111 protein-coding genes, 1 tRNA gene and 3 pseudogenes (1 of these 115 cut by a window edge) are annotated in these 100,842 nt (G+C 61.3%); 43 read left to right on the top strand and 72 right to left on the bottom strand.

All coding sequences use genetic code 11. The features are described from left to right. The 24 genes from CIT26_RS13675 to CIT26_RS13560 all read right to left on the bottom strand — a co-directional run. The coding region (locus CIT26_RS13675; protein ID WP_206072761.1) for a hypothetical protein at positions 1–864 on the bottom strand (864 nt) is incomplete at its 3' end. After that, complete coding sequence (locus tag CIT26_RS13670; protein ID WP_095493056.1) at positions 865–1,149, bottom strand: hypothetical protein; 285 nt, start codon at positions 1,147–1,149, stop codon at positions 865–867. A gap of 54 nt (positions 1,150–1,203) precedes the next feature. Then, positions 1,204–1,479 carry a hypothetical protein gene (locus tag CIT26_RS13665; RefSeq protein WP_095493055.1) on the bottom strand — a complete coding sequence of 92 codons (276 nt, stop codon included), beginning with the start codon at positions 1,477–1,479 and terminating at the stop codon, positions 1,204–1,206. 14 nt (positions 1,480–1,493) lie between these two features. Beyond that, positions 1,494–2,336: a phage capsid protein gene (locus tag CIT26_RS13660; protein ID WP_095493054.1), complete on the bottom strand. Its 843-nt coding sequence runs from the start codon at positions 2,334–2,336 to the stop codon at positions 1,494–1,496. A 183-nt stretch (positions 2,337–2,519) separates the two neighbouring features. Further along, positions 2,520–3,503 (bottom strand): hypothetical protein, encoded by a 984-nt coding sequence (locus tag CIT26_RS13655; protein ID WP_143747840.1) that lies wholly within the window; start codon positions 3,501–3,503, stop codon positions 2,520–2,522. Next, positions 3,503–3,760, bottom strand: a complete 258-nt coding sequence (locus CIT26_RS13650) for a hypothetical protein (protein ID WP_095493052.1) — start codon at positions 3,758–3,760, stop codon at positions 3,503–3,505. The genes CIT26_RS13655 and CIT26_RS13650 overlap by 1 nt, the downstream gene beginning before the upstream one ends. Before the next feature lie 41 nt (positions 3,761–3,801). Beyond that, positions 3,802–5,442, bottom strand: coding sequence for a portal protein (locus CIT26_RS13645; protein WP_095493051.1), 1,641 nt, complete (start codon positions 5,440–5,442; stop codon positions 3,802–3,804). A 5-nt stretch (positions 5,443–5,447) separates the two neighbouring features. After that, entirely contained in the window at positions 5,448–5,633 is a 186-nt protein-coding gene (locus CIT26_RS13640) for a hypothetical protein (protein ID WP_095493050.1), read from the bottom strand. A gap of 12 nt (positions 5,634–5,645) precedes the next feature. Then, positions 5,646–5,873 (bottom strand): hypothetical protein, encoded by a 228-nt coding sequence (locus CIT26_RS13635; RefSeq protein WP_095493049.1) that lies wholly within the window; start codon positions 5,871–5,873, stop codon positions 5,646–5,648. A gap of 10 nt (positions 5,874–5,883) precedes the next feature. Beyond that, positions 5,884–6,114, bottom strand: coding sequence for a hypothetical protein (locus tag CIT26_RS13630; RefSeq protein ID WP_095493048.1), 231 nt, complete (start codon positions 6,112–6,114; stop codon positions 5,884–5,886). Beyond that, complete coding sequence (locus tag CIT26_RS13625; protein ID WP_095493047.1) at positions 6,111–7,688, bottom strand: terminase family protein; 1,578 nt, start codon at positions 7,686–7,688, stop codon at positions 6,111–6,113. The genes CIT26_RS13630 and CIT26_RS13625 overlap by 4 nt, the downstream gene beginning before the upstream one ends. Then, positions 7,672–8,139, bottom strand: a complete 468-nt coding sequence (locus CIT26_RS13620) for a terminase small subunit (protein WP_095493046.1) — start codon at positions 8,137–8,139, stop codon at positions 7,672–7,674. Before CIT26_RS13620 ends, CIT26_RS13625 begins: the two co-directional genes overlap by 17 nt. Then, positions 8,139–8,318: a hypothetical protein gene (locus CIT26_RS13615; RefSeq protein ID WP_095493045.1), complete on the bottom strand. Its 180-nt coding sequence runs from the start codon at positions 8,316–8,318 to the stop codon at positions 8,139–8,141. Before CIT26_RS13615 ends, CIT26_RS13620 begins: the two co-directional genes overlap by 1 nt. Before the next feature lie 157 nt (positions 8,319–8,475). Then, complete coding sequence (gene nusG / locus CIT26_RS13610; protein WP_095493044.1) at positions 8,476–9,009, bottom strand: transcription termination/antitermination protein NusG; 534 nt, start codon at positions 9,007–9,009, stop codon at positions 8,476–8,478. Then, positions 9,006–9,248, bottom strand: a complete 243-nt coding sequence (locus tag CIT26_RS13605) for a hypothetical protein (protein ID WP_095493043.1) — start codon at positions 9,246–9,248, stop codon at positions 9,006–9,008. The genes nusG and CIT26_RS13605 overlap by 4 nt, the downstream gene beginning before the upstream one ends. Next, positions 9,245–9,730, bottom strand: a complete 486-nt coding sequence (locus CIT26_RS13600; RefSeq protein WP_095493042.1) for a hypothetical protein — start codon at positions 9,728–9,730, stop codon at positions 9,245–9,247. Before CIT26_RS13600 ends, CIT26_RS13605 begins: the two co-directional genes overlap by 4 nt. Then, positions 9,730–9,939, bottom strand: coding sequence for a hypothetical protein (locus tag CIT26_RS13595; protein ID WP_095493041.1), 210 nt, complete (start codon positions 9,937–9,939; stop codon positions 9,730–9,732). Before CIT26_RS13595 ends, CIT26_RS13600 begins: the two co-directional genes overlap by 1 nt. Then, positions 9,936–10,226 (bottom strand): DUF6074 family protein, encoded by a 291-nt coding sequence (locus tag CIT26_RS13590; protein WP_095493040.1) that lies wholly within the window; start codon positions 10,224–10,226, stop codon positions 9,936–9,938. The genes CIT26_RS13595 and CIT26_RS13590 overlap by 4 nt, the downstream gene beginning before the upstream one ends. A gap of 163 nt (positions 10,227–10,389) precedes the next feature. Then, entirely contained in the window at positions 10,390–10,974 is a 585-nt protein-coding gene (locus CIT26_RS13585; protein WP_095493039.1) for a hypothetical protein, read from the bottom strand. After that, positions 10,974–11,168 (bottom strand): hypothetical protein, encoded by a 195-nt coding sequence (locus tag CIT26_RS13580; protein ID WP_095493038.1) that lies wholly within the window; start codon positions 11,166–11,168, stop codon positions 10,974–10,976. Before CIT26_RS13580 ends, CIT26_RS13585 begins: the two co-directional genes overlap by 1 nt. Next, positions 11,165–11,404 (bottom strand): transcriptional coactivator p15/PC4 family protein, encoded by a 240-nt coding sequence (locus CIT26_RS13575; protein ID WP_095493037.1) that lies wholly within the window; start codon positions 11,402–11,404, stop codon positions 11,165–11,167. Before CIT26_RS13575 ends, CIT26_RS13580 begins: the two co-directional genes overlap by 4 nt. Next, on the bottom strand, positions 11,401–11,751 hold the full coding sequence (locus CIT26_RS13570) for a winged helix domain-containing protein (protein WP_245319397.1): 351 nt from the start codon (positions 11,749–11,751) through the stop codon (positions 11,401–11,403). The genes CIT26_RS13575 and CIT26_RS13570 overlap by 4 nt, the downstream gene beginning before the upstream one ends. Positions 11,752–11,834: 83 nt before the next feature. Continuing rightward, positions 11,835–12,044, bottom strand: coding sequence for a helix-turn-helix domain-containing protein (locus tag CIT26_RS13565; protein ID WP_095493036.1), 210 nt, complete (start codon positions 12,042–12,044; stop codon positions 11,835–11,837). 411 nt (positions 12,045–12,455) lie between these two features. Next, positions 12,456–13,691, bottom strand: coding sequence for a tyrosine-type recombinase/integrase (locus CIT26_RS13560; RefSeq protein ID WP_095493035.1), 1,236 nt, complete (start codon positions 13,689–13,691; stop codon positions 12,456–12,458). Positions 13,692–14,422: 731 nt separating this feature from the next. On the opposite strand from CIT26_RS13560, the gene CIT26_RS13555 reads away from it, so the two are divergent. The 3 genes from CIT26_RS13555 (at position 14,423) to CIT26_RS13545 (ending at position 18,994) form a co-directional block, all read left to right on the top strand. Then, positions 14,423–14,602 (top strand): hypothetical protein, encoded by a 180-nt coding sequence (locus tag CIT26_RS13555; RefSeq protein WP_095493034.1) that lies wholly within the window; start codon positions 14,423–14,425, stop codon positions 14,600–14,602. 130 nt (positions 14,603–14,732) lie between these two features. Next, a complete protein-coding gene (locus CIT26_RS13550; protein ID WP_095493033.1) occupies positions 14,733–16,778 on the top strand; it encodes a family 16 glycosylhydrolase in 2,046 nt (681 codons plus the stop codon). A 629-nt stretch (positions 16,779–17,407) separates the two neighbouring features. Beyond that, complete coding sequence (locus CIT26_RS13545; RefSeq protein WP_095493032.1) at positions 17,408–18,994, top strand: adenylate/guanylate cyclase domain-containing protein; 1,587 nt, start codon at positions 17,408–17,410, stop codon at positions 18,992–18,994. A 616-nt stretch (positions 18,995–19,610) separates the two neighbouring features. Here CIT26_RS13545 and CIT26_RS37575 read toward each other — a convergent pair. Next, entirely contained in the window at positions 19,611–19,952 is a 342-nt protein-coding gene (locus CIT26_RS37575; RefSeq protein WP_095493082.1) for a KTSC domain-containing protein, read from the bottom strand. A 391-nt stretch (positions 19,953–20,343) separates the two neighbouring features. Between CIT26_RS37575 and CIT26_RS13530 the strand changes: the two genes are divergently transcribed. Next, positions 20,344–21,168, top strand: coding sequence for a methyltransferase domain-containing protein (locus tag CIT26_RS13530; protein WP_095493030.1), 825 nt, complete (start codon positions 20,344–20,346; stop codon positions 21,166–21,168). Positions 21,169–21,221: 53 nt separating this feature from the next. On the opposite strand, the gene CIT26_RS13525 is transcribed toward CIT26_RS13530, so the two are convergent. The 4 genes and pseudogenes from CIT26_RS13525 to CIT26_RS37570 form a co-directional block, all read right to left on the bottom strand. Further along, positions 21,222–21,470: a DUF982 domain-containing protein gene (locus CIT26_RS13525; RefSeq protein ID WP_095493029.1), complete on the bottom strand. Its 249-nt coding sequence runs from the start codon at positions 21,468–21,470 to the stop codon at positions 21,222–21,224. An 8-nt stretch (positions 21,471–21,478) separates the two neighbouring features. Continuing rightward, the gene (locus CIT26_RS38760) at positions 21,479–21,727 is read right to left on the bottom strand and encodes a DUF982 domain-containing protein (RefSeq protein WP_095493028.1); all 249 of its coding nucleotides are present in this window, start codon (positions 21,725–21,727) and stop codon (positions 21,479–21,481) included. A gap of 8 nt (positions 21,728–21,735) precedes the next feature. Further along, positions 21,736–21,981: a DUF982 domain-containing protein gene (locus CIT26_RS13515; protein ID WP_095493027.1), complete on the bottom strand. Its 246-nt coding sequence runs from the start codon at positions 21,979–21,981 to the stop codon at positions 21,736–21,738. Between the two features lie 788 nt (positions 21,982–22,769). Further along, positions 22,770–22,976: pseudogene (locus CIT26_RS37570) on the bottom strand (DUF1259 domain-containing protein); the annotation flags it as partial. Positions 22,977–23,507: 531 nt separating this feature from the next. On the opposite strand from CIT26_RS37570, the gene CIT26_RS13500 reads away from it, so the two are divergent. Beyond that, positions 23,508–24,758, top strand: a complete 1,251-nt coding sequence (locus tag CIT26_RS13500) for a hypothetical protein (protein WP_095493024.1) — start codon at positions 23,508–23,510, stop codon at positions 24,756–24,758. Here the strand turns inward: CIT26_RS13500 and CIT26_RS13495 are convergent. From CIT26_RS13495 to CIT26_RS13470, 6 genes are all read right to left on the bottom strand, one after another. Then, on the bottom strand, positions 24,739–25,299 hold the full coding sequence (locus CIT26_RS13495) for a hypothetical protein (RefSeq protein ID WP_143747839.1): 561 nt from the start codon (positions 25,297–25,299) through the stop codon (positions 24,739–24,741). The genes CIT26_RS13500 and CIT26_RS13495 overlap by 20 nt on opposite strands. Beyond that, positions 25,275–25,868, bottom strand: a complete 594-nt coding sequence (locus CIT26_RS13490) for a hypothetical protein (protein ID WP_095493022.1) — start codon at positions 25,866–25,868, stop codon at positions 25,275–25,277. Before CIT26_RS13490 ends, CIT26_RS13495 begins: the two co-directional genes overlap by 25 nt. After that, positions 25,865–26,350, bottom strand: a complete 486-nt coding sequence (locus CIT26_RS13485; protein WP_143747838.1) for a hypothetical protein — start codon at positions 26,348–26,350, stop codon at positions 25,865–25,867. Before CIT26_RS13485 ends, CIT26_RS13490 begins: the two co-directional genes overlap by 4 nt. A gap of 365 nt (positions 26,351–26,715) precedes the next feature. Next, entirely contained in the window at positions 26,716–27,072 is a 357-nt protein-coding gene (locus CIT26_RS13480; protein WP_095493020.1) for a VOC family protein, read from the bottom strand. 29 nt (positions 27,073–27,101) lie between these two features. Further along, on the bottom strand, positions 27,102–27,500 hold the full coding sequence (locus tag CIT26_RS13475; protein WP_095493019.1) for a polyketide cyclase: 399 nt from the start codon (positions 27,498–27,500) through the stop codon (positions 27,102–27,104). Positions 27,501–27,568: 68 nt separating this feature from the next. Beyond that, the gene (locus CIT26_RS13470) at positions 27,569–28,348 is read right to left on the bottom strand and encodes a helix-turn-helix domain-containing protein (RefSeq protein WP_095493018.1); all 780 of its coding nucleotides are present in this window, start codon (positions 28,346–28,348) and stop codon (positions 27,569–27,571) included. A 291-nt stretch (positions 28,349–28,639) separates the two neighbouring features. On the opposite strand from CIT26_RS13470, the gene CIT26_RS13465 reads away from it, so the two are divergent. Both CIT26_RS13465 and rimO read left to right on the top strand, forming a co-directional pair. Then, positions 28,640–29,326 carry a TerC family protein gene (locus CIT26_RS13465; protein ID WP_095493017.1) on the top strand — a complete coding sequence of 229 codons (687 nt, stop codon included), beginning with the start codon at positions 28,640–28,642 and terminating at the stop codon, positions 29,324–29,326. 180 nt (positions 29,327–29,506) lie between these two features. Further along, positions 29,507–30,820: a 30S ribosomal protein S12 methylthiotransferase RimO gene (gene rimO / locus CIT26_RS13460; RefSeq protein ID WP_095493016.1), complete on the top strand. Its 1,314-nt coding sequence runs from the start codon at positions 29,507–29,509 to the stop codon at positions 30,818–30,820. Positions 30,821–30,947: 127 nt separating this feature from the next. Here the strand turns inward: rimO and CIT26_RS13455 are convergent, their stop codons facing one another. Then, entirely contained in the window at positions 30,948–31,856 is a 909-nt protein-coding gene (locus CIT26_RS13455; RefSeq protein ID WP_095493015.1) for a LysR family transcriptional regulator, read from the bottom strand. 112 nt (positions 31,857–31,968) lie between these two features. Between CIT26_RS13455 and CIT26_RS13450 the strand changes: the two genes are divergently transcribed. Then, positions 31,969–33,273, top strand: coding sequence for a beta-propeller fold lactonase family protein (locus CIT26_RS13450; RefSeq protein WP_167391393.1), 1,305 nt, complete (start codon positions 31,969–31,971; stop codon positions 33,271–33,273). A gap of 121 nt (positions 33,274–33,394) precedes the next feature. Here CIT26_RS13450 and CIT26_RS13445 read toward each other — a convergent pair whose 3' ends face one another. The 8 genes from CIT26_RS13445 to CIT26_RS13410 all read right to left on the bottom strand — a co-directional run bounded on the left by CIT26_RS13445 (position 33,395) and on the right by CIT26_RS13410 (position 41,571). Continuing rightward, positions 33,395–34,462 (bottom strand): BMP family ABC transporter substrate-binding protein, encoded by a 1,068-nt coding sequence (locus tag CIT26_RS13445; RefSeq protein ID WP_095493013.1) that lies wholly within the window; start codon positions 34,460–34,462, stop codon positions 33,395–33,397. Positions 34,463–34,514: 52 nt separating this feature from the next. Then, complete coding sequence (locus CIT26_RS13440) at positions 34,515–35,435, bottom strand: ABC transporter permease (RefSeq protein ID WP_029352466.1); 921 nt, start codon at positions 35,433–35,435, stop codon at positions 34,515–34,517. Next, the gene (locus CIT26_RS13435; protein ID WP_095493012.1) at positions 35,435–36,547 is read right to left on the bottom strand and encodes an ABC transporter permease; all 1,113 of its coding nucleotides are present in this window, start codon (positions 36,545–36,547) and stop codon (positions 35,435–35,437) included. Before CIT26_RS13435 ends, CIT26_RS13440 begins: the two co-directional genes overlap by 1 nt. Beyond that, entirely contained in the window at positions 36,544–38,121 is a 1,578-nt protein-coding gene (locus CIT26_RS13430) for an ABC transporter ATP-binding protein (protein ID WP_167391392.1), read from the bottom strand. The genes CIT26_RS13435 and CIT26_RS13430 overlap by 4 nt, the downstream gene beginning before the upstream one ends. 125 nt (positions 38,122–38,246) lie before the next feature. Continuing rightward, positions 38,247–39,224, bottom strand: coding sequence for a quinone oxidoreductase family protein (locus tag CIT26_RS13425; RefSeq protein ID WP_095493011.1), 978 nt, complete (start codon positions 39,222–39,224; stop codon positions 38,247–38,249). Positions 39,225–39,244: 20 nt separating this feature from the next. Beyond that, complete coding sequence (gene pcsA, locus CIT26_RS13420) at positions 39,245–40,012, bottom strand: phosphatidylcholine synthase (protein WP_246684285.1); 768 nt, start codon at positions 40,010–40,012, stop codon at positions 39,245–39,247. A 35-nt stretch (positions 40,013–40,047) separates the two neighbouring features. Then, positions 40,048–40,662 (bottom strand): DUF1326 domain-containing protein, encoded by a 615-nt coding sequence (locus CIT26_RS13415; protein ID WP_095493009.1) that lies wholly within the window; start codon positions 40,660–40,662, stop codon positions 40,048–40,050. A 12-nt stretch (positions 40,663–40,674) separates the two neighbouring features. Continuing rightward, positions 40,675–41,571, bottom strand: a complete 897-nt coding sequence (locus tag CIT26_RS13410) for a DUF2182 domain-containing protein (protein ID WP_167391391.1) — start codon at positions 41,569–41,571, stop codon at positions 40,675–40,677. A gap of 104 nt (positions 41,572–41,675) precedes the next feature. Between CIT26_RS13410 and CIT26_RS13405 the strand changes: the two genes are divergently transcribed. Further along, positions 41,676–42,887, top strand: coding sequence for a UbiH/UbiF family hydroxylase (locus CIT26_RS13405; protein WP_095493008.1), 1,212 nt, complete (start codon positions 41,676–41,678; stop codon positions 42,885–42,887). 226 nt (positions 42,888–43,113) lie between these two features. Next, a complete protein-coding gene (gene hspQ / locus CIT26_RS13400) occupies positions 43,114–43,437 on the top strand; it encodes a heat shock protein HspQ (protein WP_167391396.1) in 324 nt (107 codons plus the stop codon). A 116-nt stretch (positions 43,438–43,553) separates the two neighbouring features. Here the strand turns inward: hspQ and CIT26_RS13395 are convergent, their stop codons facing one another. Beyond that, positions 43,554–44,183, bottom strand: coding sequence for an invasion associated locus B family protein (locus tag CIT26_RS13395; protein WP_095493006.1), 630 nt, complete (start codon positions 44,181–44,183; stop codon positions 43,554–43,556). Positions 44,184–44,414: 231 nt separating this feature from the next. Here CIT26_RS13395 and CIT26_RS13390 point away from each other — a divergent pair, with 231 nt between their 5' ends. Together CIT26_RS13390 and CIT26_RS13385 are read left to right on the top strand one after the other, a co-directional pair. Continuing rightward, positions 44,415–46,235 (top strand): extracellular solute-binding protein, encoded by a 1,821-nt coding sequence (locus CIT26_RS13390; protein ID WP_095493005.1) that lies wholly within the window; start codon positions 44,415–44,417, stop codon positions 46,233–46,235. A gap of 23 nt (positions 46,236–46,258) precedes the next feature. Then, on the top strand, positions 46,259–46,939 hold the full coding sequence (locus tag CIT26_RS13385) for a DsbA family oxidoreductase (protein WP_095493079.1): 681 nt from the start codon (positions 46,259–46,261) through the stop codon (positions 46,937–46,939). Between the two features lie 179 nt (positions 46,940–47,118). Here the strand turns inward: CIT26_RS13385 and CIT26_RS35870 are convergent, their stop codons facing one another. Continuing rightward, positions 47,119–47,481: a hypothetical protein gene (locus CIT26_RS35870; RefSeq protein ID WP_143747837.1), complete on the bottom strand. Its 363-nt coding sequence runs from the start codon at positions 47,479–47,481 to the stop codon at positions 47,119–47,121. A gap of 118 nt (positions 47,482–47,599) precedes the next feature. Between CIT26_RS35870 and CIT26_RS13375 the strand changes: the two genes are divergently transcribed. Continuing rightward, positions 47,600–49,486: an ABC transporter ATP-binding protein/permease gene (locus CIT26_RS13375; protein ID WP_167391390.1), complete on the top strand. Its 1,887-nt coding sequence runs from the start codon at positions 47,600–47,602 to the stop codon at positions 49,484–49,486. A 125-nt stretch (positions 49,487–49,611) separates the two neighbouring features. Here CIT26_RS13375 and gor read toward each other — a convergent pair whose 3' ends face one another. The 3 genes from gor to rpiA all read right to left on the bottom strand — a co-directional run bounded on the left by gor (position 49,612) and on the right by rpiA (position 52,434). After that, entirely contained in the window at positions 49,612–51,000 is a 1,389-nt protein-coding gene (gene gor / locus CIT26_RS13370) for a glutathione-disulfide reductase (protein ID WP_095493002.1), read from the bottom strand. A 152-nt stretch (positions 51,001–51,152) separates the two neighbouring features. Then, positions 51,153–51,719 (bottom strand): DUF2059 domain-containing protein, encoded by a 567-nt coding sequence (locus tag CIT26_RS13365; protein WP_095493001.1) that lies wholly within the window; start codon positions 51,717–51,719, stop codon positions 51,153–51,155. Continuing rightward, positions 51,706–52,434 carry a ribose-5-phosphate isomerase RpiA gene (gene rpiA, locus CIT26_RS13360; RefSeq protein ID WP_095493000.1) on the bottom strand — a complete coding sequence of 243 codons (729 nt, stop codon included), beginning with the start codon at positions 52,432–52,434 and terminating at the stop codon, positions 51,706–51,708. Before rpiA ends, CIT26_RS13365 begins: the two co-directional genes overlap by 14 nt. Before the next feature lie 150 nt (positions 52,435–52,584). On the opposite strand from rpiA, the gene CIT26_RS13355 reads away from it, so the two are divergent. From CIT26_RS13355 to CIT26_RS13320, 8 genes are all read left to right on the top strand, one after another. After that, positions 52,585–53,268 (top strand): phosphoglycolate phosphatase, encoded by a 684-nt coding sequence (locus CIT26_RS13355; protein WP_095492999.1) that lies wholly within the window; start codon positions 52,585–52,587, stop codon positions 53,266–53,268. A 126-nt stretch (positions 53,269–53,394) separates the two neighbouring features. Continuing rightward, positions 53,395–53,469 (top strand) — tRNA-Val (locus CIT26_RS13350). 475 nt (positions 53,470–53,944) lie between these two features. After that, positions 53,945–55,180, top strand: coding sequence for an ABC transporter substrate-binding protein (locus tag CIT26_RS13345; protein WP_245319395.1), 1,236 nt, complete (start codon positions 53,945–53,947; stop codon positions 55,178–55,180). 60 nt (positions 55,181–55,240) lie between these two features. After that, positions 55,241–56,308, top strand: coding sequence for a carbohydrate ABC transporter permease (locus tag CIT26_RS13340; RefSeq protein ID WP_095492997.1), 1,068 nt, complete (start codon positions 55,241–55,243; stop codon positions 56,306–56,308). 1 nt (position 56,309) lies between these two features. Further along, entirely contained in the window at positions 56,310–57,185 is an 876-nt protein-coding gene (locus CIT26_RS13335; protein ID WP_095492996.1) for a carbohydrate ABC transporter permease, read from the top strand. A gap of 143 nt (positions 57,186–57,328) precedes the next feature. Continuing rightward, positions 57,329–58,411, top strand: a complete 1,083-nt coding sequence (locus CIT26_RS13330) for an ABC transporter ATP-binding protein (RefSeq protein WP_095492995.1) — start codon at positions 57,329–57,331, stop codon at positions 58,409–58,411. A gap of 108 nt (positions 58,412–58,519) precedes the next feature. Then, positions 58,520–58,777: a PepSY domain-containing protein gene (locus CIT26_RS13325; protein ID WP_095492994.1), complete on the top strand. Its 258-nt coding sequence runs from the start codon at positions 58,520–58,522 to the stop codon at positions 58,775–58,777. A 231-nt stretch (positions 58,778–59,008) separates the two neighbouring features. Beyond that, positions 59,009–59,485, top strand: coding sequence for a hypothetical protein (locus CIT26_RS13320; RefSeq protein WP_095492993.1), 477 nt, complete (start codon positions 59,009–59,011; stop codon positions 59,483–59,485). Positions 59,486–59,490: 5 nt separating this feature from the next. Here the strand turns inward: CIT26_RS13320 and CIT26_RS13315 are convergent, their stop codons facing one another. Together CIT26_RS13315 and CIT26_RS13310 are read right to left on the bottom strand one after the other, a co-directional pair. After that, the gene (locus tag CIT26_RS13315) at positions 59,491–61,368 is read right to left on the bottom strand and encodes a L,D-transpeptidase family protein (protein WP_095492992.1); all 1,878 of its coding nucleotides are present in this window, start codon (positions 61,366–61,368) and stop codon (positions 59,491–59,493) included. Positions 61,369–61,581: 213 nt separating this feature from the next. Next, positions 61,582–62,328 (bottom strand): 3-oxoacyl-ACP reductase family protein, encoded by a 747-nt coding sequence (locus tag CIT26_RS13310; RefSeq protein ID WP_095492991.1) that lies wholly within the window; start codon positions 62,326–62,328, stop codon positions 61,582–61,584. A 99-nt stretch (positions 62,329–62,427) separates the two neighbouring features. Between CIT26_RS13310 and CIT26_RS13305 the strand changes: the two genes are divergently transcribed. Next, the gene (locus CIT26_RS13305; protein ID WP_095492990.1) at positions 62,428–63,042 is read left to right on the top strand and encodes a TetR/AcrR family transcriptional regulator; all 615 of its coding nucleotides are present in this window, start codon (positions 62,428–62,430) and stop codon (positions 63,040–63,042) included. Between the two features lie 63 nt (positions 63,043–63,105). On the opposite strand, the gene CIT26_RS13300 is transcribed toward CIT26_RS13305, so the two are convergent. Further along, entirely contained in the window at positions 63,106–64,017 is a 912-nt protein-coding gene (locus CIT26_RS13300; RefSeq protein WP_095492989.1) for an alpha/beta hydrolase, read from the bottom strand. 47 nt (positions 64,018–64,064) lie between these two features. Here CIT26_RS13300 and CIT26_RS13295 point away from each other — a divergent pair, with 47 nt between their 5' ends. Next, positions 64,065–64,517: a MarR family winged helix-turn-helix transcriptional regulator gene (locus CIT26_RS13295; RefSeq protein WP_091590958.1), complete on the top strand. Its 453-nt coding sequence runs from the start codon at positions 64,065–64,067 to the stop codon at positions 64,515–64,517. Positions 64,518–64,602: 85 nt separating this feature from the next. Here CIT26_RS13295 and CIT26_RS13290 read toward each other — a convergent pair whose 3' ends face one another. After that, positions 64,603–65,214, bottom strand: a complete 612-nt coding sequence (locus CIT26_RS13290) for a pyridoxamine 5'-phosphate oxidase family protein (RefSeq protein ID WP_095492988.1) — start codon at positions 65,212–65,214, stop codon at positions 64,603–64,605. A 170-nt stretch (positions 65,215–65,384) separates the two neighbouring features. On the opposite strand from CIT26_RS13290, the gene CIT26_RS13285 reads away from it, so the two are divergent. After that, positions 65,385–65,813 (top strand): nuclear transport factor 2 family protein, encoded by a 429-nt coding sequence (locus CIT26_RS13285; RefSeq protein ID WP_095492987.1) that lies wholly within the window; start codon positions 65,385–65,387, stop codon positions 65,811–65,813. 22 nt (positions 65,814–65,835) lie between these two features. Here CIT26_RS13285 and CIT26_RS13280 read toward each other — a convergent pair whose 3' ends face one another. Next, complete coding sequence (locus CIT26_RS13280; protein ID WP_095492986.1) at positions 65,836–66,189, bottom strand: gamma-butyrobetaine hydroxylase family protein; 354 nt, start codon at positions 66,187–66,189, stop codon at positions 65,836–65,838. A 199-nt stretch (positions 66,190–66,388) separates the two neighbouring features. Here CIT26_RS13280 and moaA point away from each other — a divergent pair, with 199 nt between their 5' ends. The 11 genes from moaA to CIT26_RS13225 all read left to right on the top strand — a co-directional run bounded on the left by moaA (position 66,389) and on the right by CIT26_RS13225 (position 75,088). Further along, entirely contained in the window at positions 66,389–67,384 is a 996-nt protein-coding gene (gene moaA / locus CIT26_RS13275; RefSeq protein WP_095492985.1) for a GTP 3',8-cyclase MoaA, read from the top strand. 150 nt (positions 67,385–67,534) lie between these two features. Further along, a complete protein-coding gene (locus CIT26_RS13270; protein WP_095493078.1) occupies positions 67,535–68,455 on the top strand; it encodes a DMT family transporter in 921 nt (306 codons plus the stop codon). A gap of 40 nt (positions 68,456–68,495) precedes the next feature. Then, the gene (gene mobA, locus CIT26_RS13265) at positions 68,496–69,128 is read left to right on the top strand and encodes a molybdenum cofactor guanylyltransferase MobA (protein WP_095492984.1); all 633 of its coding nucleotides are present in this window, start codon (positions 68,496–68,498) and stop codon (positions 69,126–69,128) included. Continuing rightward, on the top strand, positions 69,125–69,634 hold the full coding sequence (gene mobB, locus CIT26_RS13260; protein ID WP_095492983.1) for a molybdopterin-guanine dinucleotide biosynthesis protein B: 510 nt from the start codon (positions 69,125–69,127) through the stop codon (positions 69,632–69,634). Before mobA ends, mobB begins: the two co-directional genes overlap by 4 nt. Positions 69,635–69,848: 214 nt before the next feature. Beyond that, a complete protein-coding gene (locus CIT26_RS13255) occupies positions 69,849–70,631 on the top strand; it encodes an ABC transporter substrate-binding protein (protein ID WP_095492982.1) in 783 nt (260 codons plus the stop codon). A gap of 112 nt (positions 70,632–70,743) precedes the next feature. Continuing rightward, positions 70,744–71,457 carry an ABC transporter permease gene (locus CIT26_RS13250; protein ID WP_095492981.1) on the top strand — a complete coding sequence of 238 codons (714 nt, stop codon included), beginning with the start codon at positions 70,744–70,746 and terminating at the stop codon, positions 71,455–71,457. Then, the gene (locus tag CIT26_RS13245) at positions 71,454–72,287 is read left to right on the top strand and encodes an ABC transporter permease (RefSeq protein WP_095492980.1); all 834 of its coding nucleotides are present in this window, start codon (positions 71,454–71,456) and stop codon (positions 72,285–72,287) included. Before CIT26_RS13250 ends, CIT26_RS13245 begins: the two co-directional genes overlap by 4 nt. A 63-nt stretch (positions 72,288–72,350) precedes the next feature. Beyond that, complete coding sequence (locus CIT26_RS13240) at positions 72,351–73,220, top strand: NAD(P)-dependent oxidoreductase (protein WP_095493077.1); 870 nt, start codon at positions 72,351–72,353, stop codon at positions 73,218–73,220. Positions 73,221–73,228: 8 nt separating this feature from the next. Continuing rightward, positions 73,229–73,930, top strand: coding sequence for a DNA alkylation repair protein (locus CIT26_RS13235; RefSeq protein ID WP_095492979.1), 702 nt, complete (start codon positions 73,229–73,231; stop codon positions 73,928–73,930). After that, a complete protein-coding gene (locus CIT26_RS13230) occupies positions 73,893–74,471 on the top strand; it encodes a GNAT family N-acetyltransferase (protein WP_095492978.1) in 579 nt (192 codons plus the stop codon). Before CIT26_RS13235 ends, CIT26_RS13230 begins: the two co-directional genes overlap by 38 nt. 47 nt (positions 74,472–74,518) lie before the next feature. After that, positions 74,519–75,088: a DUF3299 domain-containing protein gene (locus tag CIT26_RS13225; protein WP_095492977.1), complete on the top strand. Its 570-nt coding sequence runs from the start codon at positions 74,519–74,521 to the stop codon at positions 75,086–75,088. An 11-nt stretch (positions 75,089–75,099) separates the two neighbouring features. On the opposite strand, the gene CIT26_RS13220 is transcribed toward CIT26_RS13225, so the two are convergent. The 4 genes from CIT26_RS13220 to CIT26_RS13205 form a co-directional block, all read right to left on the bottom strand. Further along, positions 75,100–75,591 carry an Lrp/AsnC family transcriptional regulator gene (locus CIT26_RS13220; protein WP_006333679.1) on the bottom strand — a complete coding sequence of 164 codons (492 nt, stop codon included), beginning with the start codon at positions 75,589–75,591 and terminating at the stop codon, positions 75,100–75,102. Between the two features lie 119 nt (positions 75,592–75,710). Continuing rightward, the gene (locus CIT26_RS13215) at positions 75,711–76,328 is read right to left on the bottom strand and encodes a uracil-DNA glycosylase family protein (RefSeq protein WP_095492976.1); all 618 of its coding nucleotides are present in this window, start codon (positions 76,326–76,328) and stop codon (positions 75,711–75,713) included. A gap of 16 nt (positions 76,329–76,344) precedes the next feature. Continuing rightward, positions 76,345–76,956, bottom strand: a complete 612-nt coding sequence (locus tag CIT26_RS13210; RefSeq protein WP_095492975.1) for a glutathione S-transferase — start codon at positions 76,954–76,956, stop codon at positions 76,345–76,347. 43 nt (positions 76,957–76,999) lie between these two features. Beyond that, on the bottom strand, positions 77,000–77,620 hold the full coding sequence (locus CIT26_RS13205) for a thermonuclease family protein (RefSeq protein ID WP_095492974.1): 621 nt from the start codon (positions 77,618–77,620) through the stop codon (positions 77,000–77,002). Positions 77,621–77,695: 75 nt separating this feature from the next. Here CIT26_RS13205 and CIT26_RS13200 point away from each other — a divergent pair, with 75 nt between their 5' ends. Further along, complete coding sequence (locus CIT26_RS13200) at positions 77,696–79,216, top strand: sensor histidine kinase (protein WP_095492973.1); 1,521 nt, start codon at positions 77,696–77,698, stop codon at positions 79,214–79,216. Positions 79,217–79,220: 4 nt separating this feature from the next. Here CIT26_RS13200 and CIT26_RS13195 read toward each other — a convergent pair whose 3' ends face one another. Further along, entirely contained in the window at positions 79,221–80,216 is a 996-nt protein-coding gene (locus CIT26_RS13195) for a nicotinate-nucleotide--dimethylbenzimidazole phosphoribosyltransferase (protein WP_095492972.1), read from the bottom strand. A 182-nt stretch (positions 80,217–80,398) separates the two neighbouring features. Between CIT26_RS13195 and CIT26_RS13190 the strand changes: the two genes are divergently transcribed. Both CIT26_RS13190 and CIT26_RS13185 read left to right on the top strand, forming a co-directional pair. Beyond that, positions 80,399–80,632 (top strand): DUF1289 domain-containing protein, encoded by a 234-nt coding sequence (locus CIT26_RS13190; protein WP_095492971.1) that lies wholly within the window; start codon positions 80,399–80,401, stop codon positions 80,630–80,632. Between the two features lie 7 nt (positions 80,633–80,639). After that, positions 80,640–81,344: a TIGR02281 family clan AA aspartic protease gene (locus CIT26_RS13185; RefSeq protein WP_095492970.1), complete on the top strand. Its 705-nt coding sequence runs from the start codon at positions 80,640–80,642 to the stop codon at positions 81,342–81,344. Between the two features lie 24 nt (positions 81,345–81,368). Here the strand turns inward: CIT26_RS13185 and CIT26_RS13180 are convergent, their stop codons facing one another. Together CIT26_RS13180 and CIT26_RS37565 are read right to left on the bottom strand one after the other, a co-directional pair. After that, positions 81,369–82,112 (bottom strand): SDR family oxidoreductase, encoded by a 744-nt coding sequence (locus tag CIT26_RS13180; RefSeq protein ID WP_095492969.1) that lies wholly within the window; start codon positions 82,110–82,112, stop codon positions 81,369–81,371. 33 nt (positions 82,113–82,145) lie between these two features. Then, positions 82,146–82,250, bottom strand: a complete 105-nt coding sequence (locus CIT26_RS37565; protein ID WP_245319404.1) for a hypothetical protein — start codon at positions 82,248–82,250, stop codon at positions 82,146–82,148. Between the two features lie 350 nt (positions 82,251–82,600). Here CIT26_RS37565 and CIT26_RS13170 point away from each other — a divergent pair, with 350 nt between their 5' ends. Further along, positions 82,601–83,536 carry an AraC family transcriptional regulator gene (locus CIT26_RS13170; RefSeq protein ID WP_095492967.1) on the top strand — a complete coding sequence of 312 codons (936 nt, stop codon included), beginning with the start codon at positions 82,601–82,603 and terminating at the stop codon, positions 83,534–83,536. Between the two features lie 98 nt (positions 83,537–83,634). Here the strand turns inward: CIT26_RS13170 and dusA are convergent, their stop codons facing one another. Beyond that, on the bottom strand, positions 83,635–84,630 hold the full coding sequence (gene dusA / locus CIT26_RS13165) for a tRNA dihydrouridine(20/20a) synthase DusA (protein WP_095492966.1): 996 nt from the start codon (positions 84,628–84,630) through the stop codon (positions 83,635–83,637). Positions 84,631–85,025: 395 nt separating this feature from the next. Between dusA and CIT26_RS13160 the strand changes: the two genes are divergently transcribed. Further along, positions 85,026–86,303, top strand: a complete 1,278-nt coding sequence (locus CIT26_RS13160) for an NAD(P)/FAD-dependent oxidoreductase (RefSeq protein WP_095492965.1) — start codon at positions 85,026–85,028, stop codon at positions 86,301–86,303. A 145-nt stretch (positions 86,304–86,448) separates the two neighbouring features. Here the strand turns inward: CIT26_RS13160 and CIT26_RS13155 are convergent, their stop codons facing one another. Further along, positions 86,449–87,117 (bottom strand): haloacid dehalogenase type II, encoded by a 669-nt coding sequence (locus CIT26_RS13155; RefSeq protein WP_095492964.1) that lies wholly within the window; start codon positions 87,115–87,117, stop codon positions 86,449–86,451. 229 nt (positions 87,118–87,346) lie between these two features. Then, positions 87,347–87,595: pseudogene (locus CIT26_RS13150) on the bottom strand (IS21 family transposase); the annotation flags it as partial. Positions 87,596–87,802: 207 nt separating this feature from the next. Here CIT26_RS13150 and CIT26_RS13145 point away from each other — a divergent pair. Further along, a pseudogene (locus CIT26_RS13145) lies at positions 87,803–89,129 on the top strand (NAD(P)/FAD-dependent oxidoreductase). 181 nt (positions 89,130–89,310) lie between these two features. After that, positions 89,311–89,991 carry an aspartate/glutamate racemase family protein gene (locus CIT26_RS13140; RefSeq protein ID WP_095493076.1) on the top strand — a complete coding sequence of 227 codons (681 nt, stop codon included), beginning with the start codon at positions 89,311–89,313 and terminating at the stop codon, positions 89,989–89,991. A 219-nt stretch (positions 89,992–90,210) separates the two neighbouring features. Here the strand turns inward: CIT26_RS13140 and CIT26_RS13135 are convergent, their stop codons facing one another. The 4 genes from CIT26_RS13135 to CIT26_RS13120 all read right to left on the bottom strand — a co-directional run bounded on the left by CIT26_RS13135 (position 90,211) and on the right by CIT26_RS13120 (position 95,006). Further along, the gene (locus CIT26_RS13135) at positions 90,211–91,665 is read right to left on the bottom strand and encodes an aldehyde dehydrogenase family protein (protein WP_095492963.1); all 1,455 of its coding nucleotides are present in this window, start codon (positions 91,663–91,665) and stop codon (positions 90,211–90,213) included. After that, positions 91,662–92,936: an NAD(P)/FAD-dependent oxidoreductase gene (locus CIT26_RS13130; protein ID WP_095492962.1), complete on the bottom strand. Its 1,275-nt coding sequence runs from the start codon at positions 92,934–92,936 to the stop codon at positions 91,662–91,664. Before CIT26_RS13130 ends, CIT26_RS13135 begins: the two co-directional genes overlap by 4 nt. Before the next feature lie 61 nt (positions 92,937–92,997). Next, the gene (locus CIT26_RS13125; RefSeq protein WP_206072760.1) at positions 92,998–94,176 is read right to left on the bottom strand and encodes an alanine racemase; all 1,179 of its coding nucleotides are present in this window, start codon (positions 94,174–94,176) and stop codon (positions 92,998–93,000) included. A gap of 11 nt (positions 94,177–94,187) precedes the next feature. Beyond that, on the bottom strand, positions 94,188–95,006 hold the full coding sequence (locus tag CIT26_RS13120) for a GNAT family N-acetyltransferase (RefSeq protein ID WP_245319391.1): 819 nt from the start codon (positions 95,004–95,006) through the stop codon (positions 94,188–94,190). 353 nt (positions 95,007–95,359) lie between these two features. Between CIT26_RS13120 and CIT26_RS13115 the strand changes: the two genes are divergently transcribed. Continuing rightward, positions 95,360–96,298: an ornithine cyclodeaminase family protein gene (locus CIT26_RS13115; protein WP_095492959.1), complete on the top strand. Its 939-nt coding sequence runs from the start codon at positions 95,360–95,362 to the stop codon at positions 96,296–96,298. A 162-nt stretch (positions 96,299–96,460) separates the two neighbouring features. Here CIT26_RS13115 and CIT26_RS13110 read toward each other — a convergent pair whose 3' ends face one another. The 4 genes in view from CIT26_RS13110 to CIT26_RS13095 are tightly spaced (at most 58 nt apart) and all read right to left on the bottom strand, a layout consistent with a single transcriptional unit that may run on beyond the window. Next, positions 96,461–97,768: an NAD(P)/FAD-dependent oxidoreductase gene (locus tag CIT26_RS13110; protein ID WP_095492958.1), complete on the bottom strand. Its 1,308-nt coding sequence runs from the start codon at positions 97,766–97,768 to the stop codon at positions 96,461–96,463. A gap of 52 nt (positions 97,769–97,820) precedes the next feature. Continuing rightward, the gene (locus tag CIT26_RS13105) at positions 97,821–99,131 is read right to left on the bottom strand and encodes an NAD(P)/FAD-dependent oxidoreductase (RefSeq protein ID WP_095492957.1); all 1,311 of its coding nucleotides are present in this window, start codon (positions 99,129–99,131) and stop codon (positions 97,821–97,823) included. 58 nt (positions 99,132–99,189) lie between these two features. Continuing rightward, the gene (locus CIT26_RS13100; protein WP_095492956.1) at positions 99,190–100,068 is read right to left on the bottom strand and encodes an ABC transporter permease; all 879 of its coding nucleotides are present in this window, start codon (positions 100,066–100,068) and stop codon (positions 99,190–99,192) included. 35 nt (positions 100,069–100,103) lie between these two features. Next, positions 100,104–100,842, bottom strand: partial view of an ABC transporter permease gene (locus CIT26_RS13095; RefSeq protein WP_095492955.1) — the 3' portion only. 212 nt of this gene lie beyond the right edge of the window; 739 of the gene's 951 nt are visible here — the last part of the coding sequence; the start codon falls outside the window, past its right edge; it ends in the stop codon at positions 100,104–100,106.

Raw genomic sequence — 100,842 nt, 5'->3', positions numbered from 1 at the left:
CATCTCCACCGTGCCGGTGCCGGTGCGGCGCTTGATCCAGCAATAGGTTATCCGCGACGCCGATGCGCTCGTTATGGACTGAAGGGCAGTTCCGTTAGCGGCGGTCGCTGTCAGCGTCGTCGCGCTATTTGCCACGCCGGTAATGCCGGTCGCGGTCTTGGCTGCAGTGATATTCGTTTTGACCCAAACCGCATTGGTAAGATCAGACCCCCACAGGGCCAAATTGACACGCTGGTCTTCTGTCAGGATACCCAGAAGATTGCCGAACTCATCCCATTCGTATGGAAGATCGAAAAGCCTCGCTGCCGTGGTAGCGACATAGCCCGCCTCAACCGGCGTCCGGACGACTTGAACCGTTGTCGGCCCGCCTGCCACTGTGCATGTCAGCGTTCCAGACGACGCGGTGAACGATACTGGCGACCCGGCAGATGCAACACCCGTGCCTGCATTCGTCAGCGTGACCGTGCCGGACCCGGTGACAAGCACCTGATAGGTGGCATTGGCCAGCGTGGTTATGCTTTGCGTGACCGGGGCGCCGGAGTTCAGGAACAGGTTGTGCTTCTGGTAGCGATAAAGGCCATTTGACCCCCTGAGCATCTTTACGGTCGGGCTGGTGTAGGTCAGCAATCCAAATGGATGGCTGTTGTAAACGTTGGCCGGGGTTGCGGTGTCTTTGACCCTAGCCGAGCCGTAATAGCCTGTGGAAGCGTAGAACGTATCATCAACGAAGCTCAGGACAATGCCGTCAGTCCTCGATCCGAAACGCGCCGCAGCCTGAGACGGCGCCCCTCCCCACTTCCCTACCAATGGGCTGTAGAGCGGTGACCTGAGCGGGCTACGAATGGGAGAGCGAACGGCAGTCATCTATTCGCCGATCAAAGCAACTACGGCCGTGCCGGACGTGCGAGTGAACTTGACGCGGGTCTTTACCGGAGCGCCGTTATCGATCGCGAGATTGAAATTGCCGGTGAACGCAAGAGCAGTTCCGGCAGTGTCGGTGATGTTCGACCACGAGCCGGCGCCAGTTGGGTCGACTTCCACGTTGATCGTTCCGGCCCACGTTCCTTGCACAGAGACAAACCCGCCCTTGAGAACGAGCTCCCCCGTCGAACCAGTCGCAGCCAGGGATTCCGAAACCTTGATAGCCATTGCGGCCTCCTATCCAACGAGAAAAGCGGGAGCCGAAGCCCCCGCCGTTGACGTTTAGTCCGTGTCGGTTGTGCCGACCGCCAGGCCGTCAGTCAGATCCACGCCCGAAGACGAAGCCGAGTTGACGGTGTGGATGGTCGTGGCGTTCGAGCTGTCCGTGTCAGTGACAAAGACAATGTCGTTCGCCCGCATGCCGAGCTGCCAGCCGTTCGTGAAGTAGCCGGCAACGCGGACCAGAGTGGCCGCGTCGACAGATTCGTACTTCCAGATACGGAAGCCAGCGATGCCCTGAGTAATCAGGACCGGAGGGTTGGTGGTTGCGTAAGCCATGTGATCAGCCCTCCTTAGGCGCCGACGATGGCAGAGCCATCATGGTTGATGACGACCACGCCGCTGTTTTGCAGCAGCTTGGAGCCCATGAAAGCCGAGGCGCGAGCCCAGGAGTAACCCTGCTCTTCGTCATAGCCGACAAGGGATTCGAGGTTTTCGGTATCGGCCGCGTGGCCGATAGCGGAGCGGTGGTAGAGGAAGCACTTTTCAGCGCTCGTACCGACGCCGGGAACATCGGGGTGCACCAGCCAGTTGACGCCCGCCCAGCGCATGACGCGCTTGATTGGACCGCCAGCCAGCGGCTGCACGTCGACGTAATCGCGAGACGTGAAAGTCGCGTCGCGCATGAAGTACGTCAGCATCGCGGGAGAGATGAGCCCCCACATGTTTTCGATTTCCTGAATCGGAACCTTGGCAAGACCAAGGATACCGATTGCCTTGGTTACCAAGGTCAGGGAACCGGTGGCTGCGGCGCCAGTGTCGACGGTGCCGGTCGCAAGCTCAGTGATAATGTCCGCATCGACCTTGCGGTTCATCACCTTGAGCGAGGTATCCTGCATGATCCGCTTCTGATCACCCTGCGAAGCAAAGATGTTGAAGTCGGTCTTGCGAACCAAGTCGTGCCATTCCACCAGCGTTGCGGTGTTCTGGGTCAGGTTGTCGCCGCGAGCCGTGATCAGGCCGTTGACGCCGCGCGTCCGAGCTTCCGCGCCGCCACTGTCGGCCACGAGGAAGATTGCTTCATTGCCCTTGCGCACGAACTCAGTCGTGACAGACATGCGCAGCGGGCTTTCACCGGATTCGAAACCGGCGATGTACTCTTGGCGATACTGTTTCTGGAATGCCGTGTCGGCCATGGTCCAGATTCCTTCTATCGAGGGATCGGGAGCCGTAGGCAGGTTGTCCGCAGGCCAGGGTCGCGGGTTGTCCGGGGTTAACCGGAGCCGCTAGACCGCCCTTCGGCGCTGATTACGTGCTGGTTTGGGTAGAGCCGCGATTGACGGAGCCGCGAGGCGGGTTGGCCGTCTTCAGGCGGGATATCAGGCCTTGAGCTTGTCGCGGGCCGTGATCAGTTTGCGGTAGCGCTCTTGTGCTGCCGTGTCTTTGTGCCATGCGGCGCGGTCTGTTTTCATCCGCTTTTCCATCGTGGCGATTTCTGCGTGAAGGCTTTCAGCGGAAGATCCGCCGGCCGGAACAATCGTTGCCATCGGGTTTTCGGCAACCGCCTTCGCGGCGAAGAACCGGAGAGCGTCGGGGTGATTGCCGATTTTCCGACCGTCAGCCATCCGGCCGCCCATCAGGTTATCGAACAATTCAGGGCTGACGCTCTCGAAATAGGGCCGCATCGCAGCGAAGTTGCCGGTGAAGTCGCCGCCCCATTCCTTCTTGAGGTCAGCTTCGGCTTGCTTCTTGAAGTCCGCGTCGGCGGTTGCCTGCTGGAACTGCTGTTCCTCCTGCAAGGCGTAATATTCATCGACCATTTCGGCCATATCGCCGGGAGCAATCCCCTTCTTGATGGCACGTTCCGCAAATGCCGCCACCACCGGTTTGTCATCGTCGCCGATGGTGCGCTTGTCGGGCAGCACAATGGCCTTGACGAAATCATCGACCGCCTCAGGAATGTTGTTGGACTTGCGATACTCTGCCCACTCCTCGGCCGTGGCCTTTTCGCCGGGCTTGCCTTTCGGCTTCAGCCCTTCTGAAATCTTGCGCTGTGCTTCCTCCTGGGCAGTGAGCAGCGCTTCAGGCGAAGCGAACCGTGCGAGGCGTTCAAGGCGCTTGGCATCGCCCTTCGCCAGCTTGTCGCGCCAGTCTTTGCCCCACGGTCCTTCCTCTTCGGCCGGCGGCGGTTCCTTGCCGGCCTCAGCAGCCGGCGCGGCAGGGCCAGGCGTGGCAGCAGCAGCCGCAGGAGCGGCTTTCGCCGGTTCGGCAGTCACAGCAGCGGGAGCAGGCTTTCCCGCTTCAGCAGCACCCGGAGCGGGGTTTTCGGCCGAAGCCGCGCCCGCAAGAGTGTCATCAGACATCAAGATTTCCTTTCGGTTTTCGTCAGCAGATGGATAGGGGTGTTGACCAGCTTGAGGATCTGGCGACCGACGTTCATGCGTCCGGTCAGATGGTCGCTCACGTCAGGTTGCCCAGGCACGAAGGGCTCGTCGTATGTCATTGCCGCTTTGTGGACGATCCAGCCGATTGCCCGCTTTTGCTGCCCTTCCGAGGCATTGCCAGCGGCAACAGCCTTGATCGCCTCGACATCGAGGTCATCATATGTTGCCGGCGCCATAGGATTGGACCTGGGAGCCCCGCCACGCGCTTGGTGTTGCGTCATGCGGCTTGCATGCCCTGCATTGCCTTGACCATCGGAGCGGCCTTGCCTGCCACTTCAGCGGCACCGCCAACGGTCGCGGCAGCGTTTGCCGCTTCAGCTTCAGCGGCCATCTGGTCAGCCGCGGCCTTCAGCATCTTTTCATCGTTGATCCACTCTTCAGGCCAGCCAGTGCGTCGAAGGAGGTCTTTCGCAATCGCCATCGCGTTCGGCAGCTTGGCAACCATCGGATCGAGCGCAGCGGCTTCCTTGACCACGCCAAGGCCCTCGATGAGCTTCTGTTGCATGCCCTCGTCCTCAAGATCCTTGATCGGGCTCTTGAACGAAAATTCGACACCGGAGCCGCGCAGCGAATCGGGGATCTCATTCGCAGGGAAAGCCCCGAGCGAGCGCATGACCTTGAACGTTTCAGAGCAGAGCGGTTCGGAATATTCGACTTCCACCGGCTCAAACATCGGGATATGAGCCCGCATCTGTTGCTCGACCACTTTTCTGATTTGAAAAGCGGTCATCCCCGAAGTGTCGGGGATGTTCACCTTGTCAGTCATGAAGCCCATGCGGATCGTCATATCGAGGCGGTCGGACATGTTCTGTCCAACGGGAAGGCCGGAATAGTCCATTGGCAGCGGTCGCAGAGCTTCGCCAAGCTTCTCGTCATACTCGCGATCGAGCCAGGTGATGCCACCGGCGCCGAGGCCGATATCCGACCGGATCACGTCCATTGTGGCAATCATCGGCGGATCGATCGCCTTTTCGCCGGCTTCCAGCAGAATGCGTTCAATGGCCTGTTGCGTCCGGCTGTCCGGCAAGATGATCGAGGTGAAGACCGAACGGGCGTATTGCGAGCCCGAGACGGTAGGACCGCGAGGAATGATGTAGCCGCGGTAGGTGCGGCCGATGTTCTCCAGCACTTCGCCTTCGCAGTCGGGCAGCACCCACAGCGAAATGAACTCGTGTTCGGCCCGAACCTTGATGCCGGTATCGTAGGAGGCCGCAGGCACCACGACATGCCGGGCAGTGACTTTCTTGTAAGGGTCTTTCTCAGCGTCCTTGGTGAGCGCCTCAGGCACCTTGCCGGGGAATAGCTGCATAAGCTGGGTAATCGTCGGCTTGCAGTTCCGGTGAACATCAGACACCGAGCCAGCGTAGTCTTCCGACCACACCACATCGCGAAGGTGCCAGTTGCGGTAGAACACATTGCGCCGGTCAGTCGTTGGCGCGACTTCCACCACCGCCTGCCCGAACGTCAGGTGATCGTGGTCCCCTGCTTCGGTTGCCCGAGTGAAGCCGGCACCGTTCCGGTACATGACGGCCCGCTGCATTGCCGTGGCGTATTCCAGCCAGGACCGCGCATCAGGAACCTTGTTCCGGGCTTTATCGAGCGACTTCACTTCGAAGAAGTCAGCCGGCCGCAGCATGGTCCGGTAAAGGTCCGCCATGTCCCGACGGTAAATCGCCGCCCGAGACGAGAACGAGCCCGCCGCATAGTCAGAGCCGATGTTCAGCGGCCCGGTGAAGTCGGCCCGGTCGTAATAGAAATGCTCCGCCAATTCCTGCCAATGCGACAGCAGCGGCGTCTTCTCGCTGAAAAGCCGGTTGCCGTTGTCGACAATCGTTTGAACCGCGGCGGAGGTCTGCATGTGGCTTACGCCCCGAGCTTGCCGACAGAGCCGGTGAGATTGTCAGACATGATGGTCGAGTCCCGGCCGCCACGGGCTCGCATTTCGGCCATTTGCTTGCGCTTCTCAGCCAGGACGGCCGGATCTTGAGCATCTGGCATCCGCGCCGTTGGTTCCACCTTCGGGGTTTTGGGTTTGAACAGGCCAGCCATGGTTGTTTCCTTTCAGGCAGTGAGGGCGATGAAGGCGGCAACGACGGTTGCCCAGGACAGCAAGGCGAAGCCGAGGCGAAGGATGGCGGCTCCTACCGTGTCCAATTCGCTCAGCTTTTCGGCGAGGAAGGCGAGCGCGCAGGTTGCAGCGGCGAAACCCCACGCCCACGGCTTGTCATAGACGAGGCCAGCGGCGGCGATGATCAGCACCAGCACGGCGCCGGCAGTGTTCTTGTTCATAGCGCCGGCCTCAGTTGTTCAGCTCATAGGCCAGGGCTTTGGCGTCCAGCGCCCGGCCGTTGAGCCCGTAGACCAGAGAGACAACCCCTGCCCTACGCTCAGACCGCAGCAGGCCGAAGCGGCTTTCGCCGAACGCCTTTGCAGCCAGGGCAAGCGACTCTTCAGCCTGCTTTTCCGAGATGATGCCACGAGGTGCGCCCTTCGCCGGCTTCGGCACCTTGATTGAATCTTCGAATGTCATCGCCTGCCTACCTTCTGTTTTGCATAGCCGACCTTGACTTGCGGCAGTCGGCCGCCAAGTGCCGCGTCAGTTAGCTTTCGAATGGCCAGTTTCGTGCCTTCCGACCAGCTCATGATGACCGCATCGCCGCGGTCCGGAGAGCGGCCAAGACGAACCTTGATGGCGGCTTTCTCTTCAATCTGGACCTTGGCCGTTCCGACCGGCTTCCAGCGGATAGCGAGCAGATCGGCCAGCAGCAGAGGGTCAGGAGGCAGAGCTATCGGCGATCCGCCCTCTTGCGACGGGTCCAAGGCTTCACGGAACCGCCAATGCGCTTCAGCGCGCTTATTGAAGAACGACCATTGCCCATCCACTGACTTGGCGGTCGACGTGTGGGAGGCGTTAAAGCCAGTGACAGCGACCCCGTTGTCCTTCAGGAAGGTGACGGCACCACCGCCATAGCCGCCGCCGACATCGACAATCACGCCGGCACCGTCGCGACGGACACCGAAGACCATGGCGCCGATACTTGGACCGTCCGGCGTTTCCCTGCCCGGCTTCACCACCAGCGGTGCAAACCATGTGCCGTAGCGAGGCGCTATCGTTGAATCGTCGGCGCCACCTTGCGCCACGTCGACAGCCAGCGCCGTCATCTTCAGGCCCTTGAAGCCGTCTGGCACCCACCGCGCTTGAGCAGCCTTGACCCATTCGCCGGGCAAGAGCTGCCATTCGTCATCAGCACGGCCGGCTTGGAAATCGCCATAGAGCAGTTGCGAGCGGAGCGGTTCGGGCAGGCTTTGCAGCTTGGCCCGGTAGTCTGTGTCTCTCAGGTACGGATTGTCATCGAGGCTTGCCGGGATGAACGTCCGCGACATCGCTTCGTAGTCTTCGCCGCCGCGCTCGTAGACGCCGGGACCGGCGACCCATTCAGTGATGCCGCCGACCACGATGGCCCAGCGCAGTTCACCAGGCATCGCCCGGTTGGGATAGTTGGGATCGAGCCACGGCGCGAACTCTTCGATAAGCCAGAGCCCATCACCACCACGCGGCGGGTTGGAGCCGAGGATTACCCGGCAACGCTGCCCTTCCTTTGTCGATCGAAGCCAGCCGATCAGCGAAAACACTTGTTCCCGAAGGAACTCGCCAGCCTCATCAAAAGCGAGGTAATCGCGAGCATTACCCGCATATTTGCGCCAGTCGTCGGGCTGCTTCAGGCCTGCGAACTTGAGCCGGCCACCGGTCTTGAGGCGCCAGACGTTTTCATTGCCGCCGATGAACTCGCCATGCCCGGCCAGGATCTCACGTGAGAACTCAATCAGGCCATCTAGCTGTGTCGCTTCACGGCGCAGGATCAGGCTGGAGAAGTGGTTGTTCGCCGCGGCGCCGACTTCCAACGCCGACTTGCCGCCGCCAGCCTGCCCACCATAGAGCAGGATATCGGCCAGGCTTTCGAGTGCTGCCGTTTGCGGCCCAGGATTCGGCAGGAAGGGCTTCTCTAGTTCGGCCTCGACTTGCTCGACCAGTTCGGCCCGGTCTTCCGGCGACAGCTTGGCAATGATGGCTTCGAGCTGGCGAAGATCAAGACCGGCTTCCATCGGCCTCTTTCATTCCCTTGGCCAGGATCAGCGCAACAGCCTTGGCCAGTTTGCGCGGCGAGTGATCGGGCATCAGGTCTTTGCCGTCCTTCCCGGTCACTTCGGCCTTGTCGACCAGCAGACCATGCAGCTTCGCCTTGCCCATGGTCGCGGAGACAGCGGCCGAGGCGCCCTTGTCGTCAGCCATCGCCTTGAGGCGAGCCTGTTCAAGCTCATCAGTGAGCGTTCCCACCGACACCATGAGCAATGCGCGGGCTTCGGCCTGAAGCTCTTTGACCCTTGCGGAGACCTTGGGGCTGGCCAGGAGGCGGCTTGCCTCGCTCCAGACCGTTTCAGGCTTGGTGTCCGCTCCCACATCGTGAGACAGGCGATAGGCTTTGGAGCCGTTCCCTGTCTCGACATAAGCAGCTGCAAAAGCCTCCTGCTTGGCAGTCAGATTTCCCTCAGACATCAGGCTTGTGGCTCACTGGCGATGTGCGAGCGCTCCAATACCTCTGCCTTCACTTTTGCTTCTGTCTTCCGCTTGGCGACGGATACCGCCACGGCGATCTGCCGGCGGACTTCTTCCTGTGCTGCCCGCTGTTCGGATGGCGAGAGCTTGGAGCGGCGCTTGTCGAGAAAGCTCGTCATGTTGCCCCGCAATGTTTCTGGATGGAGATGGCAAAGGGGTACAGCCTCCCCTTCATGCGGGGGGCGATCCCCGCATTGTCCCGGCGAAAACTCTTAGGCCTCGCGCAGGCGGACATTTCGCCCTTGTTGGGATAAAATCCCAAACTATTGCCGTAACCTAGCCTATTCGTCCCAACATTTCAACCGGTGCCTTCGTCTTCACTTCGCGGCCCAGGATGTTGAGCATCATGGTGATATCTTTCTCGCCGACGCCATGAACCGCGCCCTTGAGGCCGATCAGCGCGCCCTCTGTCACCTTGACCGTTTCGCCGACCGTGACGTTGTGGCCGTGCACCCGCAGTTCATCGAACTCCCCGGCATCTTGTGCCCGGCGAATGGTCTGGACGGTCGCGTCGTCGATCATGATCGGGTCGCCCGCGCCTCCCTCAAGCTGAGAGCGCAGAACCTTTTCGACGGCATCGCAATTCAGAACGCGGTGCCAGTGAACGGAGTTGAGAACGAACAGGTAGCCGTTCAGCAGCGGGAAGTAGCGCGTGATCCAGCGGTTTTGCCGGTGGTGGCGATATTCCTTCCGGAACTGCGGCAGGTAAACCGCCTGCCCGAGTGCGAGAATTTCTTCGCCTGCCTTCAGATCCTGGCTCGGTCGCGTCTTCACGATAAACCAGCGGGGCAGATCGACATGTTGGTTCATTTATTGCCTTTCTCATCATCAATGTCCCATTCGAGGCGCATACCATCGGGGACAAGATTAGGAAGGTTCGCCTTAACCTCCTCGATCGTGTGGAAGTAGGCGATGCCAGCCTCTTCCTCGCCAACAACGCTATCGATGATGTACACGATGCCTTCTCCCACCACTTCGCCTTTCCAAATGCGGACAAACTCCCTTTGCGGGAATTTAATCACGTTCGTTTCATCAACATGTTTGGTCATAGGCGGAAGCCCCTCAGTTCATCGAGCACGTCGAAGCGCGCGCTTTTCGGCTTGCTCTTGATGGTCGGATTGGTTTCCAGGCGCCGTTCCCGTTCGTGGCGGTCTTGTTTCTCGCCCTCAGTCTCGAAGCGACGGACAGGCACGCCCTTTTGCTTTATGGCCGCCAACACGAGAGCCAGCTTCTCGTCGTCTAAGTTCGACTTGAACGGCAGGCGCTTGCCGTTCTCGATAAGGTCGACGGCCCAGCCCCACGCCCCCATGTAGTATTCTATGACGTGGGTGGGCCGGCGGTACTTGAAGGGCTTATTGCCACCAGTTCGCGCCAGGCGTTCCGCATTCGAGGCGCCGAGCAGCTTTGCCGCCATGCGTTGCTCTTTTTCACCGAGGCCAGACAACGCGGTCGGCGCTCGGTAGCCCGCCAACAGCTTTTCAGCCATGCGCTGCAACTGCTTTTCCGAGAATTCGTCATTCAGATCTTCCATCACCTCCCCCCCTCGCCATTCCCTAGGAGATTGTCGTTCGCGTACTTTGGGAGGCGCGAGAGATATTCGCTCAGCAGGTTCACCGCCGAGTGGCCGGTCATGTCGGCGAGCAAGGTGTATGAGGCCCCGTCGTTCTCCACGAGGTAGAGGCGCCATGCGCCATGCTCATTGGTCATTTCGAGGCCATCGCGTTCCGATATGATGTTCATGCGGCATCCCCGTCATTCGGGCGAGCGATCGACATCATCGCGAATACCGCATCCGCAAAGCCCTTAAGCTCGCTTTCAATGACCGCAGCCGGCAGGCCCGACTTTTTCATCTGAGAGCGCATGCCGGTGATCACCTGTTGCCAATAGTGGTCGGCGCCCTTGCCATGGCGCCCGCCGAGAACTTCAGCGGTTCGCCGAATTTTTCCGACCCGTTTTTTTGCCGGGAATGGGACAATCTGACATTTGGCCCGCTGCCAAGGGGCAAGGGGGCGTCGTTCACACGCCATGCGAGCCTCCCCCGCCCTTCGTCAGCCCCCGCCCTTTGGTTTGGCGGGACTTCCTACGGGCTAGCGTTGTGCAGCCGAAGCGGACACTACCGTCCAAACTATATATAGCACTTCGGGTTTCCGAAATTGGCTGAGGCCTTGCAATTGAAGGGTTTGCCATGGGTCACTTCGCTCCAACAGCAACGCGGATTTCGGGAATACGAAGCGGACGGATTTCGGGAATACGAAGCGAGGTTTTAGTTTTTCGACCGACGCCAGACCGACCGAGTTTGCGTTGCTCGCGTACCGTCTCAGCCCAGCGCTTGGCATCTTCTTCCGTACACCGCCGCCACTCGTTCGAAGCCGGGGCGCCCTCGAAATCGCCGTCGAATGTCAACCGGAAGACGTTGGGGTGAGCAGTTCCGTTACCCGCCCTGCCGCGGGTGATTTTCAGCAAGCCTTTGAAGGCCAGCTCATCGAGCGCATCGCCAACATATTCTGCCGTCACGCCGTAGGAGATGAACTGGTCGTGCGTCACAATCAGCTTCCCGTTGTGTGTTCTGCCATGCCCGATGTGTTCAATTTTCAGCCGGTCAAGAGCCCGCCGCGCGTTGGTGCTCAAAGTGCGATAGGCGGCCGACTCCAAAAAGTCGCGGGTTTCTGCCATCCAGCCGCCTTGATCATTCGGTGGCAGTGTGTGTTTCTTCACGAGCGAAAACGTTTTGCCGCGCTCCGTCCGGCTGTGGTCTCTTGGGTCGCGAAACGCCATCAATGAGCCCTCGCCTGCACGAGACGGCTTTCGCGCATCGCCTGGACGGCCTGCAACGCAGTGAGGCCGAACTTGTCTTGGAGTTGAGGCACCAGCGCCTTGGTGCGATCCGCCGAACCGGTGGCCAGCCACTTGGCGGCTTCCACTACCGGGTCCGGCGTCGACCCGGTAGTTACATCGCCGGCGGCGCTCATTTCAGAAACCCCTTCGACTTGGCAGCCATTAGCGCCGAGGTGACGCCTTCGGCGAACGCCTCCAGCTTATCGACGGTGAAGGCGAGGCCTGCCTTGCCGGGGCGGCGTGTGCCGTCTTCGGCTTCGTAGAACACGCGCGCATTGAACACGCGGTTGCCGTTGAAGAAATCGAGGGAGATATCAATCTCCTCTCGACTGTTCTTCTTGATGGTTGCGACCGGAACAGACGCGCTCATGCAGCCACCGCCGATCCATCGTTGACGATGGTGCAAGGCGTTTCGATCCTGAATCTGCCGTGAACTCCGGCAAACTCGCCGCCGTGGGCTTCGCGCTGCATCGAGATGATGAAGCCTTCGCGGCGCAGCAGGTACACGGCATGGGATACTCGCACACCGGCGGGCAATTCGATCGTGGTGACGCCACGCTTGCCGGCCTTGACCAGTTCCCGCATCATCCAGGCGGCGCGGCCATGAAGGCGCTTGGTGCGCCCGTCCGGCTCTATGCGTACCGTGATTGTGGATTTCTTCGGCGCCGAGACCGGAATTGATTTCGCTTGGGCGAAATCCCCTGATATGGAGTTCATGTCTGTCCTTTCGTAATCTTTGGAGGATGTCGAAAAATTGGGGCAGATCCGGCTTGAGCAGTCGGGTCGGGAAACTGGACTGCTCAAGCCTCTTCTGCTGGCGCAGGCTCCTTGTTGCCAACCGGCAAGTTGTCGAGCCAAGCATCAGCATCAATCTTGCGAATAATTGTGCGGCGGCCGGCCTTTCTTATGGAGAGTCGTCCAGCCTTGATTTCGTCGTAAGCGAGATTTCGGCGGATGCCGTAGGCATCACAGAAAGCATCGACCGTGTAGGCGTTGGGACTGGTGTTCATTCAGGTTCCTTTCGTTGTTTGAGTTGTCAACAAATCACAGCACACACTAGCATTTTCGGTGACTCACGTCTTGCGTTGGTAAGCGCTATACCCGGTTTTCACAGGGCTATTTTTTTCCTTTCCGGTTCAACCGGTTAGGTCAAAATCGGCTCTAGTTTTCCACAGCTTATGCACAAAGATTTGTTCCCTTTTAGTTCTAACTTATGGGTACGGCAAAGAGCCGTCGTCAAACGAGTCAAAATTCGCACATAGATCCGGGAACGGAGGGTCGCACCGTCAACAGGACCGGCGGGCTTTTCGCGCTGGGCTCAGAACACCGCGCGAACAGACCTCAAAACTGAAACACCCTCACGCACCGACTATCTGCCCGCCGGATTCGGCGGTCAAGAGTCAACAAACCGCAACACGCCGCTATTTGTGACCGTTTCCCCCAACAATTCGCAGATTCCGATTCGAATTGGCCGCGTCGAGATAGTTAGCCCAGGCCGACATCAGCTTGCGCCGCTTCTCCAGGGCGTCGGAACGCCGGTATGCATTCTCGACCGAATCACCAACTTTGTGGGCGAGCGCCGCCTCGGCGACTTCACGCGGGAACGAGGTTTGATCGCCGGCCCAATCGCGGAATGCCGATCGAAATCCATGCGGCGTGTAATGCCCGACATCCATGCGGCGCATCTGCATTGTCATGGCCATAACAGAGAGCGGCGCCGTGGGTCCGCGCTTCGTTTCGCCGGGGAATACATAGTCGGACACCCGCGCCTCTAAGAGAGGCCGCAGGATAGCCAGGGCGGCATCGGTCAATGGAACGCGATGCTCTTTGCCCGCCTTCATGCGGTCAGCCGGCACGGTCCAGACCTTTTCGTCCAGATCCAGCTCAGGCCACTTCATTCCGAGAACTTCGCCCGAACGCGCCGCCGTCAGGATGAGATAATCCAGCGCCTTGGCCGATAGGCCTTCAACGGCCCGAAGGCGCTTCGCGAATGTCGGGACATCAGCGTAAGGCATCGCCGGGTGGTGCCCACGGGAGAGCTTCTTTGCCTTCGCCAGCAGGTGTTGCAGATGGCCGCGCCACAAAGCTGGGTTTTCGCCCGATCGGTGTCCCGAGGCTCTGGCAAAGTCCAGCACCCGTTCAATTCGCCCACGAAGTCGTTGCGCCGTTTCCGGCTTGGCTTGCCAGACGGGTTTGAGGATTTCGAGCACATCGGCCGTGGTCACCTTGTCGACCGGCTTGTTGCGGATCGGTTTGCAGTAGGCGTCGCCGAGGGTCATTTCCCACTGCGCCTTGTGTTTCGGATTCCTCCAACTCTTGCCGACTTCGGCAATGAAGTCTTCCGCGCACTTCGCGAAGGTTGGAACTTCGGGATTTTCCTCAGGCTGCGCTATCGGTTCGAGACCGCGCCGCAGGCGGTCGCGACAGTCACCGGCAGCTATGCGCGCGTCTTTGAGCGAGACTGAAGGATAGGAGCCAAGCCCGGCTTCCTTCCAGGCGCGGCCGGCGCCAGAGCCCTTGAAGTGAACGAACGTCCAGGATTTGGTCCCGCCCTTCTTGACCATCAAGTAGAGCCCGCCGCCGTCGCTGTACCGTCCAGCCTTCAGGTCTTTGGCGCGGATGGTAGTTTCGGCAAGCAAGTTCAGCGAGCGGACCATTTCCTGCAACTCCGTTCCTAACTTCGACGTGTGATGTTAGCGGATTAGCAGGGATAACAGCAAACGAATAACGGCGAAAAGCCAAGAGAATCAACGGCTTTTTGCTACACCGGCAAACACCAGCGGACGACGGTTTAGAAGACACTCCCTCCGCCAATGCACCCTGCCCCAACATTCTCTGCCTCGGCTCGATGGCGCACGAACCGCGCAAAACCGCGGGGCTTTTCAATTTAAGCTGCCAACTGCGCTGGGCGGCCTCCCGGGCTGAAGGGCGTGCTCTGGCTCAACATTCTCCGAAGCTCTCAACTTCGCGCTTTTGGTTCTCAGCTTTCAATTCGAACAATTTCAATTTTTGCGGTGCGCCAGCAGCCTGATGGTTGGGTGAACTCTCACTAGGCGAACGCATCTGAAAAAACATCTTCGCGACCGCAGCTGAATGACCGTTTCGCCGCCCAAGAGCGATCATCGCCGAACCACTACTCAGACGTCGCGTTTGGGTTCACGACAGCGGACTGGCAGCTTCCAGCTGCCGATCTTCACAAGAGCGGACATTCAGTCCGGTGTCAGTATTGTCGTGACCTGACCCCTAATGGTCATTCCGGAGGCGAGATTGGCCGTGAGCCTCTTGAAACCCCGACTGAAGGCCGCCTCCGCCGGCCTACAAGCCTACGGTGAAGGCCGCCTTGTCGCCTTAGGCATTGCAAGTCCGGGGAATAATCCTGGGAGGACCTATGACGATTGCGCGCGTGGAAGTGATCACCTCGGTGCAGCGCCGGTGGCGCTGGTCGCGGGCGGAGAAGGAACGGCTGGTTGCGGCGACGTTCGAGCCCGGCGTCACGGTATCGAAGGATTCGCAGTATCGTGTGCCGGCTACGTCAACCGATTTGCGACTTCTCCCAAATTTCTCGTGAAGCGTTGGGGATAACCGCACTGACCCCATTTGCGGGGGAATCGGTGTCCATTACCGTTCCGTTAACAAATGGACGATTAGATCTTGGTGGGGGTCACCGCGAAAATGTTGCGAGAACGAGGAGCCCATCAATGGCTGCGATTGCTCTTCCTGGCGATTGGACCGGACAGTACAAGGGATCGGAGCTGAACCTCTCGGGGTTCAAGCTCTCCTTTTCTGACGAGTTCAACACGCTTGATGTCGTGCCGAACAACGGCACCGGCAAGTGGTTCGCGCCTGTGCATGCCCCCTATGGGGCCGCCACGTTCATGTCGCCGGTGGGGGCAACGAATCCGTTCTCCGTCTCTGACGGGCAGCTGACCATTACCATGAAGCAGGTGGACGGCGTCTGGCAGTCGGGAACGATGCAAACGGTTAACAGCGCCGGCCAGGGTTTCGCGCAAGAGTACGGGTACTTCGAGATGCGCGCAGCCTTTCACGGCGGGGCGGGAGCCTGGCCGGCTTTCTGGATGCTGTCGCCCGATCAGACTGTGCCACGCGTCGAGGTCGACATCGTTGAAGCGTATGGGGGCGATCCTGATGGTCATCACCAGGCGGTGCACTTGAGCAATAAGGAAAGCCACGCTTCGAAAGGCAACTATACGGGCCTCGCCGGTTCGATGTTCGACGGGGCGTTTCACACCTACGGCGCGAGGATCACGACGGACTGGATCACCGTGTACTATGACGGCAAGGAGCTGAACCGCTTTCCAATGAGCGAGTCCTTCCGCACGCCGCTCTATATGCTGGCCTCGCTTGCCATGAATCCCCTTGAGGTCGAGCGGGCGTCCGGCACGTACAAGATGGTCATCGACTACGTGCGCGCCTATGCCGCGCCGGACGTGATGGAGCAGCACCTGACCGGGACGGATGCGGCGGATATCCTGAGCGGCGGCAATTTTGATGACGTTCTGGACGGCGGAGCTGGTGCTGACAAAATGTCCGGCGGTTTGGGCAACGATACCTACCGCGTCGACAACGCATTCGACGTAGTCATCGAGGCTGACGGCGCCGGCATCGATGTGGTCATCACCTCGATGACGTATTCGCTGTCCGGCCAGCAAATAGAGCAGCTCACACTCACCGGCGTTGCCGACATCGACGCGATGGGTAACGAACTCGACAACACGCTGGTCGGCAACGCTGGCAGCAACCTGCTCGACGGCGGGGTCGGTATCGACAGCATGGAGGGCGGCGCGGGCGACGATACCTACTATGTCGACAATGCGCTCGACCGCCTGGTCGAGGGCGATGCGGCGGGCAACGATTGGGTGTTCAGCTCGAGCACCTATTCACTGCCACGCTATGTCGAAAATCTGACTCTCATCGGCCTTGGCGCTATCGATGGTCGCGGCAATTCTTCCGACAATGAGCTGACCGGGAACAATGGGAACAACACGCTGGTCGGCCTTGCCGGCAACGACACCATAAGGGGCGGGGCGGGTAGCGACCGGTTAGCGGGCTATGATGGCGCCGACCTTCTCGATGGCGGGACCGGGGCCGACCTGATGAATGGCGGTACCGGCAACGATACCTATTATGTGGACAATGTACTGGACAACGTCATCGACGAAGCGGGCCTCGACCAGATTTTCAGCTTGGTCACGTACTCACTGGCGGCCGATCGCCGGCTGGTAGAAAATCTGCGTCTGACCGGAAACGCCAACGTCGGAGCCACGGGAAATTCCCTCGACAACGTGCTCGACGGCAACGACAGCGACAACAAACTGGACGGCGGCCGAGGCAATGATTCCGTGCTTGGGTGGGGTGGCAACGATACACTGACGGGCGGCCTGGGCATTGACCGGCTTACTGGTGGCGCCGGCAACGATTCCTTCGTTTTCAGCGCGCCGCTCTCAGTGGCCAACCGCGACATCATCACGGATTTCAACCATACGGCCGATACATTCAGGCTCCAAAATTCGGTAATGCAGGGGCTTGGAGCCACCGGAGCCCTCGAGCCAAGGTACTTCTTCGCTGGGACTAGCGCGCACGACGCCGACGATCACATCGTCTATGACAAGGTTACGGGTGCGTTGTTTTACGATTCCAACGGAAACGTCGCAGGCGGCGTGACACAGCTCGCGACGCTGACGAACAGGCCGACGCTGCTGGCCGACGATTTTTTCGTGATCTGATCCGGCGCCTACAGCGGTGCGCGTGAAAACGAGATCAAGCGTATCCTTCGGCGCCCGGCCAACTGCGGACTGTTCTCACGCTTGGAGAAGGAACGCTCAAAGCCACTGTCCGACTCTCTAGGGGTATGGGACAGTGGACAGCGTTGAAACATGAACCCATTGGGAGTTTCGTACAGGCCAACCCGGTCTAGGACGGAAATACGCGCGTTAGTGGGATCAGCCTATCAGATGCTTGCCATGATGAGCTCGGACCAGAAACCGGCGTCAGCCTAGCGAACTGCCCCCTGCCTTCGCTATTTCGGGCGCTTCGCGGGACACTTTCTTATCCGACGCGCTCTCCGGCCGCGGAAGTCTCAACCTTGCCAAAGGTGAACTTCTGACCCCTGAGCGGTTATCGCGGAGCGCATTCCGGGCCACAACCCGACTTTGCGACATCCCTTTCACTGATTCACTGCCCGTCTAGCGCCAGAATGCGAAATCCGCTGTGAGGGTGGGGGCTTAGCCACAACCGCTCAAGGTCGGTCCGTCGTGGCAGGGCTGACGTGTTTTCATCGAGCCAAGACTGACGCTAGTACCGTGCCGGGAATGAGCTATAGTTCAGATACTAATGACTGCCGGGCGCTTGGACAATGGCCGGACTGGGTGAACAGATTGCGCGTCAGCAGCGAACCATGGGACCGCTCCTGGTGGCGGCAGTGGTCATCGGCCTTATAGGTCTGCCCGTCGCAGCCTGGCTCGACCTGCGAGACCTATCGGAACGGATGCTGCGCACGCAAGCCAGCGAAATCAGCCGGATCATCGACGAAATGCGCGGATTCTACGGCAGCGACGTTGTGGGACGCGTGCTGCAAGCAGACGACGCCGTGACCGCGACGCACAACTACCGGGATGTGCCAGGTGCGATCCCTATTCCAGCAACCCTCTCGATCGAACTCGGCAAGCGCATCAGCGCTCACGACGGATCCGTCAAATATCGGTTCGTCTCGGATCTACCTTTCAAAGGTCGCGACCCCCACCAACTCGATGTATTCGAGCGGAATGCAATCCTTGCTTTGCGCGCCAACCCGAGGGAGCCGATCATCGAAGTCTCGGGTTCGCTGTTTGACCGGCACGTCCGCGCCGCGGCCCCTGTTGTAATGGGACAAGTCTGCGTGACCTGCCATAACTCACACCCGGACAGCCCCAAGACGGACTGGAAGGTAGGGGATGTCCGAGGGATCCAGGAGATATCAGTCAATCAGCCTATCGCTGCGAACGTCCTCACCTTCAAATATCTGCTCCTATATTTCGGCTTCGCGGCGGCGGCGGGCCTGACGTTCATTCTCCTGCAGCGTCGGCAGTCCGCCTTGGTTCAGGGCATCAATAAGGAGCTTTCCGAGGCAAACGACTTCCTGGCCGCGATTTCGTTGAAGATCGCCAAATATCTTTCGCCTCAAATTTACAAAAGCATCTTCAGCGGCCAGAAGGACGTCACCATCGCGACCGAGCGCAAGAAGCTCACGATCTTTTTCTCCGACGTCAAGGATTTCACCGCGATCGTGGAACGGCTCCAGCCCGAGGACTTGACGCTTCTCCTCAACGAGTACTTCACCGAGATGTCGACAATCGCGCTCAAACACGGCGGCACCATCGACAAGTTCATCGGCGACGCGCTTCTTGTGTTCTTCGGAGACCCCGAGACGCAAGGCGTCGAGGAAGACGCGAGAGCCTGCTTGCGCATGGCTGTCGACATGCAGCGTCGGCTGGAGCAGTTGAACAGGGTGTGGCATGACCGCGGAGTTGAACGGCCCTTCCGCGTTCGCATGGGCATCAACACGGGCTATTGCAATGTTGGGAACTTCGGTTCCGATGATCGGATGGACTACACGATCATTGGGGCCGAAGCGAACTTGGCGGCCCGTCTGCAGTCGATTGCCGAGCCCGGCGGCATCTGCCTCAGCTATGAGACTTACGCGCTCGTCCGCGACCTTGTCCGGGCGCGTCCGTTAGCACCGATTGCCATGAAGGGGATCAGCCGGGAGGTTGTCCCCTACGAAGTCGAGGGCCTCCTGGGTGAACTGGCCCAGCGCCCTCAGGTCATCAGCGAGCACGCGACTGGCCTCGACTTGTTCCTCGATGTTGAGGCAATCGACGAGAACGGGGTCGAGCGGGCGAAGAAACGACTTTCGGAGGCGCTTCTGGCCTTAACCATCCGAAGCAAGCCCGCCGCTTTTTAGGTTCTTGAACGTCTGATCCTGGACATGCGCGAAATCGTACCGAATTGGGTGCGGTGCTGGGGCGCAACACAGCGATAGGCAGGAACTTCCGAGCGGGAAGAACCGACCGACCAACCAATTGAAACAGGGCGTGACCGCATTTGCGGTGATCTCGCGAGGAAGAGAAACGCGGCACCGGAAGGGTCCTCATGTGGGGCGCCGTGATCGCCGCTTTGCTTTTTGTTGCGCTAATGGCCGTGTTCGTCCTCGGGCCGTTCTGGTCTTAGCCACCATGGACGAATGAAGCCCGCGCGCCCACGGGGGTAAGGACAGGCATCGCGAAACGGATCTGGAGAGAACGCCACATGCAGCAACCGAACAACCCGCCGCACATCGTGCCGATGCGGAGGCGCGCATGAGCGCGGCCCTACTGATGCCACGCGAGCCGGTGCATGGGTGCGTTTGCTTCGGCCAAACTAGCCAGCGCTTGCTCGACTTTTTGAGCCGAGGCGTCAGTGCGCTTGATGTGCCGGATCATTTGCTGCCTCAGCCGCGCGAGCCTTTCGGCGCGATATACATCGCCGTATCTCGCAGTTTCAAGGTGGAGGGTCGCGAGTATCATGGGCGACGATTCCGATTATCTAGCAGTAGAATTCGCGAATCCGCCTTTCGTTCCGATGTCCGACCTTACCCTCGCAAAGGCTGGCCGGACGGCCGCGACGAATGAGCCGCATCCCTGCCAAAAGAGAGATCGTCCGCTGATGCTGCTCAGTCGACCGCGGGTCCAACCAGACGGTAGCGGAAGTGATTGCGGACGTTCGTTGAAGAAGCGGCCCTTGGCGAAGGCGGCTCGGACCTCGGCGAAGGTCTCCGGCGGCACGTCCTCAAACTGGTAGCATTTACCGCTGGCCACGAACCACACCGAGAGGACTTTGCGCTCCGGATCGTATTCCGTTTTGTGTATCGAGGTGGACGGCATGACGTGACTACTCCGATCAGGGAGAGAGTCCATCTGAAGTTGCCCGCGCCCCACGGAGGGGAAGGACGCGGGCTGATCGGGAGGGGACACCGATCTCGCAGCACAGAAGATGCTGCAGGAGGCGAACGTCCTGCCCATGCCGGTGTTCCATAGGAAACAAAAAAACCCGCCGCACAGGAGAGCGACGGGGCGATCAAACGGTCACTGAGCGCGGGTGGGTCGGGATTTGCCCGGTTCGCGGATCGTGGAAAAATCCTAGGCGGCCGGCTGCGTCGCGTCTACCAACCGGCGGTTGGCCCGGTTGCTTGTTTGACAGACACGCGCTTATGATGGCTGCTTGAAGCGCCGATTGGGCCTTTTGCCGAGCGGCTCGTTGTGCGGGAGGGACGCTATGGCCCAGCAGGAGCAGTGGCAGCTGGAAGGCAGCGCCGCGGAACTCTACGAGCGCTACCTGGTCCCGGCAATCACAACCCTGTGGGCTGCCGACCTGGTGGATCGCGCTGCGCCTCTATCTGATGAGCGGGTTCTGGACGTAGCTTGCGGCACCGGCGTGGTGGCACGCTCCGCGGCCGAGCGTATGGGAAGTGGGCAGGTCGTCGGCCTCGACATCAACACGGGCATGCTTGCCGTTGCTCGATCGCTCCCGAGAGGCGCTGGACCGCTCATCGACTGGCACGAGGGAAGCGCGCTCGAAATGCCGTTCCCTGACGCCACCTTCGATCTGGTCCTTTGCCAACTCGGACTGCAGTTTTTTCCGGACCGATCGAGTGCGCTACGTGAGATGTTCCGGGTTCTGGTGCCTAACGGCCGACTGGCCTTAAGCGTTTTCAGCGCTATTGAGCATACTCCTGCGGCAAAGGCGCTGGCGGATGCCTTGGATCGGCATCTCGGTCCAGGCGCTTCGGCAACGAAACGGTCCGAGCATTCACTCGCCGATGCGGACGAGCTTTACCGATTGGTGGCCGGGGCGGGATTTCGTCAGGTGACCATCCACACGACGACACAGAACATCCGATTCCCCTCCTCAAAGGAATATGTGCGACTACAGCTGGCAGCGACTCCGCAGGCAGGGCTGGTCAGCGGAATGGATGCCGGACATCGGGACGCAGTCATCGCAGCGATCATGGGTGATGTAAGTTCCTCGCTGGCAATCTATTCAACAGGAGGGGAGCTGATGTTCCCCCAAGAGGCTCACGTCGTGCTCGCACGCAAATAGCGCAGCTGACTCTGCGGCATCCGGTGTTCAACAAGCGCCCACGCAAAGCGAGCTTAATTAGAGGAGGAGCGTAGCAAACCCTCCTCCTTGGCAGCAACCTCGAAGGCCTTCCTTACGTCGTCGGCTGTGCCCTCGCCCTCATGGACGGCCATGCAGGCCTTAACTGCCTTCTTCCACTTAGGTCCCCGCTTGGCCCACTTCATGAGTTCCGCAGCAGCTCCCTCGACGTTGTTGCAGCCGTAGGTGAGCCCAGGTCGGTCCGTCTCGATGTTGACGGGAGGGTGAAACCAATGAAGAGCCATGATACCTCCTACTCGGGCGAGAGATACATCTCCGCTTCCTTAGCGGCAGCCACGAAAGCCTTTCGAATCACATGAGGGTCAATCGGATCGCCCTCCAGTGCTGACAGGCAGAGGGTCCACGCCTTGTGCCAGCGAGGTCCTCTCCGGGTCCACCTCTTGAGCTGCTCAAGGGCTGCCCTCGTATTGTTGCAGCCATGCCTGACACCGTCCGTCTCAGTCTTCACGAACACCGGAGGGACGAACCAAAGACTTGCCATGATACCTCCTACCCAGGCGAGAGATACACGCTCGCCTCCTTGGCCGCCGCCTCAAAGACTTCACGGACCTCTTGGGGGGGCACTCTGCCCTTGAACGCGTCAACGCATGATTGGACCGCTTTCGTCCACTTCGGCCCCTTTGTGTCCCACGCCATGAGTTCCTCGGCGGCTCCCTCGATGTGGCTGACCCCATGGCGAATGCCCGGACGGTTCGCTTTCACGTAGACCCGGGGGGAGAACCAGAGGAGACTCATGAGGGGGTAAATTAGGGGATGCTCACATGTTTGGTAGAGGCGGGATCACAGCGGCGGCTCGGTCGATCTCTCTGACCGGCCTCATTTCTGGTCATGCCAGTCGGCTACGCCGAGCCTGGAACATTAGCAGCCACTAACTGTTATCGGGGACCAGTGGGTCAACCCCTGCCCCGCCCAGCCCACTGCAGATCGGGAGCAGCGGGTCGGCCCGCGCTCGAAGGAGCGCGGGCCCTTCCTCCGCCTCATTGGCCGCTCCCGATGCGGGCGCCGTGCCGCTAGGCTTTGGAACTCACCGGGAAACCGGGGAGGTGGTCATGAGAATTATTGGCGCCCTCGCATGTGTCGCTTTGCTTGCAGGTTGCGCAACAGCGGGCCCCCCCGGGCCCCAAGGGCCTGTCGGTCCACAAGGCCTGCCCGGCAAGCAGGGACCTAAAGGTGCAATGGGGGCTGGGGGTCCAGCGGGGAAGGACGGCGTCAGCGGTTGGGAAATCACCCAGTATGCAAGTGCGAACGATACAAGCCCAGACAAATCCGCACAGGCTTGGTGTCCCAAGCCAAAAGTCGTCATAGGTGGCGGTGCCAGCGCGTCAAATTCAAAAGCTTTAATTTCTAGGAGCTTGCCGGTTACTTCCCCAGCCCCAGGGTGGGTAGCACAAGCGAATGTAGCCGCTACGCCCCCAACAGCTTGGACGCTGACAGCATATGCCATTTGCGCGCTTGTCAAATAGTCGGCGCTTGGCCGGGCCGGTGAACTTTGCATTGTCGCGCCTCCTGCAGCGATGCGTTCATTATTCTCTCTTGCGATTCACGTGCCGGAGCGCCTCTTCGAGTCCCCTTGCAAGCTTACTGACTTCGTCGTTGGCCCATAAGTGCATGAAGAATAGCCGCGGCTCCTCGTCGAGCATATGATTGTGTAGGGCAGTGATTTCGATGTCGTGCGAGCGCAAGGCGCGCACCACGGGATTTACCTCGCTTGCCGTGAGCACGAAGTCGCCTTCCGGCCAGCACTGAAACCCAGTGTTAACGTTGTTGGCGGGTGAGAGGATGCGGCCCGCAGCTTGAGAGTGTAGGGTACAGCTCGCTGCCAGGCACGGAGGCGGAAATGAAATTGCTTCGGATTGCGCTCTTGTGCACGGGCACGATCAGCGTAGCAATGCCGGCCGTTCGCGCTGAGGATCAGCTTGTTCCGCCTAACCACGTAGAAGCGCCACAGCCGGCAGTTCATTGCGAGGGCCAAAACTGCTTGCCACCAGCCGATGACCCTGTCGAGGAATGCAAGGGGCAAAGTTGCTCGCCGGCTCCGCCGGTTGACCCAGGCCCGCAGATCGAACAGGTCGACTGAACAGCATCAGCCGAACACCCCGACTACGAAGATAATCGCGGATCCGTGGAAAAGGTTGGATTCCGGTTCCACTCCCTCCGCCAATGCAAACCCTGCCCCAAATTTCGCCCGTTGGATTTGGGGGATCGTCTGGCGAAACAACAGCTTAAAGACCAGCACTGGAGTGACGAAAGCAGCCGAGACGATGACCACGACAATTGACGACATATACCGGCCGCTGGCGTTAACCGGGCGGTTGCTTGTCCAGTGCTGGCCGCAGCTATTGCTTGTCGGCTGCCTCGGTATGATCGCTCATGATCTGCTGCTTCAGGGCGCCGTGACGATCGGCCTCCAATTCCCGCTAGGCGGAATGGTCATACTATCGCTGGTGGTTCTCGCTAAGCTGACGGTACTGGTCATGATGTTCGTGGTGCTCCGGCCGCACATGCCGGCAGTGGCGGCACTGAGACAAAAAGCGAAAAAGGGAGCGGACGAAACAAAACGCGAGCCGATCCTGGCGATTACCGCCGCTGCGATCCTGCCGTTCTTCGCCTATTATGCCGCGTGGGGTTTTCTTGGCGATACGGTTCGCGAATATTCGCGCATGGCGCTCGCCCAAGCCGATCTCGGCAAGAGCGTCGACATCTTCGCCATTCTTCAGTCAAGCGGCGTGGTACTGTCGATCGTCATATGCTGGCTGGTGCGTTTTGCCGCCAAGCGACTGAATGCGCGCGCCTCTCACCCCTACTGGCGGCTGCTGATCGTAGCGACGGACGCAACTTGGGTCTTCATCGGTCTCTACGCGCTCGGCGTATGGAAAGACCAGCTCATCCGCTGGCTTGGCGCAGGCGCCGCGCTGCAACAGCTCAGCCTCGATTTGCTTGCGCCGATAACTTCGGCGGCTGCGGCCGGCCAGTTCGTTCCCGTGGAATTCCGGCCGCTTCCCTTCGGCGAGCAGCTTCAGAATCTTTTCTTTTTCGCGTTGCTGCCGATTGTCTGGCTGGTGATGGCGGCGATCATCAACGGCTATGAACTTTCCGCGCCGGCCGCTCCCGGTCCTGCGCCCTCGCGCGCGACCTCCTGGCGGAAGTGGCTGAAGGATTTCACGGCTCACTTCGTTGGCGGCTACCGCAGCCGCTACTCGCCGGTCTGGACTTGCCTCAAGCTGACGCTCAGTGCCGGACTTGCCACGCTTGTCACCTTCGTCATCGCCTATCAGGCCATCTCGTGGGCCGGCGCCTGGATATGGTATGGCCTGACAAGGCTGATCGGAGCGCATGATCTCGGGACCTGGCAGATCTTCGCCGATACCATCAGCCTGTTCATCGGCAGCCCAAGCGAACTCGACGGAGGAATCGTGCTCGACGCGGTCCGGGTCGCGCTGCTTGCAGCCGTACTCGAGACTGCAGTCGCCATGGCTGGCGAAGCGCGTGGCATCAGGTCCGCGGCTCGCTGACGCTGAGATAACTCGGCAGCGCCGAGTAGAGGGCGATCGATAGCGTGAGGTTGCTCGCCGCAGGTGGAATCGAAAAGCTGGCAGCCATCCGTGCCGGTTTGCCGGGCTCCGTCGCCGCGAACGCCATGCCGCCACACAGAGACCGTTGCTCGGCCTCCGGATATTGCTTCCTGACCACCGGATCGGCAAACAGCGTTGGCCGCCATTCGCGACCGCTCCCATCGGAAAGCCGCACCTCGCAGGGAACGGCGCCGAGCGCTTTCGGGTCAGCAGCGAGAGCTTCGAATTCGGCAAGGACGACGGCGTTTCCCTCGCTGCCTGCCAGTCTGGTGAGGCGCGTCACGGTCCAGCTTGCGCCGGCATAATCGATCGGCTGCCCCAAGGTCGCAGATAGCGGCTGGCGCAAATGTTGGGAGCGCCAGTCCTTGATGCTTCCCCACGTCTGCGCGGCTAGCGCGGCAGGCAGTGCGACCACCAGCGCCATCATGCTCAGCCAATAGCCTCGCCGCCTTGACGTCACCTTTGCGGGAGAACTGTCCATGGCGGCCTTTCTTCGTTGCGGCGGATGGTGATCGCGGGCTCGATGTCTTTGCCGGAAACATCCGTGGTGATGCGGATCTCATCGTCGAGCGGCAGCAATTTTGTGCGTGCGACCACGACGGTCCCGCCGGCGACGGTATCCTCCGGCACTTCGAACACCAGAAGGACGCGGCGTGGGAGGCCGGGCTGGTAGGCATTGCCCGGCATCATTTCGATCGTCGCCGGCACCCGGTCGGTCAGGACATAACGGATGCCGCTGCGGCTCAGCCACTCGCCCGATGTGAGACCCAAGGTCTCGAATTTCGCCTCGGCCTCGCCTTCCGCCACAATCCATACGCCGGAACTCGTGTAGGTCTTTGACTTCCCGAAGGTCTCGACGTTGAGAACACGCGCCACCCGGGCGCTGTCCAGCGAAAGCGCGAACCCGCGGGCCTCCACACGCTTGTTCATGCCGCCCGAAGAGACGATCGGCGATGTAATGTCGCTGTACAGCGGTCGCGTGTGCTGCATGCCGTAGAGCACGGCGGCAGCGAACAGCAGCGCAAGCGCCGAACGCACCATGCGCATCATGGCGCCTTCTCCACCGGCAGATCGACCGTCGCAACGGGATCACGGTCGTACCACCCGCTTGCGCCGTAAAGATTGTCGCGCAGCTTGTAGATCTGGCCGGTGACGGTGACCGTCACCTTGTCCGGCACGGGCACACCGGCCGGCCACTCCCAAGCCATCGTCAGGCGTTCCGACATGTTGGGATTGAAGTATCCCGCCAGATACTTGTCGCGATCGAGATAAACCGTTGGCATCGGCAGCTTTTGCGCCGGCGCGCTGAGCGTGACGACGCGGTAGAGCACGTTGTTCGGTGTGGCGGAACGGTTCACCACATCCAGATCCACCATCACAAGCTGCACGGGTTGCAATGGGGGAACGCCTGTCGGCGGCACTGTTCCGACACGTGCCGTTCGCAAGGTCACAAACCAGCGACCGGTATCGATCTGCTGGCCCGCCTGCACAACCGGCACCTTTGGCGGATGGGCAGCTTCGTAGAGCGTCATCGAAAACGAGATTGCCGATGCGGCCAGCCCGCCCAGGCCTGCAATCAAAAATGCATACAGCCTTTGCCGTATTGTCGTTCGTGTCTGTTCCGTCATGCGCGGTGCGGTATGCGATGGTCCTCAGGCCAGCCTTATACGATGCGAGCTACTCCATCGGACAATAATTGTTACATCGTTTAAACAGCAGCGCTGTCATCTTAAGGTGGTTCAGTGCAGGGACAACCAGCCGCGCAATCGGACCTTGGTGGCTCGCCGAGTCAGTGTTCAACATTCGCTCCTGGCGCTAGGAGCGGCATTGTTCCCCCTGGCCCGCGCAAACCATGCGAAAGAGGCGCCGGGCTCGGCTCGGCGCCCCCTCACCTTCTTCACTTATCCGACCACACCGCCAGCTCGTAGCCGTCCGGATCGGAAAAGTGGAAGCGGCGGCCGCCCGGGAACGAATAGGCGGGCTTGACGATCTTCCCGCCGGCCCCCTCGACGCGGCGCTGGGTCTCGTCGAGCTTGTCGGCATAGAGGATCACCAGCGGCCCGCCTGCCGCCTTGCTTTGGCCGCCGAGTGCGAAACCGCCGGTCAGCCGGCCGTCGTTGAACTCGCAATAGCTCGGCCCGTAGTCCTTGAAGGACCAGCCGAAGGCCTTGCCGTAGAAGCCGCGCGAACGCACGATGTCGCCGACGGAAAACTCGACATAGTCGATGCGCTTGTCGTTGCTGGATTTGGCCATGATCTTCTCCTTTCGGGGTCTTTGGAAGGTCAGCGTTCGAGCATTGCCTTCAAGGTGTTGAGGTCGCGCTGCACCGCTTCGGCGTCGGCAGCAAATGTCTCCTCCGTCATGTCCGGCGTCCTCAAGAGCACGAACATGACCTCCGCGCCGGTCCCATTGGGAACCACGCGCACCGCATTGCGGGTTTCCTTGCCCTCGGCGAAGACGATGTGATCGAGGACACCGAGTTCGTTGGGCCGGGAGAATCGGATGCGGATGAGCCGGCCGTCGGGGTCCTCCGCGGTCCATTCTTCGCCCGATCTTTCGAAGCGCCTGCCGAGGCCTGCCGCCCAGCGCTGGAAATTCTCAGGGATGGAGGCGAAGTCATAGACTTCGCGCCAGTCCCGGTCGATGGACACGGTGATGATGCGGGATTTGTAGATCGTCATATCTGCCTCCTTTCAACGAAGGCAGACTAGGCGGAGTTGGCGGTGGCGTATTGAACGAAACGGCCAGCTCAGGCGCCGAGCTGTCGCAGAACCGTCGCGGGCGAGAATCCCGACAGGCGCCGCACCTCGCGCGTGAGATGCGCCTGGTCGGAATAACCCGCCTCGAACGCAAGATCGGCTAGGCGCGGCTCGGCGGACTGCCGCGCCAGGTTCAGAAACCGCTGGAAACGGAGAATGCGGTCGAGCGTCTTCGGGCCATAGCCGAAAGCCTCCTGGCAGCGGCGGCGAAGCGTTCGCGGGCTGACGTCGAGCCGGTCGAGGATCACCGCCATGCCCGGACCGGCGGATTCCGTTTTCAGCGCGTTGAAGGCAAATCCCATGTCCGGAGGCGGCGGCTCGACATCGGGCGCAAGCCTGGATAGTGCCGCTTGCATCGCCCGCATCCGCTCCGCCGTGGAGGACGCATCGCCAATTCTCTGGGCGATTTCGCGCGCCAGCGCTCCCCAGAAGTGGCTGAGCGCCACCCGGCCGCCAACGATCTCCGACATCGGCAGGCCGAGCCACCGGCTTGCTGCACCCGGTCGGAAGCGGGTGCCGATCACGGTAGAGCCGGGTGTCAGCGCAGAGAGGGCAACCGCCACGTCGGGACCTGCTACGACCAGATCGCCGTCGATCCAGGTGATGTCGACGCAGCCGTCGGGGACCACGGCCGACAAGCTCCCCGCGTCCGGGCGCAATGTATTGGACCAGACACACTGGAAATGCCCTTCGAGTGCGGCCGGAGGATCGAACTCGCGGTATTCTCCGATTGCCCCGGAAAGGACGGGTGTGTTGTCGTCAGACGTCACGAGCCTCTCCTGTGAGGAACACTTTCTACGGCATCGTACTCTTCGGTCCCCCGAGATCTATTGCGGTGGCGGCGTGCTTCAACCCTCGTTTGAGGCCTGCACTGTGAGCGGGCGGTCTAGCTAAGCTAGTGTATCTCGATCACGGCAGCTTTCACCGGCTGCCGGCGATTTCCACCCCGATCAGGCGGTTTGCCGGCCTTGTGCTCAAGCCGTCTCTTGACGCGCGGGAACCATACACGTTAGGGCGTCCGGGCACGAACGATTGGCGACCAAGCAAGGAAATTCCAGCTGATGGAAATTTTTACCGCCGCCGGCCTCGCGGCCCTGTTCCAGGTCATCGCCATCGACCTTGTGCTTGCCGGCGACAATGCCATCGTCATCGGCCTTGCCGCGGCAGGCCTGCCGTCGGATCAGCGCAAGAAGGCGATTCTCGTCGGCATTGCGGCGGCCACCGTGCTTCGCATCTTCTTCGCTCTGATCACCCAGTGGCTCCTCACCATCGGCCCCATTCTCCTCATAGCCGGCGGCCTGCTGCTGCTTTGGGTGTGCTGGAAGATGTGGCGCGAGTTGCGTATCAGCCACGAGCAGGAACATGACGCGACGGAATCGTTGTCAAATCTCGATTACGACAAGAACGGGACGATTGGCGGCAAAGGACCGCGCAAGACCTTCGCTCAGGCAGCCTGGCAGATCGTCATTGCCGACGTCTCTATGTCTCTCGACAACGTCCTTGCAGTCGCAGGCGCGGCGATGGACCATCCGACGGTCCTGATCATCGGCTTGGCGCTGTCGATTGCGCTGATGGGCTTCGCCGCTTCGTTTGTCGCACGCCTCCTGCATAAATACCGCTGGATCGCCTATATCGGCCTGGTGATCATTCTCTACGTCGCCGTGAAGATGCTTCTGGATGGTGCCGTGCAGCAGTTCCCCGAACAGTTTGCGTTCCTGGCGCCCTGGTTCGGACCAGGCGGTCATTGAAACCTTAGCAGTGCAGGCCCGCCCGAGCGGCGCCAAGTCGTTCCTCGGTTTGCTTGATTGCGGAACTATGCTATTGCGCCGTGCAAATTGAGCTTCTGCGAAAGTTCAAAAGATCAACATGCATCGAGACTTCCGGGCCGGGCCTTAGGGTTTCCGGCCCGCGTCCATTGGAAACCGCACATGTCTGCCCCTCGCGTCAGTTTCGTCAGCCTTGGATGCCCAAAAGCCCTCGTGGATTCGGAGCGCATCATCACGCGCCTGCGCGCCGAGGGCTATGAGATCGCGCGCAAGCATGACGGCGCCGATCTGGTCGTCGTCAACACCTGCGGCTTTCTCGATTCGGCTCGCGATGAATCGCTCAATGCCATCGGCTCCGCCCTTTCGGAGAACGGCAGGGTCATCGTCACCGGCTGTCTCGGCGCCGAACCGGACGTCATCCGCGAAAAACATCCCAACGTTCTCGCCATCACCGGTCCGCAGGCTTACGAGAGCGTGATGGCTGCAGTGCATGAGGCCGCGCCCCCGAGCCACGATCCCTATGTCGACCTGTTGCCGCCGCAAGGCGTCAAGCTCACGCCGCGCCATTATGCCTATCTCAAGATTTCGGAAGGCTGCAACAACCGCTGCACCTTCTGCATCATCCCGGCGCTGCGCGGCGATCTCGTCTCGCGGCCGGCGGCCGACGTGCTGCGCGAGGCCGAGAAACTGGCCAAGGCCGGAGTCAAGGAAATCCTGGTCATTTCGCAGGACACCAGCGCCTACGGCATCGACATCAAGTACCAGAGCAGCATGTTCGGCGATCGCGAAGTGCGGGCGAAATTCCTCGATCTGTCGGAGGAACTCGGCAAGCTCGGCGTCTGGGTACGCATGCACTATGTCTACCCCTACCCGCATGTCGCCGATGTCATCCCGCTGATGGCCGAAGGAAAGATCCTTCCCTATCTGGACATCCCGTTCCAGCACGCCTCGCCGCAGGTGCTGAAGAACATGCGCCGGCCCGCCCATGGCGAAAAGACGCTCGACCGCATTCGCGGCTGGCGCGAAATCTGTCCGGATCTCGCGATCCGCTCCACCTTCATCGTCGGCTTTCCCGGCGAGACGGACGACGATTTCGAGATGCTTCTCGACTGGCTGGACGAAGCCAAGGTCGATCGCGCCGGCTGTTTCAAATACGAGCCGGTCAGGGGCGCCCGCTCCAATGATCTCGGCCTCGAACAGGTACCGCAGGAGATCAAGGAAGCGCGCTGGCACCGCTTCATGAAGCGCCAGCAGAAGTTCTCGGCGACGCAGCTTGCAAGGAAGGTCGGCAAGCGCCTGCCAGTCCTGATCGACGAGGCCCATGGTACCTCGGCGAAGGGCCGAACCAAATACGACGCACCCGAAATCGATGGCTCGGTGCATATCCAGTCGCGGCGCCCGTTGCGCGCCGGCGACATCGTCACGGTCAAGATCGACCGCGCCGACGCCTACGATCTCTACGGTTCGGCGGTCTGATCGCCGGCGGGGTGAAGACCCCTTCTGCTAGAGCATTTTGCAGCCAAACGTCTTCGTTTGGCGTCCGACAAAATGCGTTAAAAGAGAGAGTTAGAGCGCGGTTGGTTCGACCAAAACGCAAAGCGCTCTAGGACGTGACTGTTTCGCTTGCACGGATAAGCATCCGCCTGAGCCAGGCGTGACCGGGGTCGCTGTCGTTCCTCCGATGCCATAGCAGAGTTTCCTGATAACCGGAGTAGTCGAAGGGCAGCGGAAAAGAGCGCACGCGCGGCCAATTCGTCAGCCGGATCACGTTTGCCGACAAGGTGCAGATCATGTCCGTCTGGGCGATGATCGCCGGCACGGCGAGCGCATAAGGCAGGCTCATTGCAACGGTCCGCTTCAGGCCGCGGTCGTCCAGAAGGCGATCAATGTAGCCCTTCAGATCGCCGACATGAGTGACCAGCAAGTGCGGATACTTCAGAAAGAGTTCGAGCGTCATCGCGTCACGGATCTCAGGATGCTCGGCCGAGACGATCGATAGCCAGTTCACGTGGAAGAGTGATGCACGTTTGATTGTTGTCGGCGCATCGGGCAGGATAGTGATCGCAAGGTCTATCGAGCCCTTCTCGAGACAATCGACGATTTCCTGTCGGTGTAGGCTGCGCAGGACGATCGAAATTCTCGGCGCCGCTGAACGGAGCACCGGCATCAGTCTGGGCATTAAAGTCGCCGCGATGTGATCGGTGGTCGCGATCCTGAAGATGCGACCCGATTGCTCCGGCGAGAACTGGCCGAACCCTCCCAGCGCATCCTGGATCTGGCGTAGCGCGGCCCGGATCGGATCGGCGAGGTCGAGCGCCTTTTCGGTCGGCCGCACGCCATCGGCATGACGGACGAAAAGATCATCGGCGAAAAGCCGACGCAGATGGGCGAGGCGCTTGCTCATCGCTGGCTGGCTGAGCCCGATACGGGCTGCCGCCCCGCTCACGCTGCCTTCACTGAGCAGAGCGTCGAAGGCGACAAGCAGGTTCAGATCGATCGAAGCCAGATTCATGCTGGACCTCCGAGCTTTTATTACTGAGAGCAATATTGAGATGTCAAATATCGATTTGACGACTGAAAGCGAACCCCGAAAATAGGCGCCTTCAATCGATATGGAGACATCGATGCGACGCTGTTCTCTCGCTGCTATTTTCCTATTCCTGATGCCGAACCTCTCAAGCGCTCAGCCGGCCGAAAGTCGCGGAGGGACAGTCTTCGCGTTGTCGGATGTCGATATGGTGCCGACCGTCTACGAGACGGGCGAGCTCGGGCCTCCAGATCCTCACTATCGGGATACGCTGTCCATCATCACCTCGCCGACAGAGCGGTCTCGCTCTGTTGCGATGACGGAGGTTTCGAATTCGACCTATGGGCCGCCCGGAGCACTAGACGTCTCCCTGGATGGCCAGTTCGTTTTCGTCGCCGAAACCTTCCGTCAACGCTCCGAACAGGCGACCCGCCTCGACGAGTTGCAGCAAGGCGACACGATCCGATCGCTCCAGTTCGATGGCGGCCGCTCGGCGGTGGTCGACAGCGTGAAGATCGGAATCCAGCCGCAGGCGATCCATCTCAATCCTGCTGGCGATCTCATCGTCGCAATTACTGCCGACGCCAAACACGAACTCACTTTCGTTCCGGTCAGAGAGGGTCGGTTCGGCCAAGCGTCCAGCTTCGGTCTCGGTCTTGAGCCGTCAACGGGTTTCATTCCATTGAAGGCGACCTGGGTGCAGTGGCATCCAAGCGGCCGGTATGTCGGGGTCAATCTCGTCGACCGTGGTCAGGTTGCCTTCTACGAGGTGCTGCGCGGAGAGGACGGAGCGGTTTCTGCTATTCGTCCCTGGGGCAATCGCATCCAAACGAACAAGTTCCCCTTTGTCGGCCGCTTTTCGCCGGACGGCCGCTACTACATCACCTCCGATGTTCAATGGGGAATCGATACGGCTGGTTTCTATGGCGTTCAGGAGGGCATTCTCACCACAGTCCGGCTTGCCGAAGTCGGGACGACGGGCGACGCAGCAAGGCACACCGTGCCTCACATCGCGCTTGGTGGCTGGGGCGCCGAGACGATCGCCTTCAGCCCCGACGGCCGCTTTCTTGTCACGTCCAATCTTCGCGGCACCGGTAAGCCAGATGGCTCGCGCGACTGGACGGAGCACGCGTCGCTCAGCCTCTATCAGCTGGACTCTGAAACAGGACGGCTATCGCCGCACGGCGAATGGCCGCTCGCAGGCGTGCTGCCGCAAGGACTCGCTTTTGATCGCACGGGACAAAAGCTCTTCGTTGGCGTGAACCGTTACCGCAATGAGGAAGCGCCGCTTGGCGGCGCCGTCGAGATATGGCAGATCACGACGGATGGGCGCCCGGCGCTCGCTCCCACATCGGATCGTGTCAGGCTGCCTACGGGCGTTCACACGATAGTCGCCCGCTGAACTTTCGTGAGTGGGATTCGCAGCCGGGCAGGTTAACCTTCGAAGCTCTGCAGATGAAAAGAGGGCGCCCAAAGGCGCCCTCTCCTGTTCCGGCGAAAGCCGGCCGAGCCAAGGCTTGCGCTTACTGCGGCAGCTTGTCGTCGACGCCCTTGACGTAGAAGTTCATGCCGAGCAGCGTGGCGTCGTCGGCGACTTCGCCGTCCTTCAGCCACGGCGTTCCGTCCTGCTTGGCAATCGGCCCGGTGAAAGGATTCCATCCGTCGATAATCTTCTTCTCGGTGGCTTCCGCCATCGCCTTCACGTCGTCGGGCATGTTGGTGTAAGGGGCCATCTTAACGGCGCCGTCCTTGATGCCCAGCCAGACATTGCCGGGCTTCCAGGTGCCGTCGAGTGCAGCCTTCACCCGGCCGATATAATACGGCCCCCAATCGTCGACGATCGAGGTCAACTGTGCCTTGGGAGCGAACTTGATCATGTCCGAAGACTGGCCGAAGCCCTGCAGTCCGCGCTCTTCGGCGACTTGCAGGGGAGCGGTCGAGTCGGTGTGCTGGACGATGATGTCGGCGCCCTGGTCGAACAGAGCCTTGGCGGCATCGGCTTCCTTGCCCGGATCGAACCATGAATTGACCCAGACGATCTTCGCCTTGAAATCTGGCTTGATTGACTGGGCGCCGAGCATGAAGGAATTGATGCCCATCACCACCTCGGGAATCGGGAACGAAACGATGTAGCCGGCGACGCCCGACTTCGATTGCTTGGCGGCGATCTGGCCGAGGATGTAGCGGCCTTCGTAGAAACGTGCGTTGTAGATGCCGAGGTTTTCGGCCGTCTTGTAGCCGGTCGCGTGTTCGAACATCACGTCGGGGAACTTCTTGGCGACCTTTACTTCGGGGTCCATGAAGCCGAAGGACGTGCCGAAAATGATTTTGCATCCTTCTCGCGCCAGGCGCTCGAAGGCACGATCGGCATCGGGACCCTCGGAGACGTTCTCCAGATATGCGGTCTCGACCTTGTCGCCGAGTGCCTTCTCTACGTCCAGGCGGCCCTGGTCATGCTGGTACGAATAACCGAAATCGCCGATCGGGCCGGTATAGACCCAACAGGCTTTCAGCTTTTCCTGTGCTTCGGCGGTCGCCGCCAGCGACAATGCTGCCGCCGTGGCTACCAGCGCAATAAGCAGTTTTTTCATTGTGTTACCTCTCTGAGTTAAACCTTGGAGCTTCCCGTCTGTTTTTTCATTGTCAACGATCCGGAACGAATGGCTGCCCCAAGGAAGCCGGTGTGTTCATCATCGTCAAACGCTTGTTGCGCGAGATTAGAACGAGAACCACGATGGTTGCCAGATAGGGCAACGAAGAAAGCAGTTGCGAGGGAACCGGAATGCCAAAAGCCTGTGCATGAAGCTGGCCGATCCATACCGCGCCGAAGATATAGGCGCCAGCCAGCACCCGCCATGGCCGCCATGATGCGAACACGACCAGCGCCAGCGCAATCCAGCCGCGCCCGGCGGTCATGTTCTCCACCCATTGCGGTGTATAGACCAGCGACAGGTGGCCCCCGGCAAGGCCTGCACAGGCGCCGCCGAAGATCACTGCCAGATAGCGGTAGCGGATGACCTGGATGCCAAGCGCATGGGCCGATGTGTGGCTGTCGCCGATCGAACGCAGCGTGAGCCCGGTGCGGGTTTTGAACAGGAACCACATGACAGCGGCGGTCAACGCGATCGAGATGTAGAAGATCGGGTCCTGGCCGAACAACAACCTGCCGATGACGGGGATCGCTGTCAGGCCGGGAATGTCGAGGTTTGGCAGCCTCGCGCCGGGCTGGCCGACAAAGCTGGTGCCCATCATGCCGGAAAGCCCGAGGCCGAGCAATGTCAGCGACAGGCCGGTCGCCACCTGGTTGGTGGCCAGCGACAGCGTCATGACGGCGAACAGCAGCGAAAACACCGCACCCAAGGCGATCGCCGCCAACAACCCGATCCACGGCGATCCGGTGAGATAGCCGGCGCCGAAACCGCCGACCGCCCCCATGATCATCATGCCTTCGACACCGAGGTTGAGCACGCCGGAACGTTCGACCACCAGCTCGCCGATCGCCGCGATCAACAAAGGCGTCGCCGCGGTTGCGATGGTCAAAAGAATGTTGACGGTGATGTCCATCAGCGGGCCTCCTCGAGCTTCGGCGCGGATTCAAGCTTCGGCGCGGCAAAGCCGATCAGACGAATACGGTAGTGAATGAGGGTGTCGCAGCCGAGCACGAAGAACAGGAGCATGCCCTGGAACACGCGCGCCACCTTGTCGGAGATGCCGAGCGCGCTTTGCACCGCTTCGCCGCCGAGATAGGTCAGCGCCAGCACCAGGCCCGCCGCGACAATGCCTAGTGGATTGAGCCGGCCGAGGAACGCCACAATGATGGCGGCAAAGCCGTAGCCGGGTGAAATCACCGGCTGCAGCTGGCCGATGGCGCCGGAGACTTCCGAGATGCCGGCAAGTCCGGCCAGTGCACCCGACAGCATGAAGGCGAAGAACACCATCCGGTTGATACCGAAGCCGGCGAAGCGCCCTGCCCTGGGGCTTGAGCCGAGCACGCGAACCTCAAAGCCTTTCAGCATGCGGCTCATCAGGATCCAGACCAGCACCGCCGCGACCAGCGCGAACACGAAACCCCAATTGGCACGGCCGGAGGCCGGCATCAGCTCCGGCAATATGGCCGAGTCGTTGAACTGTATCGTCTGCGGGAAATTAAAACCCTTCGGATCGCGCCACGGCCCGCGCACCAGCCAGTCGAGGAACAGCTGCGCGACATAGACCAGCATCAGGCTGGTCAAGATCTCGTTGGTGTTGAAGCGCGCCTTGAGCAAGGCGGGAATGGCGGCGTAGGCGGCACCGCCGACCATGCCGAACAGCAGCATCAGCGGCAGCACCAGCGGCCCTTCAAACTGCGGAAACAGCACCGGAATGCTCGAGCCGACGATGCCGCCCAGGATGAATTGGCCTTCCGCGCCGATGTTCCAGATGTTGGCCCTGTAGCAAACCGACAGGCCGACCCCGATCAGGATGAGCGGTGCCGCCTTGATCGCCAGCTCATGCAGCTGCCAGACCTGACTGATCGGCTCGAGGAAGTAAATTTGGAACGCCTTCAAGGGATTGACGCCAAGCAGTGCGAACAGGATGGCGCCGGCAATGATCGTCAACACGAATGCAATGAAGGGCGACAGCGCCGAGAACAGCATCGAGCGCTGCGGCCGTTTGACCAGTTCGAGGCGCATCATGACGTCTCCAGAGCGTGTTCGGCGTGGCCTGGCTCGGCCCCGCCCATCAGCAGTCCTATCTTTTCGAACGTCGCCTCAGCGATCGGCAAAGGCTTCGACAATTCGCCATTGTGCATCACCGCGATCGCGTCGGATATCTCGAACAACTCGTCGAGATCCTGGCTGATGACCAGCACTGCCGAGCCGCTGCGCGCCAATTCGATCAGTGTCTGGCGAATGTGGGCGGCGGCACCGGCGTCGACGCCCCATGTCGGCTGATTGACGACCATGACGCTTGGCCTGCGGTCGAGTTCGCGGCCGACAATGAATTTCTGCAGATTGCCGCCTGAGAGCGCTGCCGCCTCCGGATCCAGGGCGCTCTTGCGCACATCCATCGCCTTGATGATGCGCTGGGCAGCGGCATAGATCGCATCGCTTTTGACCATTCCGCCGGCGCCGACAAACACCTTGCCGTCGGTGGCATGGCGCGACAGAAGCAGGTTTTCCGAAAGCTTCATGCGGGGTGCTGCACCGTGGCCGAGCCGCTCTTCCGGCACGAAGGCAGCGCCCATCAGCCGCCGGCCGGTGATGCTGAGGCCGCCGGCATCCTTGCCGCGTATGCGCACCGAGGCGGCATCCTGCTGCGGCACCTCGCCGGAAACGGATTCGAAGAACTCGCCCTGGCCGTTGCCGGCAACGCCTGCAATGCCGATCACTTCGCCGGCGCGTACCGTCAGGTTGATATTCCTGAGCGGGATCGAGAACGGCGTTGCCGGCCTGCGGCTTAGTGCACGGATTTCAAGCAGCGGCTGCGCGGTCTCGATACCCTGAACCGGCGCGCGCACCACGGCCTGAACGTCGTTGCCGACCATCATGCGTGCCAGCGATGCCGCGGTTTCCTTGCGCGGGTTGCAATGGCCAACCACCTTGCCGTGGCGCAGCACGGTGGCGCGGTCGCAGATGCGCTTGACCTCTTCCAGCCGGTGCGAAATGTAGAGGATGGACTTTCCTTCCGAGCGCAACCGTTCGAGCGTCTCGAACAGCTTGTCGGCTTCCTGCGGCGTCAGCACCGAAGTCGGCTCGTCGAGAATGATGAGCTGCGGCGTCTGCAGAAGACAACGGATGATCTCGATACGCTGGCGCTCACCGACCGACAGATCGCCGACCAGCGACTGCGGGTCGAGCGGCAGGCCGTAGCTGTAGGAAAGCGCCCTCGCCTTCGCGGCGATCGTGCTGATCGGCGAACCGTCGTCCAATGACAACGCGATGTTCTCGGCCGCCGTCAGTGCCTCGAACAACGAAAAATGCTGGAACACCATGCCGATGCCGAGCTTCTTCGCAAAGCCGGGATTGGTGATCGTGACCGCCTGATCGTTCCAGAAAATCTCGCCCGAATTGGGCTCCAATGTTCCGAACAGCATTTTGACGAGCGTCGACTTGCCGGCGCCGTTCTCGCCGAGCAATGCGTGGATTTCGCCTTTTGCGACGTTGAGATCGATATGGTCGCACGCTGTCAGCGTGCCGAACGTCTTGGTAAGGCCACGAACCTCAAGCAGGTTTGCGTCGTCCTGATTTGCACTCACAGTGCCTCCCATCTGGTTTGCCAGATATGTTCTGTGTTCCCGCAGGCATGGTATGCGCGGCCTGCTGTCATCGCAAAGCGGCACCCGTCTTGAAAGAGCTTCAAGAATTTCAGCGGAAACTCAAGGGATAGCAAGGCTCAGGGAATAAGAATGGTTGTCCCGGTCGTCCTGCGGCCTTCAAGATCTGAGTGCGCCTTGCCGGCATCCTTGAGAGCGTAGCGCTGGTTGATCTTGATCTCGACCGCGCCGCTGAGCACGATTTTGAACAGCGCGGCGGCGGACGCCTCCAGGTCTTCGCGCTTGGCATTGTAGACGAACAGCGTCGGACGGGTTGCGAAAAGCGAACCTTTCTGCGCCAGCAACGACATGCTGAACGGCGGGATCGGCCCTGACGATTGACCGAAGCTGGCGAACATGCCGAGCGGCTTCAGGCAGTCGAGCGAGGCCGGAAAGGTGTCGTTGCCCACCGAATCATAGACGACGTCGCATTTCTTGCCGCCGGTGATGGCGAGGACGCCGGCGACGAAGTCCTGCTCGCGGTAGTTGATGACATGGTCGAAGCCATGCGCCTTGGCGAGCTCGATCTTGTCGGTGGAGCTGGCGGTGCCGATCACGGTTGCGCCGAGGTGCTTGGCCCATTGGCCGAGGATCAGTCCGACGCCCCCGGCCGCCGCGTGAAACAGGATCGTGTCGCCCGCCTTCACTTTGAAGGTACGGCGCAGCAGATATTCCGCCGTCATCCCTTTCAGCATCATGGCGGCCGCCTGCTCGTCGCTGATGCCGTCCGGCACCCTCACCACGCGGTCGGCGGCGATCACGCGCTGCTCGGCATAGGCACCAGTCGTGACGGCATAGGCGATGCGATCGCCCGGCTTCAGCCAGTCGATATCCGCGCCCACTTCCTCCACCACCCCGGCCGCCTCGCTGCCCGGTATCAGCGGGAAACCGCCTGGCGGCGGATAAAGGCCGGAGCGATGATAGACGTCGATGAAATTGAGGCCGATCGCCGTGTGCTTGACCAGGATTTGTCCCGAGCCGGGTTGGTCCGGATCGGCGTCCTCATAGGTCAGAACCTCCGGACCGCCATTGGCGTGGATGCGTATTGCTTTGGACATTGACAAGACTTCTATTGGGATCAGGTTTTCTTGGCGCCGAGCGTTGGAAAGAGCTGCATGATACCGCCGATGCATGCGAGGTAAAGTCCGGTGACCGTGATGCCGATCTTGGTGAAGACACTCACCTGCTCGCCCAAGACGCCGATCTGGTCGTAGAAGGCGGCAAGAGCTGCCTGCGCCAGCGCCAGCGCTCCGAAAGCGCACCATAGCAGCGTCATACCAAGGTTGATCGGGCGCAGCCGCACCACCCGCACCGGGTGGATGAAATTGATCGGCACGAAGGTCAGAATGCCGGCCACCACGACCACGGCGAAGGAAACCCATTGTCCCGGATCGATGACGAACAGCGTGAACACCACCATGTTCCAGACCACCGGAAACCCCTTGAAGAAGTTTTCCTTGGTCTTCATGCCGGTGTCGGCATAGTAGATCGCGCTCGACACGACGATGATCGCCGCCGACAGGAACGACAGGCCCTCACCCATGAAGCCGCGCTGGTAAAGCGCGAAGGCCGGTATCAGCACGTAGGTGACGTAGTCGATAATGTTGTCGAGGAGCTCGCCCGACCATGTCGGCAGGATTTCCTTGACCTCGAGTTTCCTGGCGATCGGCCCGTCGATGCCGTCGACGAACAGCGCCAGCCCCAGCCACCAGAACATCGCCGTCCAGCGCTGCTCGCTCGCCGCCACCAGCGACAGGAACGCCAGGAACGAGCCCGACGCGGTCAGCAGATGGACCGAGAACGCGCGCGCCTGCGGCCAAGTGACTTTCTTCTTCGGCCTCGGAATCCTGTCCGTGATTTTCCTGGCCGTTGTTTTTTTGCTCACGGGCCCCGCCAGTCCAGCTTGCAGATTTCGGCCGAGCGGCCGGCAAAATTCCAGTTGCGGCCGAAGGCCCGCATCTTGCTCTTGTCGGACCTGGCGACGATGATTTCCGGTGCGATCCAGTACTCTGAATTGCTGATCACCGTATCCTTGTCGCGGTCCTTGCCGACAATCGGTGTCACCGCCCCGTCGATGATCTTCGGAATCTGGAAGATCCGCGTCCTGTCGCGCGTCTCATAGGTGACCGGCGCTTGCTCGACGCCGAGGAACTTTCCGACCAGGATGGAGAGCAGCGAGGTGGTTCCGCCAGCCTTGCCGGTGAAAATCCTGGTCAGCGCCTTTACCGCGTAGACTGAGGCGCGCTTGTCGATGAACAGTCCGGCGGTCCAGTTGCCGCGGCTCATATAGCCGGGGATTTCCATGACCAACCCAAGGTTGAGGCCGGACAGGTCGACCTCGCCGAAATGGCCGGCATCGATGCGGAACCCCGCCCAGGTCTGACAATAGCCCTCGGTCGGCGGATGACTGCCGAGAGACAGCACGCAAGGGCAAAAAACCGTGCAATTGCAGGAGAGCACCAGCTCTCCCTTCATTGCCCAGTCTTGATCTGCCATCGAATTCTCTCCCTATGCCGAGACTACTAGCAGGGCGGCTGCCCAGACAAGCAGTATCGCACCAGCGATCCGGGTTAGCAGCCTGCCCGCCGTCTGTTTTTCGATCAAAGTGAACAGGCCGATCAGCGCCATCCAGAACACGTTCATCACACCGACCGCGAACATCACCAGCATCAGCGCCCAGCAGCAGCCGAGGCACCAGACGCCCTGCTCCACGCCGAGCCGGAAAATGCGGCCGGGCCTCGCGCTCCAGTTCGAAAACAGGATCGAGAACGGGTTTTTGCATTTCGTCAGGCAGGCTTCCTTCAGGCCGCTGAACTGGTAGAGGCCAGCAACCAAAAGCGCGACTGCTCCTGTCGCTCCGACCACTGGATCGAGCATCTGCACAGGTGAGGCGAAGGCGTGGACGATGAGCGTCAGCGCCGCAAACAATGCCGACGCGGCCAACCACACACTGAGGTAACCGGCGACCAGGACCAGCGGATGGACGACCGGTTCGCCCTTGATCCGCGCCGTATCGGCAATCTCGCAATAGGTGCGGATCATCGGCGCCGCCGAGGGCAGCATGGCGGCGATCGCCATCAGGAACCACATGACGGTGAGCGCTCCGGCCTGCGCGCCGACGCCTCCGTCGAGCGGCGCGGGTGCAAGACAAAGGGTGAAGAAGCGGTCGAGAAAACCCGGCAGCGGCAGCTGCGGCAGATATCTGAGCATCATGTCGCCGGGTACATTGATGCCCGGACCCCGGCTTTCGGCGCCGCGAATCGCCATGCCGCCGAGAAGCAGCCAGGCCAGGAGGACGCCTGCGCCCAAAATGATGTTCACCGCCAGTCGGGGATTGCGCGAGACGCTCGCCATGGCGCGGCCGACACGATCGAGATGGCTGAAGTCATGGTCTTGGCCGATCATGGCAATCGAATGGGCCGAATCGCCGCGTTGATCAAGCCGTATGATCTGACCTATATGCTTATCAGGTCGGACCGACCGCCTGGCATCACAATCCGGAAGCGAACTTGGACCATCAGCAAACAGCACGGATACTGGTTGCCGGCAGTGGCCCGGCAGGGCTGATCGCAGCGCTTGGTTTTGCGGATGCTGGCTTTCCCGTGACGCTCGTCGGACCTGAGGCAAATGGCCAAGACGGCCGAACGACGGCTTTGATGACCCCAGCCCTGAAGATCCTCGAGCGGTTGGGCGTCCTCGATGAGGTGAGATCCAAGGCCGCACCGCTGAAGGTTATGCGCATAGTCGATGCAACCAACCGGCTGATCCGCAGCCCGGTAGTCATTTTTCGTGCCAGCGAAATCGGCGAGCAGCAGTTCGGGCTGAATTTACCCAACAGCGCGCTCAACCCCGCACTTGCCGGGGCCGTAGCCGCGCATTCCGGCATCGAATGGCGAAAAGCGATGGTGGAGACCTGGCGCCTCGAAGCCGATCATGCCCATGCGATCCTGTCTGACGGCAGCGAGGTTGCAGCATCGCTGGCGGTCGCTGCCGACGGGCGTCTGTCGCCGGCCCGCGAGGCTGCCGGCATCTCGACATCCGCCCGGTCCTATCCACAGGCGGCACTGGTTCTCAATTTCGGCCACCGCAGCGACCACGCTTTCACCTCGACCGAATTCCATACCGAGACCGGCCCGTTCACCCAGGTTCCCCTGCCCGGCAACCGGTCCAGCCTTGTCTGGGTGGTAGAACCGGAAACGGCGAAGGAACTCGTCGCACTGAACGATGCGACGCTTTCGATGCGGGTCGAACAGCGGATGCAATCGATGCTGGGCCGGGTGTCTGTCGAGCCCGGCCGGCAGATCTACGCGCTTTCGGGCGTGACGCCGCGGTGCTTCGCGCGCAACCGGGTGGCACTTGTCGGCGAAGCCGCCCATGTGTTCCCGCCGATCGGCGCGCAAGGTCTCAACCTTGGTATCAGGGATATTGACGATCTTGTTGGGATTGCTTGCGAAAACAGAACCGATCCAGGCGCCATCAAGGCACTCGCGGCTTACGATTTCAGGCGGCGGCCCGACATTCTGGCACGCAGCGGCGCGGTCAACCTGCTCAACAAGTCGCTGCTCTCGGACATGCTGCCGGCACAGATGGCGCGCAGCGCCGGCCTCGGCGTGCTCGGCGGCTTCGCCCCGCTTCGCGCCTTTTTCATGCGCGAGGGGCTGCGGCCCGGCAGTGGTTTTGCGGCGCTCGCCGGTGGCTTAAGGAAACAAGTCCGGCGGTAGCATGCCCCTCGGGCGGGCTGGCCCGTAGTTTGACATGGCGTCAAGCTACGGCATTGATCTGGCACTTGGGCATTGAATTGATGCGGCGTCTGCGTCAAGGAGGGTCAGGCATCAGCCATAAGTCGGGCTCGATTTTTTGAAGCGTAATGCGTAAATTCAAAGTCTTAGAGAGTCTTTGCGCATTCCAAGGACGCGGCACTCCTAGGACTTAGTGGTGAGTACGATGATGAAAACAGCCAAATTCTCGATCGGACAGGTAGTTCGCCACCGGCTGTTTCCGTTCCGCGGCATCATTTTCGATGTCGACCCGCAATTCGCCAACACCGACGAATGGTACGAGGCGATCCCCGCGGATGTGCGGCCGCGCAAGGACCAGCCCTTCTACCATTTGCTCGCTGAGAATTCGGAAACGGAATACATCGCCTATGTGTCGGAGCAGAACCTGCTCGAGGATCAGTCTGGCGAACCGGTGCGGCATCCGGAGATCGGCGAGATGTTCGACAAGAGGCCGGACGGACGCTACGAGCCGAGACGCCGGTCAAGACATTGACCTGACGGATTGCGGGCCTGATGGGATCAAGAAATGGCCGGCCGGAACAAAAAAGCGGGGCATGACCCCGCTTTTTCCTTGGCTCGAGAAATTGTCTTATTTGCCCCGAGGGGCGATCAGTTGGCGGTCTTCGCCTTGTCCTGCTCTTCCTTGAGCTTCTTGGCGAAGTCCTGATTGTTCTTGGCAACGAAATCCTGAAGCTTCTTCTGCCGATCCTCGATGTCCGACTGCTGCAGCGGCGGCCCGTCGAAGGCGCCGCTGAAGCCGGTCAGCGCGATCTTGATCGGGTTCGGCTGGTTCTGGAAATTGACCGAGGTCAGCGTCAGGTTCGAACCCTTCTTGAAGGAGGCGACGAGCTGGTCGGTCAGCGGCACTTCCGCCACGCAGCGGTCGGGGAAGCAGATCACATAATCGAGCTTCTGCGTCTTCCCGGTATCGATCTGAAGGCCAATGCCGGGAGGAACCAGGCGACCGGTCGGAACCGTCACCTGGAACACCTTGCGGTTTATCTTGCCCTTCAATTCGATCAGGCTGACGCCGGTGACGAGCTGGCCGTTACCGGCAGTGGTGATGTTCTGGACATTGCAGATGTCGACGTCTTCCTGCTTGGTGCAGGCTTTGAACCAACCCTGCGGAATCTGCTGTTGCTGCTGCGCAAGAGCTGCTGGAAGTTGTGCGCCCAGAAAGCCGACCACGCCAGCGGCCAGGACCGACAGGCGGTACGCGTTGCTGTTCAGGCTCGTCATATCGTGAACTTCCTCTCAAATGATCCCAGGACCGGCTTCTTCGCGCCGTGTGGTCCAGCTACCTGTTGCCGAAATGAGGCAACAGAATGACTCGGACGGCGTGTTACACTGCCAGCGGTGCCGAATCCAGCCCGATACTCGCAATTCTTGAACTCGCGATTGACCGGGAGGCCGCCGGCTCATGCTAGGGTGCGCTCCGAATCATCAAGCCGACCCAGTAAGGAGACGGTCATGGGCCGCGTTCTTGTTTGGCTGATCGCCGCGATCTCGTCTATCACACTTTCGCTTCAGCCAGCTGTGTCGGAGCCGAAACACGCGATCGCCATGCAAGGCGAGCCGGCGCTGCCGGCCGACTATACGTATTTCAACTACGTCAATCCCGATGCGCCTAAGGGCGGCAGCATCACCTATTGCGTCGTCGGCAGCTTCGACAATCTCAACCCGTTCATCCTGAAAAGCCTGCGCACGACGGCACGCGGCATGATCGATAGGATCTTTGGCAATCTCGTCTTCGAGCCGTTGATGCAGCGCAATGACGATGAAGCCTTCAGTCTTTATGGCCTGCTTGCCGACACTGCCGACATGGATCCGGAGCGCAAGAGCATCGAATTCCACCTCGATCCGAGGGCCGAGTGGTCTGATGGCCATCCGATGACTGCGGAAGACGTGCTGTTCACTTACGACGTCTTTACCGAGAAAGGCCGGCCACCCTACAGCGCCCGTATGAGCATGGTCGCCAAACTCGAAAAAATCGGCGACCGCAGCGTGCGCTTTACATTCAATGACAAGGCCAACCGCGAGACGCCGTTGGTTATCGCGATGACGCCAATCGTACCGAAGCACGCTTTCGACAAGGAGACCTTCGACAGGACCACGCTGAAACCTGTGATCGGCAGCGGCCCGTACACCGTGGCGCACGTGGCGCCTGGCCAGCGCATCGTGTTCAAGCGCAACCCAAATTATTGGGGCAAGGACATCCCCGCCAAGCGCGGTTTCGACAATTACGACCAAATCACCATCGAATATTTCCTCAATGCCAACGCCAAGCTGGAAGCTTTCAAGAAAGGCATCTGCGCCATCGACGACGACAGCGATCCGGTCAAGCGCGAGCGCGATCTCGACTTCCCGGCCTTCCACAAGGGCGACGTGATCGCCGAAACGTTCGACACCGGCATCCCGCCAGTGGTGACGGGGTTCCTGTTCAACACACGGCTGCAGAAGTTTTCCAATCCGGTCGTTCGACGCGCGCTTGGCATGCTCTACGACTTCGAATGGTCCAACAAGAACTTGTTTGGCGGCAAGTATATGCGCACCATGAGCTATTGGCAGAATTCCGAGCTTTCCGCGCTCGGCCATCCGGCCGACGACAGGGAAAAGGCGCTTCTGGCACCCTACCCGGGTCGTGTGCCAGCCGACGTCATGGACGGCACCTGGCAGCCACCCGTCACCGACGGCTCGGGCCAAGACCGCAAGGTGCTGAAAGCTGCCTTCGATATATTGAAGGGCGCGGGCTATACCTTGCAGGATGGTGTGATGCTCGATCCCGAGGGGAAACCCTTCGGCTTCGAGATCCTGACCGCCTCGCAGAACGAGGAGCGCCTTGCCGCCATCTACCAGCGCACGCTGGCGAAGATCGGCATCGCTGTCACCATCCGCAGCCTTGACGGCGACCAGATCCAGTCGCGCAAGCAACGTTTCGATTTCGATGTGCTGATCGGCACCAGCGGCTTCGAGAACTCGCTGTCGCCGGGCATCGAGCAGCTCGGGCGCTGGGGATCAGCTGCCGCCAATGCCGAAGGGTCATTCAACCTTGCCGGCGTCGCCGATCCGGCGATAGATGCCGCACTAGAGGCGATGCTCGACGCCCGCAGCCGCGAAGATTATGTTGCCGCCGTCCGGGTCCTCGACAGGTTGCTGATCTCCGGCCACTACATGGTTCCGATGCAGCACAACACGCAGCAATGGCTCGCCTACTGGAGTTATCTGGAACATCCGCGAAAGACTCCCATATCCGGCTATAGACTGCCGACATGGTGGCGCAAGCCGAAGTGACATCTTCGGAACAGGAGATCAAGATGAGCGACGAGAAGTCGATTACCGTCGATGTGGTCTCCGACGTCGTCTGTCCGTGGTGCTTCATCGGCCAGAAGCGGCTCGACAAGGCGATCGCCGCGGCAAGCGATGTCGACGTGCACATACGCTGGCGGCCGTTCCAGCTCGACCCGACCATCCCGCCCGAAGGCAAGGATCGCCGCGAATACATGGTGGCCAAGTTCGGCAGCGACGAACGCGTCCGCGAGATCCACGCCCGCATCGAGCCACTGGGCGAAGCCGAGGGGATCAACTTCGCCTTCGCCGCCATCAAGGTCGCGCCCAACACGCTGGACGCGCACCGCGTCATCCGCTGGGCTGGTGCCGCCGGCGAGGTCATGCAGAACCGGCTGGTGCGACGTCTGTTCCAATTGAATTTCGAGGAAGGCGCCAATCTCGGCGATCATGCCGTTCTGATCGGCGCCGCCCGCGAGGCCGGCATGGATGCATCCGTGGTCGAGACACTTTTGCCGACTGACGCCGATGTCGAGGCGGTGCGCACCGAAATCGCCACCGCTTCGCGCATGGGCATCACGGGCGTGCCGTGCTTCCTGCTTGAGGGCAAGTATGCGGTGATGGGCGCGCAGGACGCCGACACGCTCACCGACGCCATTCGCCAGGTTGCGGCGGCCAAGGCGCGGGGCGAGTTGGAGAAAGCGAACTGAAGAGGCGCTACTCCACCGTTATCTTGGCGTCGCTGACGAAAAATCAGTGCCCGTTGCTGCTGGTGCAGGTCAATCCTGCGGTTGAAGACTTTGCCCTTGGTTGACGCCTTTGCAGGAAAGCGACCCCCTTGCTGCAGCTGTTTCCGCAGGCGAGCTTGGGGGCATCGCGGCGCAGCGCTTCAGCCAACGCCATCCCTGTCACTTTTCCGGCTGCCGCCAGGTCCGACATGGCAACAAAGACGCGTCGAAGACGGCACGTTTTTGCGCGCGTCCATCTTCCGCAGCATAAAAATCGGCTGATCCGCCTCGCCCTTGCCTTCACAAAACTGTGGAAAGAGCTTCCCTAAGGGAAGATGCTGGCCATCGCATGAGCCGATCAGCAACCCATTGAAATTACGCAAATAATGTTCCTTCGAGAACGCCACGGCATGACATTGCAGTCCTGAATTCTGTTGCTTGATGGCAACGGTGAGCGGATCAATCCCCCGCAGACCGAGAAAAGATAATGGAAAATGATCAATTGGTGTTACTGTCTGTAACAAAACTAAAAGAGGTTTGGGCGGGATAGTGATTCGGGTCGGTAGACCAGAGCGACATTCAATATCGGAAAAATGGCTCCGCGGTGCCGCAAGGCCGCCGCTCCTGACACCGGTTTCCTCGATGCGCAGCTTCTGGGGACTGATGCGGGCCTACTGGCTCTCGGACCGCTGGGTGGAGGCCTGGACGCTGACGCTTGTCATAGCGCTGTTTACCGCGCTCTCCAGCAAAGCCGGCGTCTGGTTCGCCGAAGCATCCGGGGAACTGGTCAACTCGATCGCCTTTTACCACGATGCCGCGAACACCACGCCGCTCGCATCGCTGCTCACCAATGCCGGCATGCTCATCCTTCTGGTCGTGCTCAAGGACGCGGGCTTTACCGGCATCCGCACCTTTGTTTCCGCAACGCTGCATCGCAAATGGCGCGGTTGGCTGGACAGCCGTTTCAACGAAGCGCTTCTCGACACCAATCACACGCACTTCCATGCCCAGCATGGTTCCTCCGGCACTGCTGCTCCCGACAACATCGACCAGCGCGTCCAGGAATCGATCAAGGACATGACCGGCGGAGCCATCGGCCTCGCCATGGGGGTCATGGCTGTCGCCACATCGCTTTATTTCGTCGGCCGGAAACTGCTTGAAACCTCGGCGGAGGTGAAAGGGCTGGAGTTCCTCGGCAGCTATGGCAGCGCGGTCTTGGCTTTCCTGGCGGTCGCCATATACGTGCCGCTGAACACCTGGATCGCGGTGAAGCTCGGCAGACTGCTGGAGCGGCTCAACATCCGGATGCAGCAGTCCGAAGGCAGTTATCGCGGCGAGTTGACGACGTTCCTGCGTCGCAGTTTCCACGTCGCCGCATCACAAGGCGAGAACGTGCAAAAGACGATGCACGACCGGCTTTATGTCGACATCGACCGCACTTGGGCGCGGCTGAACATCGTCAACACGAGCTACCGTTCGTTCGAGCTGGTCTACAATTTCATCGGCGCCCGCATTGTCGCCTACGGGCCGGGCCTCGTGCCCTACATCCACAACCGTTTCGATCTCAAGGGCTACATAACCGGCTCCGAGATGGTCAACTCGCTGATCAGTCAGTGTTCCTGGTTCATCCATGTCATGCCTTCCATTGCGGCTCTGCGGGCCAACAGCCAACGCGTGACCGAACTCGCCAACGCGATCGAAAACGTCCAGCACCCGCAGGAATTCTACAGTCTCACCGGCTGCTCCGATTTCCGCTACGATCGCCAGAACCCGGTTTTCGGCTTGACCATACAGAAGCTGGAGCTGACCCATCAGGGCGAGGACGCCACGCCCTTCCTGAGCGCTGCGAATCTGCGCTTCCGACGCGGTGAGTGGACGTTCCTGAAGGGCGAATCGGGTTGCGGCAAGACATCGCTGATCAAGGCAATCAACGGCTTGTGGCCCTATGGCCGCGGTACCATCGTCTTCCCGGAAGGGGTCGAAAGTTTCTATGCCGCCCAGGAAGTCAAGCTGCAACAGGTCTCGCTGAAGCAACTGGTCTGCCTGCCCGGCTCAGAGCGCGATTACACCGACACGCAGGTTGCATCGGCTTTGCACAGAGCGGGCCTTGGCGATTTCATCGAACACATGGCCGATGAAAGCCGCGAGGGAATGAACTGGGACCAGGTGCTTTCGGGCGGCCAGAAACAGAAGCTGGTTGTCGCTCGTATCGTGCTGCAGCAGCCCGGTCTGCTGTTCCTCGACGAAGCGACCGGCGCGCTCGATCCCGAAGGGAAGATCGCCTTCCATCAGGCGATCAAGGACAATTGTCCAGACGTCACGGTGATCTCGATCATGCACGAGGCCGTACCGCCAAGGTCGCTTTCAGGCGCCGAATTCTACCACAGCATCGTTGCCATCGCAGATGGCGTCGCGACCAAAAAGCCGCTGGCGCCGAGCCTGCCGGTCGAGCTCACCACCATCCTCGAGCACCCAAGGCCGGTCGAGGAAAGATGGCTGCGCTTCCCTCGCCGCATGAGGCAGAAATAAGCGGCGAACAGAATATCGTTGCCCAGTGTCGCATCGGATTGGTGATCTAAAATTGCGGTCGAGTGGCGCTGCACCATTGCCTGCGTGCATAGAGATGCTCCGTTGGTGACGATACGGGCAAAACGTCAGACGCGCTCGCCGTCCTTCAACCGGTAGGTGGGCTTGTACATGGTGACGAGTTCTTCCGCCGCGGTCGGGTGCACGGCCATCGTGCGGTCGAAGTCATCCTTGGTCAGCCCCGCCTTCAGCGGAATGCCGAGAAGCTGCGCCATCTCGCCGGCATCCGGCCCAAGGATATGGGCACCGAGCACTTTTTTCGAGGCGCTGTCGACCACCAGCTTCATCAGCATCTTTTCGTCGCGGCCGGATAGTGTGTGCCGCATCGGCCGGAAGGTGGCGCGGTAGACCTCAACATCGGAAAAACGCTTTATGGCCTCGTCTTCCGACAGGCCGACCGTGCCGATCTCGGGCTGCGAAAAGACCGCGGTGGCGATCGTATCATGGTCGGGCGCGGTCGGGTTGCCCTTGAAGGCGGTCTCGATGAAGCACATTGCCTCGTGGATCGCCACCGGCGTCAATTGCACGCGGTTGGTGACGTCACCAATCGCCCAGATGTTGTCGACGTTGGTGCGCGAATATTGGTCGACATTGATAGCGCCGGTCTTGGTCATCTCGATGCCGACGCCCTCAAGACCCATGTTTTCGGTATTGGGGAGACGCCCGATGGCGAGCATGACCTGATCGACCGTCAGCACCTTGCCGCCGGTGACGACAGCGTCGAGGCGCCCGTCCGGACGCTTCCTGATCCATTCGGATACGGCATGGCAGAGGATTTTTATCCCCTTCTTTTCCATCGTCTCGTGCAGCATGCGCCTGAGATCCATATCGAAGCGGGAGAGAATCTCCTTGCCGCGATAGACCAGTGTTGTGTCGACGCCGAGGCCGTGAAAGATGTTGGCGAATTCGACGGCAATATAGCCGCCGCCCTCGATCATGATCGCCTTCGGTAATTCCTTGAGGTCGAACGCCTCGTTGGAAAAGATGCAGTGCTCATGGCCGGGCAGAGCCGGGTGCGGCGCCGGGCGGCCGCCGGTGGCGATGAGAACCTGGTCGGCGGTGACGGTGCGGTCCTCGCCGAGAAGATGCACCACATGCGGATCGACCAGCATGGCGCGCGACTGAAACGTCTCGCCGCCGGCACCTTGGACATTCTTCCTGTAGATGGCTTCCAGCCGGCTGATCTCGCGATCCTTGTTGGCAACCAATGTCTGCCAGTCGAAGCTCGCCTGCGGCACGGTCCAGCCATAACCGGCGGCGTCGGCAAAATGTTCGGGAAATTGCGAGGCATAGACATAGAGTTTCTTCGGCACGCAGCCGCGAATGACGCAGGTGCCGCCAAAACGGTATTCCTCGGCAATGCCGACGCGCTTGCCGAGTGCCGCTGCCATGCGCGCCGCCCTCACCCCGCCGGAGCCGCCGCCGATGACGAAAAGATCGTAGTCGTAACCGGCCATGGTGCGGCTCCTTGCCCTTCAAAATGTTTGAGACAGGTAGGCTGCAAACCACCAAAAGAAAAGCCCGGACCACCACGCCGCGCATGCTGTCGGATGCGCGACGGAGGCCGGGCTTTCCGGTCCGGCAGCGATAACGCCGCCGGGAAATATGCTCAGTTCTTCGGTGCTTCCGGCTCCGTACCAGCCGCAGGAGCCGCGGCATTTGCCGGCGCTGTGGCCTTTGCTGCCGCGGCCAGCGTTTCGCCGACCTGTTGGGCGAGATCGCGAGCGACGCCGTTCTGCCAGATGTCGGCGGCCTTGAGCAGGTCACGCGTCACGGCCGGGCCGCTGTCGAGCAGCTTTTTGCCGGAATCGGAATTATAGAAAGCGGCGATTTCGGTAAGCTCTTTTTCGGAAAATACCTTGGCATAGGCCATGGCAGCTTCCTTCTCGAGATCGGCGCGGCGCGAGGCCAGCGCCAGAGCCTTTTCGCTGACCGTTCTGCCGATCAGCTCCTGCATGTCCGGGTTCTTTTGGATAAGCTGCTGCTGAAGCGCGGCGGCGGCCTGCGGCAAGATGTTGTCGAACGGGTCCGTCGCGTGGATCGCCGCGACGGCGGCGCGGGCCGCCTTCAGATGCCCGTCGGTGACGTCCTGCGAGAACGCCGGCGATGAAAACGCAAAGACGGCTGAAGCTGCCAGAATGGCAGAAAAACGGCGAACCCGGTTATGCAACATCATGATCGATAGAACTCCCTGGTTTTCGGGCGGCATGGACGGTTTGGATGCCGTCGCCGGCTATGATAGCCGCTGATGCCAGCCCGATGAAAAGACCATGCTCGACCACGCCCGGAATGGCATGGAGAGCATTCGAAAGCGCTCTTGTATCCGGAATGCGGCCAAAAGATGCATCGAGGATAAAATGGCCGCCGTCTGTAACAAAAGGCTGGCTCCCCGTCATCCTCAATGTGACGGGACCGGAAAGGCCGAGCCTTCCGGCTGCCGCGGCGACCGCGATTTCCGTGGCACGCAGGCCGAACGGGTTGACCTCGATGGGCAGTGGAAAACGGCCGAGCGTCTCGACCATCTTCGAACGGTCGGCAATGACGATCATGCGAGCGGAAGCCGCCGCTACGATCTTCTCCCGTAGCAGCGCACCGCCGCCACCCTTGATCAATGTCAGCGCCGGATCGATCTCGTCGGCGCCGTCGATGGTAAGGTCGAGTTCGGGCGTTTTTTCCAGCGTCGACAGCGGCACGCCAAGCTCGCCGCAAAGGATGGCGGTGCGCTCCGAGGTCGGCACGCCGATAATGGTGAGGCCGGTGGCGACCCTTTGCGCGAGCAGCCGAACGAACTCTTCGGCCGTCGAGCCGGTGCCGATGCCAAGCCGCATGCCGTCGCTCACATGGGCAAGCGCTGCCCGTGCGGCTTCGACCTTCAATTGCCTCGCATCCATGCCTGCCCCGAATTTCGCTTGTTTCGGCGCTCCTAGCATCTTTGCCCGTCCGGTCAAAGACTTTGCCCTGTGGATTGACCAAGCACTGCTTGCCTGGATGGGCTGCAGCGGCTATCGCCTGCCGGCAGCGCAATCGTCACAGGACAGGCCATGACCCGACCGATCATCGTGTTCGACCTCGACGGGACGCTGATCGACACAGCGCCGGACCTGCTTGACAGCCTCAACCACAGCCTTGCCGCCAGCGAACTGGTAGCCGTCGACGAGGCCGGCTTCAAGCGTTTCGTCGGCCATGGTGGCCGGGTGATGATCGAGCGCGCGCATGCCGCGCAGCAGAGATCGCTGGCGGTGGAGGAACACGACCGATTGTTAAAGCTGTTCCTCGATCACTACACCGACAACATCCCGGGTAAATCGCGCCCCTACCCCGGCGTCGTCGAGACGATCGCCCGATTCGAAGCAGCCGGTTATCTCCTGGCCGTCTGCACGAACAAATACGAAGCCAACTCGGTGGCGCTGATCGAGGCGCTCGGGCTGGCGAAGCATTTCGCGGCGATTTGCGGTCAGGACACGTTTGCGTTCCGCAAGCCCGACCCGCGCCATCTGACCGAAACCATCGTGCTGGCCGGCGGCGATCCGCACCACGCGCTGATGGTGGGTGATTCGCAGACCGACATCGATACGGCGAAAGCCGCCGGCATTCCCGTGGTGGCGGTCGATTTCGGCTACACCGACCGCCATGTGCGCGAATTCGAACCGTCGGCGGTGATCTCGCATTTCGATGCGCTGACGCTTGGTCTGGCCGAACGCCTGATTGCCGCTGCGGGGCACTGAACGACGGCGACCGGGTCGCTCCCGGCGGAGTTGCATTCGGTCTTCGTCGTAACGCCCGGACATCGCCTTGACTTCCCTGGCCGGCCTCCCTTATATCGCGGCGCGCTTGGCCTTCGGGCAACGAGCGGGCGATTAGCTCAGCGGGAGAGCACACCCTTCACACGGGTGGGGTCGCAGGTTCAATCCCTGCATCGCCCACCATACCCGCTACCGGTCCAAAGCTACCATCCGCTTCGCAGCCTACGTTTCGACTTCGCCAGGTTTGCTCACGACCCGGTTCATGCGCTGCGCCGGGCGATTGGGCACACATCACAAAGCGATGTCTACCCTTGGAATCACTCAGCCGAACATTGAACGCGGCCGAGAGAAAGTTGACGGACGATAAAATCGTCCTAGGTGAGCTGCTATCTCAGTGGCGGTACCCGGGAACTAACGAGGGGAAATCGCCGTCGACCTCCTGCTCCGACTAGGTGAAACAACGCAATTGCAAATGCTTCCGGCTTCCGCAAACATTGCTGAACCCCATCACTGGCCCGTAGCGGCCGACCCGAAACTAGGACGCTGGCTTCCGGCCCGGTGTTCTGGCGGGCCTCGGGGATGACCTTGAATCCAGCCAGCGACCTTAAAGTCAAAAAGGGAGGAATAACCGATGAACCTGACAAAACACCTTGCCGGTGTGGTGATCGCGTCGACCTGTCTGTGTGTGCCCGCGCTGGCGCAGACGAAGTTGACCATGTGGTATCACGGCGCCGGCAACGAGGTGGAGTCGCGAACCCTCAACCAGATCGTCTCCGACTTCAACGCCAGCCAGTCCGATTGGGCGGTGACCATCGAGAGCTTCCCAGAGAAGAGCTACAACGATTCCGTCGCGGCGGCGGCCCTGGCGGGCAACCTGCCCGACATCTTGGATGTGGACGGGCCCGTCATGCCCAATTGGGCCTGGGCCGGCTATCTGCAGCCGCTGCCGATCGACGAGAGCGAGTTCGCCGACTTCCTGCCCGGCACCAAAGGCGTGTGGGACGGCAAGCTCTATTCGGTCGGTCTGTGGGACGCGGCGGTGGCGCTTTTTGCACGCCAATCGACGCTGGACGAGCTGGGCCTGCGCACCCCGACCCTCGACAAGCCCTGGTCGAGAGAGGAATTCTTGGCCGCGCTTGATGCCGCCAAGGCCTCCGGCAAATATGAATTCGCCCTTGATCTCGGCATGAACGACCAAGCCGAGTGGTACTCCTATGCCTTCTCGCCGTTCCTGCAGAGCTTCGGCGGAGACATTGTCGACCGTTCGACCTACAAGACCGCGGAAGGCACGCTGAACGGCGAGGCTGCGCAGGCCTTTGGCAAGTGGTGGCAATCGCTGTTTACCGGAGGCTATGCGCCTGGCACCAGCGAGGACCCCGCCGATCAGCAGACCGGCTTCATCGACGGCAAGTTCGCCTTCCAGTGGAACGGCAACTGGCGCGCGGTGGCGACGATGGAAGCCGTGAATGACGTTGTCTTCCTTCCAGCCCCCGATTTCGGCGCGGGCAACAAGATCGGCGCGGGCTCCTGGCAGTTCGGCGTCTCGGCCAAGTCCAAGCATCCGGAAGGTGCTGCCGAATTCATCAAGTTCGCCGCGCAGGACAAGTACCTGGCCGCCTTCTCCGACGGCATCGGCCTGATCCCGCCGACGCCCTCGGCGGCACAGATGACGAAGAACTACAAGGACGGCGGCCCGCTCGCGGTGTTCTTCGACCTCTCCAAAGCACAAGCTCTGGTGCGCCCGGTCACCCCGGGCTACGTGGTCCAGGCCAAGGTCTTCACCAAGGCACTGGCCGACATCGCCAATGGCGCCGATGTGGCCGACACGCTTGATGCTGCGGTCGACGAGATCGACGCCGACATCGAAAGCAACGGCGGCTACGGTCACCGGTAGTTCTGTCGCGCCGGGGTCCCCGCCAGCCGCGGACTCCACGCTTTCTGGCGGATATCGCAAATGGCATCGAAACTAACCCTGTCGAACCGGACGGGCTGGACATTCGCCCTGCCGGGTTTCGCACTCATCGTCACGTTCATCGTCCTGCCGTTTTTCTTCGCGATCGCTCTCTCACTGACAAATCAGCGGCTGCTGTCACCGAACGCCACCCAGTTCGTCGGGTTGGAAAACTATCGTCAGCTCCTGGGCCTTGGGGTGGTGACCCTCGAACCAGAGCGCGACGATGCTGGCAACGTGGTCCGAAACGAGGCCGGCGAAATCCAGTATCCCCGCCTGCGTGAGATCACCCGTAGCGAGGCCTATCCCCAGTATCGCGGCATGCGCGAATGGTTCCGCTGGCAGTCCGGCGAGAACGTCATGGTCGTCATCGCCAGCGACGTTGTGTTCATGAAGGCGCTGGTAAACACCTTCCTGTTCGTTCTGGTCGTGGCGCCGGTGCAGGGCGGCCTCGCGCTGATGCTTGCTTTGCTCATCAATCAGAAGCTAAGGGGCATCAACATATTCCGAACCATCTACTTCATGCCGGTGGTGGTCTCCATCGTCGTGGTCTCACTCCTCTGGCGGTTCATCTATGACGGCCAGAACGGGCTGTTGAACAGCATCCTCCAGGGCCTCACCTTCGGCCTCTTCCAGCCCGTCGACTGGCTGGGCAACCCCTCGACCGCGCTGCCCGCGGTCATGGCCATGTCGATCTGGCAGGCCGTCGGCTTCCACATGGTCATCTGGCTAGCCGGGTTGCAAATGATCAGTCCCACGCTCTATGAGGCCGCCGCGATCGAGGGTGCTTCGAAATGGCAGACTTTCCGCTATGTCACCTGGCCGGGCCTGCGCAATACCGCCGTGCTCGTCCTTGTCGTGATCACCATGCAGGGCTTCGCCCTCTTCGCCCAGATCGACGTGATGACCAATGGCGGTCCGCTCGACAGCACCCAGACCCTCGTCTTCCAGGCAGTCGAGCGCGGCTATGGCAAGCAAGACATCTCGGGCGGCTCGACCATCTCGGTCATCCTGTTCGCGATCGTGCTGGCGATCTCACTCACTCAGCGCTGGCTGACACGGGAGCGTTAAGATGGCCTTCAATCCTGACAATTACGGCCTGAGGCTCTTCGTCCGCTATCTGGTGCTGTGCCTGATCGCCTTGATCTTCATCTTTCCGCTCGTGTTCATGATCAACTCGAGCTTCAAGCCCGACAGTCAGCTCCTCGCGGACACCTCCAGCCTGCGGGCTTTCCTGCCCGTCGGGGACATCAGCCTCAACAACTATTTCGGAGCGTTCCGGCGGGCGCCTGTCGGCTTGTTCGTCCTGAACTCGGTTCTGGTCACCGGGGCGACCGTCCTTCTCTCTTTGTTGATCTGTTCGATGGCCGCATTCTCCTTCGCTTTCCTGCGGTGGAAGGGGCGCGACGTGGTGCTCTCGATCGTCATCGCCACTCTGATCATCCCTTTCGAGACCATCGCTATCCCGCTCCTGCTCCTGGTCTCGAAACTGCCCTGGATCGGGCTTGACGGGCTGCACTGGGGCTGGCTCAACACCTACAGGGTGCAGATCATCCCCTGGATCGCGGATGGGCTAACGATCTTCCTGTTCGTGCAGTATTTCAAAGGGCTGCCGGGCGAGCTGATCGAGGCGAGCCGGGTGGAGGGCGCGAGCTGGTGGCAGGTCTACTATCGCGTTGTCATGCCGCTTTCAGGGCCGGTTCTGGCGACTGCCGCCATCCTGAAGTTCCTCGTCATGTACAACCAATATCTCTGGCCGCTCATCGTGGTGCAGCAGGAAAACTACCGCCCTGTCATGGTCGGTCTCGGCTACTTCTTTCAACTCAACGTCGCCTGGGGCGAAGTCATGGCCTATCTCACCCTTATCACCGTCCCGGTGCTGATCTTCTATCTGTTCCTGCAGCGCGCCTTCATTGCATCGATCGCCTCGACCGGTGTGAAGGGCTGAATAAATGGTTCTCGCGCTCAAAAGCCAGTGGCTCTGCGTGCCCATGACGGCAAGTGCTGGCACGGCTATTTCCTCAAGGCCGATAAAATCGACCGGTGACCCCGAATTGCGGCACATGAACCAGGGAACGGGAGCCATCGCTTATGGCTGAGGTCTCACTCAAGGGCGTCAAGAAATCATATGGTCGCGTCGACGTCATCAAAGGCGTCGATATCCACATCAATGATGGCGAGTTCGTCGTATTTGTCGGACCGTCAGGCTGCGGGAAGTCCACCTTGCTGCGCGTGATCGCCGGACTCGAGGACATAACCGAAGGCATCATCCAGATCGGAGGCCGGGTGGTCAACGAGCTCCAACCCAAGGAACGCGGTATTGCGATGGTGTTCCAAAGCTATGCCATCTTTCCGCACATGACCGTGCGCGAGAATATCGCGTTCGGTCTTACGATCGCGGGCGCTTCCAAGCAGGAAAAGGAGCAGAAGGTCGCCGAGGCCGCTCGCATCCTGCAAATGGAACATTTACTCGACCGCCGCCCAAGTCAGCTTTCCGGCGGCCAGCGCCAGCGCGTCGCTATCGGGCGCGCAATCACCCGGAAACCTTCCGTATTCCTGTTTGACGAGCCGCTCTCCAACCTCGATGCCGCGCTGCGCATGGACATGCGTATGGAAATCGGCCGGCTGCGCAGGCAACTGGGCACAACGATGATCTACGTCACCCATGACCAGGTCGAGGCGATGACGCTGGCTGACAGGATCGTCGTCCTCAAGGACGGTCAAGTCATGCAGATCGGAGCGCCGATGGAACTTTATCACGAGCCGGCCAACAGGTTCGTAGCCGGCTTTCTAGGAGCCCCGTCGATGAATTTCCTGAACGTCGACGTCCTCGACCTCGATGGCGAAGCAGCAACGGTTGGCAATCAATCCCTGGAGCCGATCAGGGTAGCGACCAGAAGGCGCTCCTTCCGGAAAGACGGCAAGGCCATACTGGGTATCCGTCCGCAGTACCTCCGGGCGGCGCAGTCTGGAGAAGGCATGCTGCATGGCGTCGTGGCACATACCGAGCGGTTGGGCAGCGAGACAGTCGTGGACCTGACACTTCGCGACGATCACGAGCTCATTGCAGCCTTCGATGAAGACAAGATCTTTGAACCGGGTGACGCCCTGGAGCTCACGTTCGACACGGCCTTAGCCCATCTCTTCCCCGAGGAGGGTGAGCTGCAGACGTGAGCAACGACACCGCGATGCGGCGGCGCGATTCGCGGGTGTCCATTCCAGAACCCCGGAACAAACCTGCATGGCCGCGAGTTTCTACTTCTTGAAGAGTGAGGGAAAGCCATGTCCAGACGTGTTTTGGCGACAGGTGTCGTAGTCCTCCTTCTCGGCGGACCGGCCCTTGCCGCAGACGGAAGCCCGCTGCCGCCGCAGAATGCCAGGAAACTGTCGGAAATAATCGCCAAGGTCGAGCAGCGCGACGACTTTCGCTACGTCGACGAGGTCGGCTGGGACAGCGGCGCCTACACCGTCACCTATTACACGACCGACAAGGCGAAGGTCGAAATCACCTACGATCCGGTGACAGCCGAGCCGAAATAGATCGCGGCCATCTTCCCCCAGCCGATACGTGCGGCCGGCTTTCTCTTAAAGGACCCGGAACAATTCCGGCAGGTTACAGCGCAGCCTGGCGACGATCCCTCGGAAGCGGGCGGCGGCGTAGCTTCACCAAGACTGGGGCGACGGTTCCGGCACGCTTTTCGGCATCCCCTTGCGCCGATGCGCCTTTGATGGCTGACTGCGGCGTGATCATTGAGCCGCACGGGGGTGGGCATGGCGACGGCAAAGCATGTGGCGAAACGCGTTCTGATGATGCTCGCCGGCTATTTCGTTGCGGTGCTGGTCGGACTGATTGCCGTGGCCACGATCTATGGTGCATTGAGTTCGCTGCCTGATGCACCGGCGTATTTCGATCTCATGGGGGTCTCTCCCATCGCGGCGCTGGTCGTGCCGCCGCTCGGCATATTGATCTATTTCCTGACGATCATGCTGACCGGCCTGCAGACGCTGATCTTCGCGCTGATCGCCGAATTGTTTTCGTTGCGCAGTTTTTGGCTGCATATGGTCTTCGGCGCCGCAGCAGCGGCTGCCGGCTTCGTCCTGATCTGGCCGAGCGCGCCGGAGGACCTGAGCCCCGAGCGCTGGGCCGATATCGGCATCATCGCCGCCGCCGGCCTGGTCGCCGGTCTGGTCTACTGGCTGAATGCCGGGCGCGAGGCAGGCTTCCGGCGCCCGCTCTCCCTAGGTTAGAATCCTCAGCTTGCCGGCGAGCGCACCGCTTCCGTGCTGTCGAGTGCCTGCTGCAGCCGCGTGTCGCGGTCATAGACGTCGCTGAAATATTCGACTTTGCCGGACATGTCCGGCCAGGCGGTGAAATAGGCGACATAGACCGGGATCGTGCGCGCCACCTTTTCGGTCGAATGTCCGTGCTTCAGCTTCTCCGCAATGTAGTCGACCGAGGTGCCGAGCACGGCCGCCGCCATGCCGCGTGGATCCTGCAGACGAACGCAGCCATGGCTGAGCGCGCGCATGTCACGCTGGAAAAACGACTTTTGCGGCGTATCGTGCATGTAGATTGCGTGCTTGTTGGGGAACAGGATCTTCAGTTCGCCCAGCGCATTGGCCTCGCTCGGCAGCTGGCGCACGCCATAAGGTACTTTCGCGCCATAGGCACCCCAGTTGACCGAGGAGGAGGGAATGCGCTTGCCGCGCGCGTTGACCACTTCGTAGCCAGCGCGGTCGAGATAGCCGGGATCCCTGCGCAGCCGGGGCAGCATCTCGTTGACGAGGATCGACTGCGGCACGCCCCAATAGGGATGGAAGTCGACCTGCTCGACCTGATCGTAAAAGAAGGAAGTCTGGTTGGTGGTCTTGCCGATGACGGCGCGGGTCTTCAGCTTCTCCTCGCCATTTTCGATGTAGCTCGCCGTAAAGGCCGGCTGGTTGATGAAGACGCGCGGACTGCCGAGATCGGATGGCAGCCAGCGCAACTCTTCCAGCGCGACCTGCACCTTTTGAATCTTGTCGGCCTTGGACGTCCCGACCAGCGCCGCGACGGTGCGCGGACCGATGACGCTGTCGCCCTTCATGCCAGCCTTCTTCTGCACCGCCTTGATAACCGGCACCAGTTCCGGATCATAGACCTCGCTGGTGGCGAGCCTGGCCAATATCTCGCCATAGGCGCCGCCCATCTCATCGTCGAGATCGCGCGCGATCTTCGCCAGAAGCTTCGGCAGTTCGGGGCTGGTCTGCCCCGGTTTCAGCAACAGCTTGGGGTCAACGACGATCTCGTCTTCGGAGCTGGCCTGAAGTGATTCCAGTTCGACGCGCAGCGCCTGGTATTCCGCATTCTGCGGATGCCGTGATTCGAGATAGATGCGCACTTGCTGGGTGCGCACCAGCGTTTTCAGCACGCCTTCCATGTCGAGCGGCTTGGCCGGGAAATCATAGTAGCCGGTGATGCGATTGGGATCGACGCGGCCGCTTTGCGCGTCGTGGACATAGCGCAAGACGCGCGCCGACAGCGCCATCTCGAAGCGGACGAGTTCCTGCAGCCGCGCATCGGCCCCGCCGGTCGATGCGCGGGCGGGCACTGCAACCGAATAGTCGGCCGGCGTCAGGCCATAGCTCGTCGCCTCGCCAAGCACCCGCACCGCATCCTGCGCGCGACCGTTTGGGCCGGTCCCGGTCACCCAGATGAAATCCGGATTGGCCGAGTAATAAGCGATCAACGCCTTGGCAATGTCAGATTCGGCATAGAGCTCGTAGTCGCCGAGCCCGGCAATCGCTTCGCGGAAGGCGTCGCTGGTGAGCGACGGTACAAAGGCAGCGTCCTGTGGTGCCACCGGCTGTGGCGCTGCCATCAGTGTCGCAAAATCAACACGCACCAACCGGTCGGCCTTATAGGTGTAGTAGGACGGGCTGTTGATCCTGCTGCCACCACCAGCGAATTCTCTCGGCTTCGGTCTGTGCCTCGGCGGCGGAGGGAAATCACCTTGGGGCGCGCGCCTGATACCACCGCCGAAAAGCCTCTCGAAAAGCCCTTGCGCGTCCGCCTGCGGCATGCCGAAGGCCAGCATTAACGTGACAACCGCAAGCGGCATCACGGTTGCTTTGTTTCCGAGGAATTTCATGGATCACCCGCTCCGGCTGCAACCGGTTCCCGTTCCGCATCGCTTGACGGTCTCGCCCACCGCACGGCGGGATGTAAGACGCGACCACACCGATTCATACCGATTTCGTTAAGCTTCCATAAATTTCGGCTATCCTGTTGCAGAACAGTTTCACAACGCCATGACAACTAAAGCGAATTGGGCCCGCTCCGGTTCCCGAAAATAGTGCACGGGTCAGGCGTTGGCGCCGCCGTCGATAGTCAGTGCGGCGCCTGTCACAAAGCGCCCTTCGGGACCTGCCAGCCAGGCGACCATGCCGGCGATCTCTTCAGCCTTGCCGAAGCGGGGCGTCGCCATCTTCTGTCGCTGGTGCTCGGCGTGCGGGCCACTGGCCGGGTTCATATCGGTATCGGTCGAGCCAGGATGAACGACGTTGGCGGTGATGCCGCGCGAACCGAGGTCGCGCGCCAATGCCTTGGTCAAGCCGACCAATGCCGCCTTGCTGGCCGAGTAGGCGCTGAGGCTGGTGTCGGTGACACGCTCCGCCAGATTGCTGCCGATCGAGATGATCCTGCCACCCTCGCCCATATGCAAGGCTGCCGCCTTCGAGGCCACGAACGGGGCTCTGACATTGACCTCCATGGTTTCATCGAAGTCGGCGAGCGGCAATTCATCGATCGGCGCGGCGCGCCAGATACCGGCGCTGTTGACGAGGATGTCCAGTCGCCCGAAGGTCTTCACTGCCTCGCTGACCGCCTCCTGGATCGCGGCAGCGTCGCGATTGTCGGCTTTGATGGCAATGGCGCGACCGCCGGCTGCCTCGATTTCCCCGACGACAGCGCGGGCCTGCTCCTCGCCATTCACGTAAGTGAGCGCGACGCTGGCGCCGTCGGCCGCGAGCCTTCGCGCAATCGCTGCGCCGATGCCGCGGCTGCCGCCGGTGACGAGCGCGGCCTTGCCGTTCAAGCCTTGCGATGACATTCGTTTCTCCTTTTTTGTAATGATTGATACATAAATGTCTGCCAGCCTTGCCCAGGTGCGTCAACAGATTTATGTATCAATCAACACAGAAAGGATGCCATGCCCGAACGAGGCCGTCCCCGCACCTTCGATCGAACCGCTGCCTTGCGGCGCGCAATGGAGGTGTTTTGGGCCAAGGGCTACGAGGGCGCATCGATGAGCGAGCTGACCGCGGCGATGGGCATCAACTCGCCCAGCCTCTACGCCGCCTTCGGCAGCAAGGAAGCGCTCTTCCTCGAAGCGGTCGAGCTCTACACGCAGGTCGAAGGCACCGATATCTGGTCCGCACTGGAAAAGGCGCCGACGGCGCGCCAGGCGGTCGAGCGCTTCCTGCGCCAGACGGCCAAGGCCTATTCGCAGACCGATCGTCCGCAAGGCTGCCTGATCGCACTAGGCGCGCTGCATCAGGACTCAAGCCGCGGCGCCATCTGCGATGACCTGCGCCGCCGTCGCGCCGAAAACCGCGCAGCCTTGCTGAGACGGCTGGAACGCGGCGTGGCGGAAGGCGAATTGCCGGAAAATTTCGACTGCCGCACGGCTGCGACCTTCTATGCGACGGTGCAGCACGGCATGTCGATCCAGGCGCGCGACGGCGCATCGCGCGCCGCACTTCTGGCGACGGTGGCCGGGGCCATGGCGGCGTGGAAGGTCATGGCCGGCACGGACGCGGCATGACAACCCCGACCGTTATGGCGGCTGGACTCCCGGTTGAGCCGGGACAAATACAAGATATTCAGGTCAATGCAGCAGCGACGGTTCCCGGTGTTCGGCAACGAAACCGATCGCGCGCTCGACCACGCCCCTATCGGCGAGAATGCGGCGATGGCCGAGCCCATCGGCCCAGTAAAGCCGCACATGGTCGCCGGCGCCGGCATAGAGCCTTGCATGGTCGGCGGACACTTCGCGGTCGTCTGGCGCATGGATGACCAGCGTTGGCACCGGCGTGCTGGCAAGCTGGCGGTCGCCGGTGAATTCGTGCAGCGGCCGGCCGGCGATGCGTTCGACCCGGTCGGCCATTGCGGCCTGCGAGCGTGGGCCGACACTGAGCATGCGGCTGAAATCATTGAAGATCGCCGGCAGGGAGCTCGGCGCCGCGATCAGCACCAGCCGCTCGGCCGCCAGCGGCGGAATGTTCTTGACCGAACCGACGACGGCATTGGCGGCGACGGCACCGCCGAAGGAATGGCCGACGACCGCCACGAACGGGCCGAACCATTCGCCCGTCAGCCGTGCGGCTTCGACAGCGCTGACCAGTGTCAGCCGGCGGCCCTGCGATTGGCCGTGGCCCGGCAGGTCGAGCGAGACAACCTTATAACCGGCGTCACGATAGGCTTCGATCAGCGTGCGCATATGTTCGGTGCGCGAACGCCAGCCATGGATCACGAGTACCGTGCCGGCGGCCCGCCTGCCCGGCTCTGGCCTGAATTCATGCACCATGACGCACCCGTTTTTGGTCTTCAGCCGATGATGGCGCGCCTCGGCCATGAAGCCGGCGGCGCGGTCGACGGCGCGTCGCTCGCCGTCGCTGAGAACCTTGGCGTTCGGCGTGCGGCAGAACAGTTCGAACGCCGCGCGCCCTGTAAGGCGAGGAGCCACGTGTTCGGCGGCAGCAAACACGCTCCGGATGACCTTCAATCCAAATGATGCCATAGTGGCGATCCATCCATTCGTTCAAGCATGAACATAATAGTTCAAACATGAACATTAAACAAGAGCTACCCTGGGACAACCCGCGTTTTCGCAACTGGGTCGCGGTGGCGCGCGCCTGCCATGTGCTGGAGCGCACGCTGGCGGTGAAGCTCGCGCCGCTGGACCTGAAGCCGGCGCAACTCGACGTGCTGATGAACCTGTACCGCCATCCCGGCATGTCGCAGCACGATCTCGCCCGCCGGCTGCTGGTCGGCCGCTCCAACATCACCATGCTGCTGCCGCAACTCGAGACACGCGGCCTGCTGCGCCGCGAAGGCGATCAGAAAGACAAGCGGGTGCTGCGACTGACCCTGACCGAAGCCGGCACGGAACTGCTGATGCAGGCGCTGAAGGTCCATATGGCGCTGATCGAGAAAGCGATGAGCCAGTCGACGCCGGAGCAATGCGACATGATCGGCGAGCAGATGCGCAAGATTGCCGACGTGCTCAAGGAAGCGTGACCGGAGCATCGGACCCAAAAGTGGAAACCGGTTTTGGGAAAATTCGATGCTCAAACAAAAGGATGGAGTTCGTGCAGCGATCCGCTCACCACATCGACTTTTTCGCGCGCTCCGGCCATCCCTGGTCGTAAGCCTCGCCGTCGATGCCTTTCCGGCTGGTGATTTCCAGGATTTTTCCAGGTGTCGGCAGCGACTTCGGGTCGACATGCCTCGCCGGGTTCCACAGTTCCGACCGATGGACGGCGCGAGCGCACTGGAAATAGACCGAATCGACATCGATGACCGTGACCGAACGCGCCGGTCGGCCGTCGACGCTGAACGAGGCACAGAGCGCGGCATCCGTGGTGATGTGGGCGCGGCCGTTGACGCGCAGCGTCGTGCCGGAGCCGGGGACCAGGAACAACAGGCCGACGCGCGGATCGCGAATGATGTTTTTTAGCGAATCGGCACGGTTGTTGCCGCGCCGGTCCGGCATCATCAGGGTTTTCGGATCGTGGATGCGGACGAAGCCGGCGAGATCGCCGCGCGGCGAGCAATCCAGCCCTTCCGGCCCGCTGGTCGCGAGCGCGGCAAAAGGCGAGGCCTCGATGAAGGCGGCGTACTCGGGGATCACATGGTCGACTTCCTTGACCAGCGAGGTCTCGCCGGGCAGGCCATAGAGTGCTTCGAGCTGTTCGACCGTGGTGATGACGGACATGTTTTCGTCTCCGAACCTTTGCCGGCGCTACTCCAAATCCGTGACGTTTTGACGACACCTGTTGCACCTCATTTCGGTCGTCTGGAAACGGGTGTCGAACCACCAATATTAAGGGCAAGCCGCGTTGATAGGACGATACTGATCGTGCTGCCGAACACGGAGAACCGAAAATGGATAAACCCTTCAATCGACGACGCGTCGCCATGGAACTTCTTGAAAATATGTTCGAGGCTGAAATGCGCTTCCTGCAATCAGGGTCGGAGAGCCTCGATATGCTTGCCAGCGCATTTCACGCGGAAGTTGTCGTGCATGAGCCGCAGTCCCTGCCCTATGCCGGTGACTGGAATGGCCTCGACGGCGTTAGCGCCCTTTTCCGCAAGATGCGGGAAATCTGGAGCGACGTGACCGTAGAGAGCCTTCATGCCGCCCAAAACGATGACATGGTATTCATGAGCTGCACACTTTCGCTGACATCGCGGGCCAATGGTGCAACCATCAAACAGCCGTTTGCCGAAGTCTTGCGCTTCGAGGATGACCGGCTGATCGAAGGCACGCCGTTTTATTACGACACCAGCGAAATACTGGCGATCCTGCGTTGACCGAGCGTCCCGCGGAAATCATTCAACGATCGCGGCTTAGCCCCTTCTCTTCCAGCTCGGCGAGATAGGCGGCCCAGCGTGCGTCCTTCTCATGACCCAGCGTATGCAGGTAATTCCAGGTGAAGATGCCGGTATCGTGAAAATCGTCGAAGGTGATGCGGACGGCATAGTTGCCGACCGGTTCGATCTTCAGGATCGCAACGTTGCGCTTGCCGGGAACAGTCACGCGCTGTTCGGGCGAATGACCCTGCACTTCGGCCGATGGCGAGGCCACCCGCAGCAGCTCCGCCGGCAGTTCGAATGGCTGATGGTCCGGGAATGTCACGGTAAGCAGCCTGCGGTCCTTCGAGACCCTGAGTTCCTTCGGCGCCGTCATGGTGATAAGTTCCGCATCATCTGTCCTTTCCCTACGCCGCTTCGCGCAGCGGGAAAAGGCCGCTTCGAAACTTCCGACACGATCTGTCGGCGGCGTGATGTTGCCTAGGATCGAAACTTCTTATCTTGAATGGCAGGTTGGATCGTATCACATAGCCATATATAACGAAGCCGTTCGCAGCCACGGGAAACGCACCAGCATGGACATGATCGATCCTTTTGGTCGCACGATCAGCTATCTGCGCGTGTCGGTCACCGACCGCTGCGACTTCCGCTGTACCTATTGCATGGCCGAGGACATGGCGTTCCTTCCCAAGAAGGATCTGCTGTCGCTGGAAGAGCTCGACCGGCTATGCACGGTTTTCATCGAAAAGGGCGTCAGGAAACTGCGTCTTACCGGCGGCGAGCCGCTGGTGCGCAAGAACATCATGCATCTGGTGCGTCAGATTTCGCGTCATCTCGAGAGCGGCGCTCTGGAAGAACTGACGCTGACCACCAACGGCTCGCAGCTTTCGCGCTTTGCCGCTGAGCTCGCCGATTGCGGGGTCAAGCGGATCAATGTCTCGCTGGACACGCTGGACCCGGAAAAATTCCGCCAGATTACCCGCTGGGGCAATCTCGACAAGGTCATGGATGGCATCGACGCCGCGCAGGCAGCGGGGCTGAAGGTAAAGCTCAATGCGGTGGCGCTAAAGGATTTCAATGACGCCGAGCTGCCGGAGATGCTGCGCTGGGCGCACGGCCGCGGCATGGAGTTGACGGTCATCGAAACCATGCCGATGGGCGAGATCGACGCCGACCGTACCGACCAGTATCTGCCGCTGTCGCTGCTGCGCGCAGCACTTGAGCGGCAGTTCACGCTGACCGACATTCCCTACAAGACCGGTGGTCCGGCCCGCTACGTCCACGTCGCCGAGACTGGTGGCAGGCTCGGCTTCATCACGCCGATGACGCATAATTTCTGCGAAAGCTGCAACCGCGTCCGGCTGACCTGCACCGGCACGCTCTACATGTGCCTCGGCCAGGAGGATGCCGCCGATCTGCGCGCACCGTTGCGTGCATCCGAAGGCAATGAACTGGTCGCCTACGCCATCGATGAAGCCATTGGCCGCAAGCCGAAGGGCCATGATTTCATCATCGACCGCCGTACCAACCGTCCCTCGGTGTCGCGGCACATGAGCGTCACCGGCGGCTGATCTTCTCGGTCACAACGCCGAAATAAAACCTGCCGCTCTTGTGAGGAGGATGTAACGGGCCACGCGAAAGGCTGTGGCCCAGCCCTTTAACGTTGCTGTCTTATGACCGGCTGCTACAGGCTTGATGCAAAAGCACAACCGGTAACGCCTTTGCTTCTTTCCCCAAATCTTCGCGGCGCGCTGTTCATGGTGGTGGCCATGATTGGTTTCACCCTCAACGACGCGATCACCAAAGTCTCGTCGGAATCCATGAACATGGCGCAGGTCATGCTGATCCGCGGCGCCTTCGCTTCGCTTTTCGTGGGCCTGCTTGCCTGGCAACGCGGTGCGCTTGCCCTGCCCGGCTCGATGCTGCAGCCGATGGTTGCGGTGCGCGTCGCCGGCGAAGCCGGTGCTACGGTGTCGTTCCTCATTGCCCTTGCCCATCTGCCGATTGCCAATGTCTCGGCCGTGCTGCAGGCGCTGCCGCTGGCAGTGACGATGGGCGCAGCACTTGTGTTCAACGAAGGCGTCGGCTGGCGGCGCTGGCTGGCAATCGCCATCGGTTTTGCCGGCGTGCTGATCATCGTGCGACCCGGCTTCGAGGGGTTCAGCATCTATTCGCTGCTGGCGCTGGCCTGTGTCGCCTGTTGTGCGGTGCGTGACCTCGCCACCAAGCGGATACCGCAAGCCATTCCGACATTGCTGGTATCGACCGCCACGGCGCTCGCCATGACAATGCTCGGCGCGGCGCTGCTTTTGCCAATGGGCGGGTGGACACCGATGACGGGTGAAAGCACGGCGTTCCTGGCATTGGCGGCAGTGCTCGTGGTCATCGGTTACCAGTTCATCATCATGGCGATGCGGGTGGGCGACATCTCGTTCATCGCGCCGTTCCGCTACACAGCCCTGCTCTGGTCGATCCTGCTTGGCCTGTTCATCTTCGGCGACGTCCCCGACCTGCCGATGATCCTCGGCGCCATCGTCATCGTCGGCTCCGGCCTCTACGCACTTTACCGCGAACGGATCGTCGGCCGGCGAAAGACAGCCGCCGAAAGCGCTGGACCTGATATGGCGCCGGACGGCATATAGGCTTGCTGTTCGCGGCGAGTGACCGCATGGACGATAGACGATGACTAAAGGGATTGCCGGCGTCATTCTGGCCGGTGGCCAGTCGCGGCGAATGGGCGGCGGCGACAAGGGCCTGCTTGCGCTTGGCGGCGGCAGCCTGCTGGACCATGTCGTTGCGCGCTTTGCTCCGCAGGTCGGTCCGCTGGTGCTCAGCGCCAATGGCGACCCGGCACGGTTTGCCGGGGTTGGGCTTCCGGTGGTTGCCGATACGGTGAAAGGTTTTGCCGGACCGCTCGCCGGGATCCTGACTGGCCTCGAATGGGCTGCCGCGAACACGACTTGCGAGGCACTTGTCACGGCCGCGGGCGATACACCGTTCCTGCCCGAAAATCTGGTTGAACGGCTGGCCGCGGCGGTCGACGAACGTCCCGGCACGATCGCCGTCGCCTGTTCCGGCGGCAAACGGCATCCGACGTTCGCGCTCTGGCCGCTGGGGCTCCACCAGGTTCTGCGGCGTTTTCTGGTCGATGAGGATATCAGGCGGGTTTCCGCTTTTATCGACCGGCATGACTTTGTCGATGTGGAATTCCCGATGCTGACCTCAGGAGGCCATCTGCACGACCCCTTCTTCAACATCAATACTTCAGACGACCTTGTTCGGGCCGAACGTCTGTTGCAGAGCATGGAGCCATGATGAGACGCGTCTTCGGTATCACCGGTTGGAAGAATTCCGGCAAGACGACACTAACCGAAAGGCTGGTCGCCGAACTTGTCCGGCGTGGCTGGAAGGTGTCGACGGTGAAACACGCCCATCATGATTTCGACATCGACAAGCCGGGAGCGGACAGCTTTCGCCACCGACAGGCCGGAGCCACGGAAGTCGCCATCGTGTCGGACAGGCGCTGGGCCCTGATGCACGAATTGCGCGGCGAGGACGAACCAACGCTGGACGCGATCCTGTCGCGGCTCGGCACCTCCGACATCGTACTGGTCGAAGGCTATAAGCGCGAGGCGCACAGCAAGATCGAGACGCGGCGGCTGGAGGCTAAGGACCGGGCACCGCTTTCGGCAACTGATCCGCATATCGTCGCCATCGCCGCCGACTTCGCCATAGCGGACGAAAGCCTGCCTGTCTTCAATCTCGACGACACGAAATCGATAGCCGACTTCATCGAGCGCGCGACAGGTTTGGCGCGCTGAGGTACAGCCGAGGGGAGCATTCGGCCGCCCCCTTTCCTCGTTGGTAGGCCTGCCCCAACGTCAGCATTGTCTAGGAATGCGAAACCCCGCAAGCAACGGTTTTACAGTTGCTTTTTCTTGGGAAAGAATGGGAGTATCGCGCCAGCGGGCGGTCAAAAGAACCGCCCACAGAGCCGTTTGGAACGACGGCCGGGAACATACAGAGAGGACCATCATGCGTACTGCACTGCGTATAGCGCTCGCCGCATCGGCTGCGCTGCTGACATTGGGCGTTGCCCAGGCTCAGGAAAAAACTTTGAGGATCGGCACGGAGGGAGCCTATCCGCCGTTCAACAACCTGACCGCCGATGGCCAACTCGTGGGCTTCGACATCGATATCGCCAAGGCGCTTTGCGACGAGATGAAGGTGAAGTGCACTTTCGTCGCGCAGGATTGGGACGGCATCATCCCGGCGCTTCAGGCCGGCAAGTTCGACGCCATCGTCGCCTCGATGTCGATCACGCCGGAGCGTGCCGAGAAGGTCGACTTCACCAACAAATACTACAACACGCCGCCGGCGATCGCCGCGCCCAAGGACAGCGACATCAAGGGCGTGACCAAGGAAGATCTCGCCGGCAAGACGATCGGCGTGCAGGCGTCCACCACCCACTTCAATTATTCAACCAAGACTTATACCGACAGCACGATCAAGCCCTACCCGACCGCCCAGGAATACCAGCTCGATCTCGCCAATGGCCGCGTTGATGCGGTCAACGACGATATCACTGTTCTCGAAGGCTGGCTTGCCACGCCGGACGGCGCCTGCTGCAAGCTGATCGGTGCGATCACGCCCGACATCGAGATCCATGGTCCGGGCGCCGGCATCGCCGTACGCAAGGGCGATACCGAGTTGGTCAATCAGTTCAATAAGGCGATCGACGCCATCCGCGCCAACGGAAAGTACAAGGAAATCAACGACAAGTACTTCAAGTACGACGTCTACGGCGGCGAGTCCTAATCCTTCCGGATTGATAGCGAACGGCGGGACATACCCGCCGTTTGCAAGGAGCGGCGCGGGAGGGGTGACGCGGCGCTCTCAAAAAAAGCCACAGAGGAGAACAGGCAGGCGGATGCAAAGCGTTTGGACGCTGCTCAGTTGGGGACCCGAAGGCTGGCTCGACGACATCGCCTATGGTGTTTTCATCACCGTTTCGCTTGCAGCCGCGACCCTGCCTGTCGGTCTGGTGATCGGCTTTCTGGTTGCACTGGCCAAGCAATCCAACGAGCCGTCGCTGCGGCTGGCCGGCAATATCTACACCACGATCTTTCGTGGATTGCCCGAGCTGCTGACCCTGTTCATGATCTTTTACGGCGCGCAAATCGGCATCCAGCAGTTGATGCGCCTGTATGACCCGACCGCTGCGGTCGAAGTGAACGCATTTGTTTCCGGCATGATCGCGCTCGGCGTCGTCTTCTCGTCCTACGCCAGCGAGGTCTTCCTCTCCGCGTTCCGCGCCATCCCGAAGGGACAGTATGAGGGCGGCTATTCGGTTGGCCTGTCGGGCTGGCAGACGATGCGACTGGTGGTGCTGCCGCAGCTTACCCGTATTGCCCTGCCGGGTCTTGCCAATCTGTGGCTTATCCTGCTCAAGGATACCGCCCTGGTATCCGCCATCGGTCTTGCCGACATATTGCGGCAAGCGGGCGTCGCCGCCCGCGTCACCAAGCACGCATTCCTGTTTTTTGGGGTCGCTGCTCTTATCTATCTGCTCCTCGCCATCATCTCGTCCTTCGGGATCAATGCCATTGAACGCAGGGTTGGCCGACAACAGGTGCAACGATGAGCGCGGCAGCAGCCGACGTGGCGACCAAGGTCGAAAAACCGCCAGCAATCCCGCGCGGCTGGTCCCGGCAACGTGTATTGGGATATGCGTTGGTCGGTCTCTGGATCGTGCTCGGCATCGGCATGATTGTATACTTGGTCGAGGCTTGGAATTCCGAACTCTTCCAAAAATACGCCCCGGGCTACATCTCTGGCCTTGGCGTGACTCTCACGCTTGTCGCTGTGTCGATCGTGTTGGGAGCCGTCCTTTCAGTTCCTGTCGCCTACGCACGGATGTCCAGGAACCGGATTCTGTCCAGCTTTGCCTACGCTTATGTCTACTTCTTCCGCGGCACTCCGCTTTTGACCCAAGTCTTTCTTATCTACTATGGAGTGGGTTCGTTTCGACCGGCACTTGAAGCTGTCGGCCTGTGGGGCTTTTTTCGTGAAGCCTGGTACTGCGCTATTTTCTCGTTCACCCTCAATACAGCAGCCTATCAGGCTGAGATCCTGCGCGGCGCTATCGAGAGCGTCCCCAGAGGTCAGTGGGAAGGCGCTGCCTCGCTTGGCCTGCACAAACTGCAAACACTGCGCAAGATCATCCTGCCACAGGCGCTGATCGTGGCGCTACGTCCCTATGGCAACGAGATCATCCTGATGATCAAAGGCTCCGCCATCGTGGCCCTCATCACCGTCTATGATCTGATGGGCATTACGAAGCTCACCTATTCGCGCACTTTCGATTTCCAGTCCTATATCTGGGCGGCGATCATCTATCTGATCATTGTCGAGATACTCCGCCACGCGGTCGAGTGGATAGAACGGCGCATTACCATACATCTGCACCGCTGACTCCCATAGCTTTGCCTGATCCGCTAAGAAGGCCGGAAAACAGGCTTGAAGGGATTCGAAAATATGGCATCGGTGGCATTTCTCGGTCTTGGCGTCATGGGGTATCCAATGGCCGGACATCTCAGAAACAAGGGCGGCCACGACGTCACCGTCTATAACCGCACCAAGGCAAAGGCCGAGCAATGGGTTGCCCAGCATGGCGGCAGCGTTGCCAACACGCCGGCTGAAGCGGCTGACGGCAAGGACTTTGTCTTTTCCTGTGTTGGCAATGATGATGACCTGCGCGCGGTGACGATTGGAGCCGAGGGTGCGTTCCAATCGATGAAGAAGGGAGCCATCTTCATCGACAACACCACGGCCTCGGCTGAAGTTGCGCGCGAACTGGCTGAGAAGGCGCAAATGCGCGGTTTCTCGTTCCTCGACGCACCGGTCTCCGGCGGTCAGGCCGGCGCCGAAAACGGCGTGCTGACCGTCATGGTCGGCGGCGAACAGAAAGCCTTCGACAAAGCAAAGCCCGTCATCGATGCTTATGCCCGCATGGTCGGACTGATGGGCTCGGCCGGCTCGGGCCAGCTCACCAAGATGATCAACCAGATCTGCATCGCCGGTCTTGTCCAAGGACTGGCCGAGGGCATCCATTTCGGCAAGAAGGCCGGGCTCGACATCGAGAAAGTCATCGAGGTGATCTCCAAGGGCGCGGCCGGCTCATGGCAGATGGAGAACCGCCACAAGACGATGAATGCCGGCAAATATGATTTCGGCTTCGCCGTCGACTGGATGCGCAAGGATCTCGGCATCTGCCTGGCGGAGGCCGACCGCAACGGCGCCAAGCTGCCGGTGACGGCACTTGTCGACCAATTCTACAAGGATGTGCAGGGGATGGGCGGCAAACGCTGGGACACGTCCTCTTTGCTGGCGCGATTGGAAAAGTAGGTCTCGTCGTGGCCGAGCTGTCGCCTCAATCCAGCGCCGAGGAAATTGTCGCCCATCTGCGCTCGATCGGCTCGGAGGAGAATCGCCTTGGGATGCTGCGTTACGGCATCAAGATCGAACGTGCGCTCGGCATCTCGCATGGCGTGCAACGGCAGATTGCCAGGAAAATCAAGCGCAACCATGAGCGGGCCTTCGAGCTATGGCAGACAGGTATCATGGAAGCGCAGTTCATCGCTTCCGTCACGGCCGATCCGAAGCGGTTCTCTGCCGCGGATGCAAGACGATGGGCGGCGGCTTTCGACTCGTGGGATATCGTCGACGGCGTCTCCGATCTCTTTGTCGATACGGATTCCTGGAGGGAACTGATCGCCGAATTCGCAGCCGACGAACGGGAATTCGTTCGACGCACGGCCTTTGCCATGATGGCCTGGTCGGTGGTCCACCGGAAGAACGAACCAGAGGCGACCTTCCTCGACTTCCTGCCGATCATAGAAGCACATGCCACCGACGGCCGTAATTTTGTGAAGAAGGCGGTGAACTGGGCGCTTCGTTCGATCGGCAAGCGATCGATGAATTTGCACGGCGCTGCCCTCGCCCTGGCACAAGAGTTGGCTATCTCGACCGACAAGACGGCGCGCTGGATCGGCAAGGATGCTGCAAGGGAGCTTTCCGATGTCAAAACGCTCGAGCGGCTCGCCAGGAAAGGCTGACTGGGGCGAACTCCTCATTACGGAGGTGACGCGATCGACACGCGCCGATTTCGAAAATCTGTTCGAGCAGGCGGGCGCCCCGAAATATTGCTGGTGCATGGCTTGGCGCAACCTCGATAACCGCGAGCACGTGGGCAACGATGAGAGGAAACGGGCCATGATGGCGCTCATCACGGCCGGCACACCGGTCGGCATTGTCGCTCATGCGGAAGGCAAGACCGTCGGTTGGTGCTCGATCGCGCCGCGCGAGACCTACCGCAGGCTGTCGCAGGAGCAGGACGACAGCGAGGCGGGCGTATGGTCGATCGTCTGCTTCTATGTGTCGAGAGCGTCACGCGGCAGTGGACTGGCAAGCGCCCTGCTCGACGCGGCCATCGATCACGCCTTCGCCAAAGGCGCCAGGACGATCGAGGCTTATCCGGTCGACCAGGCATCGCCGAGTTACCGTTTCATGGGCTTTCGAAACATGTTCGTGGCCCGCGGATTCCATGAGATCGGCATGGCCGGCTCGCGCCGGCATGTGATGCGGCTCGAACGTTGACGCTGTCGGCCACGGCAGCTTTACTCCTGTCAAATGGCGAGCACACGATGAGCAATCGTCTCAAATCGACAGCGGCGCTGGCGGCCGTGCTGATTTCCATAGTGGCGGGCAGCGCTTCCGCCGAAACCGCGCGCATATTCTGGAAGGACCTGCGCCCGGCGACCCAGCCCGCTGCCGAAAGTGTCGGATTGCCGATGATCGCAGCAAAAATGCCTGATCGTGGTGAGACGCTGTCTCTCAATCTGCAGGACAAGACCGTCCAACTGGCGGGGTATGCGCTGCCGGTCGATCGCGAGGGCGATCTCGTCTACCAGTTCCTGCTGGTACCTTGGACGGGTGCGTGCAGCCACATGCCGACGCCGCCGCCAAATCAGATCGTCCTCGTCACGCCCGCGCACCCCTACAGGATGTCGGCGGCCTACCAGCCGGTCTCCGTGACCGGCGCATTGAAGCCGGGCATGGAGAAGAGTCAGCTCTTCATCCTCGACGGCGCCAGCGTCATCCAATCGGGCTACGCGGTGCGCAAGGCGGCAGTGGTGGATGTCGATGTGGTGCCGGACACCATCACCCAGCCGGCAAACTCGCCGTGGCGTTTTCTCAACAAAAAGAAGAACTAAGCAAACAATTCTCAGGCAGCGTTGGCGCCCGATTCCTTGTCCAGAACCATGTAGTCCAGCGGCATTTCGGTGGTGTACTTGATCTGCTCCATGGCAAACGACGACGAGACGTCGCGGATCTCTATCTTGGCGATCAGCCGCTTGTAGAAGGCGTCGTAAGCAGCGATGTCGGGCACTACCACGCGCAAGAGATAGTCGACGTCACCGCTCATCCGGTAGAACTCGACCACTTCCGGAAATTCCTGGATGACCTCCGAAAAGCGCCGCAGCCACTCATGGCTGTGCGAATTCGTGCGGATCGACACGAATACAGTGACGCGCACATTGACCTTTTCATGATCGAGAATGGCGACGCGCCGCTTGATGACGCCTTCCTCCTCGAGCTTCTGGATACGCCGCCAGCAGGGCGTGGTCGACAGTCCGACTTTTTTGGCGACATCGGCGACCGCGAGCGTCGCGTCCTCCTGCAAGAGGCGGAGGATTTTTCTGTCAAGACGGTCCATTGGGTGCTCCCACAGGGATAGACTAGGAATAGATTGGCTATAGTCCTTCTTATTTAGGCCATTCACAAGAAAGAAATTCTGCCAGATGGCGCAAAAGCGAGTGATTTCTTGCTCACGCCTCAGCCGAGGCGATAGCGGATTTCCGATTTCAGAAACGGCAGCAAATCCATTTCAAACCACGGATTGCGCTTCAGCCAGGCGGTGTTGCGCCACGACGGATGCGGTAGCGGCAGCACTTTCGGGTTGCTGGGCGCATCCCAGATGGTGCGCCAATCCATCACCGTCTCCGTCAGCGAGGGCCGGCGCGCGGCGCCCATGTGCCAGCATTGCGCATAGCTGCCGATCGTCAGCACCAGGTCGATGCGCGGCATCAGCGCCATCAGCGGCGCACGCCAGGCGGGTGCACATTCGCGGCGCGGCGGCAGGTCGCCGCCCTTGGCGTCCTGGCCGGGAAAGCAAAAGCCCATCGGCACGATGGCGAATTTTGTCGTGTCGTAGAATTCTTCGCTGCTGACGCCCAGCCAGTTCCGCAACCGATCGCCGGAAGCGTCGGTGAACGGCATGCCTGACATATGCACCTTGGTGCCCGGTGCCTGGCTGGCAATCAGGATACGGGCGCTGAACGACGGCCTGAGCACCGGGCGCGGCTCATGCGGCAGCCGCGGACCGATCGGGTTTTCGACGCAGATACGGCAGGCGCGTACCCTCGCCGCGAAGTTTTCCAGCTCTTCGCTCATTCTCAGGGGCTCATTCTCAGGCGGCGGCGCTCGGCCGGCTGGAGATCGCCTGATGCCAGCGCAGTACGTTGGCACAGTCTTCCGGCACCTTGATACGCGCCGGCTTCATGAAGTCGATGGCAATCAGCCCGGTGATGTCGGCGATCGAATAGGCATCGCCGGCGACGAATTCCCGGTTCGCCAACTCGTCGTCGAGGAGTCTTAGGAATCCAACGGCTTTCGGCTTGTTGGCCTCGCCCCATTCGGGAATTTGCGGAACCTCCCATTCCTTCATCGCCGGATGGATGTGCCGGAACGCGGCGGTGACGCAACCAAGCAGGTTGAGTTCCATGCGCCTTTGCCACATCTCGACCAGCGCCTTGCCGAGCGCGCCGCGCCCGAACAAAGCCGGTTCCGGATGCAACTCCTCGAAATAGCGGCAGATGGCGACGGATTCGGTGATGACGGTCCCGTCGTCGAGTTCGAGCACCGGCAGACGCTGCAGCGGATTGCGCGAACTGACCGGCTGCTCTTTGTGCTCCAGCGCGCCCATGTCGACGGGCACCAGCGGAAGCTCGAGCCCCTTTTCGGCAAGGAAGACGCGAACCCGCCGGGGATTGGGCGCCCGGCCGCCGTCGAAGAGTTTCATTCCATCCTCCTGGTTGATCCGACGAATTATAGATTGCTGCTCATCAGAAGCGAAAAATTTCTCGCAAGCCATCGCCGATCGAAGCCAAAGTGCCGTGCTTCCTTTCGGTCACCTCGTGATCGTGGCTCTCACGCCAATCGTGCGGCTCGTCGAAAGTGCCGGCCCAGATGCCGGACTTGCCGGAACGGGCAGCGGCTTCCTCGGTTTCGAAATCGCCATAGGCAACCGCCCAGCCGGCCTCGACTTGGGCGCGGTTGAGATCCTTGCCGCCGGCGTTGCAGTCGCCGAGCAGCCGGCCGTAGCGATCGCGCTGCCAGCCGGTGCAGGAGACGGGTTTCCCGGCGATCAGACGGACCAGCGATTGCCGCGCCAGCTTGCCGCAGGGATAGCCGGCGCCGTCCTTGCGGCAGACCTGCGAATATTCGGGCGCGTCAATGCCGCGCATGCGGATGCGCTCGATACCGAGCGTGATCGTATCGCCGTCATTGACGACGGCGGCACCCTCCGTCTTGCGCGTCTCGATCCGGTCAAGGCGCGCCGCCAGAAGGATCAGCAGACCGAGGACGATGACTGTCAGTGCGTAATCCACCAGCCGGCGCCAAAGGCTTCGCGGCCGCGGCGGGACGTATCGCTGTCGCGGTCGACGCGACCACGAACGGCTCATATGGCAAACCGTTGGTTAATCATTCGAACGTAGCTTAACAATTTGAAACCGCTGCCCGCATAAATTGAAGTCTCCATGCCCTTGCAACGCTCGACCACAGCGGACAAGTTTATTGTGGACCGCAGGAAACCCCATCGCAACAGCGATGTGGCGCGTGCGGTGCGCAAGACGCGCGACCGTCTTTCGCAGCAGGTCGGAAATCCCGATTTCGACCGCGAGCTTTTGAAACTCCACGCCCGTTCGATGTTAGGCGGCGCGATCATCGTTCCGCTTCTCGTCCTGACGGCCGCCGCGACGGGTCTGTTTGCCGGAGTGGGTAAGGAAATTGGCGTCTGGGCGCTTTTTACACTCATCTGCTACACGATCGTCGTGTTCATGGCGAGGCGCGTCGACCGCACGGAAGCTGCCGAACTCAACCCGCTGCAAACGCACGGTGATTTCCTGATAGGCCATTTCCTTTGCGGCCTGGGCTGGGCCTGGTTCGCCTGGCTCGGTTGCGATGCTTGCCAGGTCGACCAGTTCCAGCTGATCAAGGCGGTGGTGCTGCTGCTTGCCATGGCGGCGACCGCGATCACGGCGTCATCGCTGCGCGGTGCGTTGCTGGCGACCTTCGCCGTTCCGGTGGCGGCCTATGCCTATGCCGGCGCCAGGCAGTGGATGCCGGTCGAACTGATCATGGCCGGGTTGCTGATCGTCTCGCTGCCCTTCTTCGCCTACGTGGCGCGCCAGCTCAATCGCTCGTCCTTGATGTTGCTCTCGTTCCGCTCCGAAAAGGATGCGCTGATCGCCGAATTGGACACCGCGAAATCGATGTCGGACGAAGCGCGGCGGCGGGCGGAGGACGCCAATCTGGCAAAGTCGCGGTTTTTGGCCTCGATGAGTCACGAGTTGCGGACGCCGCTCAACGCCATTCTCGGTTTCTCCGAGGTGATGGCGAACGAGGTGCTCGGCCCGATGAGCAACCCGACCTATCGCGACTATGCTCGCGACGTCCACGACTCTGGCCAGCATCTGCTCGATCTGATCAACGAAATCCTCGACCTGTCGCGCATCGAAGCCGGCCGCTATCAGCTCAACGAAGAGCCGATGATGCTGCTGTCCGTCGTCGAGGATTGCTGTCACATGATGGAGCTGAAGGCGCGCAACAAGGATATCCGGATCGTCCAGGATTTCGAAAACGCCTTGCCGCGCCTGTTCGCCGACGAACGCGCGGTGCGACAGATCGCGCTCAATCTTTTGTCGAACGCCATCAAGTTCACCGGGACTGGCGGCGAGATCCGCGTGCGCGTCGGCTGGACGGCGGGCGGCGGCCAATACCTCTCCGTCAAGGACAACGGGCCTGGCATACCGGAAGACGAGATTCCGGTCGTGCTGTCCGCCTTCGGCCAGGGCTCGATCGCCATCAAGAGCGCCGAACAAGGCACCGGGCTTGGCCTGCCGATCGTTCAGAGCCTGCTCGCCATGCATGGCGGCGAGTTCGAACTCCATTCCAAACTGCGCGAAGGAACCGAGGCGATCGCCATCTTCCCGTTGAGCCGGGTTATGGAGGAATTGCCGGCGCTGCCGACCAAAGCCGTTGCTGCGCGCCGGCGATAGACGCCTAGTGAACCGCCGCCGCCATGCCCGAGCTGGTGAGCGCAGCGGCTTTGACCAGGCCCGCCGCAAGGGCCGCCCCAGCCCCCTCCCCGTGGCTCACGCCGAGATCAAGCAGCGGGCGCAAGCCGAGCCGCTCGGCGGCCCGAGCATGCGCAGGCTCTGGCGACAGGCTGGCAAGCAGGCAATGGTCGAGCGCGGCGGGGTTGGCAGCATGCAGCGTCGCGGCGGCGGCTGTCGCCACCAATCCATCGAGTAGGACGGGGATCTTCTGCATCCGGGCGGCGAGGATGGCGCCGGCGATCGCCGCGAATTCACGGCCGCCGATCCGGCGCAACGCTTCCAGCGGGTCCCTGAGACTTGTGCCGTGGAAGGCTAGCGCGGCATCGACCACTTGCGCCTTGCGCGCCCGCATCGATGCATCGGCGCCCGATCCGGATCCGACCCAATCGGCGCCCTCGCCGCCAAACAGTCCGGCAAACAAAGTCGCTGCAACGGTGGAATTGCCGACGCCGAGGTCGCCAAGGCAAAGCAGATCGGTGCCGCCGGCGATCGCCTCCATACCGAAGGCCATGGTGGCTGCGCAGCCGCGCTCGTCAAGTGCTGCGTCCTCGGTGATGTCGGCGGTCGGAATGTGCAGCGCTAGATCGAACACTTTCAGCCCGAGATCATTGGCGATGCAGATCTGGTTGACCGCCGCACCGCCCGCCGCGCAAAGCTCGACGGCGTTCGCCGTGGCAACGACGGGCCGCGGCGAAATGCCGTGCCGGGCGACGCCATGATTGCCGGCGAAGATCGCCACCAGGGGCCGGTTCACCGCCGGCGGCGCACGGCCACTCCAGGCGGCGAGCCACGCGGCGATGTCCTCGATGCGGCCGAGCGAACCTATGGGTTTGTCGGCCTTGGCAAACAGCGCACGGACGCGGGCTTCGGCTGCCGTGTCGGCCGGCGGAAGGGTCGCCAGAAGATTGCGAAAATCGTCGAAGGGCAGCGCGCTGGTCATGGCGTTGGTGATCGTTCCCAGAGTTGGTGAGCGGCATAGCCGCCTTGGTCGGCCGGCACAACTGTCTGCATTGACGCGAAAGCGGTTGCCGGCGGCGCATTCCGGAGGGCTTGCATTGGCCTTGCCGTTACACCATGTGGAGGCGAGACAAGGGATTCCTGACGGAACCCTGAGAGAATATCATGACGGCCATCGAATCCCCATGCATCCTGGTCTGTTCGATCGATATGAAAACCGGCTTCTGCTTCGGTTGCGGCCGCACGCGCGAGGAAATCGGCGCCTGGATCGAGATGACCCCTGAAATCCGCCGCAGCGTGATGGCCGAGCTGCCGGCCCGGCTGGAAACGGTTGAACGAAGACCGCGCCGGGAAACCCGCCGCACCCGCCTCGCGCGCGAACGCGACGCTCTCTCGTGAGCCAAATATGAACCGATTTTTCTGGGTTTTGATGATCCTGATCGGGGTAGGCGTGGCCCTGCTCATGCTCAACGATTCCGCCGGCAGCACATTCGGAGTAGAGAATTACGATTTCAGCCGGATGATCTGGCTTGGCGCATTGGTCGCGCTCATCGGCGCCGGCCTGCTCAGATCAGGCAGACCCTTGGGCGCGATGGCCCGCAACCTGGGCACCTGGGCCGTCATCGTGCTCGCACTGATCGCCGGCTACCAATACCGTTATGAGTTGCAGGATTTCGCCAGCCGGGTAACGGCCGGCCTTGTTCCCGGCAGTCCGCTGGCATTAGGCCTTGAGGACGGCCATGCCACGGTGACCCTGGACAAGGCCGGCAATGGCCATTTCGAAGCGCGCATCATGGTCAACGGCACGCCGGTCAGGGCCGTGGTCGATACCGGCGCCACCAGCATCGTGCTGACCGCGCAGGACGCGCAAGCGGCCGGATTCAATCCAGCCGCTCTCAATTTCACCATACCGGTTTCCACCGCCAACGGCATGGCACGCGCCGCCGCCGTGAGAACCGACGAATTGGCGATCGGCGGGATCGTACGCAAGGACATGCCGGTCATGATCGCGGCGCCCGGCATGCTCGGCCAGAGCCTGCTCGGCATGAATTTCATCGGCTCACTGTCCGGTTTCGACGTGCGCGGCGACCGCATGATCTTGCGCGATTGAACAGTCGGGCTGCTTCGGCGCCGCTCAATGAGCGTTGAGCATCTCGACCGCTTGATCAAACCGGCCGTCCCGCTCCGCCCAGCGCAGGAAGCCCACGCGCTCCACCAGTACCTCCTTGGGCGTCGGCTCCCGGCTGAACAACGCCATCGTCTCGTCAATGAACGCATCGAGCGGCATATACTCGTCGCGCGTCGACTGGCCGGGCGTGAGTTCAGTGCGAACCGCGGGCGGCGCAAGCTCGATCACTTCGACCCTGCCCCTGAGCTGCTCGCGCAACGACACCGTATAGGAATGGATCGCCGCCTTGCTGGCATTGTAGGTCGGCGTGCCACTCAGCGGCACGAAGGCCAGGCCCGACGAGACGTTGACGATCACGGCATTTTGCCGGGCCGCCAGATGGTCGATTAGCGCATTGGTGAGGCGGATCGGCCCGAACAAGTTGGTGACGATCGTCTCCTCCGCGTCGCGCAGATCGCGGGTCCTGGTCAGATTCTCGCGGCGCATGATGCCGGCATTGTTGATGAGCACGTTGAGCGCCGGGTGCTCGGCGACTACGCGCTTGGCAAATGCTGCGATTGCTTCCGGATCTTCAACATTGCCGACCATCGCGTGCATGCCTTCACGCCCGGCGATCGTCTGCTCGAGCGCCTCTTTGCGCCGTCCCGCGACGATCACAGTGTTTCCAAGCGCATGGAAGCGCAGCGCCAGTTCCCGCCCGATCCCGGATCCGCCGCCGGTGATGAGGATCGTATTTCCGGTCATTTTCATCGTTCTGTGCTCCATCTATTCCAGCCAATCGGGTCAAACGATCCCGCCGTTAGTGAATACCGTCTGCCCGTTGATCCAGGCACCGTCCCCGCTGCAGAGCGCCGCGATTGCGTCGGCAATGTCGGAAGACTCGCCAATGCGCTGATGTGGCGTGCGCGGCGAAGCCGGCGATCTGCTCCGGCGTCTTCCTGTCAGTGAACAGGGTGGTGTCGACGACGCCCGGCGCCATCGCGGTCACGGAGATCATGCGCCTGCGAAGAGCCATGGCGACATTCGCCAGCACGGCGCGTCTCGGTATTTCGTTCTGCCCAGACATATGAATTCCCTTCCTGTCGAGGGGGCTTGTTCGGTTGGGACATTTCCTACAGGGCGATGCGGTCGACAGCTTGCCAACGCATGCGCAAGACTTGCTCGATCCTGCAGCCCACGTGATGTTTGTCCGCCCGCAGCTAGGATCGCCAGCATCGCGCCGTAGCAGGAGACATTGCATGGACGTCCTCAAACATGCCGTTCACACCTATGCCGCCCGCCATGCAAACCGGGACGGCCTGGCGCTGACGCCAGTGCCGGGCCTGCGGATGATGTGCGTCGAGTCACCACATGGCGACTTGCACTCAGTCTATCGGCCGCTGGTTTGTCTGGTTCTGCAGGGTGCTAAGCTCATGACCGTGGGCAGGGAGCAGCAAGTTTTCTCCGCCGGCCAATCCGTGATCGTGAGCGCGGACATGCCGGTCGTCGGACGGATCGTGCAGGCAAGCCAACGCGAGCCCTATCTGGCCGTCGCGGTCGAACTCGAGATGACGCTCCTGCGCGAGGTCGCGGCGCAGTTGGGCAGCGTGCGTGCGCAGCCCCCGTCAGAGACACGCACCTTGTTCGCTGAGGACACCAATGCCGCAATTCTGGATTGCGCAGTGCGGCTGATGCGCTTGCTGGACCGACCGGATGCTACGTCGCTCCTGCGCCCCGGAATTATGCACGAGCTACATTATTGGCTCCTCTCCGGTCAGCACGGCACGGCCCTGCGGTCGCTTGCGGATCCGGACAGTCACGCGAGCCGTCTCGCGGCGGCCATCGCGATACTTAGAACCGAGTATCGATCGCGTATTCCCGTCGAGCGCTTGGCGGCGGCAGCGGCGATGAGCCTCACCGCCTTCCACAAGCACTTCAAGCACATGACGTCGCTGACGCCGGGACAGTATCAGAAGCGGCTTCGCCTAATCGAAGCACGCCGCCTCATGCTCGATGAAGGCTTTTCGGCAACCAGCGCCGGGTTCGAGGTGGGCTACGAGAGCATCTCGCAATTCACCCACGAATATCGCCGCACATTCCAGGCGCCGCCGAAGCGCGATGCGCTGCGCACTCGATCCATGTCGCACGCGATCAAAGAAGAAATGCAGGACGCCGAGCGGGCGAGCGCAGCTTAGCTTGACTAGGTCTGCCCGAGCTATCGACGGTCCTCTGGTTTGCTGAACAGACCGCGGAAGACACGCAAGCGACCGCATAATCTTGCTCGACTGAACAGTCAGGCTGCTTCGGCGTCCGTCCCGCTAAAATCGACTGCAGCGAAAGCCGCCTTCAGCACATCCGGTCCGGCGCCGGGCCTTGTCGCATCGGTCGAAAGGATCTGCCGGTAACGGCGCGCACCGGGCAGACCGTGGAACAGGCCGACCATGTGACGGGTGACATGGCCAAGCCGCCCGCCCCGCTCAATATGGCGTGCCGCATAATCCGCCATGGCATCGATCAGCGCGGCAAAATCGAACGTTTTGGGTTTGTCGCCGTAAAACGCCGCGTCGACGCCTGCCAGAATGCCCGGCGTATGATAGGCAGCGCGGCCGAGCATGGCGCCGTCGACATGATCAATATGGTCAAGCGCCTCTTCAAGAGATTGAATGCCGCCGTTGATGCCGATGAATTTGTTCGGATTTTTGGCCTTCAACCGATACACCCTGTTGTAGTCGAGCGGCGGGATGTCGCGGTTTTCCTTCGGGCTCAGCCCTTCCAGCCACGCTTTGCGGGCATGCACCCACAGCGCGTCTGCGCCGGCCGCGAAAACGCCGTCCGCCAGCGCATCGAGCGCCGGCTCAGGATCCTGCTCGTCGACGCCGATGCGGCATTTGACGGTGACGGGGATGCCGACAGAGGCTTTCATCGCCGCGACGCAATCGGCGACCAGAACCGGTGCTTTCATCAGGCAGGCGCCGAACGTACCCGACTGGACGCGGTCGGATGGGCAGCCGACATTGAGGTTGATCTCATCATAGCCGGAGGCTTCGCCGATGCGGGCCGCCTCGGCAAGCTTCTGCGGATCGGAGCCGCCGAGCTGCAACGCGACCGGATGTTCCGTACCATCGAAGCCGAGCAAGCGCTCGCGCTCGCCGTGGATGACCGCGTCGGCGACAACCATCTCGGTGTAGAGCAATGCCCGGTGCGTCAACTGGCGATGGAGGAACCGGCAATGCCGGTCCGTCCAATCCATCATAGGTGCAATGGCAAACCGCATGCTTAAGTGATTCATTTATTCCACTTTTTCGCTCTCAGTCCGTCCAATGCCCCATTGGACCGGCGGATAAAGAAGTTCCCATATCATATCCAAAAACACGCTTAACAGCGACGGAAGCTCCTGAGAAGCGGCGCTTGAGCCCGGATTGGTCACCTGAATGTGCACGAAAGCGATGAAGGCCAGGTCATCCGAAAGCTGACCACCCAGCGCGGCCCGCTATCATCAAGGGATTTAGCCTGGCAATCGCCGAGCGTCCTGCGGAGTCTGCGCCGCCGCCGCATTTCCTGCGGTTTCCGCCGCGCAGGACGACTGATTGTTGCAGGCCCATGGGAAGGGCCGCACCTCACAGCGCGGGAGCGGAGCTACACTTCATCCTGTCGGCGTCCCGACGAGCGCGAGAGGTGTTCAAAATGAAGTTTATCTCCTATTGGCATGATACGTCGAAAGCCTTTGCTGGGGCGACCCGCGAACCCCTCTCAGACGATTTCGAAGTCGCCGTAATTGGGGCGGGCTTCACCGGTCTCAATGCCGCGCGCAAACTGGCCAAGTCTGGCGTGAAGGTCGCGCTCATCGAGGCCGAGCATGTCGGGTATGGTGCATCAGGGCGCAATGGCGGGCACCTCAACAGTGGTCACTTCGCAAGTTTTGGCGCGGCCAAGGCCCACTTTGGAGAGGCCAAGGCTCGTCGGTTCTGGCGCTCCTACGACGACTCGATCGACATGATCGAAGCCATCATCGCTGAAGAGGGCATCGACTGCAGCTTCCGCAGGGGAGGCAAACTCAAGCTTGCATCCAAGCCATCGCATGTGAAGGGGCTGCAGGCCATGTGCGAGGAGCTTCGCCGCGAAGTGGACCCCTCGGTGGAGTGGCTCTCACGTGGCGATGTCCGCAAGGAGCTGGGTTCGGAGGCCTTTCACGGCGCGGTGCTGTCACCCAAGTCGGCGATGATGCATATGGGCCAGTATGCCAATGGCATGGCGGACGCAGCCGCTCGCCATGGTGCGACGATCTGGGAGCACAATCCCGTCCAGTCCTGCATCCGGGTGTCAGATGGCTGGCGGATCACTTCGCCGACCGGCTCGCTCGCTGCCCGCCGGGTCATCCTTGCGACCGACGCCTACACAACCGAGAATTTTGACTACTATCGGCGACGGATGATGCCAATTGCATCTTTCATCGTCGTGACGCGCCCGCTTACCCCCGAGGAGGTCGCGGCAACCCTGCCGGGCAATCGGAACTACACGAACTCGCTCAACATCGCCAACTACTTCCGACTCACCCCGGACAACCGACTCTTGTTCGGCGGGCGTGCGAAGTTCTCGGCTGCCTCGAACCAGAAGACAGACGTGCGTTCCGGAGAGCTTTTGCGCAAGCAGATGCTCGATGTGTTCCCGCAACTGGCCGATGTCGAAATCGACTATTGCTGGGGCGGTCTCGTCGGCTGCACTCAAGACCGCTATCCGCGCGCCGGCGCCGCCGATGGCCTGATCTACGGCATGGGCTATTCAGGACATGGCGCGCAGCTCTCGACGCTGATCGGAAGTGTGCTAGCGGACATTGCCATGGGCCGCACAGATACCAATCCAATCGGTGGCATGGACTGGAATGCCGTCCCGCTGCATACCGGCAAGCCGTGGTTCCTGCCAATGGTGGGCACCTATTATCGGCTGAAGGATATGCTTCCCTGATCCCGCCGAGAAGCCCCAAAGTGGCCGACCGACACCGCCAATCTCGGCACGCATTGAACTAGGCCCTGGCCACCTGCTCGCACGTATGCGGTCTAGCCTGCGACCTTGACGCGGTGCCCTGCAAGGCCCCGGCAAGCCCTCGCCCTCAGAGTCCGAAAACGCCCGGTAGTTGCGTCACATCGCGGATTTCCGTGTACTCGTAGTAGGGGTTGGCAGGTTCATGGCCGCGATTAACCCAGACCTTGTTCTTGATCCCCAGATCATAGGCGGACATCAGGTCGTGGCGGAAAGACGAGGAAACGTGCGTTATGTCCTCTGGTCCGCATCCCAGCATGTCGAACATATATTCGAACGCCTTGAAGTGCGGCTTGTAGGCGCCCGCCTGTTCAGCGGTGTAGACGGCATGAAATGGCGCGCCGAGCTTTGCGACGTTCGACGGAATTTGGGCCATCATGGAGTTCGAAAGGATAACCAGCGGAATTTCTTTGGCCAGTTTCGCCAATCCCTCTGGTACGTCCGGATGCGGCCCCCAGGTCGGGATGCGGTTGTAGATCGTTTCGGCGTCTTCGGTACGGAATGCGACGCTGTTGCGGCGGCAGGTGCGTTCCAGTGCGTTGTGAACGACATCTGCATAAGGCTTCCAGTCCTGCAGCACCTCATCGACGCGGTAGCCTTGGAAGTTTTTGATGAATTCGTCCATGCGCGGCCCATCCAGAAGGTGACCGAACAGATCCCTGGCGGCTTCCGCCATTTGGAAGTTGATGAGCGTGCCGTGGCAATCAAAAGTCACGTATTTCGGCCGGAAGCGATCCATGTCCTTGGTTCCTGTCAATCTGCCCTATCAGCCGAGCATAATCGCAGGCGTTTGGCAGAATGTGCCGCAATGCATGGTCATTCAGCACAAGGCCCTCCGGTCGACCGCCAAGCCAGCACGCCCTTTCGCTGTGCTGTCTCTTTCGCCCTGCCAGCTGAAGCGTGGCCTCGGTTTGGTGAAGGAGACAGAGGAGCAGAAAGGGCCGCTTTCGGGAGACGAGAAAGGCCGCCTCAACGACTGGGGCGCGTAGGATGGATTGCCAAAGGCGGTGGCGGGCATCCTGGACGTTCTTCTCGACCAGTCCCTTCTCCCAGCCCGATGCCGGATTGCAGAACGCGGGCTCGAAGAGATAGTGGCTGGCCATGGCCATGAAGCGGACATTGACGTCGCGCTCCTTGCCACGGCCGGCCTTGTCGATTGCGGTCTTCATGTTGTCGTAGATACCGCGCCGCGGAATGCCACCGAACACGCGGAAGGCGATTTTGGGAATTTCGTCAAGAAATTATGACATTGATTTTAAATCCTCAATCACGGCAGCGCCGCAGCTCTTGACGACGATAAAATCGCCGTCACTTGCCGGATGCCGGCGATATTCGGTGCAAGATACCGAAATGCGGCTGCAGTCAGTGCATTCTGCGGCACCGGTCGCCGATACTGGGAGCGCTCATTGATTGCCGAGGCCCGCATGCCACCTTTAATCCACCACATCAGCAGCGATGAAACGCTCCCCAAGTCGGCGGACGTCGTGGTGATCGGCGGCGGGATTGTCGGCGCCAGCGCGGCCTATTTCCTGGCGCGGCGCGGCCTGTCGGTGGCGCTTATCGAAAAGGGGTATGTCGGCTGCGAACAGTCAAGCCGGAACTGGGGCTGGTGCCGTCGGCAGAACCGCGATGCACGTGAATTGCCACTTGCCAATCTGGCGCTGCGGCTGTGGGAAGAGCTGACCGAAGAGATCGGGCACGACCTTGGCTTCCGCCGTTGCGGGCTCATCTATGCGACGGACAATCCAAAGCAACTCGCCGAATGGGACAAGTGGCGCGAGGTTGCGCGGCGGTTCGACGTCAATACGCGGATGCTTACTGCCGACGAGGCCACTGCCGCCGTTCCTGCGGCTGGAGGCCGCAAATGGCTGGGCGGCGTCCACGCGGCAGACGATGGCAAGGCCGAGCCCTGGCTCGCTGCCCCCTCGGATCGCCGAAGGCGCGCGCAAGCATGGCGCGACCATTCATCAGAACTGCGCGGCACGCGGCCTGGATATCACCAATGGGCAAGTGAGCGGCGTCGTCACCGAGAAGGGCCTTATCCGCACCAGCGCGGTGCTATGTGCCGCCGGCGCCTGGGCTTCTGCTTTCCTGCGCATGCATGCGGTTTCGCTGCCGCAGGCCAGCGTCCGTCAGACCACCTTACGGACGGCTCCTGCACCGGATTTTGGCGGGGCAATCTATACGTCTGACGGTGCCCTAACGCGCCGGATCGATGGCAGCTACACGATAGCCGCCAGCGGCAGGGCGACCCTCGAGATCACGCCGCAGGGGATCCGCTATGTCCGCCCTTTTCTGCCGATGTTCATCAAACGGCTGAAGGCCGTCGAGATCGGCATCGGCCGCTCGTTCTTCGAGGGCCCGCAAACACTCGGTCGCTGGCATCTCGACAGGCCAACCCCCTTTGAACGCATCCGCGTCCTCGATCCCGCTCCGGACAAGCGGATGATAGCAACCATCATGACGCGGATAAGGGCCCTGTTCCCCGCCATTGCCGATGCCGGCATCGTGTCCTCCTGGGGTGGGCATATCGACTTCACACCGGACGCCGTACCCGTGATTTCAGCGGTCGACAGCATCGGCGGCGTATTCGTCGCCGCAGGCTGTTCCGGACACGGCTTCGGCGCCGGCCCTGGCATTGGCCATCTGGCGGCGGATCTGGTCGCGGGTGACGCGGCAAGCGTCGATCCGACTCCATTCCGCATGTCACGCTTCACGGACAGATCGCAAATTGAAGTCGGCGCCTTCTGATGCAATTTAGCCGCGTACCGACAGCAAAGCGCGCTGAGCGATTGCGGGTCTGCATATCTAGAGGCCCAAGCGCGATCTGAACCGTTTCGTGAAGAGGATTCTCACGAGTGACCAGGTTGATGAACTGGTCCAGACATCCAGTTCCGCCAACTCAGCTTCCAGCAACTTGATGGACAACCACATGTCAGATCAAACTACGAGCACTTCCGCCAGAAAGCTGGCTTTCATCCATACGGTTTCCGGCCTTGTTTCCGAGTTCGAGGGCCTCGCCAAGGAACATTTGCCCGACTGGAAGCCGTTCGCGATCCTCGACGAGAGCCTCTTGAGAAATACGATTGAGCGCGGGTCGCTATCCGATCTGACGAAACGAAGGCTTGCTACCTACGTATCGTCGGCAGTCGACGCCGGGGCAGATGCGATTGTCGTCACATGCTCGACTCTCGGACCGGCAGTCGATGCCATTGCGCCGCTTTGTCCTGTGCCGCTGTTCCGTATTGATGAAGGCATGGCCAAAGCCGCTGTCGAGCATGGAAACCGCATAGGTGTCCTGGCGACCTTGTCCACAACGCTGGTGCCGACCGTGGATCTGCTGAAGCGCAAGGCATACGAGGCGGGCAAGGATGTAGCGATCGACGATGTGCTTGTTGAGGGAGCGTTTCAACTCCTCGCCGGCGGGGACGTCGAAGCCCATGACGCGCAAATCCGCCTAGCTCTCGAAGAGCTGTCGCAGAAGGTCGATGTGGTCATTTTTGCGCAGGCCTCGATGGCTCGTGCGGTGCGGGGCACGACCCACAGTCTTCCAGTTCTGACAAGCCCCGGACTTGGGGTTGAAAACGTGAAACGGCGTTTAGAGCAGCGATAGGACAAAAGTGGGACAGGGTGCAAATGCCTAATACGAGTCTTGCCGCAATATTGTTCGGCCACGCGATGTCCGCCTGCCGAAACCGAGCTGCCGCCTCTCGTAGAGCTCGGCGACAAGCGCAGCGAGCCGCGCAGTCTTTTAACTGGTTAACGATCCGCCCCGGCCTACTGGCATAGATAGCGCCACCGGCGCGCCCTCTGCGCTTGGCGAAGATGTCGCCTAGAAATAGCCGAGGATGGACTTGACCTCGAGATACTCCAACATGCCCTCGAGGCCGTATTCGCGTCCGTTTCCGGATTGCTTGAAACCACCAAATGGCGCGTGTGGATCCCACGCCGGGTAGTTGAGATGCACTTGACCGGCGCGAATCCGCGACGCGACGTACTTGGCGACGTCCATATCCCTGCCCTGCACATGGGCCCCGAGGCCATAGATGGTGTCATTGGCGATGGTGACGGCCTCGTCGACTGTGTCGTAGGGGATGATGCAAAGGACCGGCCCGAAGACCTCCTCCTGAGCGATGCGCATGCCCGTGCGCACGTCGGAAAAGATGGTCGGCTTCACATAGAGCCCGACATCTAGGCCGTCCGGACGGCCAAGTCCGCCGGTGAGAAGTTTTGCGCCTTCCGAAACGCCGACGTCGATCATTGTTTGGATCCGGTCGAACTGAGCACGATTGGCGATTGCGCCGTGGGTGGTGGCCTCCGAAAGAGGATCGCCGACGACGATCTCATCCGCGGCCCGCTGGGCAATTGACTCGATCTCGGAAAGCAGCGCGCGCGGCACGATCATGCGCGTCGGCGCACTGCATGACTGGCCGAGATTGCGGAAGGCGGCGGCTATGCCCAGCGAAACGGCGCGATCGAGATCGGCGTCGGGCAGGATCACGTTCGGCGACTTGCCGCCGAGCTCCTGCGCGACCCGCTTGACCGTCGGCGCGGCGGCCTGGGCCACCGCGATGCCGGCACGGGTGGAGCCGGTAATGGAGATCATGTCGACATCCGCATGGGAGGCGAGACCCGCACCGACGCCTGGGCCATCACCATTGACGAGGTTGAAGACACCGGCAGGGAAGCCGGCTTCCTCGATCGCCTCGGCGAACAGCAGGGCGTCCAAGGGAGAGAGCTCGCTTGGCTTCAGCACGACCGTGCAGCCTGCGGCCAGCGCCGGCGCGACCTTGGCGGTGATCTGGTAGAGTGGCCAGTTCCAAGGCGTGATCAGGGCGCAGACACCGATCGGTTCGTGGGTGACGGCGGTGTGGCCGCGCTGCTCGACGAAGGGGAAGGCTGTCAGGACATCGCGAGCGACCCTCACATGGGCGATCGCTAGCGGCACCTGCGCGGTGCGCGCATATCCGATCGCCGCGCCCATTTCGAGGCTCAAGCATTGCGCAAGCAGTTCATTGCGCGCTTCGAGCAGCGCCTGCAGGCGATCAAGCAGACCCGCGCGGTATTCCGGCTTGGTACGGCTCCAGGTGGCGAACACCCGGCGGGCCGCTGAAACGGCCGCGTCCACGTCCGCGCTGTTTCCGAGCGGAAACTGGCTTACGACCTCTTCGGTGGCGGGATTCACGACGACGCCCTTGGCGGTGCCCCTCGGCTCGACCCATTGACCGTCGATGAAGAACTTGTCCAGGCGGCCGTTGCTGGACAGGTGTTCGAGGGGCGTGATCATCCTACAAGGTCCTTCATGCGGTAATAGGCACCAAGGATCGGCAGGAACCAGGGACGTCCGAAATATCCAGGGATCGCCGGCCAGTCGAAATCCTTCCAAGGGTTCAGGTCGGGCCGCCCGTCCATGACCTCGGCCATGATGCTGCCCATCAGCGTCGACATGTGGGTGCCGTGTCCGCTATAGCCCATTGAGTAGTAGATGCCGTCGCGCTCTCCGGCGCGTGGCAGGCGGTCGCGGGTCATATCTACCATGCCGCCCCAGCAGTAATCGATCCGGGTGCTGGCCAGTTCTGGATAGACTTCGACCATCGCCGCTTTCAGGATGCGGCCGCTCTTTTCGTCGGATTGAGGATCGGACACCGCAAACCGCGCTCGCCCGCCGAACAGCATGCGATTGTCCGGAGTGAGCCGCCAGTAGACGACGAGGTTGCGCGTGTCGACGACCATGCGACGCGTCGGCATGAGGCGTTGAAGTTGCGAAGGCGACAGCGGTTCCGTCACAATCAGGAAGGCGCCGACCGGCACGATGCGACGGCGTATCCATCCGAGCGGACCAACCTGGGAAATGCCGCTCGCCAGCAGGACCTGCCGCGCGACGATTTTGCCGCGTGGGGTCTCTACTTCATGCCCGGCGGGGACCTTGCGGATGGCCATGACCGGAGCCCGTTCATAGACCTCGGCGCCACGCCGCGCGGCGGCGGTCGCCAGGCCCCGGACGAACCGGCCCACATGCATGCCGGCACCCTTGGGAAAGAGCAGCCCGCCATAGTAGCTGTTGGTGCCGACTTCGGTTCGCAGGTCGGCGCGCGCGATCATCCTCGTTCCGGGATCGACATTGGCCGCCAGGAGTTCCTGGCTGCGCGCCAGCATGTCGTAGTGCTCCGGCTTGGCAGCAAGCTTGAGCTTGCCGACGCGGGCGAAGCTGCAGTCGATCAGTTCTTCCTGGACCAGCCGCTCGACCATATCGACGCCAGCGTCGAATGCCTTATAGAGCGCGTTCGCGGCATCCTTGCCGTACTTGCCGGCCATGATCCCATAGTTCTGGGCAAAGCCGTTGTTGCACATGCCGCCATTGCGGCCGGACGCGGCGTTGCCGATCGTTTCGGCCTCCAACAGGGCAACCCGGGCGCCCTTCTTGGCAAGGGCCAGTGCAGCGGAAGATCCGGTCAGGCCGCCGCCCACAATCGCTACATCGTAGTGGCCTTCGAGGGGTTCGGACGCGCCCTCATTGAACGGCTGAGAGGTATCCAGCCAATAAGATGTAAACTTCATAATTGCACCACCAGTGCGTCAGTTTGCATGGGCGCCATGCAAAGCGTTGCGATTGGAGCCTCTACCATCCGCGGATCCGCTCCCAACGCGCTTCGATCTCCGGGTTCTCACCGTTGATGACGCTGTAGAAGTCATGCTGGGCGGCCATCGCGCAGGCATGATTCGGCAAGATCCGGATTCGCGTACCGACCGGGAGCTTGGGCATGCTCTTGCCGGAACCGGCACGAATGGCGAGGATGCCGTGCTCCTGGCTGGCCTGGGCCACGATCACATCTTCAAGCACCCGCCCCTTGTCGTCGCAAACCACGCCGTAGCCCTGGTCGATCTGCTGGTTTGCGGTTCCCCGGTCGCGCGACAGCGCCATCCACCCGGCATCGACCAGCACCCATCCTTTTTCCGGCTTGGCGCCGATCACAGTGGCCAACACGGAAATCGCGATATCATCGATGGCACAGACCCCGACCCCGTGCTGGACGAGGTCGAAAAACATGTAGACCCCGGCGCGCAACTCCGTAATGCCTTCCAGATTCTCGGCGAAGTGTGCGGTCGGCGTCGAGCCGAGGCTGACGATCGGGCAGGGATGACCGTGAGCGCGCAGGATTTCGGCGGCGCGCACCGTGGCCAAACGCTCGTTCTCGGCTGCCTTGACCAGCGCATCGGGCGTACTCAAGCCATAGGACTCGCCGGCATGGGCGAGGACGCCGACGAGGTTGGCGCCCGCTGCGACGACCCTGTTGGCCACTTCGAGCAGCTTGGGATCGTCCGGCTTCAATCCACCGCGATGATCATCGCAGTCCAGTTCGATGAAGACGGACGGTGTCACGCCGATGGCCTCGAGCACGTTGGCCAAAACATCAGCCTGCTCCACAGTATCGAGCAGCAGCTTCAGGTCGACGCCAGTGCGGCGACAAAGCTCCATGGCGCGGATGGCCGAAGCCGCCGACATGCCGACCGCATAGGTCATGTCTCGAAAGCCGTGGCCCGCGAAATACTCTGCCTCGGCGATGGTCGAGACCGTGATCGGACCGGGTTCGCGGGGGAACACGCACCGGGCGACGTCGATGCTTTTGGCCGTCTTCATATGCGGGCGCAGCACCACGCCAAGCTTCTTGGCGCGCTCAGCCAAACCCTGGATGTTGTGCCCGAGCCGTCCACGGTCCAGAAGCAGAGCCGGGGTGACCAGGGCGTCGATGCTCTTGGCCGTCTCGCTCACTGACAGGTTTGCCGCCATCTTGTCCATCATCTCGTTTCCTAAAAGAACGATTGGTTCGCCAAGGCATACATATGGGCCGACCCGTCGGAGACGGGTCGTTGCCCTTTGACCATTGCGGTCGCACCGCCGGCTCGCTCGAGGCCGAGGCTCTCGAGCCAGTCGCCCAATCCATCTTCGGCATAGACGTCGATGCGAACGAATTGATCGTGAAGTCTGGAAAGCTGCGCCAGGATCAAAAGCCGCGCGTCCTCCACGCTTTCGGCCGCACAGGGGCCGACGACATAGCCGCGCCCGAACTTCCTGGCGATGGCGTAGCCTGCAACCCGTCCCGCGCGCTCGATAACGACGACCTTGCCCGCATCGGCGAGCGCAGCCACCATCGACGGCCGGGGCATGCCCATGGCCCGTTCGTCGAACGCCTGGATCGCCGCGAGGTCGGAGACCGTCGCCTGGCGAACGTCGTTGCGGGCACTCTGCGTCACGGCGACGGTCAGCGGGCCCTGAAGCTGAAGCACCCTGCCCCAGGCGGTAAAGCCGCGCCGCTTATAGAGCGCGAGCCCCTCTTCCGTCGAATTGAGCAGCACGTTGCGACCGTCCGTGGCCTGAAGCAACCCGTCAAAGAGCCGGGAGCCGTTGCCACCGCCTTGTGCGGAGCCAGTGACTATGATCATCCCGGCCATGGCATAGGCCTGTCCGTAATTCCACGACATGGCAGTGCCGATCACCTGTCCTGCCCGCTCGAGGACCAGGCCATTGCCGACCGTCAAGGCAAATTCCCAGTCCTCCTGGCGATAAGGCCAGCCCATCTCCTGCGACAGCTTTAGCGCGCCCGGCACATGGCGGGTCTCGAATTTCATCAGCTCGCTCGGGGCGCTGACGATATCTCTGTCATGCTCAACGGCCATGAGTGCAACGCTGTCACTTGATCCAAAGTCAGATTGAAGTCGGACCTTAGAGTCGCGTCCGGCGGCCAGATTTCGCTGCTGTTTTGCCCTTTCAATTCAGCGGGATCATTCGTTTTGAGCCGTCCGTCGGCATGCCATGTGGCGCAAATCGGGCGAGGAATATCTGGCACCTTGAATCGCCCCTTCGTGATTGCCCCGCGATCGGCGTCCGCACGATTCACAATGGGTGTGATCTCAGCCTCTGCAATGGCTTGGCCGCAACATTCCCCAGCGATGAAACGCTTGATGCTCAGGAGGAATTTTGGATGATCTACATCAGCGAAGAGGAGTCAGCCGCCCTCGTCACGCATGAACTTGCCTTCGAGGCGGCGCGGGAGGCTCTCGTGGCGGCAGCATCGCCGCAGAGCTTGGTCTTTCCCGCTGTTCTCGGGCGCACACAGGAGGCGACCAATACCTTCTCAATCAAATCCGGTTCGTCGGACGACCTGACTGGAGTGAAAATTGGTTCCTTCTGGTCGGGCAACCCGGCACGTGGCCTTCCCCGCCACAACTCCACCATCGTGCTGCTCGATCAGCATACAGGTCGGCTCGGCGCCGTAATCGAGGCCGGCAAGGTCAACGCCTACAGGACGGCCGCCGCCGACGCGGTTGCGGCCGATCTTCTTGCGAGCAAGCAAGCCAAGGTTCTGGCGATATTCGGCGCCGGCAACCAGGCGGGCTTCGAAGTGAGGGCGCTGGCACGCATCCGCCCAATCGAAACCGTGCTGGTCGTGGCCCGGCCTTCGCCGCGACGCGACGCTCTTGTCGATCAGATCGGAGAAAGGGATCTGGAGGCGCGCGCAGCCTTGCCCGAAGAAGCCGTGCGCGCGGCCGACATCGTGGTGACGGCGACACCCTCACGCGAACCGCTGTTCGATGCCGCTTGGGTGGGACCCGGAACTCATATCGTCAGCATGGGGTCGGATGCTCCGGGCAAGCGCGAATTGCCGAGCGACTTATTTCCCAGGGCGCGTCTGTTTTGTGATCTGCTCTCCCAGTCCGTCCAGATCGGCGAGTTCCAACATTTGCGCGACGAGATCGACGCTGGCGTGCTTGCGGTAACACCAATCGGCGACGTCATTGAAAAGCGTGCGCCCGGACGCCGCTTCGACAACGAAATCACGGTCTTCGACAGTTCCGGCATCTCCCTACAGGACCTCTACATGGCCGGCGCGCTGATCCGCGCAAAGGCGTCCCACCGCTGATCTAGCGTGCTAGACTAGCCCGCAGCGCTGCTGTACCACGCACCACCGTTAACGATGGCGGCATGTGGCAAGACCACTCGGGCGTCGCTCAGGCGAGTCCAATGCAGACCTCAGCGGCATCCTTCGGTCGCGTGTCCGAGCCTGCCAGGCGCATAACCAACGTCAATGCAATTTAAGACGCGGACGGACAACCCGGTTGGCATGGCCGACCAGAATAAGAGCCAAGCCTTTGACCCAGCCATGTATGGCCACCAAGTGCATGCGGTACAAAGACACGTAGATCATCCTGGCCAGCCGCCCCTCGATCGCCATCCGCCCTCCGACGAGGTTTCCCATTAAGCTACCGACGGTGGAAAACCGGCTCAACGACACTAACGAGCCCTTGTCCCGATAGACAAATGCTTCCGGCGTTTCCCCAGCAATCAAGTGAAGAATGTTGCGATAAGCGGTCGATGCCATCTGGTGGGCAGCCTGAGCTCGTGGTGGCACCGGGCCGCCCGCCCCCTCTGGCTTGAAAAAGCAGCAATCGCCTATGGCGAAGATGCGCTCGTCCCGGCTCGTTTGGAGGGTGGGAAGGACGACAAGTTGCCTGCTACGCGCCACCTCAAGTCCGTCGAGCTCTCCTAGAATATTTGCCCCCTGCACTCCTGCAGCCCACACGCAAATATTGGCGTGTATTTGCTCCCCGGTAGCGCACCTCAATCCCGTTTCCGTTGCTTCCGATACAGATGTGTTTGCGAGCACCCGGACGCCGAGGGCCTCAAGTTCCTGATGCGCGGCCTTTGCTAAAGCATCTGGGAGAGCCGGAAGAATCCGCGGCCCGGCCTCTATCAATGTGACCCTCAGCCGGGTCTCGTCGAAGACTTCCAGGCCATAGTGTCTAAGAGATGATGCAGCATTGTAGAGTTCAGCAGCGAGTTCAACGCCTGTCGCACCGCCACCTACGATAGCTATATTAACAAACGCGTCGTCGGTTGGATCAGCTGACATTGTCCTGGAAACTCGAAGACAATGATTCAACAACTTCAATCGAAAGCGATCCGCTTGATGACGGTCTTCGAGGAAAAGACAGTGATCCTTGACTCCGGGAGTACCGAAGTCGTTTGAAACCGACCCGATCGCGATAACGAGGTAATCGTATCGGAGCCGATGTCGACCGACCAGTTCCGACCCGTCATCGTCGAAAATCGGCGCCACTATGACCTGCCGCGCTGTGCGATCGATGGCCTCCAACGACCCGTAGAAGAAGCGGTAGCCCCAACGGTGCCCGTGGCCGCGGTAGCCCACTTCGTCAAGATTTGCGTCGAGTGATCCGGCCGCAACCTCATGGAGGAGCGGCTTCCAGACATGGGTGTGGTTCCGCTCCACAAGAATGATATCGAAATCCTTACGGCCGAACCGTGCTCCGAGCCGCCGCACGAGTTCAAGACCTCCAGCCCCACCGCCAACGACGACTATTTGAGTCTTCATTCCCGCTTGCCCGGTCCATAGAGGAATGCCCCTCAGAAAGTATATCCGCCTGTCAGCGGCTGGCGCGCCACCAGGCGATACGGTCCTGCAGGGCGTAGCCCTTGATAACGGCCGGCATGAACCACGGATTGCCATGATACAGCGGGATGGCCGCAGGCGGCCGAAAGTCGAACGCGGTGCGCGCCTGCTCGCCATGTCCCATCAGCTTGTGGGCCGCACGCGTGCCAATCCACGGCGCCCAGACCACACCCGAACCGCAGAAGCCGGTGGCATAGACCACGCCGTTCTTCTCGAAGATGCGGGGCAGCATGTCGCGGTGCATCGCCACATTGCCGAACCAGCTGTGCGAAAGTCGAACATTTTCCAGTTCAGGGAAAAGTTCGACCAGTCCGCTGCGCAGACGGAGCGTCGGGGCTGCCGGATCGCCTGCGCGCGAGCTGTCGCGCCCGCCCAGCAGGATGCGTCTGCCGTCCGGCGAAGGGCGGTAATAGAAGCCAAGCTCGCGGCCCTCGCCCATCATCATCAGCTTCGGCATCAGGCGCGCCATCACTTCAGGCGCGAGTTCCTCGGTGGCAATGATCCGGCTGCGAACCGGCACCAGGCGGCGGCGCAGGAAGGGACTGGCGCCATCCGTGTAGCCATTTGTGCAGACCAGCACCTGCCGCGCCTGCACTGTTCCGGCCGAAGTGGCCACGCGGAACCCGGAGCCATCCCTTTCAATCGAGGTCACGGGCGTGTTCGAATGCACCGCCAGTCCCGAAGCGAGCGCCACCCGCAGGAGCTCGGCGTGGAACTTCGCCGGGTGCAGCCCACCGATGTCCATCCGAACCATGCCGCCGCGATAGAAGTCGGTGCCGGCGTAGTTGCGCTGCTTTGCATATGGAACGGCGTAAGATTCGATCCCCAGTTTCCTCGCCAACGCCTCGGCGCCGCGGGCCATCTTCTCGTACTGTTCATATCCGATGGCGCCCTTGAACAGGCCAACCAGTTGAAAGTCGCAGTCGAGCTTTTCCGACTTGATGAAGTCGTAAAGGAATTCGCGCGCGACCTTGCCCTCGGCCTCGATCGCCATGGCCTTCTCTTCGCCGAAGCGCCGGGTGATCGTGGCGTAGTCCAGCCGGATGTTCCCGCTGGTAATTCCGCCGTTGCGCGACGAGGCCCCCTCGCCGGGATTCATCGCATCAAAAGCTGCAACCGAACGCCCCTCGCGCGCCAGCGCAAGCCCGGCCGAAAGGCCGGCATAGCCGGCGCCGATGATCGCCACATCGACCTTCCTGGCCAGGGGCTGCGGCGGCAGCGGCATGACGGGCGCCGCTTCCCACCAGTAGGGTGTGTTCTTGTCGGCGACTTTCGGTTCGTGCATGTGAGTCACTTCTCACTGGGTTTTCGGTATCGGAATTGGGCCGCATTTGTCGACGAGATCAGACACGGTCGTCGCGCACGTCGAGCGCATCACGCAGCCCGTCGCCGATGAAATTGAAGCTTGTCACGGCCATGGTGATGGCGGCCCCGGGAATGATCGCCAGCCAGGGCGCACTGTCCAGATACTGCTGGGCGCCCTCGAGCATGTTGCCCCAGCTGGGTAGCGGCGGCTGAATGCCATAACCCAGGAAACTGATATAGGCTTCCAGCAGGATCGCGCGCGCCACTGTCAGCGTAGCGGCCACGATGATCGGACCCATGGCGTTGGGAAGGATTTCGCGGAACATGATATGCGTGCCGCTAAGCCCCAGCATGCGCCCGGCCAGCACAAACTCGCGCTCGCGCAATGACCGCACCTCGGCCTCGACAATTCGGGCTACCTCCATCCAGCTGGTGACAGCGACGATCACGGTGACCATGGCCGGGCTTGGCTTCAGTGCCGCGGCCAAGGCCAGCAGCAGGAAGATGGAGGGGAATGACAGGAAGCCGTCGACCGTGCGCATCAGCGCTGCGCCGATCCAGCCGCCGCGGTAGCCCGCGATCACGCCGACGAACGTTCCGATAAGCGTCGACAGCAGCATGGCAGAGAAAGCCACCAGCAGTGAGGTCCTCCCCGCCATGAACAGTCGCGCCGCCACGTCCCGCCCCAAAGGATCGGTCCCGAGATAGTGGTCGCCGGTCAGCGGCGGTGAAAAGCGGGCGCGCAAATCGATGTATAGGGAATCATAGGGCAGGAGATGAGGGCCGAACACGCATGCCAGCGTGAGAACGGCGATCATCGCCACCCCCAGCAACGCCAGGTGATGGCTGGTGAACCGGCGCACGGTGCGGCTGCGCCACCAGCGGCTTGGTTCTGCATTTGCGGCGAGAGCGGTCATTTCGGGTGCCTCCTGTTGGGCGTGAGGTTACGCGCTCAACCCAGACGAATACGCGGGTCGACGATCGCCACCACGATGTCTGCGATCAGGTTGCCGAGAATGACGAGGATGGCTGAGAACATCAGCAGTCCCATCACGACCGGGTAGTCGCTGTAGCCGAGGCTGTCGAGGAACAGCCGCCCCATGCCTGGCCAGGTAAACACTGTCTCCGTCACCAGCGCGCCGGTCAGGATGCTGGGAAGCTGCACCCCGGCCAGTGTGATCATCGGCAAAAGCGCATTGCCGACGACGTGCTTCATTATGACTCGGCGCTCGCTCAGGCCCTTGGCGCGGGCGGTCTTGACAAAATCCTGGCTGATGGCGTCGAGCGTCGCCGTGCGCATGTAGCGGCTCCAGATCGCGACATGCACCAGCGACAGCACGATGCTTGGCAGGATCAGGTGATGCAGGTAGTTCAGGACCGAACCGTCGCCGATCGTGTACATGTTGCCTGCAGGGACCCAGCCCAGCCGCAGGGAGAAGATATAGATGCCGACGAGCCCGAACCAGAAGGTCGGGATTGACAGTGCGACCATGGCGCCGATCGTCGCCAGATGGTCGAACAGCGAGTAGCGGTGCGTGGCGCCGCGGATACCGATCCAGGTGCCGATCGCGATCGCAATCGCGGTGGACGTACCCATCAGCAGCAGCGTGGCAAAGACGTGCCGGCCAATCACGGCCAGCACAGGCGCGCCGTCGCGGAAGGAGTGGCCCCAGTCGCCCTGGAGAAGCCGC

The sequence above is a fragment of the Mesorhizobium temperatum genome (genome assembly GCF_002284575.1).
GTDB lineage: Bacteria > Pseudomonadota > Alphaproteobacteria > Rhizobiales > Rhizobiaceae > Mesorhizobium > Mesorhizobium temperatum.
This window is presented reverse-complemented; position numbering and strand designations above follow the sequence as displayed.

What these genes read in the sequence shown, in the direction of transcription:
- CIT26_RS13670 (WP_095493056.1), bottom strand. Translation starts at nt 1,149, where the DNA reads ATGGCTATCAAGGTTTCGGAATCCCTGGCTGCGACTGGTTCGACGGGG.
- CIT26_RS13665 (WP_095493055.1), bottom strand. Translation starts at nt 1,479, where the DNA reads ATGGCTTACGCAACCACCAACCCTCCGGTCCTGATTACTCAGGGCATC.
- CIT26_RS13660 (WP_095493054.1), bottom strand. Translation starts at nt 2,336, where the DNA reads ATGGCCGACACGGCATTCCAGAAACAGTATCGCCAAGAGTACATCGCC.
- CIT26_RS13655 (WP_143747840.1), bottom strand. Translation starts at nt 3,503, where the DNA reads ATGTCTGATGACACTCTTGCGGGCGCGGCTTCGGCCGAAAACCCCGCT.
- CIT26_RS13650 (WP_095493052.1), bottom strand. Translation starts at nt 3,760, where the DNA reads ATGGCGCCGGCAACATATGATGACCTCGATGTCGAGGCGATCAAGGCT.
- CIT26_RS13645 (WP_095493051.1), bottom strand. Translation starts at nt 5,442, where the DNA reads ATGCAGACCTCCGCCGCGGTTCAAACGATTGTCGACAACGGCAACCGG.
- CIT26_RS13640 (WP_095493050.1), bottom strand. Translation starts at nt 5,633, where the DNA reads ATGGCTGGCCTGTTCAAACCCAAAACCCCGAAGGTGGAACCAACGGCG.
- CIT26_RS13635 (WP_095493049.1), bottom strand. Translation starts at nt 5,873, where the DNA reads ATGAACAAGAACACTGCCGGCGCCGTGCTGGTGCTGATCATCGCCGCC.
- CIT26_RS13630 (WP_095493048.1), bottom strand. Translation starts at nt 6,114, where the DNA reads ATGACATTCGAAGATTCAATCAAGGTGCCGAAGCCGGCGAAGGGCGCA.
- CIT26_RS13625 (WP_095493047.1), bottom strand. Translation starts at nt 7,688, where the DNA reads ATGGAAGCCGGTCTTGATCTTCGCCAGCTCGAAGCCATCATTGCCAAG.
- CIT26_RS13620 (WP_095493046.1), bottom strand. Translation starts at nt 8,139, where the DNA reads ATGTCTGAGGGAAATCTGACTGCCAAGCAGGAGGCTTTTGCAGCTGCT.
- CIT26_RS13615 (WP_095493045.1), bottom strand. Translation starts at nt 8,318, where the DNA reads ATGACGAGCTTTCTCGACAAGCGCCGCTCCAAGCTCTCGCCATCCGAA.
- nusG (WP_095493044.1), bottom strand. Translation starts at nt 9,009, where the DNA reads ATGAACCAACATGTCGATCTGCCCCGCTGGTTTATCGTGAAGACGCGA.
- CIT26_RS13605 (WP_095493043.1), bottom strand. Translation starts at nt 9,248, where the DNA reads ATGACCAAACATGTTGATGAAACGAACGTGATTAAATTCCCGCAAAGG.
- CIT26_RS13600 (WP_095493042.1), bottom strand. Translation starts at nt 9,730, where the DNA reads ATGGAAGATCTGAATGACGAATTCTCGGAAAAGCAGTTGCAGCGCATG.
- CIT26_RS13595 (WP_095493041.1), bottom strand. Translation starts at nt 9,939, where the DNA reads ATGAACATCATATCGGAACGCGATGGCCTCGAAATGACCAATGAGCAT.
- CIT26_RS13590 (WP_095493040.1), bottom strand. Translation starts at nt 10,226, where the DNA reads ATGGCGTGTGAACGACGCCCCCTTGCCCCTTGGCAGCGGGCCAAATGT.
- CIT26_RS13585 (WP_095493039.1), bottom strand. Translation starts at nt 10,974, where the DNA reads ATGGCGTTTCGCGACCCAAGAGACCACAGCCGGACGGAGCGCGGCAAA.
- CIT26_RS13580 (WP_095493038.1), bottom strand. Translation starts at nt 11,168, where the DNA reads ATGAGCGCCGCCGGCGATGTAACTACCGGGTCGACGCCGGACCCGGTA.
- CIT26_RS13575 (WP_095493037.1), bottom strand. Translation starts at nt 11,404, where the DNA reads ATGAGCGCGTCTGTTCCGGTCGCAACCATCAAGAAGAACAGTCGAGAG.
- CIT26_RS13570 (WP_245319397.1), bottom strand. Translation starts at nt 11,751, where the DNA reads ATGAACTCCATATCAGGGGATTTCGCCCAAGCGAAATCAATTCCGGTC.
- CIT26_RS13565 (WP_095493036.1), bottom strand. Translation starts at nt 12,044, where the DNA reads ATGAACACCAGTCCCAACGCCTACACGGTCGATGCTTTCTGTGATGCC.
- CIT26_RS13560 (WP_095493035.1), bottom strand. Translation starts at nt 13,691, where the DNA reads ATGGTCCGCTCGCTGAACTTGCTTGCCGAAACTACCATCCGCGCCAAA.
- CIT26_RS13555 (WP_095493034.1), top strand. Translation starts at nt 14,423, where the DNA reads ATGACGATTGCGCGCGTGGAAGTGATCACCTCGGTGCAGCGCCGGTGG.
- CIT26_RS13550 (WP_095493033.1), top strand. Translation starts at nt 14,733, where the DNA reads ATGGCTGCGATTGCTCTTCCTGGCGATTGGACCGGACAGTACAAGGGA.
- CIT26_RS13545 (WP_095493032.1), top strand. Translation starts at nt 17,408, where the DNA reads ATGGCCGGACTGGGTGAACAGATTGCGCGTCAGCAGCGAACCATGGGA.
- CIT26_RS37575 (WP_095493082.1), bottom strand. Translation starts at nt 19,952, where the DNA reads ATGCCGTCCACCTCGATACACAAAACGGAATACGATCCGGAGCGCAAA.
- CIT26_RS13530 (WP_095493030.1), top strand. Translation starts at nt 20,344, where the DNA reads ATGGCCCAGCAGGAGCAGTGGCAGCTGGAAGGCAGCGCCGCGGAACTC.
- CIT26_RS13525 (WP_095493029.1), bottom strand. Translation starts at nt 21,470, where the DNA reads ATGGCTCTTCATTGGTTTCACCCTCCCGTCAACATCGAGACGGACCGA.
- CIT26_RS38760 (WP_095493028.1), bottom strand. Translation starts at nt 21,727, where the DNA reads ATGGCAAGTCTTTGGTTCGTCCCTCCGGTGTTCGTGAAGACTGAGACG.
- CIT26_RS13515 (WP_095493027.1), bottom strand. Translation starts at nt 21,981, where the DNA reads ATGAGTCTCCTCTGGTTCTCCCCCCGGGTCTACGTGAAAGCGAACCGT.
- CIT26_RS13500 (WP_095493024.1), top strand. Translation starts at nt 23,508, where the DNA reads ATGACCACGACAATTGACGACATATACCGGCCGCTGGCGTTAACCGGG.
- CIT26_RS13495 (WP_143747839.1), bottom strand. Translation starts at nt 25,299, where the DNA reads ATGGACAGTTCTCCCGCAAAGGTGACGTCAAGGCGGCGAGGCTATTGG.
- CIT26_RS13490 (WP_095493022.1), bottom strand. Translation starts at nt 25,868, where the DNA reads ATGATGCGCATGGTGCGTTCGGCGCTTGCGCTGCTGTTCGCTGCCGCC.
- CIT26_RS13485 (WP_143747838.1), bottom strand. Translation starts at nt 26,350, where the DNA reads ATGACGCTCTACGAAGCTGCCCATCCGCCAAAGGTGCCGGTTGTGCAG.
- CIT26_RS13480 (WP_095493020.1), bottom strand. Translation starts at nt 27,072, where the DNA reads ATGGCCAAATCCAGCAACGACAAGCGCATCGACTATGTCGAGTTTTCC.
- CIT26_RS13475 (WP_095493019.1), bottom strand. Translation starts at nt 27,500, where the DNA reads ATGACGATCTACAAATCCCGCATCATCACCGTGTCCATCGACCGGGAC.
- CIT26_RS13465 (WP_095493017.1), top strand. Translation starts at nt 28,640, where the DNA reads ATGGAAATTTTTACCGCCGCCGGCCTCGCGGCCCTGTTCCAGGTCATC.
- rimO (WP_095493016.1), top strand. Translation starts at nt 29,507, where the DNA reads ATGTCTGCCCCTCGCGTCAGTTTCGTCAGCCTTGGATGCCCAAAAGCC.
- CIT26_RS13455 (WP_095493015.1), bottom strand. Translation starts at nt 31,856, where the DNA reads ATGAATCTGGCTTCGATCGATCTGAACCTGCTTGTCGCCTTCGACGCT.
- CIT26_RS13450 (WP_167391393.1), top strand. Translation starts at nt 31,969, where the DNA reads ATGCGACGCTGTTCTCTCGCTGCTATTTTCCTATTCCTGATGCCGAAC.
- CIT26_RS13445 (WP_095493013.1), bottom strand. Translation starts at nt 34,462, where the DNA reads ATGAAAAAACTGCTTATTGCGCTGGTAGCCACGGCGGCAGCATTGTCG.
- CIT26_RS13440 (WP_029352466.1), bottom strand. Translation starts at nt 35,435, where the DNA reads ATGGACATCACCGTCAACATTCTTTTGACCATCGCAACCGCGGCGACG.
- CIT26_RS13435 (WP_095493012.1), bottom strand. Translation starts at nt 36,547, where the DNA reads ATGATGCGCCTCGAACTGGTCAAACGGCCGCAGCGCTCGATGCTGTTC.
- CIT26_RS13430 (WP_167391392.1), bottom strand. Translation starts at nt 38,121, where the DNA reads ATGGGAGGCACTGTGAGTGCAAATCAGGACGACGCAAACCTGCTTGAG.
- CIT26_RS13425 (WP_095493011.1), bottom strand. Translation starts at nt 39,224, where the DNA reads ATGTCCAAAGCAATACGCATCCACGCCAATGGCGGTCCGGAGGTTCTG.
- CIT26_RS13415 (WP_095493009.1), bottom strand. Translation starts at nt 40,662, where the DNA reads ATGGCAGATCAAGACTGGGCAATGAAGGGAGAGCTGGTGCTCTCCTGC.
- CIT26_RS13410 (WP_167391391.1), bottom strand. Translation starts at nt 41,571, where the DNA reads ATGATCGGCCAAGACCATGACTTCAGCCATCTCGATCGTGTCGGCCGC.
- hspQ (WP_167391396.1), top strand. Translation starts at nt 43,114, where the DNA reads ATGAAAACAGCCAAATTCTCGATCGGACAGGTAGTTCGCCACCGGCTG.
- CIT26_RS13395 (WP_095493006.1), bottom strand. Translation starts at nt 44,183, where the DNA reads ATGACGAGCCTGAACAGCAACGCGTACCGCCTGTCGGTCCTGGCCGCT.
- CIT26_RS13390 (WP_095493005.1), top strand. Translation starts at nt 44,415, where the DNA reads ATGGGCCGCGTTCTTGTTTGGCTGATCGCCGCGATCTCGTCTATCACA.
- CIT26_RS13385 (WP_095493079.1), top strand. Translation starts at nt 46,259, where the DNA reads ATGAGCGACGAGAAGTCGATTACCGTCGATGTGGTCTCCGACGTCGTC.
- CIT26_RS13375 (WP_167391390.1), top strand. Translation starts at nt 47,600, where the DNA reads ATGCGCAGCTTCTGGGGACTGATGCGGGCCTACTGGCTCTCGGACCGC.
- gor (WP_095493002.1), bottom strand. Translation starts at nt 51,000, where the DNA reads ATGGCCGGTTACGACTACGATCTTTTCGTCATCGGCGGCGGCTCCGGC.
- CIT26_RS13365 (WP_095493001.1), bottom strand. Translation starts at nt 51,719, where the DNA reads ATGATGTTGCATAACCGGGTTCGCCGTTTTTCTGCCATTCTGGCAGCT.
- rpiA (WP_095493000.1), bottom strand. Translation starts at nt 52,434, where the DNA reads ATGGATGCGAGGCAATTGAAGGTCGAAGCCGCACGGGCAGCGCTTGCC.
- CIT26_RS13355 (WP_095492999.1), top strand. Translation starts at nt 52,585, where the DNA reads ATGACCCGACCGATCATCGTGTTCGACCTCGACGGGACGCTGATCGAC.
- CIT26_RS13340 (WP_095492997.1), top strand. Translation starts at nt 55,241, where the DNA reads ATGGCATCGAAACTAACCCTGTCGAACCGGACGGGCTGGACATTCGCC.
- CIT26_RS13335 (WP_095492996.1), top strand. Translation starts at nt 56,310, where the DNA reads ATGGCCTTCAATCCTGACAATTACGGCCTGAGGCTCTTCGTCCGCTAT.
- CIT26_RS13330 (WP_095492995.1), top strand. Translation starts at nt 57,329, where the DNA reads ATGGCTGAGGTCTCACTCAAGGGCGTCAAGAAATCATATGGTCGCGTC.
- CIT26_RS13325 (WP_095492994.1), top strand. Translation starts at nt 58,520, where the DNA reads ATGTCCAGACGTGTTTTGGCGACAGGTGTCGTAGTCCTCCTTCTCGGC.
- CIT26_RS13320 (WP_095492993.1), top strand. Translation starts at nt 59,009, where the DNA reads ATGGCGACGGCAAAGCATGTGGCGAAACGCGTTCTGATGATGCTCGCC.
- CIT26_RS13315 (WP_095492992.1), bottom strand. Translation starts at nt 61,368, where the DNA reads ATGAAATTCCTCGGAAACAAAGCAACCGTGATGCCGCTTGCGGTTGTC.
- CIT26_RS13310 (WP_095492991.1), bottom strand. Translation starts at nt 62,328, where the DNA reads ATGTCATCGCAAGGCTTGAACGGCAAGGCCGCGCTCGTCACCGGCGGC.
- CIT26_RS13305 (WP_095492990.1), top strand. Translation starts at nt 62,428, where the DNA reads ATGCCCGAACGAGGCCGTCCCCGCACCTTCGATCGAACCGCTGCCTTG.
- CIT26_RS13300 (WP_095492989.1), bottom strand. Translation starts at nt 64,017, where the DNA reads ATGGCATCATTTGGATTGAAGGTCATCCGGAGCGTGTTTGCTGCCGCC.
- CIT26_RS13295 (WP_091590958.1), top strand. Translation starts at nt 64,065, where the DNA reads ATGAACATTAAACAAGAGCTACCCTGGGACAACCCGCGTTTTCGCAAC.
- CIT26_RS13290 (WP_095492988.1), bottom strand. Translation starts at nt 65,214, where the DNA reads ATGTCCGTCATCACCACGGTCGAACAGCTCGAAGCACTCTATGGCCTG.
- CIT26_RS13285 (WP_095492987.1), top strand. Translation starts at nt 65,385, where the DNA reads ATGGATAAACCCTTCAATCGACGACGCGTCGCCATGGAACTTCTTGAA.
- CIT26_RS13280 (WP_095492986.1), bottom strand. Translation starts at nt 66,189, where the DNA reads ATGACGGCGCCGAAGGAACTCAGGGTCTCGAAGGACCGCAGGCTGCTT.
- moaA (WP_095492985.1), top strand. Translation starts at nt 66,389, where the DNA reads ATGGACATGATCGATCCTTTTGGTCGCACGATCAGCTATCTGCGCGTG.
- mobA (WP_095492984.1), top strand. Translation starts at nt 68,496, where the DNA reads ATGACTAAAGGGATTGCCGGCGTCATTCTGGCCGGTGGCCAGTCGCGG.
- mobB (WP_095492983.1), top strand. Translation starts at nt 69,125, where the DNA reads ATGATGAGACGCGTCTTCGGTATCACCGGTTGGAAGAATTCCGGCAAG.
- CIT26_RS13255 (WP_095492982.1), top strand. Translation starts at nt 69,849, where the DNA reads ATGCGTACTGCACTGCGTATAGCGCTCGCCGCATCGGCTGCGCTGCTG.
- CIT26_RS13250 (WP_095492981.1), top strand. Translation starts at nt 70,744, where the DNA reads ATGCAAAGCGTTTGGACGCTGCTCAGTTGGGGACCCGAAGGCTGGCTC.
- CIT26_RS13245 (WP_095492980.1), top strand. Translation starts at nt 71,454, where the DNA reads ATGAGCGCGGCAGCAGCCGACGTGGCGACCAAGGTCGAAAAACCGCCA.
- CIT26_RS13240 (WP_095493077.1), top strand. Translation starts at nt 72,351, where the DNA reads ATGGCATCGGTGGCATTTCTCGGTCTTGGCGTCATGGGGTATCCAATG.
- CIT26_RS13230 (WP_095492978.1), top strand. Translation starts at nt 73,893, where the DNA reads ATGTCAAAACGCTCGAGCGGCTCGCCAGGAAAGGCTGACTGGGGCGAA.
- CIT26_RS13225 (WP_095492977.1), top strand. Translation starts at nt 74,519, where the DNA reads ATGAGCAATCGTCTCAAATCGACAGCGGCGCTGGCGGCCGTGCTGATT.
- CIT26_RS13220 (WP_006333679.1), bottom strand. Translation starts at nt 75,591, where the DNA reads ATGGACCGTCTTGACAGAAAAATCCTCCGCCTCTTGCAGGAGGACGCG.
- CIT26_RS13215 (WP_095492976.1), bottom strand. Translation starts at nt 76,328, where the DNA reads ATGAGCGAAGAGCTGGAAAACTTCGCGGCGAGGGTACGCGCCTGCCGT.
- CIT26_RS13210 (WP_095492975.1), bottom strand. Translation starts at nt 76,956, where the DNA reads ATGAAACTCTTCGACGGCGGCCGGGCGCCCAATCCCCGGCGGGTTCGC.
- CIT26_RS13205 (WP_095492974.1), bottom strand. Translation starts at nt 77,620, where the DNA reads ATGAGCCGTTCGTGGTCGCGTCGACCGCGACAGCGATACGTCCCGCCG.
- CIT26_RS13200 (WP_095492973.1), top strand. Translation starts at nt 77,696, where the DNA reads ATGCCCTTGCAACGCTCGACCACAGCGGACAAGTTTATTGTGGACCGC.
- CIT26_RS13195 (WP_095492972.1), bottom strand. Translation starts at nt 80,216, where the DNA reads ATGACCAGCGCGCTGCCCTTCGACGATTTTCGCAATCTTCTGGCGACC.
- CIT26_RS13190 (WP_095492971.1), top strand. Translation starts at nt 80,399, where the DNA reads ATGACGGCCATCGAATCCCCATGCATCCTGGTCTGTTCGATCGATATG.
- CIT26_RS13185 (WP_095492970.1), top strand. Translation starts at nt 80,640, where the DNA reads ATGAACCGATTTTTCTGGGTTTTGATGATCCTGATCGGGGTAGGCGTG.
- CIT26_RS13180 (WP_095492969.1), bottom strand. Translation starts at nt 82,112, where the DNA reads ATGAAAATGACCGGAAATACGATCCTCATCACCGGCGGCGGATCCGGG.
- CIT26_RS13170 (WP_095492967.1), top strand. Translation starts at nt 82,601, where the DNA reads ATGGACGTCCTCAAACATGCCGTTCACACCTATGCCGCCCGCCATGCA.
- dusA (WP_095492966.1), bottom strand. Translation starts at nt 84,630, where the DNA reads ATGAATCACTTAAGCATGCGGTTTGCCATTGCACCTATGATGGATTGG.
- CIT26_RS13160 (WP_095492965.1), top strand. Translation starts at nt 85,026, where the DNA reads ATGAAGTTTATCTCCTATTGGCATGATACGTCGAAAGCCTTTGCTGGG.
- CIT26_RS13155 (WP_095492964.1), bottom strand. Translation starts at nt 87,117, where the DNA reads ATGGATCGCTTCCGGCCGAAATACGTGACTTTTGATTGCCACGGCACG.
- CIT26_RS13140 (WP_095493076.1), top strand. Translation starts at nt 89,311, where the DNA reads ATGTCAGATCAAACTACGAGCACTTCCGCCAGAAAGCTGGCTTTCATC.
- CIT26_RS13135 (WP_095492963.1), bottom strand. Translation starts at nt 91,665, where the DNA reads ATGATCACGCCCCTCGAACACCTGTCCAGCAACGGCCGCCTGGACAAG.
- CIT26_RS13130 (WP_095492962.1), bottom strand. Translation starts at nt 92,936, where the DNA reads ATGAAGTTTACATCTTATTGGCTGGATACCTCTCAGCCGTTCAATGAG.
- CIT26_RS13125 (WP_206072760.1), bottom strand. Translation starts at nt 94,176, where the DNA reads ATGGACAAGATGGCGGCAAACCTGTCAGTGAGCGAGACGGCCAAGAGC.
- CIT26_RS13120 (WP_245319391.1), bottom strand. Translation starts at nt 95,006, where the DNA reads ATGAAATTCGAGACCCGCCATGTGCCGGGCGCGCTAAAGCTGTCGCAG.
- CIT26_RS13115 (WP_095492959.1), top strand. Translation starts at nt 95,360, where the DNA reads ATGATCTACATCAGCGAAGAGGAGTCAGCCGCCCTCGTCACGCATGAA.
- CIT26_RS13110 (WP_095492958.1), bottom strand. Translation starts at nt 97,768, where the DNA reads ATGAAGACTCAAATAGTCGTCGTTGGCGGTGGGGCTGGAGGTCTTGAA.
- CIT26_RS13105 (WP_095492957.1), bottom strand. Translation starts at nt 99,131, where the DNA reads ATGCACGAACCGAAAGTCGCCGACAAGAACACACCCTACTGGTGGGAA.
- CIT26_RS13100 (WP_095492956.1), bottom strand. Translation starts at nt 100,068, where the DNA reads ATGACCGCTCTCGCCGCAAATGCAGAACCAAGCCGCTGGTGGCGCAGC.